The 115,343-nt window shown below is 51.2% G+C and carries 110 protein-coding genes, 1 tRNA gene and 1 riboswitch (2 of these 112 only partly in view); of the genes, 49 read left to right on the forward strand and 62 right to left on the reverse strand.

Annotated features, from left to right (window positions below):
• A protein-coding gene (locus tag ACJJIV_RS09800; protein WP_252084188.1) for a pilus assembly protein PilM crosses the window boundary here: on the reverse strand, positions 1-116 show its 5' end (the start). The gene continues 961 nt to the left of window position 1, outside the view; 116 of the gene's 1,077 nt are visible here — the first part of the coding sequence; it begins with the start codon at positions 114-116; its stop codon lies beyond the left edge, outside the window.
• A 147-nt stretch (positions 117-263) separates the two neighbouring features.
• On the opposite strand from ACJJIV_RS09800, the gene ACJJIV_RS09805 reads away from it, so the two are divergent.
• Positions 264-2,948, forward strand: coding sequence for a penicillin-binding protein 1A (locus ACJJIV_RS09805; protein WP_252084187.1), 2,685 nt, complete (start codon positions 264-266; stop codon positions 2,946-2,948).
• Positions 2,949-3,090: 142 nt separating this feature from the next.
• Here the strand turns inward: ACJJIV_RS09805 and ACJJIV_RS09810 are convergent, their stop codons facing one another.
• The 6 genes from ACJJIV_RS09810 to pilG form a co-directional block, all read right to left on the reverse strand.
• Positions 3,091-3,573 carry a chemotaxis protein CheW gene (locus ACJJIV_RS09810; RefSeq protein ID WP_252084186.1) on the reverse strand — a complete coding sequence of 161 codons (483 nt, stop codon included), beginning with the start codon at positions 3,571-3,573 and terminating at the stop codon, positions 3,091-3,093.
• A gap of 42 nt (positions 3,574-3,615) precedes the next feature.
• Entirely contained in the window at positions 3,616-10,032 is a 6,417-nt protein-coding gene (locus ACJJIV_RS09815; RefSeq protein WP_444891711.1) for a hybrid sensor histidine kinase/response regulator, read from the reverse strand.
• A 159-nt stretch (positions 10,033-10,191) separates the two neighbouring features.
• Entirely contained in the window at positions 10,192-12,333 is a 2,142-nt protein-coding gene (locus ACJJIV_RS09820; RefSeq protein ID WP_252084184.1) for a methyl-accepting chemotaxis protein, read from the reverse strand.
• A gap of 160 nt (positions 12,334-12,493) precedes the next feature.
• Entirely contained in the window at positions 12,494-13,033 is a 540-nt protein-coding gene (locus ACJJIV_RS09825; RefSeq protein WP_444883443.1) for a chemotaxis protein CheW, read from the reverse strand.
• A 16-nt stretch (positions 13,034-13,049) separates the two neighbouring features.
• Positions 13,050-13,412, reverse strand: coding sequence for a twitching motility response regulator PilH (pilH, locus tag ACJJIV_RS09830; RefSeq protein WP_252084182.1), 363 nt, complete (start codon positions 13,410-13,412; stop codon positions 13,050-13,052).
• Positions 13,413-13,647: 235 nt separating this feature from the next.
• On the reverse strand, positions 13,648-14,043 hold the full coding sequence (gene pilG, locus ACJJIV_RS09835; RefSeq protein ID WP_020413651.1) for a twitching motility response regulator PilG: 396 nt from the start codon (positions 14,041-14,043) through the stop codon (positions 13,648-13,650).
• Positions 14,044-14,397: 354 nt separating this feature from the next.
• Between pilG and gshB the strand changes: the two genes are divergently transcribed.
• The 9 genes from gshB (at position 14,398) to ACJJIV_RS09880 (ending at position 23,122) form a co-directional block, all read left to right on the forward strand.
• Positions 14,398-15,354, forward strand: coding sequence for a glutathione synthase (gene gshB, locus ACJJIV_RS09840; RefSeq protein WP_252085942.1), 957 nt, complete (start codon positions 14,398-14,400; stop codon positions 15,352-15,354).
• A gap of 100 nt (positions 15,355-15,454) precedes the next feature.
• Positions 15,455-16,363 carry an energy transducer TonB gene (locus ACJJIV_RS09845; RefSeq protein WP_444891569.1) on the forward strand — a complete coding sequence of 303 codons (909 nt, stop codon included), beginning with the start codon at positions 15,455-15,457 and terminating at the stop codon, positions 16,361-16,363.
• Positions 16,364-16,398: 35 nt separating this feature from the next.
• On the forward strand, positions 16,399-16,983 hold the full coding sequence (locus tag ACJJIV_RS09850; protein WP_444883441.1) for a YqgE/AlgH family protein: 585 nt from the start codon (positions 16,399-16,401) through the stop codon (positions 16,981-16,983).
• 59 nt (positions 16,984-17,042) lie between these two features.
• The gene (gene ruvX, locus ACJJIV_RS09855; RefSeq protein WP_252084179.1) at positions 17,043-17,465 is read left to right on the forward strand and encodes a Holliday junction resolvase RuvX; all 423 of its coding nucleotides are present in this window, start codon (positions 17,043-17,045) and stop codon (positions 17,463-17,465) included.
• Between the two features lie 89 nt (positions 17,466-17,554).
• Positions 17,555-18,472: a hydroxymethylbilane synthase gene (hemC, locus tag ACJJIV_RS09860; RefSeq protein WP_444891570.1), complete on the forward strand. Its 918-nt coding sequence runs from the start codon at positions 17,555-17,557 to the stop codon at positions 18,470-18,472.
• 17 nt (positions 18,473-18,489) lie between these two features.
• Positions 18,490-19,260: a uroporphyrinogen-III synthase gene (locus ACJJIV_RS09865; RefSeq protein WP_444891571.1), complete on the forward strand. Its 771-nt coding sequence runs from the start codon at positions 18,490-18,492 to the stop codon at positions 19,258-19,260.
• Positions 19,261-19,379: 119 nt separating this feature from the next.
• Entirely contained in the window at positions 19,380-20,738 is a 1,359-nt protein-coding gene (locus ACJJIV_RS09870; RefSeq protein WP_444891572.1) for a uroporphyrinogen-III C-methyltransferase, read from the forward strand.
• Positions 20,735-21,985 carry a heme biosynthesis HemY N-terminal domain-containing protein gene (locus ACJJIV_RS09875; protein ID WP_252084175.1) on the forward strand — a complete coding sequence of 417 codons (1,251 nt, stop codon included), beginning with the start codon at positions 20,735-20,737 and terminating at the stop codon, positions 21,983-21,985. The genes ACJJIV_RS09870 and ACJJIV_RS09875 overlap by 4 nt, the downstream gene beginning before the upstream one ends.
• 96 nt (positions 21,986-22,081) lie before the next feature.
• Entirely contained in the window at positions 22,082-23,122 is a 1,041-nt protein-coding gene (locus tag ACJJIV_RS09880) for an alpha/beta fold hydrolase (RefSeq protein ID WP_444891573.1), read from the forward strand.
• A 288-nt stretch (positions 23,123-23,410) separates the two neighbouring features.
• Here ACJJIV_RS09880 and ACJJIV_RS09885 read toward each other — a convergent pair whose 3' ends face one another.
• From ACJJIV_RS09885 to proC, 15 genes are all read right to left on the reverse strand, one after another.
• Entirely contained in the window at positions 23,411-23,740 is a 330-nt protein-coding gene (locus ACJJIV_RS09885; protein ID WP_252084173.1) for a hypothetical protein, read from the reverse strand.
• Positions 23,741-24,027: 287 nt separating this feature from the next.
• Entirely contained in the window at positions 24,028-24,540 is a 513-nt protein-coding gene (locus ACJJIV_RS09890; protein ID WP_444891574.1) for a hypothetical protein, read from the reverse strand.
• Positions 24,541-24,679: 139 nt separating this feature from the next.
• A complete protein-coding gene (locus ACJJIV_RS09895; protein WP_444891575.1) occupies positions 24,680-25,900 on the reverse strand; it encodes a serine hydrolase domain-containing protein in 1,221 nt (406 codons plus the stop codon).
• Between the two features lie 179 nt (positions 25,901-26,079).
• Complete coding sequence (ubiD, locus tag ACJJIV_RS09900; protein WP_252084170.1) at positions 26,080-27,546, reverse strand: 4-hydroxy-3-polyprenylbenzoate decarboxylase; 1,467 nt, start codon at positions 27,544-27,546, stop codon at positions 26,080-26,082.
• 155 nt (positions 27,547-27,701) lie between these two features.
• Positions 27,702-27,971 (reverse strand): RNA-binding regulator, encoded by a 270-nt coding sequence (rbp, locus tag ACJJIV_RS09905; RefSeq protein ID WP_020413665.1) that lies wholly within the window; start codon positions 27,969-27,971, stop codon positions 27,702-27,704.
• Between the two features lie 269 nt (positions 27,972-28,240).
• Positions 28,241-29,500: a transcription termination factor Rho gene (gene rho / locus ACJJIV_RS09910; RefSeq protein WP_108731406.1), complete on the reverse strand. Its 1,260-nt coding sequence runs from the start codon at positions 29,498-29,500 to the stop codon at positions 28,241-28,243.
• A gap of 372 nt (positions 29,501-29,872) precedes the next feature.
• Positions 29,873-30,202 carry a thioredoxin TrxA gene (trxA, locus tag ACJJIV_RS09915; RefSeq protein ID WP_252084169.1) on the reverse strand — a complete coding sequence of 110 codons (330 nt, stop codon included), beginning with the start codon at positions 30,200-30,202 and terminating at the stop codon, positions 29,873-29,875.
• A gap of 144 nt (positions 30,203-30,346) precedes the next feature.
• On the reverse strand, positions 30,347-31,561 hold the full coding sequence (gene hemW, locus ACJJIV_RS09920) for a radical SAM family heme chaperone HemW (protein WP_444891576.1): 1,215 nt from the start codon (positions 31,559-31,561) through the stop codon (positions 30,347-30,349).
• Positions 31,551-32,171, reverse strand: coding sequence for an RdgB/HAM1 family non-canonical purine NTP pyrophosphatase (gene rdgB, locus ACJJIV_RS09925; RefSeq protein WP_444891577.1), 621 nt, complete (start codon positions 32,169-32,171; stop codon positions 31,551-31,553). The genes hemW and rdgB overlap by 11 nt, the downstream gene beginning before the upstream one ends.
• Before the next feature lie 130 nt (positions 32,172-32,301).
• Complete coding sequence (locus tag ACJJIV_RS09930) at positions 32,302-32,745, reverse strand: DUF4426 domain-containing protein (protein ID WP_444883429.1); 444 nt, start codon at positions 32,743-32,745, stop codon at positions 32,302-32,304.
• A gap of 136 nt (positions 32,746-32,881) precedes the next feature.
• Positions 32,882-33,472, reverse strand: coding sequence for a methionine biosynthesis protein MetW (metW, locus tag ACJJIV_RS09935; protein WP_444891578.1), 591 nt, complete (start codon positions 33,470-33,472; stop codon positions 32,882-32,884).
• Positions 33,463-34,668: a homoserine O-succinyltransferase MetX gene (metX, locus tag ACJJIV_RS09940; RefSeq protein ID WP_444891579.1), complete on the reverse strand. Its 1,206-nt coding sequence runs from the start codon at positions 34,666-34,668 to the stop codon at positions 33,463-33,465. Before metX ends, metW begins: the two co-directional genes overlap by 10 nt.
• 103 nt (positions 34,669-34,771) lie before the next feature.
• The gene (locus tag ACJJIV_RS09945) at positions 34,772-36,739 is read right to left on the reverse strand and encodes a dynamin family protein (RefSeq protein WP_444891580.1); all 1,968 of its coding nucleotides are present in this window, start codon (positions 36,737-36,739) and stop codon (positions 34,772-34,774) included.
• A gap of 150 nt (positions 36,740-36,889) precedes the next feature.
• Positions 36,890-37,498, reverse strand: coding sequence for a YggT family protein (locus ACJJIV_RS09950; RefSeq protein ID WP_252084163.1), 609 nt, complete (start codon positions 37,496-37,498; stop codon positions 36,890-36,892).
• A gap of 63 nt (positions 37,499-37,561) precedes the next feature.
• Positions 37,562-38,416 carry a pyrroline-5-carboxylate reductase gene (gene proC / locus ACJJIV_RS09955; protein WP_444891581.1) on the reverse strand — a complete coding sequence of 285 codons (855 nt, stop codon included), beginning with the start codon at positions 38,414-38,416 and terminating at the stop codon, positions 37,562-37,564.
• A gap of 121 nt (positions 38,417-38,537) precedes the next feature.
• Between proC and ACJJIV_RS09960 the strand changes: the two genes are divergently transcribed.
• On the forward strand, positions 38,538-40,541 hold the full coding sequence (locus tag ACJJIV_RS09960) for a S9 family peptidase (protein ID WP_444891582.1): 2,004 nt from the start codon (positions 38,538-38,540) through the stop codon (positions 40,539-40,541).
• Positions 40,542-40,600: 59 nt separating this feature from the next.
• Here ACJJIV_RS09960 and ACJJIV_RS09965 read toward each other — a convergent pair whose 3' ends face one another.
• Together ACJJIV_RS09965 and ACJJIV_RS09970 are read right to left on the reverse strand one after the other, a co-directional pair.
• Complete coding sequence (locus ACJJIV_RS09965; protein ID WP_252084160.1) at positions 40,601-40,885, reverse strand: hypothetical protein; 285 nt, start codon at positions 40,883-40,885, stop codon at positions 40,601-40,603.
• 72 nt (positions 40,886-40,957) lie between these two features.
• Positions 40,958-41,662, reverse strand: a complete 705-nt coding sequence (locus tag ACJJIV_RS09970; protein WP_444891583.1) for a YggS family pyridoxal phosphate-dependent enzyme — start codon at positions 41,660-41,662, stop codon at positions 40,958-40,960.
• Positions 41,663-41,731: 69 nt separating this feature from the next.
• Between ACJJIV_RS09970 and ACJJIV_RS09975 the strand changes: the two genes are divergently transcribed.
• The 4 genes from ACJJIV_RS09975 (at position 41,732) to ACJJIV_RS09990 (ending at position 45,582) form a co-directional block, all read left to right on the forward strand.
• Positions 41,732-42,766: a type IV pilus twitching motility protein PilT gene (locus ACJJIV_RS09975; RefSeq protein WP_252084158.1), complete on the forward strand. Its 1,035-nt coding sequence runs from the start codon at positions 41,732-41,734 to the stop codon at positions 42,764-42,766.
• A 47-nt stretch (positions 42,767-42,813) separates the two neighbouring features.
• Positions 42,814-43,965 (forward strand): PilT/PilU family type 4a pilus ATPase, encoded by a 1,152-nt coding sequence (locus ACJJIV_RS09980; protein WP_152450611.1) that lies wholly within the window; start codon positions 42,814-42,816, stop codon positions 43,963-43,965.
• Positions 43,966-44,212: 247 nt separating this feature from the next.
• Positions 44,213-44,962 (forward strand): SDR family oxidoreductase, encoded by a 750-nt coding sequence (locus ACJJIV_RS09985; RefSeq protein WP_444891584.1) that lies wholly within the window; start codon positions 44,213-44,215, stop codon positions 44,960-44,962.
• An 11-nt stretch (positions 44,963-44,973) separates the two neighbouring features.
• A complete protein-coding gene (locus tag ACJJIV_RS09990) occupies positions 44,974-45,582 on the forward strand; it encodes a LysE family translocator (protein ID WP_444891585.1) in 609 nt (202 codons plus the stop codon).
• A gap of 3 nt (positions 45,583-45,585) precedes the next feature.
• On the opposite strand, the gene ACJJIV_RS09995 is transcribed toward ACJJIV_RS09990, so the two are convergent.
• Both ACJJIV_RS09995 and ACJJIV_RS10000 read right to left on the reverse strand, forming a co-directional pair.
• Entirely contained in the window at positions 45,586-46,326 is a 741-nt protein-coding gene (locus tag ACJJIV_RS09995) for a LytR/AlgR family response regulator transcription factor (protein WP_444891586.1), read from the reverse strand.
• Positions 46,323-47,480 carry a sensor histidine kinase gene (locus ACJJIV_RS10000; protein ID WP_444891587.1) on the reverse strand — a complete coding sequence of 386 codons (1,158 nt, stop codon included), beginning with the start codon at positions 47,478-47,480 and terminating at the stop codon, positions 46,323-46,325. Before ACJJIV_RS10000 ends, ACJJIV_RS09995 begins: the two co-directional genes overlap by 4 nt.
• 89 nt (positions 47,481-47,569) lie before the next feature.
• Here ACJJIV_RS10000 and argH point away from each other — a divergent pair, with 89 nt between their 5' ends.
• Entirely contained in the window at positions 47,570-48,988 is a 1,419-nt protein-coding gene (argH, locus tag ACJJIV_RS10005) for an argininosuccinate lyase (protein WP_444891588.1), read from the forward strand.
• A 75-nt stretch (positions 48,989-49,063) separates the two neighbouring features.
• Here the strand turns inward: argH and cyaY are convergent, their stop codons facing one another.
• Entirely contained in the window at positions 49,064-49,390 is a 327-nt protein-coding gene (gene cyaY / locus ACJJIV_RS10010; RefSeq protein ID WP_444883418.1) for an iron donor protein CyaY, read from the reverse strand.
• 105 nt (positions 49,391-49,495) lie between these two features.
• On the opposite strand from cyaY, the gene lptM reads away from it, so the two are divergent.
• The 4 genes from lptM to ACJJIV_RS10030 all read left to right on the forward strand — a co-directional run bounded on the left by lptM (position 49,496) and on the right by ACJJIV_RS10030 (position 52,843).
• Positions 49,496-49,816, forward strand: a complete 321-nt coding sequence (gene lptM, locus ACJJIV_RS10015) for an LPS translocon maturation chaperone LptM (RefSeq protein WP_252084151.1) — start codon at positions 49,496-49,498, stop codon at positions 49,814-49,816.
• On the forward strand, positions 49,813-51,066 hold the full coding sequence (gene lysA / locus ACJJIV_RS10020; RefSeq protein ID WP_444887767.1) for a diaminopimelate decarboxylase: 1,254 nt from the start codon (positions 49,813-49,815) through the stop codon (positions 51,064-51,066). The genes lptM and lysA overlap by 4 nt, the downstream gene beginning before the upstream one ends.
• Before the next feature lie 125 nt (positions 51,067-51,191).
• On the forward strand, positions 51,192-52,022 hold the full coding sequence (dapF, locus tag ACJJIV_RS10025) for a diaminopimelate epimerase (protein ID WP_444883415.1): 831 nt from the start codon (positions 51,192-51,194) through the stop codon (positions 52,020-52,022).
• Positions 52,023-52,105: 83 nt separating this feature from the next.
• A complete protein-coding gene (locus ACJJIV_RS10030) occupies positions 52,106-52,843 on the forward strand; it encodes a DUF484 family protein (RefSeq protein WP_252084148.1) in 738 nt (245 codons plus the stop codon).
• A 78-nt stretch (positions 52,844-52,921) separates the two neighbouring features.
• Here the strand turns inward: ACJJIV_RS10030 and ACJJIV_RS10035 are convergent, their stop codons facing one another.
• The 5 genes from ACJJIV_RS10035 to ACJJIV_RS10055 all read right to left on the reverse strand — a co-directional run bounded on the left by ACJJIV_RS10035 (position 52,922) and on the right by ACJJIV_RS10055 (position 56,399).
• On the reverse strand, positions 52,922-53,146 hold the full coding sequence (locus ACJJIV_RS10035; protein WP_252084147.1) for a hypothetical protein: 225 nt from the start codon (positions 53,144-53,146) through the stop codon (positions 52,922-52,924).
• Positions 53,147-53,518: 372 nt separating this feature from the next.
• On the reverse strand, positions 53,519-53,857 hold the full coding sequence (locus tag ACJJIV_RS10040) for a P-II family nitrogen regulator (RefSeq protein WP_152450594.1): 339 nt from the start codon (positions 53,855-53,857) through the stop codon (positions 53,519-53,521).
• A gap of 86 nt (positions 53,858-53,943) precedes the next feature.
• Complete coding sequence (amtB, locus tag ACJJIV_RS10045; protein WP_444891589.1) at positions 53,944-55,203, reverse strand: ammonium transporter AmtB; 1,260 nt, start codon at positions 55,201-55,203, stop codon at positions 53,944-53,946.
• A 54-nt stretch (positions 55,204-55,257) separates the two neighbouring features.
• On the reverse strand, positions 55,258-55,596 hold the full coding sequence (locus tag ACJJIV_RS10050; protein WP_252084145.1) for a P-II family nitrogen regulator: 339 nt from the start codon (positions 55,594-55,596) through the stop codon (positions 55,258-55,260).
• A 47-nt stretch (positions 55,597-55,643) separates the two neighbouring features.
• Entirely contained in the window at positions 55,644-56,399 is a 756-nt protein-coding gene (locus ACJJIV_RS10055) for a TorF family putative porin (protein ID WP_444891590.1), read from the reverse strand.
• Between the two features lie 422 nt (positions 56,400-56,821).
• Between ACJJIV_RS10055 and ACJJIV_RS10060 the strand changes: the two genes are divergently transcribed.
• The 5 genes from ACJJIV_RS10060 to ACJJIV_RS21520 all read left to right on the forward strand — a co-directional run bounded on the left by ACJJIV_RS10060 (position 56,822) and on the right by ACJJIV_RS21520 (position 59,669).
• A complete protein-coding gene (locus tag ACJJIV_RS10060) occupies positions 56,822-57,064 on the forward strand; it encodes an accessory factor UbiK family protein (protein WP_252084143.1) in 243 nt (80 codons plus the stop codon).
• A 34-nt stretch (positions 57,065-57,098) separates the two neighbouring features.
• Positions 57,099-58,595 carry a YifB family Mg chelatase-like AAA ATPase gene (locus tag ACJJIV_RS10065; protein ID WP_444891591.1) on the forward strand — a complete coding sequence of 499 codons (1,497 nt, stop codon included), beginning with the start codon at positions 57,099-57,101 and terminating at the stop codon, positions 58,593-58,595.
• A gap of 149 nt (positions 58,596-58,744) precedes the next feature.
• Positions 58,745-59,032: a putative quinol monooxygenase gene (locus ACJJIV_RS10070; RefSeq protein ID WP_444887763.1), complete on the forward strand. Its 288-nt coding sequence runs from the start codon at positions 58,745-58,747 to the stop codon at positions 59,030-59,032.
• Positions 59,032-59,475, forward strand: a complete 444-nt coding sequence (locus tag ACJJIV_RS10075; protein ID WP_444891592.1) for a MarR family winged helix-turn-helix transcriptional regulator — start codon at positions 59,032-59,034, stop codon at positions 59,473-59,475. The genes ACJJIV_RS10070 and ACJJIV_RS10075 overlap by 1 nt, the downstream gene beginning before the upstream one ends.
• Positions 59,472-59,669 (forward strand): putative antibiotic biosynthesis monooxygenase, encoded by a 198-nt coding sequence (locus tag ACJJIV_RS21520; RefSeq protein ID WP_507021893.1) that lies wholly within the window; start codon positions 59,472-59,474, stop codon positions 59,667-59,669. Before ACJJIV_RS10075 ends, ACJJIV_RS21520 begins: the two co-directional genes overlap by 4 nt.
• A 119-nt stretch (positions 59,670-59,788) precedes the next feature.
• Here ACJJIV_RS21520 and ACJJIV_RS10080 read toward each other — a convergent pair whose 3' ends face one another.
• The 8 genes from ACJJIV_RS10080 to ACJJIV_RS10115 all read right to left on the reverse strand — a co-directional run bounded on the left by ACJJIV_RS10080 (position 59,789) and on the right by ACJJIV_RS10115 (position 65,910).
• Positions 59,789-61,072, reverse strand: coding sequence for an amidohydrolase family protein (locus ACJJIV_RS10080; RefSeq protein ID WP_444891593.1), 1,284 nt, complete (start codon positions 61,070-61,072; stop codon positions 59,789-59,791).
• Positions 61,073-61,166: 94 nt separating this feature from the next.
• Positions 61,167-62,015, reverse strand: coding sequence for a subclass B3 metallo-beta-lactamase (gene bla, locus ACJJIV_RS10085; protein WP_444891712.1), 849 nt, complete (start codon positions 62,013-62,015; stop codon positions 61,167-61,169).
• A 5-nt stretch (positions 62,016-62,020) separates the two neighbouring features.
• A complete protein-coding gene (locus ACJJIV_RS10090) occupies positions 62,021-62,989 on the reverse strand; it encodes an alpha/beta hydrolase family protein (RefSeq protein WP_444891594.1) in 969 nt (322 codons plus the stop codon).
• A gap of 123 nt (positions 62,990-63,112) precedes the next feature.
• Complete coding sequence (locus ACJJIV_RS10095; protein ID WP_444891595.1) at positions 63,113-63,685, reverse strand: GNAT family N-acetyltransferase; 573 nt, start codon at positions 63,683-63,685, stop codon at positions 63,113-63,115.
• A 448-nt stretch (positions 63,686-64,133) separates the two neighbouring features.
• A complete protein-coding gene (locus ACJJIV_RS10100) occupies positions 64,134-64,703 on the reverse strand; it encodes a GNAT family N-acetyltransferase (protein ID WP_444891596.1) in 570 nt (189 codons plus the stop codon).
• Between the two features lie 30 nt (positions 64,704-64,733).
• Positions 64,734-65,219 (reverse strand): GNAT family N-acetyltransferase, encoded by a 486-nt coding sequence (locus tag ACJJIV_RS10105; RefSeq protein ID WP_444891597.1) that lies wholly within the window; start codon positions 65,217-65,219, stop codon positions 64,734-64,736.
• Between the two features lie 17 nt (positions 65,220-65,236).
• Positions 65,237-65,689 (reverse strand): YaiI/YqxD family protein, encoded by a 453-nt coding sequence (locus ACJJIV_RS10110; protein ID WP_152450565.1) that lies wholly within the window; start codon positions 65,687-65,689, stop codon positions 65,237-65,239.
• On the reverse strand, positions 65,686-65,910 hold the full coding sequence (locus tag ACJJIV_RS10115) for a DUF3565 domain-containing protein (RefSeq protein WP_444891598.1): 225 nt from the start codon (positions 65,908-65,910) through the stop codon (positions 65,686-65,688). Before ACJJIV_RS10115 ends, ACJJIV_RS10110 begins: the two co-directional genes overlap by 4 nt.
• Before the next feature lie 153 nt (positions 65,911-66,063).
• On the opposite strand from ACJJIV_RS10115, the gene rep reads away from it, so the two are divergent.
• Positions 66,064-68,097 (forward strand): DNA helicase Rep, encoded by a 2,034-nt coding sequence (gene rep / locus ACJJIV_RS10120; RefSeq protein ID WP_252084133.1) that lies wholly within the window; start codon positions 66,064-66,066, stop codon positions 68,095-68,097.
• Positions 68,098-68,134: 37 nt separating this feature from the next.
• Here the strand turns inward: rep and ACJJIV_RS10125 are convergent, their stop codons facing one another.
• Together ACJJIV_RS10125 and ACJJIV_RS10130 are read right to left on the reverse strand one after the other, a co-directional pair.
• Positions 68,135-70,291: a hypothetical protein gene (locus ACJJIV_RS10125; protein WP_444891599.1), complete on the reverse strand. Its 2,157-nt coding sequence runs from the start codon at positions 70,289-70,291 to the stop codon at positions 68,135-68,137.
• A gap of 326 nt (positions 70,292-70,617) precedes the next feature.
• Positions 70,618-71,034 carry a c-type cytochrome gene (locus ACJJIV_RS10130; RefSeq protein ID WP_252084131.1) on the reverse strand — a complete coding sequence of 139 codons (417 nt, stop codon included), beginning with the start codon at positions 71,032-71,034 and terminating at the stop codon, positions 70,618-70,620.
• A 187-nt stretch (positions 71,035-71,221) separates the two neighbouring features.
• On the opposite strand from ACJJIV_RS10130, the gene ACJJIV_RS10135 reads away from it, so the two are divergent.
• Positions 71,222-71,298 (forward strand) — tRNA-Arg (locus tag ACJJIV_RS10135).
• Positions 71,299-72,039: 741 nt separating this feature from the next.
• Here ACJJIV_RS10135 and moeA read toward each other — a convergent pair.
• Both moeA and narL read right to left on the reverse strand, forming a co-directional pair.
• Positions 72,040-73,281, reverse strand: a complete 1,242-nt coding sequence (gene moeA / locus ACJJIV_RS10140; protein ID WP_444891600.1) for a molybdopterin molybdotransferase MoeA — start codon at positions 73,279-73,281, stop codon at positions 72,040-72,042.
• A gap of 45 nt (positions 73,282-73,326) precedes the next feature.
• Entirely contained in the window at positions 73,327-73,992 is a 666-nt protein-coding gene (gene narL / locus ACJJIV_RS10145; protein WP_444891601.1) for a two-component system response regulator NarL, read from the reverse strand.
• 195 nt (positions 73,993-74,187) lie between these two features.
• Here narL and ACJJIV_RS10150 point away from each other — a divergent pair, with 195 nt between their 5' ends.
• The gene (locus ACJJIV_RS10150; protein WP_444891602.1) at positions 74,188-75,801 is read left to right on the forward strand and encodes an MFS transporter; all 1,614 of its coding nucleotides are present in this window, start codon (positions 74,188-74,190) and stop codon (positions 75,799-75,801) included.
• A gap of 174 nt (positions 75,802-75,975) precedes the next feature.
• Here the strand turns inward: ACJJIV_RS10150 and ACJJIV_RS10155 are convergent, their stop codons facing one another.
• The 11 genes from ACJJIV_RS10155 to ACJJIV_RS10205 form a co-directional block, all read right to left on the reverse strand.
• Positions 75,976-77,094: an ATP-binding cassette domain-containing protein gene (locus ACJJIV_RS10155; protein WP_444891603.1), complete on the reverse strand. Its 1,119-nt coding sequence runs from the start codon at positions 77,092-77,094 to the stop codon at positions 75,976-75,978.
• Complete coding sequence (gene modB, locus ACJJIV_RS10160) at positions 77,094-77,816, reverse strand: molybdate ABC transporter permease subunit (protein WP_444891604.1); 723 nt, start codon at positions 77,814-77,816, stop codon at positions 77,094-77,096. Before modB ends, ACJJIV_RS10155 begins: the two co-directional genes overlap by 1 nt.
• Positions 77,813-78,595: a molybdate ABC transporter substrate-binding protein gene (gene modA, locus ACJJIV_RS10165; protein ID WP_444891605.1), complete on the reverse strand. Its 783-nt coding sequence runs from the start codon at positions 78,593-78,595 to the stop codon at positions 77,813-77,815. The genes modB and modA overlap by 4 nt, the downstream gene beginning before the upstream one ends.
• On the reverse strand, positions 78,580-79,059 hold the full coding sequence (gene moaE / locus ACJJIV_RS10170) for a molybdopterin synthase catalytic subunit MoaE (protein ID WP_252085941.1): 480 nt from the start codon (positions 79,057-79,059) through the stop codon (positions 78,580-78,582). The genes modA and moaE overlap by 16 nt, the downstream gene beginning before the upstream one ends.
• 10 nt (positions 79,060-79,069) lie before the next feature.
• Positions 79,070-79,315, reverse strand: a complete 246-nt coding sequence (gene moaD, locus ACJJIV_RS10175; protein ID WP_444891606.1) for a molybdopterin converting factor subunit 1 — start codon at positions 79,313-79,315, stop codon at positions 79,070-79,072.
• 21 nt (positions 79,316-79,336) lie between these two features.
• Complete coding sequence (gene moaC / locus ACJJIV_RS10180) at positions 79,337-79,828, reverse strand: cyclic pyranopterin monophosphate synthase MoaC (RefSeq protein WP_444891607.1); 492 nt, start codon at positions 79,826-79,828, stop codon at positions 79,337-79,339.
• 3 nt (positions 79,829-79,831) lie between these two features.
• Complete coding sequence (gene moaB / locus ACJJIV_RS10185; RefSeq protein ID WP_108731355.1) at positions 79,832-80,374, reverse strand: molybdenum cofactor biosynthesis protein B; 543 nt, start codon at positions 80,372-80,374, stop codon at positions 79,832-79,834.
• Between the two features lie 2 nt (positions 80,375-80,376).
• Positions 80,377-80,976: a molybdenum cofactor guanylyltransferase gene (gene mobA, locus ACJJIV_RS10190; RefSeq protein ID WP_444891608.1), complete on the reverse strand. Its 600-nt coding sequence runs from the start codon at positions 80,974-80,976 to the stop codon at positions 80,377-80,379.
• Between the two features lie 4 nt (positions 80,977-80,980).
• The gene (gene moaA, locus ACJJIV_RS10195) at positions 80,981-81,958 is read right to left on the reverse strand and encodes a GTP 3',8-cyclase MoaA (protein WP_444891609.1); all 978 of its coding nucleotides are present in this window, start codon (positions 81,956-81,958) and stop codon (positions 80,981-80,983) included.
• A riboswitch (molybdenum cofactor riboswitch) is annotated at positions 81,947-82,097 on the reverse strand. (Overlaps the previous gene by 12 nt.)
• Positions 82,098-82,314: 217 nt before the next feature.
• Entirely contained in the window at positions 82,315-83,538 is a 1,224-nt protein-coding gene (locus tag ACJJIV_RS10200) for an alginate export family protein (RefSeq protein WP_444887741.1), read from the reverse strand.
• Positions 83,539-83,679: 141 nt separating this feature from the next.
• On the reverse strand, positions 83,680-84,981 hold the full coding sequence (locus ACJJIV_RS10205; RefSeq protein ID WP_444891610.1) for an MFS transporter: 1,302 nt from the start codon (positions 84,979-84,981) through the stop codon (positions 83,680-83,682).
• A 408-nt stretch (positions 84,982-85,389) separates the two neighbouring features.
• Between ACJJIV_RS10205 and ACJJIV_RS10210 the strand changes: the two genes are divergently transcribed.
• The 3 genes from ACJJIV_RS10210 (at position 85,390) to ACJJIV_RS10220 (ending at position 90,862) form a co-directional block, all read left to right on the forward strand.
• On the forward strand, positions 85,390-86,865 hold the full coding sequence (locus tag ACJJIV_RS10210) for a NarK family nitrate/nitrite MFS transporter (RefSeq protein ID WP_444891611.1): 1,476 nt from the start codon (positions 85,390-85,392) through the stop codon (positions 86,863-86,865).
• Between the two features lie 101 nt (positions 86,866-86,966).
• Positions 86,967-88,739: a bifunctional protein-serine/threonine kinase/phosphatase gene (locus tag ACJJIV_RS10215; protein ID WP_444891612.1), complete on the forward strand. Its 1,773-nt coding sequence runs from the start codon at positions 86,967-86,969 to the stop codon at positions 88,737-88,739.
• A gap of 281 nt (positions 88,740-89,020) precedes the next feature.
• Positions 89,021-90,862: an NACHT domain-containing protein gene (locus tag ACJJIV_RS10220; protein ID WP_444891613.1), complete on the forward strand. Its 1,842-nt coding sequence runs from the start codon at positions 89,021-89,023 to the stop codon at positions 90,860-90,862.
• Positions 90,863-90,947: 85 nt separating this feature from the next.
• Here ACJJIV_RS10220 and csrA read toward each other — a convergent pair whose 3' ends face one another.
• A complete protein-coding gene (gene csrA, locus ACJJIV_RS10225) occupies positions 90,948-91,136 on the reverse strand; it encodes a carbon storage regulator CsrA (protein WP_444891614.1) in 189 nt (62 codons plus the stop codon).
• 1,443 nt (positions 91,137-92,579) lie between these two features.
• Here csrA and ACJJIV_RS10230 point away from each other — a divergent pair.
• From ACJJIV_RS10230 to ACJJIV_RS10300, 15 genes are all read left to right on the forward strand, one after another.
• Complete coding sequence (locus ACJJIV_RS10230) at positions 92,580-93,119, forward strand: hypothetical protein (protein WP_444891615.1); 540 nt, start codon at positions 92,580-92,582, stop codon at positions 93,117-93,119.
• On the forward strand, positions 93,116-93,298 hold the full coding sequence (locus ACJJIV_RS10235; RefSeq protein ID WP_152450517.1) for a hypothetical protein: 183 nt from the start codon (positions 93,116-93,118) through the stop codon (positions 93,296-93,298). The genes ACJJIV_RS10230 and ACJJIV_RS10235 overlap by 4 nt, the downstream gene beginning before the upstream one ends.
• On the forward strand, positions 93,288-93,428 hold the full coding sequence (locus tag ACJJIV_RS10240) for a hypothetical protein (protein WP_444891616.1): 141 nt from the start codon (positions 93,288-93,290) through the stop codon (positions 93,426-93,428). Before ACJJIV_RS10235 ends, ACJJIV_RS10240 begins: the two co-directional genes overlap by 11 nt.
• A 134-nt stretch (positions 93,429-93,562) precedes the next feature.
• Entirely contained in the window at positions 93,563-93,868 is a 306-nt protein-coding gene (locus tag ACJJIV_RS10245; RefSeq protein ID WP_152450515.1) for a hypothetical protein, read from the forward strand.
• A gap of 199 nt (positions 93,869-94,067) precedes the next feature.
• Positions 94,068-94,592 carry a hypothetical protein gene (locus ACJJIV_RS10250; RefSeq protein WP_444891617.1) on the forward strand — a complete coding sequence of 175 codons (525 nt, stop codon included), beginning with the start codon at positions 94,068-94,070 and terminating at the stop codon, positions 94,590-94,592.
• Positions 94,593-95,111: 519 nt separating this feature from the next.
• On the forward strand, positions 95,112-95,489 hold the full coding sequence (locus ACJJIV_RS10255) for a hypothetical protein (protein ID WP_444891618.1): 378 nt from the start codon (positions 95,112-95,114) through the stop codon (positions 95,487-95,489).
• 318 nt (positions 95,490-95,807) lie between these two features.
• On the forward strand, positions 95,808-96,185 hold the full coding sequence (locus ACJJIV_RS10260) for a hypothetical protein (RefSeq protein WP_444891619.1): 378 nt from the start codon (positions 95,808-95,810) through the stop codon (positions 96,183-96,185).
• Positions 96,186-96,394: 209 nt separating this feature from the next.
• Positions 96,395-96,886 carry a GNAT family N-acetyltransferase gene (locus tag ACJJIV_RS10265; protein ID WP_252084110.1) on the forward strand — a complete coding sequence of 164 codons (492 nt, stop codon included), beginning with the start codon at positions 96,395-96,397 and terminating at the stop codon, positions 96,884-96,886.
• Between the two features lie 65 nt (positions 96,887-96,951).
• Positions 96,952-97,317 (forward strand): hypothetical protein, encoded by a 366-nt coding sequence (locus ACJJIV_RS10270; RefSeq protein WP_444891620.1) that lies wholly within the window; start codon positions 96,952-96,954, stop codon positions 97,315-97,317.
• Positions 97,318-97,878: 561 nt separating this feature from the next.
• Positions 97,879-98,016, forward strand: coding sequence for a hypothetical protein (locus ACJJIV_RS10275; protein ID WP_444891621.1), 138 nt, complete (start codon positions 97,879-97,881; stop codon positions 98,014-98,016).
• Positions 98,017-98,049: 33 nt separating this feature from the next.
• Positions 98,050-98,277, forward strand: a complete 228-nt coding sequence (locus ACJJIV_RS10280) for a nuclear transport factor 2 family protein (protein WP_444891622.1) — start codon at positions 98,050-98,052, stop codon at positions 98,275-98,277.
• 808 nt (positions 98,278-99,085) lie between these two features.
• Complete coding sequence (locus tag ACJJIV_RS10285) at positions 99,086-99,349, forward strand: hypothetical protein (RefSeq protein ID WP_444891623.1); 264 nt, start codon at positions 99,086-99,088, stop codon at positions 99,347-99,349.
• A gap of 111 nt (positions 99,350-99,460) precedes the next feature.
• Complete coding sequence (locus ACJJIV_RS10290) at positions 99,461-100,087, forward strand: class I SAM-dependent methyltransferase (protein WP_444891624.1); 627 nt, start codon at positions 99,461-99,463, stop codon at positions 100,085-100,087.
• A 75-nt stretch (positions 100,088-100,162) separates the two neighbouring features.
• Positions 100,163-100,552, forward strand: a complete 390-nt coding sequence (locus tag ACJJIV_RS10295) for a VOC family protein (protein WP_444891625.1) — start codon at positions 100,163-100,165, stop codon at positions 100,550-100,552.
• Between the two features lie 896 nt (positions 100,553-101,448).
• Positions 101,449-101,925 (forward strand): hypothetical protein, encoded by a 477-nt coding sequence (locus tag ACJJIV_RS10300; protein ID WP_444891626.1) that lies wholly within the window; start codon positions 101,449-101,451, stop codon positions 101,923-101,925.
• 1,107 nt (positions 101,926-103,032) lie between these two features.
• Here ACJJIV_RS10300 and ACJJIV_RS10305 read toward each other — a convergent pair.
• From ACJJIV_RS10305 to ACJJIV_RS10325, 5 genes are read right to left on the reverse strand one after another with little or no spacing between them, the layout of a single operon-like run.
• A complete protein-coding gene (locus ACJJIV_RS10305; protein WP_444891627.1) occupies positions 103,033-103,857 on the reverse strand; it encodes a peptidylprolyl isomerase in 825 nt (274 codons plus the stop codon).
• Between the two features lie 55 nt (positions 103,858-103,912).
• Positions 103,913-104,602, reverse strand: a complete 690-nt coding sequence (gene narI / locus ACJJIV_RS10310) for a respiratory nitrate reductase subunit gamma (protein ID WP_252084097.1) — start codon at positions 104,600-104,602, stop codon at positions 103,913-103,915.
• 4 nt (positions 104,603-104,606) lie between these two features.
• Positions 104,607-105,341, reverse strand: coding sequence for a nitrate reductase molybdenum cofactor assembly chaperone (gene narJ / locus ACJJIV_RS10315; protein WP_444891628.1), 735 nt, complete (start codon positions 105,339-105,341; stop codon positions 104,607-104,609).
• 19 nt (positions 105,342-105,360) lie between these two features.
• Entirely contained in the window at positions 105,361-106,908 is a 1,548-nt protein-coding gene (gene narH, locus ACJJIV_RS10320; RefSeq protein WP_444891629.1) for a nitrate reductase subunit beta, read from the reverse strand.
• Positions 106,909-106,910: 2 nt separating this feature from the next.
• Positions 106,911-110,681: a nitrate reductase subunit alpha gene (locus ACJJIV_RS10325; protein WP_444891630.1), complete on the reverse strand. Its 3,771-nt coding sequence runs from the start codon at positions 110,679-110,681 to the stop codon at positions 106,911-106,913.
• Between the two features lie 299 nt (positions 110,682-110,980).
• On the opposite strand from ACJJIV_RS10325, the gene ACJJIV_RS10330 reads away from it, so the two are divergent.
• The 3 genes from ACJJIV_RS10330 (at position 110,981) to ACJJIV_RS10340 (ending at position 114,393) form a co-directional block, all read left to right on the forward strand.
• On the forward strand, positions 110,981-112,831 hold the full coding sequence (locus tag ACJJIV_RS10330; RefSeq protein WP_444891631.1) for a histidine kinase: 1,851 nt from the start codon (positions 110,981-110,983) through the stop codon (positions 112,829-112,831).
• 389 nt (positions 112,832-113,220) lie between these two features.
• Entirely contained in the window at positions 113,221-113,895 is a 675-nt protein-coding gene (locus ACJJIV_RS10335) for a CHRD domain-containing protein (RefSeq protein ID WP_444891632.1), read from the forward strand.
• 54 nt (positions 113,896-113,949) lie between these two features.
• Positions 113,950-114,393 carry an SRPBCC family protein gene (locus ACJJIV_RS10340; protein ID WP_252084091.1) on the forward strand — a complete coding sequence of 148 codons (444 nt, stop codon included), beginning with the start codon at positions 113,950-113,952 and terminating at the stop codon, positions 114,391-114,393.
• A gap of 243 nt (positions 114,394-114,636) precedes the next feature.
• Here the strand turns inward: ACJJIV_RS10340 and ACJJIV_RS10345 are convergent, their stop codons facing one another.
• Positions 114,637-115,343, reverse strand: the 3' portion of a protein-coding gene (locus tag ACJJIV_RS10345) for an amidase (RefSeq protein WP_444891633.1). The gene runs 694 nt beyond the window's last position; only the last 707 of its 1,401 coding nucleotides appear in the window; the start codon falls outside the window, past its right edge; the stop codon is at positions 114,637-114,639.

The following is a 115,343-nucleotide window of genomic DNA, read 5'->3' on the forward strand; positions in this document are numbered from 1 at the left end:
TCGACCCGATATTTGTCACCATTGCGACTTAGCTCCAGCAACTTTACTGCGGTCGAGCTAATATCGAGTCCCAACATGGCCTTCGGGCCTTTATCCAGAAAAGGGAAAATCCCCATTTTTCTTATCTTTTCCGTGGGTTATGAAAGTTTGATGTTATAGCACTTTAAATTACCGCTTCAACCGGCATTTGCATAGGTAATAGCGCACAATATTCGTATAATTATTCACCGAATCATACAAATGAAGTACACAGAAGTAGTTTCATGACAGTAAAAGCCCGAAATCGTCTACTAGCGCTGCTCTGGCTTTGCCTCGCCGGAGCAGCCGGCGCAGCCATGGTTTTCGCCAGCATTTACCTCTACCTGAAACCCGGGCTACCCTCAGTCGAAAGCCTGCGGGATATTCGCCTACAGACCCCACTGCGCGTCTATTCACAAGACATGAAACTGATAGGTGAGTTTGGCGAGAAACGGCGCAACCCTATTACCATCGAACAAACGCCAGAACCATTTATCAAGGCAATACTGGCAGCAGAGGATGCGAGCTTCTACTCACACAGTGGGGTTTCGATTAAGGGTTTGATGCGGGCAGCTTCACAGCTGGTGCAGACCGGCTCAATCCAGTCTGGTGGTAGTACCTTAACCATGCAGGTGGCGCGCAATTTCTTCCTAAGCCGTGAGCAGCGTTTTATCCGCAAGTTCAATGAGATCCTCTTATCACTGCAAATTGAGCGCGAACTCAGCAAAGATGAGATTCTGGAACTCTATATCAACAAAATATTCCTGGGTAACCGCGCCTATGGCTTTCAGGCTGCCGCACATGTTTACTACGGTCGTGACATCAAGGACCTGAGTATGGCGCAATGGGCAATGATGGCGGGGCTGCCCAAGGCCCCCTCCACCTTCAACCCCATCGCCAACCCCACTCGGGCCCTGGTGCGCCGTAACTGGATTTTGAAGCGCATGCTCGACCTAGGATACATCGATCAGGATGAGTACAAGCACTCCATTACCGCACCGGTGACCGCTAGCTACCACAGCCGCGATCTGGATCTGGATGCCCCCTATATAGCCGAAATGGCGCGTAAAGAAGCTGTTGAGCTTTTTGGCGACAGTGCCTACACCGATGGCTATCAGGTCATCACCACGGTCAACAGCCGCCTGCAGGACCAGGCGCGCAGGGCACTGCAACACGGCCTCGAAACCTACGATTCACGCCACGGTTATCGTGGCCCGGAACAGCGACTGCCACCGGAATTGCTACATGACAGTGACCAACTGATTGATCTGCTCAATGAAATCCCTGTGCTGGGTGGGCTTGAGCCTGGGGTAGTCACTGCGGTGGAGCCAAAGCTGTTGCAAGTACAGCTGCGCGACCGCCGTGTGGTCGAGGTTCCCTGGGAGAATGGGCTCGACTCCATTCGTCCCTATATTACTGAAAGCTCACGAGGACCACGCTTACAGTCTGCTGAGAAGATGTTTGCACCTGGTGATGTGGTGCGCCTACGCCGCATTGAGATTAAGCACACTGAGGTTATCGGCTCCCAGGACAAACCTACCAGCGCAGGTGGGGCAACCCAACTTGCTAGCGCCTTTGAAGACACACCCAACCCCGATCCATTTGCAGAGCCCGAAGAGGTCTCTTCCAGCCCCCTGGAGCCACAAATTACTGAGGAATGGGAGCTAACCCAAGTGCCATCGGCCCAAGGAGCCCTAGTCTCCATCGATCCCCAAGACGGCGCCATACGCGCCTTAGTAGGTGGCTATGACTTCCGCCAGAGCCACTTCAATCGCGTCACCCAGGCGGCGCGGCAACCTGGCTCCAGTTTCAAGCCATTTATCTACGCTTCGGCTATCGAGCGCGGCTATACCGCCGCCAGTGTGATTAACGACGCCCCAATAATCTTCGAGGAAACCAATCTGCAAGATGTGTGGCGCCCGGAGAATGATGGCGGCACTTTCCTTGGCCCCACCCGCCTGCGTATGGCTCTGTATAAGTCACGTAACATGGTCTCCATTCGCCTGCTGCAGGCACTGGGGCTCGATTACGCCCTCGGTTTTGTCGAGGGCTTCGGCTTTGACCGCAGTAAATTGGCGCGCAACCTAACCATCGCACTGGGCAGCTCGGCCCTGACGCCCCTAGAAATGGTGCGTGGCTATGCAGCTTTCGCCAATGGTGGCTATCGAGTGGAACCCTATCTTGTTGACCGGGTTTTAGATGTAAATGGCGAAACCCTCTACCAGGCCCTACCACTCACTGTGTGCAATGACTGTCCTGAGCCTGGCAGTGAGTCCCAAGGGTTCAATAATCAGGAGCCACTCAACCTAGCGGCAATTCAGCCCGGTGAAGAGGGCCCGGACCAAGGCAAAGAGCCTCCCGAGCTGAAAGTACTCCCGGTTGGCCCACTGGATTCATCCAAGCTCCAGGCACGCCCCCTGGCACCGCGCGCCATGACCCCGGAGACGGCTTACATCATGGATTCCATTCTCAAGGATGTGATAAAAAAAGGCACCGGCCGACGCGCCCTCGCTATGAAGCGCGGTGATATCGCTGGTAAGACGGGAACAACCAACGGCCCGCGCGACGCATGGTTCTCAGGTTATAGCCCCTACCTTGCCACCAGTGCTTGGGTGGGTTTCGACTCTTACGGCGAACTCGGTAAGAATGAGTACGGTGGCTCTGCGGCGCTGCCTATCTGGATAGATTTTATGAGTACTGCCCTGGAGGGCTTGCCCGAGCGTCACCTGCCCCAGCCAGATAGCATAACGACCGTGCGTATCAACCCCAAGAACGGCCTACGTACCTCCTATGGCGGCATGTTTGAGATATTCCGCACCAATAGGGTACCCGGGCGCGAGGCCTACAACCCCTATCGCTCCAGATACTCCGACGATGAGATGCCGGGCCGGGACCGATCGAGTGAGCCACCACCCGAAGAGCTTTTCTAAGATACGGCATCCCTGCCATAAGCCCACTTAATGAGTGGGCACACCAATAAAAGAAAAGGGGCCCATGGCCCCTTTTCTTTTATTGGTTGTTGTTTTCTCTCTGATCACCTGTCATACAAGAGATATCCGCGCTATTACGCCACTATTCTGACTCTCTATACCTAAGGCAGGCACGCTCTACGCTCTGCAGATCGGGAATGACGGCCTCTTCACCTAAAAGTGCCACGTGCATTAGCTCCCCTGGGCTCAGGGTTTGCTCCCGTAGCACTAGTTCTTCCTGGGTCACCCTTACTAAACGCGGTGTCCCCTGCAATATAAGAGCAAAATAGGGCAGGTCTCCATCGGGGTTTCCGCTACTCAGCACCGCGATACGGGCATTCTCTGAGGTTCCGCCCAGTGCTTCGCCACGCATCACATCAAAAGACAACAACGGCAGGCGTTGCTCACGCCAAATGAGGTCCCCCAGATACCACTCAGGCACATCGTATGCCGCCATAGGTACCTGCATAGCGATCACCTCGGAAAGGCTTTCTACAGGAACCAACATCTGGCCCTGTTGTAGCGGCAACAGCAGGCTGCTCACCTCCTGGGGAACATCTAGCGGCAGCGCTTCAACTTCACTCATTGCCTACCTCTTGCATGCAATATTTCATTTCTTGGTATTCGCTCAACTGCCGACGGCCGAAGTGCCGGCATATTCTCGAATAGCCTCCAGCAATACGTCTTCCTGGTAGGGCTTACCCAGGTAGTGATTAACTCCGAGAGACATAGCGTGATCACGGTGCTTACTACCGGTACGGGAAGTAATCATCACGATGGGGATATCTCGCAAGCGACTACTGGAGCGAATATGCCGCGCCACTTCGAAGCCATCCATACGAGGCATCTCGATATCCAGAAGTATCAGATCTGGAACCTTATCCTGCAGCTGAATCACGGCATCCTGACCATCTTTGGCGGTACTGACCAGATAACCTTCGCGCTCCAGGAAGCGTGTGGTTACCTTGCGTACCGTTACGGAATCGTCCACCACCATTACGGTCTGCTGGCGCTCTTCCCGCTCGGGCTGCTCTTCTACCTGCAACTGCAGCTGTGGGATATTCGGGCGTGCTAACTGGGTTGCCTGACGCCGCAGCAGGGCATGGGCATCGAGAATCACCACCACACTGCCATCACCAGTTACCGTTGCCCCAGAAACTCCTTGCACACCAGAAAACTGCGGACCAAGACTCTTTACAACAATCTCGCGGCTGCCGCGGATAGCATCCACTTGCAGGGCCATAGCGTGACCTTCGGAGCGCACCAGCAATACCGGTAACTGCATATCATCAACACTGAGCTTCGGTTGGGCACCAGACTTCAGCAGGGTGCCGAAGTAGTTCACTTCGTACAGCTCGCCCGCATATTCAAAGCGGGCATCGCTAGAGCGGTAGTAATGCTCCAGCTCAAAGGGGCTCAGGCGTACGATACCTTCAATAGTGTTGAGTGGCAGGGCAAACAGGTCTTCGCCAATCTTCACCATCAGTGCGCGGTTGACCGATACGGTAAACGGCAGACGCACTACAAATTCCGTGCCGGCACCCGCCTCGGAATTGATATGCACGCTGCCACCGATCTGTTTGAGTTCGGCGGAAACTACATCCATACCGACACCACGGCCGGAAATTTGGGTAACTTTTTCCGCAGTGGTAAAACCTGCCTGAAGAATAAACTGCAATATCTCGGTATTGGAGAGCTCCGCATCCGGGCGCATCAGGCCATTTTCCACAGCCTTCTCCCGCACACGGATCAGGTTCACCCCTGCTCCATCGTCGCGAATGGTCAGCACCACCTCACTGCCCTCTCGGGCGAGAGCCACATCGATGCGACCGCGTTCGGCCTTGCCTGCCGCGCGGCGTGCATCAGGCATTTCAATGCCGTGGTCTACCGCGTTGCGCAGCATATGCTCCAGAGGTGCCACCATACGTTCCAGCATGGACCTGTCCAGTTCCCCCTCGACATTGGAGAACACCAGCTCCACCTGTTTACCGAGCTCCGCACTCACCTGGCGCACAATACGACGCAGCCTGGGCACCAAGCGTGAGAAAGGTACCATGCGACTGCGCATCAACCCCTCTTGCAACTCGGTATTAACACGGGATTGCTGCAGCAACAGTGTCTCGGTATCGCGGGCTTTGTTATCCAGGGTGGAGCGCAGCTCCATCAAGTCAGAAGTGGACTCAAGCAGGGAACGGGACAGTTGCTGAATAGATGAGTAGCGGTCCATCTCTAGCGGGTCAAAATCACCATCCTGCTCGGCCAACTGCTCCTGGCGGAACAAGATTTGTGCCTCGGTCTCACGATCCAGACGACGCAGCTGCTCATTGAGGCGCAACAGGGTTGAATCCATCTCATCGAGGGCCAGGCCAAACTCGCTCATCTGCTCTTCGAGACGGCCTCGGGAGATTGCGGTTTCACCGGCGAGGTTCACCAGCTCTTCCAAAAGCTCAGCGGCAACCCGAACCATTTCCTGTGGTTGGTTCCTGGTGGGAGTCGCCACTTCATTTTCCACACCCTCGGGCTTGCGGATAAATGGCAGAACATTGCCAGCATCAGAAGATTGTAATGGCTGCGGCAATGACTCAGAGGGCTCTAGCTGCTGCTCAGGTTCAGGACGCTCCTCGCTTTCTGCGGACAGTGACTCCTGTTTATCGACAACGATGGACTCATCAGCAACAGTCACAAATTCAGAATCAATACTTGGAGGTACTTCCTCCGTGATAGCTTGAGTGACAGGTTCAGACACATTGCCAAGCGGGTTCTGAATGTCGGCCCAATCTGTGGTGATCAGCTGAACAAAGGCCTCCAGCTGCTCACCTGCCATCCAAGCGCGAACTGTTTCTACTCCCTCGGCAATACGGTCATGTGTGAAATGCGCCTCGCTAAAGAATTGTGCAGAGGGTTTCACAATATCGCGCATGCCCTCGATCGCTGTTTCAAAGCGGTGAGCAACTTCACCAAGCCCCATAAGGCCGGCCATGCGGGCGCCGCCCTTGAAGGTATGCAGCACCCGTTTGAGCGCCTCAGCCTGCTCACCACTCTCTGGTGTGTCTTCCCAAGCCTGAATCAGCTCTTCCAGCTCGTCGGTAAGATCGCCAGCCTCCTCCATAAAGACATCGACCACATCGGGATCAATATCCGCCAACAGGCGCTGTTGTTCGGCAATACTCAGCCCAGCTTGTGACTCTGATACCACTTCCACAGTAGGCGCTTGGTGAACAGGCTCCACAGCCTCAATAGCAGGCCCTACTGCACTCTGTTCAGATTCAGCTGTCTTGTCAGCGCAGATGTCTGTAGTCTCGGCCACCTCGAACAGCGCGTCATAGAGGTCATCCAAGACTGGCTCGGGTGAGACGTCCACGGATTCCACAGCGCTCTCGTCTACCATCTCCACCATTGGAGCATCGACAGTTTCAACTTCCGTTGATTGCGCGGACTCTAACTCTACCTCAGGCAAAGTCGCAGAAACGGACTCAGCGGTGGGGGCAAAAATCGGCTCCAGTACGGAGGCTTGCACCTCGTCGACAGAAACTGAGTGCTCTTCAATATTTTCAGTTTCTAGACCAGAAACCTCTGCAACCTCTCCAGCTTCAGGGTCGAGAGTTTGTGCCTCGATACCCAGTTCGCTCAGGTCGTAGTCATCCTCTGGTACATCTTCGCTCACTTCGCCTTCGGCCAGATAGCGCAGAGCTTCCTCTACCGCCTCACTAACCTCAGGTAAGTCCTGGGCAGCGGCGACAGCATCCACTAGATCAAGTAACTCGTTGTGCCCCTGCTCAAGGGAGGCCCATAAGGCGGGTTCTTCCTCTAGCTGATCGGCCAATACTTTGCGATAAACTTCCAACAGTAACTGTGCCAGCTCTGCCAGGGTCGGTAGCTGAGCGCGACTGGCAGCCTCCTGCAGGGTATTGAGCTCTTCGGCAACTTCACTCACCTGAGATTTATCGGCAGGATTTGCACGCCACTGATTGAGCATCTGATCCGCATCCAGCAGGACACGCATACCGTCTGCCATCAACACTTCAAGAAGTTGAGGATCTACTGCTCTTGGCTCATTCGCTTCGCGCTCGCGGATCAGGTGGCCTACGGAACGTTCCTGCAACTCGGCAACACGGGCAAGGAATTGCTCGGCCCTCTCAACCTCAATGGCCTCTGCAGCGCGGATCTGTGCCAAAACCTGACGCACGTAATTTGCGCCATCGCCAATCAACTCGAAGATATCCGCATCGATGGGCACCTGGTAAATACGCAGCTCTTTGGCGAAGCGCTCCAGCGGCGCCATCATTTCGGCCACCACCTTGACCTCTGCCATATGCGCAGAGCCCTTCAGGGTATGCAGGGCTCGGTGCAGGGGGTCACTGGGTACACCGTAAACCGGAGCCGCAGCACGCATGTCTGCAAGGTAGTCATCAACGACACCCAGATGGGTTTCGGCCTCTTGGGCAAAGATCTCCCACAACTGTGCCCGCTCGTCGCTGCATTCTTCTTCCTCAACGATTACAGTAGCTGCAGTATTGGCATCTTCGACCAGCAGTTCCGAGGGGATATGCCCCTGGCTGAGCTGCTCCGCCCAGGCTTGTAACTGCAGGGTAAGGGATTTGTCCGGATCGCTCTTGCGGAGACGGAATGCCTCGATCATCGATGGCAGCTTCTGATATACCCGCTCAATTAACAGCACATGGGCGCGCTCAGGCTTTATGCTGTCATCGATTACCCGATTAAGCATATTTTCCACGGACCAGGCCAACTCACCAATATCCAGCGCCTCGACCATACGGCCGGAGCCTTTCAGGGTATGGAAGCCACGGCGGAACTCCACCAGGGCGTCTGAGTTGGCAAAATTAGCGGCCCATTCCGGAAAATAATTGCCGATATGCGCGAGTACTTCGCTGGCTTCTTCGAGGAAAATTTCGATGATCTCATCATCGATCAAGCTCTCGCTATCATCGACTAACTCTTGCGATTCGCTCTCAACAGGCTCTGAGGTTGACCCAGTTTCTGCAAGCGGCTCCACTTCGTTAGGTGACAACACATCTTCGCTGTCTGCTGCCATTGCTACAGAAATTTCTTCTTCTGCAGCTACCGCCGGGGCCTCGGAAAGAGTCTCAGGCTCGACAGTACTTTCAACTGTTGAGAACCAGTTGTCTTCATGCTCATTAGCTTCTTCCGCAGCAGGGACTTCCACTTGCTGCAGATCCAGTGTTTTCTCCACTGGCTGTTCAACATAAGGGACGGATTCGATCTCAAGCTCAGCCGTTGCAGAGACAACATTGAGAAGTTGCTCTTCACGATTATCTTTGTCGGTGTCTGCGCTATCGAAAAACTCCGGTGAAAATAGCTCAAGTCCAGCGTTATCCTCTTCAATCACCACGCTTTCGTGGACGGACTCAGTCTCCTCCGCAGATACCTCAGCATCAGTAAAGGCAATGCCGAGGTTCGCGACACTGTCTTCCGCCAGAGCCAGCAACATCTCGGTATCATCCAGGCCTTCAACTCGGCGTTCCAGATAGTATTCGACACTCGTAATCGCGTCGGCCAGGGTATCGAGCATTCGCCATTCCGGCTGCTCTGCCCGGTCGATCAGTGCATCGCTGATAAAGTGATTACAAGCGGCAATAATTTTGCTCGCACGCTGGTAGCCCACCATTTCAAGGCCACCACATACCTCTTGCAGGCGCTGGGGTACGCGGCTTAGATAGCTGATATCCCAGTGGCTGGCCACATACTCCATGACCGCCTCTTTAACCGCCTCCAGGCCCAGGCGCGCTTCGCGCAGCACCGAATCTGTAGCATCCCCCATAATCGGCTGTTCATTATCACCGCGCTTATTGCGGTCGACAGCAGCCGATAGAGCTGAGTCAAGCTGCACCAGCTCACCTGCGGCGCGCATCAGGTACTCTTCGACATCAGTGCCGCGCGAAGCATCGCGTAGGTACTCATAAATGCCGCGGGCACGACCTCTCGGCGCTTCGAGACCCAAAACGCCGAGGGTGTCTGCAATCCGCTTGGCGATAGCAGCAGTCTCACTGAGGGGAGGAAGTTCGGAGGCTGCGCCACTGGGTTCCAGCGCCTCACGCACCAGCTGCAACTCTTCACGCAGTGCAGTTATTGCAGTACCCAATGCTTCAGGCCCCATGGCCAAGACATCTTCTGTATCTGGGCGGGGCGTGCCCGGCACTGCCCTATCCAGGGCAAAGCGTTGGTACAGTTCCTGGCAACGGCTACCATTTGGACCGGCCAGATAAACGTAGAAGAGTAGGTTGCTCAGGAAGTCTGCATCCAGCTCGGCATCCAGTACTCTGGCACCGCGACCCTGCAGCAGGCGGAACTCTACATCGACTCGGCGCAGCAGATGGCGCAATGCTGGTTGCACATTGATACGGTGCTCTGCCAGGGCTTCCAGGATACCCAGTAATACTTCCCACAGAGACTGCCGCCGACTACCGCTGTAGAGAAGCTGCAACTTCTCGACAATTTTCACCAGGTAAGAGAGGCTCTCACCACTGTTTACATCGCGGATTAGCCCCGCTGCGGCAACGTGATACATCTTGCGCAACTTGCCCACCAGCTCCTGCAGGCGCACATTGTCTGCAGTCAAAGGCTGGCGCTTTCCGGTGATGCGATTCGATGAAGTGAGGTCCGGGGAAAAGAGTGCGCCCTCGGTAATCAGGCGCTCGCGGCGCACCGCGCGCAAATCATTGAGGAGGGGCAGCAACAGCACCGCATTATCACGGCGCTGAAAAGAAACCTTCTCTAAATAGAGAGGTAATTCCAGCAGGGCGCGCATCATAAATTCGCGCGTCTCATCGGTATTTTCAACGGTGCCACCGGCCAGTGACTGAAGCAATTGCTCCATTTCCTCAGCCAGCATCGCCGCACCATTGAGTTGCGCCATATGCAGGCTACCGTGTACCTGGTGCACCAGGGACAAGCTGTTCTGCAGCAGGGTCTCACCGGCTTGCGGATCCGTTGCGAAAGTCTCGAGGAACTGGCGTGCCTGTGCCAGAGTCTCGTTAATTTCGCCTATCAGCCAGTCCAGGGCCATGAAATTCGGATTGTCGTGACTCACGCCAAGTCCCCAATAATTCATTCTCTATGCAGGCGCTCTACCCGAAGCGATCCAGGGTTCGCAATCTTGCGGAAATTGCTCCGTGCGCCCTCTCCGCCCGGCAGCCAACGAAGGCGCCGGGCTTTATTTTGTGGGTTAGGCCAGAGCCCGATCTTCACGGGACTCCAAGGAGTTGCTTTCCTCACTGTCGAGCGTGAAAGTTTCCGCATCCATCTCCGGCAACTCCACGTCGTACATTTCACTATTGGTTTCCACGCTCTCCTCTTGCGGCAGTTTGAAGCCGGCAACAGATTCACGCAGGGCACTGGCGGTCTGCGCCAGATTACCAATAGACTGAGCAGTAGCCTGTGTACCGGCAGAAGTCTGCGAAGTAATCTCCTGAATCACGTTCATGGTGTTGGAGATGTGGCCAGCAGAGGAAGCCTGCTGGCGGGCGGCGTTGGAGATGTTTTGAATCAAAGAGGCCAGGTTGCTGGATACATTCTCGATCTCTTCCAGCGCAACACCGGCGTCCTGTGCCAAACGTGCACCACGTACCACCTCTGTGGTGGTCTGCTCCATGGAGATTACCGCCTCGTTGGTGTCAGACTGAATCGCTTTTACCAGGCCTTCAATCTGTTTGGTTGCCGCGGCAGAGCGTTCCGCCAGTCGCTGAACCTCGTCCGCAACCACGGCAAAGCCTCGACCGGCGTCACCCGCCATGCTCGCCTGAATGGCAGCATTCAGTGCGAGGATGTTGGTCTGGTCGGCAATGTCATTAATCAGACTTACGATATCGCCGATCTCCTGGGAAGATTCACCCAGGCGCTTGATCCGCTTGGAGGTGTCCTGAATCTGCTCCCGGATATTATCCATGCCCTTGATGGTGTTCTGTACCACTTTGGAACCATTGCTGGCGATCTGTACCGAGCGCTCGGCAACCTGAGCAGATTCGGAGGCGTTAGCAGATACCTGGTCAATGGTAACCGCCATTTCGTTCACCGCGGCGGAGGCCCCGGCAATCTCCTGAGCCTGATGCTCGGAAGCCTCGGCAAGGTGCAGGGCTGTCTGCTGGGTTTCCTGAGAAAGCCCGGATACTTCCTGTGCGGTGCCGTTAATTCGAGATACCAGCACACGCAACTGGTCGATGGTGAAGTTGATAGAGTCTGCAATCGCACCAGTAAAGGCCTCGGTTACCGTTGCGGAGGTGGTCAAGTCACCATCGGCGAGGTCAGCAAGCTCATCCAGCAGCTGCATAATCGCCTGCTGGTTGCGCTCATTGGTCTCGGCTTCTTCCATCAGGCTGCGGCGGGTACCGGAGAAGGCCATTCCCATCATGGCAAAAATTAACAGCACGAATGCTGCAGCCAAAATGGTAATAGTCATATTGTTTGGCTGACGTTCATCGGCCAGATTCACAATACGGTCGTTCAGAGTACTGAGAGCCTCAAGCAGCTGTGGCGAGGATGCAATAATGCCGTTGGTTGCCTGACGTGATGCAAACAGTGCCGGGGTTGCTTCGAAGATCTCGCGAACAGACGAGCTTACAAATTCAAACAGTTCGGTAATTTCATCGAGCGAGCGGCGCGCTTCCTCATCGGTAATGCGGGAGATACCCATCACTACATCACCGCTCTTCATGCCATCTACCACTTTACCGAACAAGCTAGCATCGGTATTAAACTGGTCGGCTGCGCCTTCGGCATCGTCATCACCCTGCAGCATCTTGTCGATGTTTCGACCGATTCGCTCAGCCCGCCATACCTGTAACTGAGCCTGTTCAACCTGATTGGCCGGGGCATTATTAGCTAGCAGAATTTCCACAATATTGTTGTGCTCAGCCTGCAATTCCGGCAGGGAGTCACTCAAAGTGGTGGCAACATCGTTCAGGAAGATAATCGTTTCTTTGTTACCGGTAATCGTTTCTACCTGCTCGCGCAACTTACGCCAAACGGTACCGTAAGTCGCTAGCTCAGCGTCCAGCGCCCTGCGGCTGCCTTTATCCATTCCCTGCAGCTGATTCCAGGCGTTAGCCATCTGCCCGGAAACTTTTTCCAGCTCGGCAAACGCTTCGTCGTCTCCGGAAGTGGCCGCCGGTGCATAGGAGACCAGCTGATAGGAAAGTGCGCGAAGTTCAGCAACTTGCTGTAGGTACTCTTTATCGCGATCACTGCGGGTCTGCACCAAATAGATACTGACAATCAGCCCCGCCAGTACGGCGAGTACCAGCAGACCCAAACCCAGCGCAGCAGGGTTACTGCGAAACGCGGAAAAGGAGCTCTGGGAGCCTGTTTTCATAGTTTACTCCTAGCGGGCCCAAGCATTAGGCCGGTTTAATACCACTGAATATTTAACGCTTTAATGACAATGGCCCTCAGCCAGTGCGAATATCCCTGCACCGCTTTAGGGTCCCCCCAACATCTCAAAAGCTGCGAGATGCCGAAAATTCAATCGGACCTTAACGAGTGGCAGCATCCATGAAATGAGGGTCTTTGAGCAGAGCCCGCATGTCGAACACCAGCCACCGGTCCTTTTGTAAAATAAACTGGCCATGCACCATCGGCGCAAATGGCTCAATTAAATCTGTTGGTGCTTCACGGGCATATTCAAATGCCAAATGCTGCATTCCGTGCAACCTGTCGACAATCAACCCCACGTAGGTTTTTTCCCGCTCCAACACCAGAACCCTGCGCTGTTGGCGCTGGCCCGAGAGGTGGCCGCCGTAAAAGGCTGCGAGATCAATCAGGGGTAACAGGCGGCCGCGAACATTAGAAACACCTTTTACCCAGGGCTGAACGCCGGGAATAAAGGTGTGCTGCGGCACTTCGAGCAATTCCACAACATCATCCATTGAGGCGACGAAGTTGTGGCCGAGTAAAGAGAAACCGATTCCGGTCCAATAGGGTTTGATTTCTCGGCGGCCGGGCAGGCCGGTGGCCTGCGCTTTAGCTCGCCGAGCGATATCAACAAGTGCTAGATAGGGGGTTTGTGACTGCACGCTGAGCAGCTGGCCGTCAGGCCAACACCTCCCCAATTGCACTCAACAATTTGCCCTCATCAACGGGCTTGGTGAGATAAGCTTTTGCGCCCTGGCGCATACCCCAAACCCGGTCGGTATCCTGATCTTTGGTAGTCACCATAATGATCGGTATCCCCGCGGTATTGCCATCCTTACTCAGCTGGCGTGTGGCCTGGAATCCATTTAACCCAGGCATCACAATATCCATCAAAATCAGATCTGGTCGCTGACTGCGTGCAACATCCACACCATTTTCACCATTGGGCGCGGTGATTACCGAATGGCCATGCTTTTCAAGTATTGTGGTCAGCTTGTGTGTTTCGGTAGGAGAGTCATCAACTATTAATACTCTTGCCATCATTTCCCCCATGACTTCTTCGAATTGGCAACTGCTCAATAAATGACAGTGCTTGGCGATTTGTTGTATTTATTTTGATGGCATGTGCCAAGTCTGCACTTACTGCCAATGCACTGCCAGACTACAGAACCTTCCACCACAGGCAGATGTGGTGAACGGTATGTCTGTTAATTCATCCCCCCCAAAGAGCGAAGGGGTTGGCCCAAAAAATCAGACCCTTTTTGTTAGTGATTACTTAGGCTGCGTGGTGCGGTTTTGCGTGAGCGGAAATTGCTCCCAACAGCTCGCTTTTACTAAATGGCTTTGTCAGATATTGATCACAACCAACAACGCGGCCTTTCGCTTTGTCGAACAAACCATCTTTACTCGACAACATCACTACTGGAGTGGAGCGGAATTCACTGTTGTTTTTAATCAGCGCACAAGTCTGATAGCCATCCAGGCGCGGCATCATGATATCGACAAAAATAACATCGGGACGGGAGTCCGCGATTTTCGCCAACGCATCAAAACCATCTGTAGCAGTGACGACCGTGCAACCTGCTTTTTGTAGCAGAGTCTCGGCAGTGCGGCGAATTGTCTTACTGTCGTCAATCACCATTACAGTCAGACTTTCCCAGTTAAGCTCCATAGTCTTTATTGAATCCCCTGTTTACTTATTTTCGGGCACGCGAAAATTTTTTATCTGCACCCTTTTTTGAGCCGCTTGCGGGGCCTGGGTGTCTCTCTTTGCCAAGATCGCACACTGGGTGGAACTTTTATCACAGAACCCCAGGTGAATCTAGCCGCGCTGAAGCACCGCAGACCTTATGGTGCAAATAATCACCACTTTTTATTGCCAATCCAGACAACTTATCTAATTAAGTTGCACCTAGACGAAGCTGCTCTTACCTTATCCACCCTACAAGTTGGCAGTGGCAACATTTCAATCAGCCACAACCACCGCGGCGCGGGATCAAAAATCCCTTCAACTACGGAAGCTAAGATGAATTACTCCCTCGGTGTGGTGATGGACCCCATCGCCCAGATCAATTTTAAGAAAGATACGACACTCGCACTGTTACAGGCCGCACAAGACAGCGGTTTCCAGCTGTTTTATTTTGAGCAAAGCGACCTGTATCTGGACAATGGCCGCGCCATTGGTAAGGGCAGACCACTGAGGGTATTTGACGATGCCGAGCGTTGGTTCAGCCTGGAAGAAGCCAGGGAGATGCCCCTTGGAGAACTCGATACCATTTTAATGCGTATCGACCCCCCCTTCGATAATGAGTACATTTACTCCACTTACATCCTTGAAGCGGCTGAGCGCGAAGGTGCATTAGTCGTTAACAAACCGCAGTCCCTGCGGGACTGTAATGAAAAAATTTTTGCAACGACTTTTCCCCAGTGCTGCCCGCCTGTATTGGTCAGCAAGGATATGCAGCGCCTGAGGGAGTTTCATAAAACCCATCGGGATGTCATTTTCAAACCCCTCGATGGCATGGGTGGCGCAGGTATTTTTCACTGCAAACCGGACGGCGCTAATTTAGGCGCCATTCTGGAGATGCTCACCCAGCACGGCCGCCAGCAAATCATGGCTCAGCGTTATATTCCCGAAATTAAAGATGGCGATAAGCGCATTCTGGTTGTCGATGGTGTAGCCGTACCCTACTGCCTAGCCAGAATTCCCGAGGCGGGTGAAACTCGCGGCAACTTAGCCGCCGGTGGCCGTGGTGAAGCGCGGCCACTGACTGATCGAGATCGATGGATCGTGGAACAAGTCGCCCCCACCCTGAAGGAAAAAGGGCTGTTATTCGTCGGTCTGGATGTTATCGGTGATTACCTAACGGAAATTAATGTCACCAGCCCAACCTGTGTGCGTGAGATTGATGCGGCCTACGATACTTATATCGGTGCGCGACTAATGAGCGCCATCACACACCGTCTGGCACAAAAGCGCTAAACTGCGCCTTTAACTTGAATGACTCCCACCAGTGAACGGGCCGGATGGGAATGCCGAGCGTAACGCTCGGCAAGATATAAGCAGTAACCGATAATAGATAATGAATTCCACCGCCAACACGACGCCAAATTATGCAGACCAGCGCGAGCGTTTTACGTTCTCGCTGTTTCTCGCTGGCGCCATTCACGCGCTTTTGATTTTTGGTGTGGCTTTTGCCGAACCTGAAGGGCGGCAAGCCGCACCAACCCTGGAAGTTACTCTGTCACAATATAACTCGCCACATGTACCGGAAGATGCCGACTACCTGGCCCAACACAACCAGCAGGCCAGCGGCACGGCAGATACCCCAAAGGAGCTGTCCAGCAATCGTCGCGCCGAATTTGCCGATACGCAAATTCACGATGTTAATCCTCTACCACAGCAGCAAGCCGCACGGCCTGCTGACCAGCGCCGCCAGTTGATCACCACGATCGGCGATAGCCCTCTGCAGGCCCCGGAGCTACCCGCCGAAGACAAGTTTTCCGAAGAGAAACGCGGCGATGCCCCAAATGATCTAGCCAGGACAAATCCAAAGATTGCCAGCCTGCAAGCGCGCCTGGATAAAATTCGCCAAACTATTGCCCAACGCCCGCGAGTGCGACGCCTGACCTCAGTGGCAACAAAAGCCTCTGCAGATGCCGCTTATCTGCACGAATGGCGCCAAAAGGTGGAAGCAATAGGTAGCGACAACTTCCCCGCGGAAGCCCTGCAGCAGAAAATCACCGGCAGCCTGCGCATGATGGTGCGCTTGCTGCCCACAGGCGCGGTGGAGGAAGTCATGATTCTGGACTCTTCGGGAGAGCGAATCCTCGACGATGCCGCCCAACAGATTGTACGCCTGGCAGCCCCCTTTGCGCCTTTCCCAGCAGAGATTCGCAAGGAGGCTGACCGCCTCGAAATTATCCGCACCTGGCGCTTCGATTTAACTGGCTTCTCCACTACCGCAGGTGAGCTGCCCGAGCGCGGCTAAACTTGCCTTGCACGCAAGCGACCTAGAATCCAACTATGCCCAATTCGAACATTGACAGCGACCTAACCCATGGCAGCTTGCGCGGCCAATTCCTACTGGCCATGCCCGGCATGGAGGACCCGCGCTTCAAGCACAGCATCGCTCTAATTGTTGAGCACAGCCAAGAGGGGGCTATGGGCATAGTGATCAACGCCCCCAGCAAAGTGCACTGGCGAGAGGTTTTCGAGCAGTTGTCGCTGAAGGACTCCAGCCAACGTGGCGATGAAACTGTTCTGCTGGGCGGGCCTATTTCTCCCGAGCAGGGCTTTGTCCTGCACGGTGCCGGCGTACATTTCGACTCGACGAGCGAAATCAATTTGGAAATCAGTCTTACCGCTTCCAGGGATATTCTCGAGTCACTGGCCTCAGGACATGGCCCCGACGATGTGCTGCTAGCTCTGGGCTACGCCGGCTGGGGGCCAGGACAATTGGAGCAGGAACTGGCGGAAAACGCCTGGCTGACTCTACCGGCAGAACCCGAAATCCTGTTTGCCACCCCAGTGCAAAAACGCTGGCAAAGTGCCGCCGCTCGACACGGTATCGACCTCTCAGGGCTCGGCTCACAGGCCGGACACGCCTAGCCCTTCCCGGTTATCATTCGGCCCAAGATTGATCCCTCTAATACCGGATGTTCCCTCTGATGAGTAAACCCATTACCGCCCTCGCCTTCGATTTTGGCACCCGTTCCATTGGCCTCGCCTTTGGCCAGAGCCTGACCGGAAGTGCCAAAGAGCTGCCACCACTGCCGGCAAAGGATGGCAAACCCGACTGGGACAAGGTCCAGCGACTAATCGACGAGTGGAAGCCACATTATTTGCTTGTGGGTTTACCGCTGAATATGGATGGTAGTGAGAGTGAATTTGGTGTTCGTGCACGTAAATTTGGCCAGCGCCTGCACGGGCGCACCGGGCTACCGGTAGAAATGATTGATGAGCGCCTCAGTACCCGCGCAGCCAAAGAAGAGGCAGCGGAACGTGGCCACCGCGGCAGCTACGCCGATAATCCAGTGGATTCCATTGCCGCGCGTATCATTCTCGAGGACTGGCTGCGCACACGCGCCTGATCTCCGCTCCCAGAATCTGTGCAAGCTGAGCCATAGCTGCCGCCGCTCTGATAGAATTACCCGCCCACACAAATGAGTGATCGAGCCCAATGCCCATTTCCCGTATCCGCATCGCTACGCGCGAGAGCGCCCTGGCCCTATGGCAAGCCAATTATGTTAAGGATCGCCTGCAGCAGGAGCACCCTCAGCTGGAGGTAGAGTTGCTGCCAATGACCAGTCGTGGCGATCAGGTGCTGGATATACCCCTAACCAAGGTGGGCGGCAAAGGGCTCTTTGTCAAAGAGCTGGAAGTGGCCATGCTGGAGGGACGCGCGGATATCGCCGTACATTCTATGAAGGATGTGCCGATGGAATTTCCCGAAGGCCTCTACCTGCCAGTTATTTGCGAGCGCGAGGACCCGCGTGATGCCTTCGTCAGCAACCGCTTTGCCAATTTGGAGGAACTGCCACAAGGCGCGATTGTGGGTACTTCGAGCCTGCGCCGCCAGTGCCAACTTCTGGCGCAGCGCCCCGATCTGGAGGTCAAGTTCCTACGCGGCAACGTAAACACTCGCCTGGCCAAACTGGATGCGGGAGAGTACGACGCCATTATTCTCGCTGCTGCCGGGCTGCTACGCCTGGAGATGTGTGAGCGCATTCGCAGCTTTCTCCCCTCCACTGTATTGCTGCCCGCCGGCGGCCAGGGCGCTGTCGGCATCGAAGCCCGCAAAGACAGCGAGCTGGAAGCCCTACTGCAACCACTGCACTGCCATGAAACCGCCGCGCGACTCAGTGCAGAACGCGCACTGGTTAAGCGCCTGAACGGCGGCTGTCAGGTTCCTATCGGCTGTTATGCCGAGCTGGAAGGCGACGCTCTGTGGCTTCGCGGCCTGGTCGGCAGCCCCGATGGCACCCGCATGATCCGCGCCGAAATCCGTGGTGCAGCCATTGATGGCGAAGCTCTGGGCGTTCAACTCGCTGAACAGTTGTTAGAGCAGGGTGCCGACAAAATTCTCGACGCGATTTAAGCCCAGGACAGATCCATATGGCCAAGCGCCTGCAAGGCAAGCGCGTACTGACCACGCGCCCCGCCCATCAAGCCGACACCTGGGGCGCGCTATTGCGCGCTACGGGCGCGGAGGTTGACACTATCCCTATGTTGGCTATTGAGCCCCTCATTGATGAGGCGGCTCAGCAGGCCATTAAAAAACGAATTCTCGATTTCGACCAGGTGGATTTTGCCATTTTCGTCTCCCAGAATGCGGTGCGCTACGCCGTCGACTGGCTGGAGGATTACTGGCCACAGTTACCCCAGGGGCCACAATACCTCGCTATTGGCGCGGCCACGGCTAAAGCATTACTGATGCGTGGTATACCCTGCGAGCACAGCGGCGAACACATGACTTCCGAGGACCTGCTCGCCCTCCCCACCTTACAAGAGGTTTCAGGACTTCGGGTACTGATCTTCCGCGGCACTGGCGGACGCACTCTTATTAGCGACACCTTGCGCGCACGGGGTGGGCGTGTGGATTACTGTGAACTCTACCGTAGGTCCCTACCTGCAGGTGCCCCAGCGGATTTGGCAGGGTATTCTTTCACCCCGGATGCCATCACGGTCCACAGTGGCGAGACTCTCGCGAACCTACACAGCTGCATTGAGCGTGCAAATTGCGCGCACCTCCTCCAGGCTGCCCTTATCTGTCCCAGCGCGCGCGTCGCGGAGCAAGCCCGTGCTCTGGGTTTTATCTATACCAGCAGTGCTCAGAATGCCGGAGACAGCGCTATGCTAGAGGCACTGCTCAGGGCGCTAAACTGAATTGCTCTCGAATTTACTGCCCTATTGGGTTAAAAATCTCAAAACGACACCACCGGCGCTATTATGGTCGGTGCCACTCGCTATAATTCGACGACAATTACCAGCTGCGCCCCAAGCCCATGACCAACGAAAAACCCAAGGACAATCCTTCCACCCCGGCTAACGAACTCACTTCCGATGCACTGGACAAGGGGGGGAGCAAGAGCAATTTTGCCAAAGCAGCAGAAGGCAAAACTGATAAGGCCGCTAAAAATGTGATGCCTAAAAAGGGCGGAGGGCATTGGTGGTGGCTGGTCTTTATTCTGCTGCTTATCGCTTTGATCGCTTTTGCCTGGTACAGCTGGCCCCAACTGCGCAACCGCATCGCACAGCTGGACTTTTTCCCTACCAAACAAACTGTGTCCACACAGAAAGCCGAATCACAAGGTGAAGTCACATCGCCAAATATTTCTACCGGGCCTGATACTTCCAGCCAAGCCCGCGAAGGGATAACTTCTACTGTACCCGCTGCACAATCTACTGCCGAACCTCCTTCCATAGAACCCCAGCAGGCAGAAGCGCCGAGCGTCTCCCCACAGAACCAGCAGCTTGATCAACTTCAACAGACAGATACTGAGTTGCGCAGTCAAATACAATCGCAAACGCGCACTATTTTGCAGCTACAGCAACAGCTAGCAGCTCTTCAGCGCAGCCTCACCGCCCAGGGCAACCGGCTCAGTGAGCTGGGTAATGTGAGCCGGGAGGACTGGCAGCTGGCCGAGGCCGACTACCTATTGCGAATGGCCAATCAACGGCTGATGCTTGAAGATAATAGCCGCGCCGCTCTGGGCCTTGTTGAAAAGGTCGACACCATTTTGCGCCAAGTAAATCTTCCCGATCTCTACGGAGTGCGCCAACAGTTGGCACGGGATATCACCGCTTTGAAACTCGTGGAAAATATCGATCGAGAAGGCCTCTATTTACGCTTGCGCGCCCTGGAAGAGCAGTTGATCCGCGCCTCTATACAGCCGCAATTCGATATGGCCCAAACTCCAAGGGAGGTGGCAAAAGCAGAGCCCACGCAGGATAACCAATCCGCATGGGAGCGCAGCTGGAAAAATTTTACCAACTTCCTACGCGATTCTGTTCGCCCCATCGATGGCGATATCAACCCGGTAATGCTCTCCCCTCAAAGCGAGGCACGCTTTCGCCAAACCCTGCGTCTAAATATGGAGCAGGCACAACTGGCTCTATTGCGCGGCGATAGCACCGTTTACAAGGACGCTCTTGATAGCGCCCGCGAGCTGCTTTTGACTTATGGCACAGCCAATTCCCAACGCAACACACTCGCGCAACAACTGGCAGAACTCAGCAAACAGCCCATTCAGGCGCAAATGCCAGACCTGAATGCCTCACAGGTGGCTCTCTACAATTACATTGAGCGGCTGCACAAAACGTCAGGGTATGGCACCGGCACCGCCGAGGAGGTCAGCCAGTGAGAAAGGTCCTTTTTGCTGCTGTCGCCCTATTACTTCTCGGTGCCTTACTGCCGCAGATAAATCAGAATTACCCCGGGTATTTGGTAATCGGCTTCGGTGGCGAACTCAACAAAGGCTATGAGATGAATCTCTGGTTCGCCATAGTCGCGCTAGTTGCCCTTTTGCTCGCCCTGTTTCTTCTCACCTGGATAAGCCGCAGTCTCTTTCGCGCTGTGCGCGGCAGCGTCGATCGCCTGCGCTTTGGCCGCCAGCGGGTCGCCCGCAGACGTCTCACTAGTGGCCTGGTGGAGTTTATGGAGGGCAACTGGTCACGTGCCCGACGACAACTTTTAAAAAGTGCGCCGCGCTCCGAGGCGCCACTGATTAATTACCTGGCTGCCGCGCGCAGCGCTCATGAGCTTGGATTTCGCGAAGAAGCCAATGAGTTGCTGGCAAAAGCCGAAGCCTGTGGCGATGACACTGGCTTGGCAGTGGCTTTGAGTCAGGCCCGTATGCAGCTACAGGATAAACACTACGAACAGTGTATCGCCAGCCTCAAGCGAGCCAAGCAATTAGAACCTAAGCACCCGGCTCTGCTACAGATGCTCAAGCAGGCCTATTACGCTTTGGGGGACTGGAGCAACCTGAGAGAACTTCTCCCTGAATTAGAAAAACACGCCAATATGTCCGAAGAAGACCGACAAAAACTAGAGCGGGAAGTCTACGAACATCAACTCATCGAAGCCGCAAACCGAAACGACAGAGAGAAACTACATGACATCTGGCACGGCCTGAATGGCCGCTGGCAACGCAACGTAGAGCTTCGCAGTCTCTTTGCCCGTCTGCTGCACCAAAGCGGTGATGACAGTGCCGCGGAAAAACACCTGCGTTGGCTACTAAACCGAGAGTGGGCTCCCAAGCTGGCCGATCTATACGGCCGCCTTGCCGGTGCTGACGCAGCGGCTCAGCTCTCTGCTGCAGAGGGCTGGCTCAAGGAATATGGTGAGAGTGCCGACCTGCTCACCTGTCTCGGGCGCCTGAGCTTACGCAACGAGCTGTGGGGAAAGGCACAACAGTATTTTGAGAAGAGCCTGTTGTTACGTCAGGACCCCGCAACCTCTGCAGAACTGGCACGGCTATTTAAAGCACTCGGCGAGAAGGACAAAGCCTCGCGCTTGTTTGAGGAAGGGCTGATGCAAGCTGTTCCAAACTTACCTCCTGTATCCATGCCCAGTCAGGACAAACCCCTGCTCGGGGTACACGCCTAACCGTTTCTCCAAGGGTCCAGATAATCTGGGCCCTTTTCCTGTTATACTATTTGCCCCATAGTAGTAAGCCTCCGCATCCTTTTTGAGGCTTGCTCCATGACACCGTCACAGCAATATCTCTCATCCTTCGCTATTTTATTTTCCATTCTCTTATCACGGGTGACGCTGGCTGCTGACAACCCAATCCAGCCACAAGATAAGCTGCTGAGTGACTACGAGTACCCCTATCCGGTTAAGACTCTAGAGCTATCCAAATTAGGCCAGCCTGTGGCCATGGCCTATATGGATATTATTGCGAACAAGCTTGTACGCTCTAAGGGAACAGTACTGCTTCTGCACGGTAAAAATTTTTCCGGCGCCTACTGGAAAGATAGTATCGCCGCGCTCACAGAACAGGGCTACCGTGTTATTGCTCCAGACCAAGTTGGCTTCGGAAAGTCCAGTAAGCCATTGATGCAATACAACCTGCACGGTATGGCTACAGATACCAAATTTCTGCTCGACAAACTCAAAGTGGATCAGGTTTCTGTAGTTGGTCACTCCATGGGAGGCATGCTGGCTACACGCTTTTCTTTAATGTACCCGGAGATGGTGAGAAAGCTCGCCTTGGTAAACCCAATCGGCTTGGAGGACTGGAAGCGCGTCGTACCATACGAACCCCTGGAACAAGCCATCCTTAGGGAGCAGGCACAAACACCCGAAGGGATTAAGAGCTATATGTCCAGGGCCTATTTTGATGGGAAATGGAGAAAGTCCTACGATTCCCTGCTCGATATTCAGGCCGGCTGGTCACTGGGCCCTGATTCTAAGCATATAGCCAAGATTGATGCCCTCACTTCAGAAATGGTTTTCACACAGCCGGTTATCTATGAATTCGCAGATCTCACTGTGCCTACCTTACTGATTATCGGTACCCGGGATCGCACCGCGATTGGCCGCGCCCGCGCTGCCGAACCCATTAAAAAGACTCTGGGGCGTTATGACCTATTGGGTAAAAAAGCGGCTGCCATTATTCCAGATGCGAAGTTAACCGAACTTGATGGGGTCGGGCACATACCGCAGTTCGAGGCCTTCAATGATTATTTCGAACCCCTGAGCCAGTTCCTTAATGAGGAGTCTCAGCAGGATTCCGATTGAAAAATTCCTTTCAACCTAAATCAGCCCCACATGACTGAAATAGCCTCAATGGAAAAATAAAAGCTTTCCAGACAGCAATAAAATTCTCTAGCTTGGGGGTTTTCACTAAATCTATACCGTAAAGCAGCGAAGCTTCTGTTTACCTTTACACCAGAAAAAAAGAAAAATTTATAAAACAGCACCACTTAGAGGGAGAGATAACTTGGATCAGGAACAGAAGACATCCGTAAAAAAGCTATTTGAAAGCTACCTGACCAAGCTGAATAAGAAAAAAATTGCCCGAAGCTATTAGATATTTGCGAACATACCAGCAAAAAGAAGCATCGCTAGGAAAGTAATTATTCCCTGCAGAATCGCAATAATTATTGCTTTCAAAAATCCAGTACCCAATACCAACATATAGGCAATAGCCGCCAGTGGAATAGTCAAGAGAACCCCGGCGCTGTCACTCACACCGGGCAACATGCCGCCCACTATTCTCTGTACAATTAATGCCAACAATAAAGCAAAAAGACAGTGGAAAACTCCTGTATTTCTCGCCCCCATCATGGCAGCAGCCATTTTTAATGGCAGGACTAAGACTGCCACCATAATGATTACAAAAAGAATCAATTCCATTTATCACCCCTCCCTCATATTGTAATTATTTGCCCTAATCCCCAGGACCATCATGATGTAATTTGTTTATCGACCACTAAAAGCCAGACAAGAATGTCATCAAATGTTAAATATATTGGTCGACTGCATAATTAACATGCAATATAGCATCGAAGTATAGAAGAGATTACATCATACTACCTAAGTCACATTTGGTTGAATTAGACGCACAAAAAAAGCTGGCAGAAGAATCACTACCAGCTTTATTGCAAGAAAGAGTGATATACAGAATTGATTGATTTGACAGTTTACTTACGTACTAGACGCATACTCGAAGGCTTTAGAGCTCCATTTTCCATATAGCTCTCTGTACGGATGATCCCTTCACTCTCCAACCACTCAAAGCCCAAACTATGTTGGTGATTGGCTTCTAAATCCAAAAGATTGGTAGCATCTTTGAAAGAAAATACCAGCTGTCCTCTTTCACCACTTGAACTAAGCTGCAAACGGGGCTGATTTCCTTGAGGGCAATAGTGGGTTGCCAATAAATTGCCATTATCCATATGATAGATAGTGAGCGAATGAGATTTACCCTTATACAGCCAATTCTCTACCAAAACAGAGGCTCCGGCAGTCTGGGAAAATTTAATATAAAAATCCCCCCCAGTATCGCCTTCCTTTTTCCAGTCTCCGCTAAGTGATTTTATTCGTTCGAAAGCTTCCTTACTCTTCAGGTTAGTCTCTTCTGCATTCACCATAAGTGGAAAACAACACAGGACGACAGAAAGAAATTTAATTATATCCTCTTTGGCTCTAATCATAATTGGTACTCCTTTTCCTATAGTGAGAGAGCTCAACCCAATGATACCCATTGGAACTTCCTCAATCACCGAAAAACCTATTAATGGATTTTGAGAAATTTCAGATAAAATCTTGATTATTTTATCTTATTTATGATTATTATATTTGCATTAAGCGCTTGGCAATATGCCTCATCGCCTCGGCTGACTTACTATCCATACCACGGTTCATTAGTATAATAAAGCCATCCTTACGGTCTGGGTCAAAATACATAGCAGTAAAAACCCCCAGATCTGACCCCATATGCCCCACAAGCCCATCGCGATCTCTCCAAAAAAAGCGTTGCGAATCAGAAACCGATTTGGGCAACTGCAAACGAAACATTTCTTCATACATGGTATCAGACAAGAGTTTCGCCCCTGATTTATCCCGGTTATGAAGGACTGCCAGTAGGAAATCACTAAGGTCTGCAATACTTACGCGAACACCACCATCCGGATACTGTGGATTACCATTGTGAGGATATGGATGAAATTTTTTATATTCGAAAGGTGGCTTAATAAACCTTCCCACAAAATAATTTATTTTGCTCGATTCATCATCAGTACACAGGCCGACAAATGGTACACATTGCTCTACTTTATAAGGCACAGCTATAGAATTCAGATCCATTCCATTAAGTTTCCAGCTTGCACTTTCCATTTCCAAACGGTGAAAAAGGGTATCCTTGCTATAGTCAGCGAGGGTTTGGCCTATTGCAGACTCCACTAGAAGCCCCGCCAAACCTGCAGATAAGTTGCTGTATTGCCGTCTTTTCCCTGGCATAGATTTCAGATAATAGTCTCCATTATTGTACAGACTACCTTCCTTAGTAAGGAGAGCACGGAGATGTTGCTCAAGACTAATTTCTGGGTCGCGGTTTTCAGAATAAGTGGCATAGTCATAGTAATCCGCAATACCTGCAGTGTGACTTGCCAGATTTCTTAAAGTAATTTTTTCACCTCTTGTATGTGGATTATCCACCTTAAATGGTAAATAGGTATTGATATCCCGATCGAGTTCCAAATTTCCATTATCGACCAATTGCAATAGCGTTACGCCCATAATAGGTTTGCTAATTGATGCGATATTAAAGGGAGTATTCTGGGTAACTGCCTCACCAGATTCCACATCCGCCATTCCGTAGACTTGCTGAAAAACAAGCTTACCGTCTTTTACTCTTGAGACGGCCATACCAGGAATAGCCGCCTCTGTCATAATTGCGGGCAGAAATTCTTCAATATTGGTAATCTCGGCGCTTCTCTCCTGCTGGCTTGGCAATATAGCCCAAAATCCGAAAACGCCAACAATCATTAAGCTGACAGCATAAAGTACTCTCATTTAAATATTCCCCACAATTAATCAAAGACGGCCATAAAGCTGATACCGAGATTTGACGTTATCAGCTTTATCTATAGATGCGGGAATATGGAAAATGGTTAAATGCTAAGAAATTAGCAACTAGAGCGCCTCTTGGGACGCCCTATGGAAGGACAACTAAAATAAAGTAGGACCAGTAATTATTCAAAACCTAATTTGGACCAGATTTCATCGACTCTCTGGACCACCTGTGGATCTTTCTCGATAGGATTACCCCACTCTCTATTGGTTTCTCCCTGCCATTTATTAGTAGCATCAAAACCAATCTTCGAACCCAAGCCAGAAACTGGTGAGGCAAAATCCAGATAATCAATCGGGGTGTTTTCCACCATCACCGTATCACGCGCGGGGTCCATACGGGTTGTCATAGCCCAAATTACATCTTTCCAATCTCTTGCATTCACATCATCATCGGTAACGATAACAAACTTGGTATACATAAACTGGCGCAGGAAAGACCAGACTCCCATCATTACCCTTTTGGCATGTCCGGGATACTGCTTTTTCATAGTTACTACAGCTAGCCGATAGGAGCAGCCTTCAGGTGGCAGGTAAAAATCGACAATTTCAGGAAATTGTTTCTGCAAAATAGGCACAAATACTTCATTGAGCGCCTCGCCCAGGATCGCGGGTTCATCCGGCGGACGGCCAGTGTAAGTACTGTGATATATGGGGTTTTTCCGGTGGGTGATTTTCTCCACGGTAAACACCGGGAAACGGTCCACCTCATTGTAATAGCCCGTATGATCCCCATAGGGGCCTTCATCGGCCATGTCATCGGGGTAGATAAAACCTTCCAACACATACTCAGCACTGGCGGGAACCTGCAGATCACTGAGCAATGCACCAGTTACTTCGGTTTTATCTCCACGCAATAGCCCGGCAAAGGCGTATTCCGACAGGCTATCCGGTACCGGGGTCACTGCTCCCAGTATTGTGGCCGGATCTGCACCAAGTGCTACAGCTACAGGATAGGGTTCCCCGGGGTGCTTCCGGCACCAATCACGGTAATCCAACGCACCTCCCCGGTGGCTGAGCCAACGCATTATCAGTCGGTTTTTACCGATTAACTGCATGCGATAAATACCCAGGTTTTGGCGCTTCTTCTCTGGCCCACGAGTGATCACCAATGGCCAGGTTACCAATGGAGCCGCATCTCCCGGCCAGCAGGTCTGAATTGGCAATTTGGTGAGGTCTAATTGAGCTTTATCTACTACCACCTGCTGACAGGCTGCACCCTTGACCACCTTCGGCCCCATATTGAGCACTTGCTTGAAAACCGGCAGTTTTTCCCAGGCATCGCGCAAATTCTCAGGCGGTTGAGGTTCCTTGAGGAAGGCGAGTAATTCACCCACCTCACGTAGGTCATCAATGCTCTCACGCCCCATCCCAAGCGCTACTCGCTCAGTGGTGCCAAACAGATTGGCGAGCACCGGCGTATCAAAACCGATAGGATTTTCAAAAAGTAATGCAGGACCTCCCGAGCGCAGAACGCGATCAGAGATTTCTGTCATTTCCAGATTGGGGTCTACAGGGAATTTAATCCGTTTGAGCTGGCCACGCTTTTCCAACAATTGGATAAAATCACGCAGGTCTTTGTATTTCATGGGCTGCCGGTCAAGAAGAAAAATCCAGCGCGCAGTGTAAAACAGAAATTACAAAATGGGGAACAGCCCCCAGGATAGGGTGCCAATTGAGAAAAGGAAGAAACGACCCGCAAACAAAATGCTGCGGGTCGCAAAAAACTTAAGCTAGCCGTAGCTTAGAAGCGAGGGCGACGCGGACGATCTTCGCGAGGCTTAGCTTCGTTCACGCGGATGTTACGGCCAGACAGAGGCTGGTCGTTCATCTCTTCGATCGCTTTGCGCGCTTCGTCGTCGTTAGGCATTTCTACGAAACCGAAGCCCTTAGAGCGGCCAGTCTCACGGTCAGTAATAACAGTAGCCCGAGAGATTTCTCCGAATGCGCCGAAAGCTTCGTGCAGGTCGTCAGAGGTTACCGCGTAGGCCAGATTTCCAATATAGATATTCACAAAAGGTTCTCACTAGATGTGTGGGCTGTCGTGCAGTCACAAATGAATAACCAGCTCCACCAGATTATCCATTTGAGATTGGCCCTTTGCGGGGTTATCCCTGGGCCAATTCGGTCGGGCGCCAAACTATAAATTTCATACCCAGCGCCACGATGTGGAACTTTATATGCCTTATAGCTCGCCTTTTCAACATTAATTCGCGCAAATAATCACTTTGTGCAAACCAGAATATAAAAGGCGCCGATATGGGCGCCTTTTATATAAAAAAATTATTTCCGTTTCATGGACAGGAAGAATTCGTCATTTGTCTTGAAGTCTTTCAGCTTGTCCACCAGGAATTCAGTTGAGGCTACATCTTCCATATCATGTAGTAACTTGCGCAGGATCCATACCCGCTGCAGCTCGCCCTCAGGCATCAGCAGCTCTTCTCGACGTGTTCCCGAGCGTCGAACATTAATTGCCGGATAAACACGTTTTTCCGCGATCTTACGATCCAACTGCAACTCCATATTACCCGTGCCTTTAAACTCCTCGAAAATCACCTCGTCCATCTTCGAGCCAGTATCAATCAGTGCAGTAGCAATAATAGACAGACTTCCGCCTTCTTCAATATTCCGTGCGGCGCCGAAGAAACGCTTAGGTCTCTCGAGGGCGTGGGCATCCACACCACCAGTCAATACCTTACCGGAACTGGGTACCGTGGTGTTATAGGCACGCGCCAGACGGGTAATAGAGTCCAACAGGATGACCACGTCTTTCTTGTGCTCTACCAGGCGCTTGGCCTTTTCGATAACCATCTCGGCAACCTGTACGTGACGTGCCGGAGGCTCATCAAATGTAGAGGCAACCACTTCTCCGCGCACCGAGCGCTGCATTTCGGTAACTTCTTCCGGGCGCTCATCGATCAGCAGGACAATAAGGTGGCACTCCGGATTGTTGCGCGTGATAGCCTGAGCCATATTCTGCAACATAATCGTTTTACCGGCTTTTGGCGGCGCCACGATCAAACCCCTCTGGCCCTTACCAATCGGCGCAACCAGATCAATAATGCGGCCAATCAGGTCTTCGGAAGAGCCATTTCCACATTCCAGGGTTAAGCGATCGTTGGGGAAAAGCGGGGTGAGGTTTTCAAAAAGAATCTTATTGCGGGCATTTTCCGGTTTATCGAAATTAATTTCGTTAACCTTTAATAGAGCGAAATATCTCTCACCCTCTTTTGGTGGGCGAATTTTTCCGGAAATTGAGTCACCCGTGCGCAAATTAAATCGACGAATTTGGCTGGGGGAAACATAGATATCATCCGGACCCGCAAGATAGGAGGAATCAGCGGAACGCAAAAATCCAAAACCATCCTGAAGGATTTCCAATACGCCATCACCGTAAATATCTTCACCGCTTTTGGCGTGGCGTTTGAGAATATTAAAAATAATATCCTGTTTACGCGACCGGGCCAGGTTTTCCAGGCCCATGCCTTTGGCTATTTCAATCAACTCTTCAATGGGTTTGGTTTTTAATTCGGAGAGATTCATACCAATTGCTTATTAAGGTTTCTGTTGTCATTGGCGCGGACACGCCGGAAATAATTTGAGGAGGGGTTTGAAAATCAGAGATTTGCTCGTTTATTTGCCCGGTACTCCAGGACTCCATGCCTTTCAAAAGCGTAATACTCATTGGCTTTAGCTTTCCAACACTAAACGTTATAGGGAAAGCCGTCTCAATTAAGCTCAATTCGAGGAATAAATACGCCGGGAATAGTCAGGGACCTATGGGGGGGCGTTTTCTTCAGCTGGTCGTCACTGGATTCACAGCTGACTGAACTATTACAGAATTACAGCCAGTATAACGGGTGTTTCCCATCCTGCAAAGAAATTTGCCTTCTTTGCAGGATGAATTAACCGGGATTAAAGCTGGCTATCGATAAACTCGGTCAACTGGGCGCGAGACAGGGCGCCAACCTTAGTGCCTTCCACATTGCCACCTTTAAACAGCAGCAGGGTAGGAATACCGCGTACATTGTACTTTGCCGGGGTTTCTTTGTTGGCATCCACGTCAACTTTGACGATTTTCAATTTTTCGCCATAGTGACCAGAGAGGTCTTCCAGGACCGGAGCGATCATTTTGCACGGACCGCACCATTGCGCCCAGAAGTCCACCAGCACCGGACCTTCAGCCTTGAGAACCTCGGCTTCAAACTCAGCGTCGGTTACGTTGATGATTGCGTGCTCGCTCATAATGCTTTCCTGTTCTTTAGTTACTCGATGCGGGGACACCGCAGGCGCATCATCTCACGATGCCGGCTGTGGTAATACAGCTGTATTGCGCCGATCAGCCCAGAGTTTGGGGCATTAATTCCGTTTTCAAGCCCTGCTCAGATATCAGGCCTGCTCCAAAAACCGCTGAAGAATTTCATCAAGATAGTCAAAGCCAAAGGCACTGGCAGCAATACGGCGCTCCAGCGGCTGTACCAGATCCATAGCCATCAGCCCCGGCCAATGTCGCTGCAGAGCCTCCAATGATAGGCCGGTATAGCGCTCAAAAGTATCTACCGGTACACCCTCGACCAGGCGCAGGGCGTTCATCAAGAACTCAAGGGGCAAATCGCTGGACTCTATTGAATCAATATGGGGCTCAGCCAGTGCGCGCTGCAACAACTCCCCCCCCTGGGGTGCAATCGATAGGTAGTCTCTTGGAGTTCGCGTACGGCGACTGCGCAATATCTTCCCTTCTGCGGGCAAGCTGACCTTGCCGTGGGCTCCGGCACCAATACCCAGGTAATCGCCAAAGCCCCAATAGTTGAGGTTGTGGCGCGACTCCAGCCCCCTGCCACTGTAGGCGGACACCTCGTAGCGAAAGTATCCCTCCGAGGCAAGGAACTCGCGCCCGTGGCTCTGCATACTGGCGATCAGCTGTGAACCCGGTGTCGAGGGGGGAGCGCTGTAGAACGCTGTATTGGGCTCAATGGTTAATTGGTACCAGGAGATATGTTCAGGCGCCAGGGAGACAGCGCACTGCAGGTCTTCCAGAGCCTCAGCCTCTGTCTGTCCAGGCAGGCCATGCATCAGATCGAGATTGATATTATCGAAGCCGGCCTTCCGCGCCATCCCTAGGGCCTCACTGGCCTCTTCACCGCTGTGGATACGGCCCAGATTGTGCAACTGGCTACTGCTAAAACTCTGCACGCCAATCGAGAGTCTATTAACCCCTGCGGCCCGATAGCCGGTGAATTTAGCCTGCTCGAAAGTACCCGGATTGGCTTCCAAAGTTATTTCAATATTCTCACTGAAGCCAACCAGCTCCTCAGCCATTATCAGGATCTGGCCGATTGCTTCGGGAGAAAACAGGCTCGGGGTACCACCACCAAAGAAAATCGAGCGCAGCTTGCGTCCCTGCACCCAAGGCAGCTGGCTGATCAAATCACGGCGCAGTTGCGCCACATAGTCCGCCTGTGGGAGAGCATACTCCGTATCCGTATGATCTCTGCTCGCCTGGTGGGAGTTGAAATCACAGTAGGGACATTTGCGCACACACCAGGGGATATGTACGTAAAGGCTAAGCGGCGGTAACTGCAAACTATGGTTTCTATCCTGCAAGATCGGTACCCAGCATAGTTTCCTGCCACATCGTTTCAAATGCCACCACTGCCTGGGCGCGGTGGCTAATGCGGTTTTTCAGCTCTCTCGGCATCTGCGCAGAGGTCATCCCTTCCGCATCCACAAAGAACAGGGGGTCGTAGCCAAAGCCCTGCTCACCGGCAGGCTCAGTGAGTATACGGCCACGCCACTGGGCACTACATACTAGGGGGACAGGGTCATCAAAACTGCGTACAAAGGCTAGTGCACAATGAAAACTGGCACCACGACGCACCTCTTCGATCCCTTGCAAGGCCTCAAGCAGCTTGTTGTTATTGCGTGCATCCGTAGCACCCTCGCCGGAATATCGCGCCGAATAGATTCCCGGCGCACCACCGAGCACATCCACTGCCAACCCAGAGTCATCGGCTAGCGCCGGGAGGCCGCTAATCCGGCTGGCGTGACGTGCTTTAATCAGGGCATTTTCAATAAAGCTGAGCCCGGTCTCCTCTGCATCACTCACACCGAATTCAGACTGTGGCAGAACCTCGATGTCCCAGCTGTTGAAGAGTTGGGAAAATTCTCGCAATTTGCCGGCGTTACCGCTGGCCAAAACAATTCTTTTTAACATGCTGTATCAAATAAAAAACGGGCTCTGGGCCCGCAAAGGATTCAGTTTAATTGAGAAGTCTTTCTTGATCACACAGCTTGCAGCCGTATAAACAGAGAGAATCGCTCACTCAGATCATTCACCATTGCCGCTAGAGCTTGCGACGGAAGGAAATTGTCTGTTTCTTGCCATTGGGCAGGGTCACATCCACATTGAAGGTGAGAGTTTCCTCTTTTTCAAAGCGCAAGGGTGCCAAATAGTAAACCGCGTCGCCTTCCCGAATTTCTTTAAACTTCAGCGGTCTCGACTGCTGAATCAGGTTTGTCGCATTGCCGGACATCTCCGCACTGAGGCCCTTGGTACCACCATCTTTTTTCACCACAGAGACATTCACGTAGGCGCGGTCTTTAGCCCTCACCAGTTGGTACTGCTGGGCGATATCCGGCTGGATAAAGTCACTGTTGAACACCGAGAAAATCACCCGGTAATCTCCGAAGTCCTCATAATTCTTAATAACACGGGCTTGTTGTGCCATGGCACTAGCGGTCAGGAAGAGCAGCGTAAGAGCGGCAGCGACATTAAAGATGCGGTTCACGGGTCACCTCCAATTGTTATGAGCGCCCTTTCAACTGAATAACCGGGCAGACCCGGCGGTTTGGCCAGATCGATAACCACCCATATCAGCAGTTTGCCCCAGAGACCCGGAACAAAAACTTGGCGCAAATATTAGTTTAGCGAGTCAGGTGGTATATCGCGGTCTCACCGAATAAATTTGGCAAAAAGTCTTTAAAGACCACCCCTAATTTCGACTCAGATACTACCTGGCGGTGCAAAATAGTCCAATCGTTCTGCCCGCACAGCACCTCGAAGTCTCGAAAAGTACAAAAATGAATATTGGGTGTGTCATACCATTCAAATGGTAATAAATCGGAAACCGGCATACGCCCAGAAAAAGCCAGGTGCCAGCGGGCCTTCCACTGGCCAAAGTTGGGGAAGGTGATAATACAGTCGTGCCCAACTCGTAACATTTCACCCACCACCAGATGCGGGTGCCTCAACGTTTGCAGGGCCTGGGTCATTACCACGGTATCGAAACTGGCATCGGCGAAATTGGTAAGCCCCGCATCGAGGTTTTGCTCGACGACATTGACCCCACGCTGCACACAGCAGTGTATCTGCTGCGCATCTATTTCCAGTCCGTAACCGACAACGTCTTTGTTCTTCTGCAACTGTTCCAGCAGTTCACCATCACCACAGCCCAGATCGAGTACTCGGCTTGCGGGTGCTATCCAGTCTTGGATTACATTGAGATCTATACGCATACGGGCTGCCCTGCTTTGTGCTCCAGCGCTACACGCTGCATGTAGGCACGAAAGACGCCCTCGTAGCGCTTATTTGGCAACAGGAAGGCATCGTGTCCCATGGCGGACTCTATTTCTGCATAACTCACCGCTTGATTGGCGTGCATCAACGCATCGGCGATTTCCCGCGAGCGGCTGGGGGCGAAGCGCCAGTCCGAAGTGAAGGAGATCAACAGGAAGCGGCAACGCGCATGGGCAAAAGCCGCTACCGGGTCGTCGTTGTACTCCCGTGCGAGATCAAAAATATCCAGCGCTCGTGTCATAAGGATGTAGGTATTTGGATCGAAACTGCTGGAAAAGCTATCACCCTGGTAACGCAAATAACTCTGAATCTGGAACTCCACCTCTTCGTCAACGCCCTGCTGGAAGCTGCCGGAACGCAGTTCACGACCAAATTTATGCGCCAAACCATCATCGGAAAGATAGGTAATGTGGCCAATCATGCGCGCGACAGCCAAACCTCCACGAGGCAGTTTCCCCTCCTCCAGATAGCGCCCTGCACAGAAATCCGGATCCGAGGTTATCGCCTGACGTGCGGTCTCATTGAAAGCAATATTCTGCGCCGAGAGTTTCAACGCAGAAGCAATCACCACGCAATGGCGCAAGCGTTCCGGGTACTCCAGAGACCAACGCATGGCCTGCATTCCCCCCAGGCTGCCACCAATCACTGCGGCCCACTGCTCTATGCCAAGAATATCTGCCAAGCGCGCCTGGCTGTGTACCCAATCGCGCACTCGCAAGGAGGGAAAATCCGGGCCCCAGGGTTTACCCGTGGCGGGATTGATAGAGACGGGTCCGGTAGAACCATGGCAGCCGCCCAAGTTATTGACCGCCACCACAAAAAACCTATTGGTATCGATGGGCTTGCCGGGACCGATATAGTGGTCCCACCACCCTGGGCGCTTGTCCTCGGGGCTGTGTCTGCCCGCAGCATGGTGGTGACCGGATAACGCATGGCAAATCAACACCGCGTTACTTTTATCGGCATTCATTACGCCATAGGTTTCATAGACTAAGGTGTAGTCCTGTAAAACACGCCCGCAGGCCAACTGCAGAGGTTCACAAAACTTATGGCTCTTTGCTGTTACAAGACCTACAGAGCCGTGATCTGCTGTAGTGGGTGCCTCGCGGGAGGGGCTGGAGTTTTCCGTGGACAAAGTAATTATATCTGTCGGGTTATTTGGCGGTTGGTTATTGTCACTGCAGCAAGTGTACGGGAGTGCTGCAACTTATGACAATTAGCAACCGCCGGCGAGAGTGTTAAGTCGTCAGAGCTGGTTTCAGTGGGGTGACATTGTGCACGCGCGGCGCTGGCGCCAAAGGCTGTGGTGCCGAAGTACTGTAGCGCAGCAAGTCCTCCAGTGCGGACAGGGCCCGATCATTGCGCAGTACCTCATCCTCTAGGGTACGCAAATCGGTGTGCCGACTTCGGGTTTTCTGCTTCAGCTCGGTCAATTTGATCAAGTGCCGATTCAGAAGATGTTTTTGGTATTGCGTATGTTGCTTGAGTGGTTCCAGCGCCTGCTCAAGCCAGTTTTCTGCCGCGGCACCCATTTCGCTATAAAGGCGCCCTACCTCACTGGCCAGGGTCGTAACAAAACGCTCGCTCAAACGGTTGCGCCGCGCCAGTAAAAGCTGTGGGGAGCGTCGCAGCTGGGCCGCCTGGCGGTGTAGGCCGCGCAGGGTGATACGGAATTGGCGAATGGTGAAGTACTGTTCGGCACTGTCCACCTTCTTCAGGCTGGAACGCTCAAAAATCGCATCCAACAGTCGATTCGCCTGATCCACTTCCCGCTCTAAGGTGGCTAACTGGCAATCGACTCCCTCCATAAAGGTATCGATGGCCTTGGCAAGTCCCATGGGTGTCCAACGCTTATGCAGCGCCTTACTGGTTTCATCAACCAACCGTTGCAGCTGCTGTATGGTAATAGGCGCGAGTAGGGCCGTACTCTGCCGCATTAGCATGCGCTGGCTGGACTTTAGGGTGAGTAACTCCTGATGGCAGAGCTTATGTTGCTCACGCACAGTCTGCTGCAACTGGCCCAACTCGGTCAGTTGCTCCTCAGTGCTGGCACTATTGCGCTGCAAATGCATCAGCGCGGCACGGCCGCTGTTGAGCCGGCGCTTGAGCAGATCGCGGGTATCCGCCATCAACGTCAGGGCCTGGTGCAGAGAGCGGTGTTCCGCCACTTTTTGGCGGTGCTCCAGCAAACGTTGAACCAACAGCTTTTCAAAATCAGTAAAACAGCTGTTGCGCAAAAGTTCGACATCCTGCTGTTGACGCGCTAACAGGGCCATTTTTGCCGAGACTCCGGTGACACTCTCCTGTGGCAGGGACAGTAATTTTGCGACCTGAGAACGCATGCGCCGCAACAGTTGCTGCGCATCTTCATCTGGGTCATCCCAAAGCACATCCACTTTATTCAGCAGCGCCATAACCGGAGTGCCGCGATGTTCACGCAGAGGAGCCAGGTGGGTCTCCCACATATTCATATCAGTGCCACTGACACCGGCATCGGCGGCCAGCAGAAATGCGACGGCCTGGGCGCCAGGCAGTGTGCTCAGAGTCAGTTCCGGCTCATTGCCCAGAGCGTTGAGTCCCGGTGTGTCAATAATCCGCAGGCCTTGATCTAGCAGTGGATGTGGCAGGCAGATCAGCGCATAGCGCCAGGCGGGAATTTCCACCAAATTGCCTTTGTCATCCAGGTGGCGGCGATCGAAGCCATAACGCGCAGCCTCCTCCGGCAACACCGATTTGGTGGCGGCCACTTTTAGTAAAGCTTCGCGGGTCGCATCGGGATTATTGGCGTCGAACTCGTGCGTGACCCACTTCTGTGGAATTCGCCGGAAGCTCTCAAGGCTGGTATTGGTCGCCAGGGTCTCAATGGGCAACAGGCGCAGGCTGGCGCGCTCTCCGCCATCGCTAAAGATCTCCGTTGGGCACATGGTGGTGCGGCCGGGTTTGGAGGGTAGCAGCCGCTGACCGTAGGTCTGCGCCAAGAGGGCATTGATCAGCTCGGTTTTGCCACGGGAAAATTCCCCCACAAACACCAAGGTGAACTGATCATCGCTGAGAAGCGCACGGGCCTGTTGTACAACTTGGCAGGCGCCGGCAGAGTTGGGGAAATGCTGCTGTAACCACTGACTGAACTGGGCGAATTGTCGATCCAGATTCTTTTTCCAGCGGTCGTATTCAGAGATATGTTGGCGTAGGAGTGCGTCTTCCATTTCACAGTATTCTTGTAATTTATACTCTGCGGGCTACCGACCCAAAACACTCAAAGCTGAGTTGGTCCGGTAGCCGTTAGTATAAAAGTCTAACACCGCGCCAAATGCGATCCAGTGCGCGCGGTGGAAGAAAAGCGCACAGTAGTCAATTTAAAAACCGGGAATATGCCAGAAAAGGCTATAAACAAAGCGCGGCATATTGGCCATACTGGCAAAGCCTAATAGCAACTTATCCGCCACAGTAAGTAAAATAAACACGAAGATAGGGCTGATATCGATCACCCCCAAAGGCGGAATCAAGCGGCGTACCGGTGCGCAGAAGGGCTCTAGCAACTGGCGCAGTAGCATCAGTGCTGGGTGGCTGCTCTGCGGAGCGATCCAGCTGAACACAATGGAAATCAGCATTCCCACAAACACGACCGCGATCACGGTAGCGACACAGCCGATCAGAGACCACAGCAGTGCACTCAGGGGATTGAAAAGACCAAATCCGGCAAACGCACCGCAAACCAGTATCATCACTAGACCCACCAGCAAGGCCAGCACTACCGAGGCCATATCCACGCCGAAGAGACCCGGCACCACCTTGCGCAGGGGCAGTAGTAGCGGATTGGTAACTTTAACGATGCCCTGAGAAATCGGGTTATAGAAGTCTGCCCGGGCCAATTGCAGCAAAAAACGCATCAATACCGCAAATAGGTAGAGGATACCCAGGGTAGCCACCAGGAAAACACCGATGTTGCTGAAGGTACTTGTCATTGAAAATCCCTAAAGAGTGATCAACTCGCGGCGCAGCCTGCACCATTTATTGTGTTGATAAGTTTATTGGTCCAGTTCGCGAGCCATCTCTGCAGCGCGCTCGGCACAATCGCGCATGGCATCGGCCACCAACTGCGGCAGGCCGCCCTGCTCAAAGCGCTGCACAGCGCGCTCGGTGGTACCACCCGGCGACATCACATTGCGCTTCAACTGGGCTACATCTACATCACTGGTCATGGCCAGTTTGGCGGCGCCCAGGGCAGTTTGCAACACGAGGCGCTCGGCATCGGCGCGGGCAAAGCCACTGGCTGCGGAGGCGTCGATCATCGCCTCCATAAACTGAAAGAAGTACGCCGGCGCCGACCCTGCCACAGCGATCACTTGGTCGATGCCCTCTTCTTTATCCACCCATAGGGAGATACCTACTGCGTTGACTATGCGCGCAGTAATGGCGCGGTGCTCCGCAGTTACCGCCTCATCTGCAAACAACCCGGTCACCCCACTCTGCACTAGAGCCGGCGTATTGGGCATAGCGCGTACAATCGGCAGATGCTCCCCCAGCCAACGCTGGTAGGCGGCCAAGGGAATACCTGCGGCCAAAGTAATAATCAGCGGCTTGCGTCCTTTCAAGTGGGGGCGCAAATCCATGCACAGATCGCGCATCACCTGGGGTTTTACCGACAAAACGATAACATCCGCGCCATCGATTGCGACGATATTGTCACTGTGCACCACGGTATTGTGGCGCTTGGCAAACGCCTCAAGTTTGAGGGGATCACGCCCGGTAGCCACAATTCTATCGGCCGGGTATCCCGCCGCCAGCAGGCCACCGATTACCGCACCGGCCATATTTCCGGCACCGCCGATAAAAACAATTTTGGGATTTGTTGCAGTCACTTGGGTTACCTCGGCGAGCATTCGCCTCATTCTCTGTGAGTTTTACTGGCTGTTATACCCCGCAGGGATTCCGATAATATGTGGTCGCTCAATTCCAATAACAAGAGAAGCGCGCCCCAGCGCGCTAGCCAAGGAGAACACTATGTTGAAATGGCGCTATTTGGTGACCGCCGCAATGCTCAGCGCGGCTGCTGTTGCCCATGGAGTGGAGACCCGCACCGAGAACAATGGCCAGCTGCAGTTACAGGACATTCCCCCAATTCCAGCGAGCCTGGTGGAAGAGCTCGACCGCTACCAGAATGTGCGCTCAGCCAGTTTTCGCGGCTGGGATATGCAAGGCAGCGGTATGTATATCAGTACCCGCTTTGGCGAAGTAAACCAGCTGCACAAGGTAGAGCGCGCTGGAGGAGCCCGCCGCCAGCTGACTTTTTTTGACGAACCAATTGGGGAAGTACTTACCCGCCCCCAGCACCGACAGCTGGCCTACACCATGGACGCCGGCGGCAACGAATATGCGCAGATTTTCCTATTTGACAGTACCAACGGTAAGAGCAAGATGCTCAGCGATGGCGAATCTCGCAATGGTGCCATTCTTTGGAATAAGCAGGGCTCGGCCCTGGCTTACCAAAGCACCCGCCGCGATGGTAGGGCCAACGATATCTGGCTGACTATGATTGGCGACAAGAAAAATGAAGATCGCCTGATACTAAAATCGGAGGATGGTAGCTGGTGGGGACCCAGTGACTTCTCTCAATCCGGCAGCCAGCTACTGGTTCTGCAATATATTTCTTCCACCCGCTCTAAAGTTCACCTGTTGGACCTGGACAGCGGCGAAATAACATTGCTCTCCGGTGATGATGAAAAAGACTCTCGCAACTTTCCCGCCGGCTTTAGCTACGACGACCGCTCCATATACCTCGTTAGCGATAAAAATGGCGAGTTCACCCAACTGATCCGCAAAGATCTAGCCAGCGGCGATGAGAAAATTATTAGCGCCGGTATTCCCTGGGATATCAGCAGCTTTGTCCTTAGTGAGGACGGCCGCCGCGGTGCTTTCGTGTCCAACGAGAACGGCATGTCGGCACTGTACTTGTACGATCCGCGCAATGATCGCTACCGCAAAGTCGACACACTACCTATTGGTGTGATCGGCGGTATCGAGTTCAACCCCAGCGGAGACAAGTTAGCGTTATCACTGAACACCCCCAAAACCCCCACTGATACCTTTGTTTTGGATCTGGGCCGGCGCCCCCTATCCAGTGGCGATCTGAACCGCTGGACATTTAGTGAGGTGGGCGGCCTGGATACCGAGCAATTTATCGAGCCCAAGCTGGTGCACTACCCCACTTTCGATAAGGTAAATGGCGAGCCACGCAAGATTCCCGCCTTCGTCTACAAACCACGCGATATAAAGGCGCCTGTGCCGGTCATTATTTCCATTCACGGTGGCCCCGAAGCTCAGTACCGCCCACTGTTTTCCAGCAAGTACCAACTGTGGTTGAAGAAATTGGGGGCTGCAGTGATCGCTCCTAATGTGCGCGGCTCCGCCGGCTACGGAAAAAGTTACCTGGCCATGGACAACGGCTACAAGCGTGAAGATTCGGTGAAAGACATTGGCGCGCTATTGGACTGGATCGCCACCCAGCCGGACCTGGATGCCAAGCGGGTTGCCGTCTTCGGTGGTAGCTACGGCGGCTATATGGTACTGGCCAGCAGCGTTCACTATTCGGATCGTTTAAAAGCGGCTGTGGATATTGTCGGTATCTCCAATTTTGTCACCTTTCTCACCAATACCAAGAGTTATCGCCGGGACCTGCGCCGTGTGGAATACGGTGACGAGCGCGATCCGCAAATGCGCGAATTCCTGGAAGGTATCAGCCCTAACAACCATGTGGAGAAAATCCAGGTCCCCATGTTTGTGGTGCAGGGACAAAACGACCCTCGCGTCCCCGTCACAGAAGCGGAACAGATCGTGACGGCACTGCGAGCAAGCGGTAACCAGGTTTGGTACATGAATGCGTTAAATGAGGGGCACGGCTACCGTAAAAAGGAAAACAATGATGTCTTCACCCAGGCTACCGCATTGTTTTTTGCCGAACACTTGCTCGACGAAACACAGAAGGAAAAACTGACTTTAGTTGAGTAGTGCCAAAGGCTCTTATAAATCGTAATGCTTAATACACGGCCCAGTGGGCCGTTTAGTTTTTAAGGCCTTAAACTCAATGTTTCCACAACAGCGATCAGGTTGAGCGCTATGGCAAGTATCCATAACCAGTGCCGGCTCTCAGGCCACAGGGCCTGGGAGACGGTGCGGTCTAAGAAATTGGTGATCAGTGTGACCTTAGGTAGCGCAAAGGAAAGCAGGCAAAGAAAAGCCAGCCATTCCAAGGCCATCCAGGTCACCAGCAGGGTGTGCGCCATAGACAGGGAAATCACTGCGCATAGCGTCAACCCCAGCAATATCACTTCGAGAGTCCCTGAGCGTTTCATTGGTCTCTTACACTTTCCCCACGAACTCAGCCCTAGAACTTCGGGCAAGCGTTCGGATAAAAATAGGATCTTTCATTCAGAGTAATTGCGCGCGCCAAAAATATCTGTGCCGATGCGCACAATGGTCGCACCGCAGGCAATCGCCGCCTCCATATCGGCGGACATACCCATGGAAAGTGTATCCAGCTCCTCGTTGGGAAATAACTCTTGCAGAGAATGCAGCAGGCGCGCCATCTCTAAAAAAGGTTGGTGTTGCGCCTGTACTGTCTGTCGCGCCGCGGGGATCGCCATCAAACCACGCAGGCGCAGCCCCGGCAATTGCACTATTTCCCGCGCCAGTGCCTCCAAATCCTGTGGAGCTATGCCAGACTTGCTCTGCTCATTATCGATATTGACCTGCAGACAGATATTGAGGGGAGCCAAATTAGTTGGCCGCTGGGATGACAGACGCTGGGCGATCTTTAGACGATCCACCGTATGCATCCAATCAAAGTGCTCGGCTACCGCGCGAGACTTATTCGACTGCAATGGCCCGATAAAATGCCAATGGATATCCAGATCTTGTAGGGCATCCTGTTTTTCCAGGGCTTCCTGCAAATAGTTTTCGCCAAAGTGTCGCTGACCGGCCGCATAGGCGATACGCAAATCCTCCGCTGGGCGGGTCTTGGAAACCGCCAGCAGAGTGATTTCTGCAGGATCGCGATCGCAGTTGTTGCAGCAGGTCACAATCCGCTCACCTACTGCATTCAGGTTTTCGACGATTGTCGCTTTGCGCATATACTGAGGCCCTTACCGAAATGAGTGGCGATTTTACCTGAGCCCAAACAAGAACCATAAGGTAGCAGTATGGATATCACTGAACTCCTCGCCTTCAGCGCCAAACAAAACGCTTCGGATCTGCACCTCTCCGCAGGCCTTCCGCCGATGATCCGTGTGGATGGCGACGTGCGCCGTATCAACCTGCCAGCCATGGAACACAAGCAGGTGCACGGTTTGATCTACGAGATCATGAACGACAAGCAACGTAAGGACTACGAAGAATTTCTCGAGACCGACTTCTCTTTCGAGGTACCTGGTGTAGCCCGATTTCGTGTGAACGCCTTTAACCACAACCGCGGTGCCGGTGCCGTATTCCGGACCATTCCCTCCAAGGTTTTAACCATGGAGGATCTGGGCATGGGCCAAGTGTTCAAACAAATCTCCGATACTCCGCGCGGCCTGGTCTTGGTCACAGGGCCCACCGGCTCCGGTAAGTCCACCACCCTCGCCGCGATGATGGACTATATCAACGACAACAAATACGAGCATATCCTCACCATTGAGGACCCCATCGAATTCGTGCACGAATCCAAAAAATGCCTGGTGAACCAGCGCGAAGTGCATAGAGATACCCACGGCTTCGCGGAAGCATTGCGCTCGGCCCTGCGTGAAGACCCGGATATCATTCTGGTGGGTGAGATGCGTGACCTGGAAACTATTCGCCTGGCATTGACCGCAGCGGAAACCGGCCACTTGGTATTCGGCACCCTGCATACCACCTCCGCCGCCAAGACTATCGACCGGGTGGTGGATGTGTTCCCGGCACAGGAAAAAGCCATGGTGCGCTCCATGCTATCGGAATCTCTGCAAGCGGTAATCTCGCAGACACTGCTGAAGAAAAACGGCGGTGGCCGTGTCGCTGCCCACGAGATCATGCGCGGCACTCCCGCAATCCGCAACTTGATCCGCGAAGACAAAATCGCGCAGATGTACTCCGCCATCCAGACTGGTGCCAGCGTTGGTATGCAGACCATGGACCAGTGCCTGGAAGACCTGGTGGCGCGACGTATCGTCAGCCGCGAAGTCGCGCGGGAAAAAGCCAAGATGCCAGAAAACTTCTAAGCATTAACGGCCCCTCTTCAGTCAAAAAATAATACGCGGTAACAATCATGGATATAGAAAGACTCCTACAGCTGGTAGTAGAGAAAGGTGCATCGGATCTGTTTATCACCGCCGGCGTACCGCCTTCCATCAAACTGCACGGCCGCGTGGTGCCTTGCAGTAGCAGTGCCCTCACCCCAGAAAAAGCCCGCGAGCTAGTAGTGGGCACCATGAATGAGAAACAGCGCCGTGAGTTCGCCGAGAAGAAGGAATTAAACTTCGCCATTGCGGTACGCAACGTGGGCCGTTTCCGGGTGTCGGCTTTCTTCCAGCGCAACTTGGTGGGTATGGTGCTACGACGCATCGAAACAAAAATCCCCACCATTGACGGCCTCGGCCTGCCGGATGTACTCAAAGATCTGGCCATGACCAAGCGCGGGCTGATTATTTTTGTAGGTGCCACCGGTACCGGTAAGTCCACCTCCCTGGCCTCGATGATCGGCCACCGCAATGAGAACACCAAGGGTCATATCATCACCATTGAGGACCCAATCGAATTTATCCACCAGCACCGCGGCTGTATTGTGACCCAGCGCGAAGTGGGTCTGGATACCGACTCCTTTGAAATCGCCTTGAAGAACACTCTGCGTCAAGCGCCAGATGTCATCCTGATTGGTGAGGTGCGCTCCCGCGAAACGATGGAGCACGCCATTGCTTTCGCCGAAACTGGTCACCTGTGCCTGTGTACACTGCACGCCAACAATGCCAACCAAGCCCTCGACCGGATCATTCACTTCTTCCCGGCAGACCGTCACCAACAGCTGTTTATGGATCTGTCCCTGAACCTTAAGGCCATGGTTGCCCAGCAGCTGGTACCAACACCGGATGGCGATGGCCGCCGCGCCTGTCTGGAAATTATGATCAACACGCCGTTGATGTCAGACCTGGTGCGCAAAGGCCAGGTGCACAAGATGAAGGAGTTGATGAAACGCTCCGGCGAACAGGGCATGCAGACCTTCGACCAGGCGCTGTATGAACTCTACGATCGCGGCGAAATTACTTACGAGGACGCCCTCGCCCACGCCGACTCCGCCAACGACTTGCGCCTGATGATCAAGCTTAAGTCTGAATCCGATGCGGAGTATTTAAACAGCGCCGCCGGCGAGTTGAGTCTACAAAATGACTCTGAGTACGGCGATGGTGGGCCGCAACTTTACTAAGGTTACTACTTAGCTACCCAAGAACCGTTTACAGAAAAATCAACGCCCTAACACCTGTAAACGGTTCTCATGTGAAAAAACCGCTTTTAATTTCCCGATAAGTCCACAGCAAGCTGCGCTCAATAATTTACGAGCTGCTTTATTCCAAGATACTCAGGGCCCCAACCTACTGTTTGACTTGGGGAACAATATTTCCTTACCCTTCTCCTCCCCTCACCGAATTACTCACTTCATCGCGGCCATAGAAATGAAAAATAAAGTTGCCTTGATAACCGGAGGCAGCCGGGGAATCGGTGCCGCCACAGCAAAACTACTGGCTCAACGTGGATATCAGATTGCCATCAGCTATCGGGAACGAAGAAAGCAAGCGGAAGACCTAGTAAATGAACTTCAATCTTTGGGCGTTACTGCAATAGCGGCACGTGCCGATATCACTTCAGAAGATGAGATTGTCCGTCTATTCGAAAAGGTTGACCAAAATCTCGGCCCGATTAACAGCTTGGTAAACAATGCCGCAATCATTAAACCGCAGATGCGTGTTGAATTAATGGATTCTCAGCGTATCAACGAGATCCTTCGGACCAATATTACCGGTACATTGCTCTGCTGTCGCGAGGCGATTAAGAGGATGTCAACAAAAAGCGGGGGCAGCGGAGGAACTATTGTCAATATCTCATCCGCCGCCAGCCGTTCAGGGTCACCTAACGAATATATCGATTACGCGGCTAGCAAAGGTGCTGTAGACACTCTAACCATCGGGCTCAGCCAAGAAGTCGCCGGTGAGGGAATTCGGGTGAACGGTGTAAGACCGGGTTTTATTTACACGGAAATGCATGCTGATGGCGGCGAACCAGATAGAATTGAGCGAGTAAAGTCTGCAATTCCACTCAAACGTGGCGGGCAAGCAGAAGAAGTGGCTAAGGCTGTGGCCTGGCTTCTCGGTGATGAATCAACCTTTACAACCGGCTCATTTATTGATGTCGCAGGCGGAAAATAAGATAAGAATATATGTTGGAAGCACTTTTTTCCCTTGTTGCAGCAACAGCTCTACTACTTGGCTCCCCCGGTCCCGCCCCACTTGCGCTGGCCGCTTCTGGGGCAACTTTTGGGATCAGGAAAAGTAGCCATTTTCTTATCGGTATCCTACTGGGGCTAAGCGTTGCAATTATGGGCGCAACCGCCGGGATAGCGGCCCTGCTGGCAACCTGGCCCGAGGCGCGCTTTGCCGTACAACTTTGCGGGGCTTTGTATATTGGCTATATCGCCATAAAAATTGCCACAGCCCCGGTAATGGAGAAAAACCCATCAGCGAAAACTCAAGCGCCATCACTGTTGGATGGGTTTATTTTTAATCTACTAAACCCAAAAGCTTATGCCGCCTTCTTTGCCATCTTTTCCCAATTTTTACTGCCAATTGAAGAAAGCAACTTAAGTTACATTGCTACTGGACTGGTCTGTTTGATAGTCGCGGCTGTGGTCGATTTTATCTGGCTATGTTTGGGAGGAAGTTTGCGACCGGTTTTTCATAAACCTAAACAGGCACGAATAATCAGAGTTTGCTTTGCCCTGCTGATGGTAGCAGCTGTGCTAATCGTGTTCCTGCGCGGAATGGTTTAGCTACTAGCAAATCTCCGTGATCAGGTTTTTTACCGAAGACAGCATACGCCGGCTTACCAATGGGGCTTGTGTTACCCCTTCCAGCTCCACCCGATAATTCGCTCCGTCTCTGCGTAAGCCTGTAATAAATGCTACTGCCACCAGTGCACTGCGGTGCACTCGAACAAAGCGCTCGGCAAATTCGCTTTCCAACTCTTTTAATGACTCATCAAGAATCGTCTCACCGGCAGGGTGATGGGCCACCACATATTTGCTGTCGGCAACCAAACAACGAATGCTGTCCACTTCCAATAGCTCGACCCCCATACGGCTCACCGCTTTGATACGGCTGCGACCGCGACCCTTCTCGTCACCTCTAACAAGTTTTTGTTGGGGTTTATTGAGGCACTGCACCTTTGCCAGCGCTTGGCGCAACTGCTCCACGCTGACAGGCTTGAGTAGATAACCCACCGCGGCGGTGGCGAAGGCCGGCAGGGCGAACTCATCGTGGGCGGTGCAAAAAATTATCGCGGGTGGGCACTCGCGTGTGGAAAGCTGCTGGGCCAATTCCAAGCCGCTGCCGCCAGGCATTTCTATGTCGAGCAAGACCAGGTCTGGGTCCAGTATCTGCACCTGCATCAACGCGGATTCAATATCTGCCGCCTCACCAACAGGAATACAATTTTCGATTGTAGACAACTGCCGCTGCAGCCGCGCGCGGGCCAGGGGTTCATCATCGACAATCAGGACTCGCAACTGGGTCACTCCATCACCTCAGTATCTCTACTGGAATTTATGGTCGGTTTTGTTTCACGCTGAACCACCTCCCGGGGGAACAAGGGTAGTTGTAGCTGCACTCGGTAGTGGTCCCCCACCCGACCGGCGGTAAACTTGAAGCGATCACCGTAATAGGCGGCAAGGCGCTGGCGAATATTCTCCACTGCCATCCCGTTGCTTTCCCTGGTGAAGTGCACAGTGTCTGCCGGAAGTGGGTTTTCAATATCAATGTACAGAACACCGCCTTCGGTTTTCACAGCCACGGTAATTGTGCCGCCCTCACGCAGCTGTGCCACACCGTGTAAAACGGCATTCTCAAGCAATGGTTGCAACAACATGCTGGGTACTTGTATATCCTCCAAAGTACCCTGCTGCTGCCATTGCTGCTGCAAACGCTCGCCCAGGCGCAGAGCCTCAATCTCCAGATAACGTTGGGACAATTGTATTTCCTGCGACAGCGGCACCAGCTTTGGGTCAGCGAGGCTGGCCCGAAACAACACGCACAAATCTTCCACCAAACGCTCAGCGCGATCTGGGTCTACCGCGATCAGGCTGGCCAGGCTATTCATGCTGTTAAACAAAAAGTGCGGTCGTATACGCGACTGCAACGCCTCGATACGCGCGCCCAGTTCCGCCTGTTGCTGGTTGTATAACTGCTGTTGTAAATAGGCGTAGCGCAATACCACCCCGGCGCAGATAGCCCCAAGGAGACAATCACTAGCCAGTCCCCACCAGTCGAAATCCGCCTGCAGCAATAGAGCACGCACATAGCGCTGAATCCCCATTACTAATCCAAGCACGCCCAACACCGCGATAAAGCTGATAGCGCCGGCATGTTTGTGGGGTAACTTGGCTAGATAGGGGCGCAGCCGGCAAAGCACGGCGGCACAGGGCAATATCACCCACTGAATCACCAGGGACACTAGGCCAAGGCGCTGCCAACTGAAGTCGTGCAGCCCGTCCAAGGCGAGCACCAGAACCAGGGCCAGTAATTCCCCCATCAACACCAATACGGCCAGGGCGGTGACACTGCATAAATCCGGAAGAAAAGGCACCTGCCCGCAAAGCGCAGAATCCTTGCTATCAGTGTCAGTTTTTCGAATCTTCTGCGATATAATGCCCGACGGCCTGGGAAATGACATGCAGTTGTTATTCTTGATTGTCCCTATATTCAAAGCGCACGATACCACCAAGCTCCCCGGCCTTTCACCTCACTGCAGCCAGGAAAACCATGAGCAACGACAAACCCGACTCCGTCACTAATCCCGCCGCCAAACTCTGGGGCGGCCGTTTCAGCGAAGCCACCGACGCTTTCGTAGAGCGATTCACTGCCTCTGTCACCTTCGATCAGCGCATGGCGCTGGAAGATATTCAGGGTTCCCTCGCTCATGCACAGATGCTATCCGAGGTTGGGGTATTGAGCGGTGATGAATATCACCAGATTGCCGATGGCCTGAAAGAGATCGCAGTGGAAATTGAGGCGGGTGACTTTCCCTGGTCGGTGCAGTTGGAAGATGTGCATATGAATATCGAGGCGCGCCTGACCGAACGCATCGGTGCCACCGGTAAAAAACTGCACACTGGCCGCTCCCGCAACGACCAGGTCGCCACCGATATCCGCCTGTGGCTGCGCGGCCGCATCGACCGGATCGGCGCCGAATTAACCCGGCTACAAACCGGGTTGGTAGACCTGGCCGAACGCGAAGCCGATACCATTATGCCCGGCTTTACCCACCTGCAAAGCGCGCAGCCGGTGACCTTCGGCCACCACCTGCTGGCCTGGAATGCCATGCTCAGCAGGGATTTCGAGCGCCTGATGGATTGCCGCAAACGAGTCAATCGCTCGCCCCTGGGTGCCGCAGCACTGGCCGGCACTAGCTACCCAATCGACCGCGCGCGCACTGCCGAATTGCTGGGCTTCGATGCTCCGACCGAGAACTCCCTGGACTCGGTGAGCGACCGAGATTTCGCCATTGAATTCTGCGCCTTCACCGCCCTACTGCTCACCCATCTTTCCCGCGCCAGCGAGGAACTGGTGCTCTGGGCTTCTAGCCAGTTCGACTTTATCGACCTACCGGATCGCTTCTGTACCGGCTCATCAATTATGCCGCAAAAGAAAAACCCGGATGTGCCCGAATTGGTACGCGGTAAGACTGGCCGTGTGAACGGCCACCTGATTGCACTACTGACCCTGATGAAAAGCCAGCCCCTGGCTTACAACAAAGACAACCAGGAAGATAAAGAGCCTTTGTTCGACGCTGCCGATACCGCACTGGACTGCCTGCGCGCCTTTGCGGATATGGTGCCCGCACTCAAGGCAAAAAAAGAAAACATGCTGGCGGCAGCCGCCAAGGGTTTCTCCACTGCAACCGACCTGGCGGATTATCTGGTGCGCAAAGGCATTGCCTTCCGCGATGCCCACGAGATCGTCGGCCAGTCGGTTTCCTTTGCCATTGAACAGCAGAAAGACCTAGCGGAGCTGAGCTTAGAGCAGCTGCAGCAATTCTCTGCTGATATCGGTGCGGATGTCTTTGAAGTGCTCACCCTGGAAGGCTCAGTAGCCGCTCGTAACCATATCGGCGGCACCGCTCCCGATCAGGTTCGCGCTGCCTGTGCACAAGCACGAATGCAAATTGAAGGGCGTCATTAAGGCAGACCCCAGCAGGACTAGGAGCCCGTTTTTTGCATCCGGGCCCCTGGGGTACGGCCGATCAGTAAACCGGGATTACTGCGGTAATCCCAGTTCGACCGATTCACCCTGCTGCTCGCTCAGCACGCGATTGAGCAGGGTCGGTAGATTTTCCTCGGTGGTACTGCATTTCCAGCCGGGCGCGGTAAACGTGAGGTGGTAACCGCCCGACTTGGCAGCTACCCAAAGTTCCTGATTGGCAGATTGCCGGGAGAGAATAACCTGACTGCCATTATCCTCCAGGGTCAGGGTGAGCACGGCACCACTGCGCTCGTAATCGATATCCCAGTCACAATCGTCCAGGGCATCCTCAATCGCCATCAGGGTATGCTCAATGGCCGCTTCATATTCCGTTTGGCTCATCTTTTATTACTTCTGTTACCGTCTACTGTGTTCAATCTATTGGCTCGCTATACTATCAGGCTTTTGCCGAACACAGCTCTAAAGCCCGAGTGCAGGATGTCACCCATGCCAAAGAAAATGCTCTACCCCCTTTGCGCCCTGCTGAGTGCATCCGCACTCCTCAGTGGCTGCGGTCAGAAAGGACCGCTGTACCTGCCTCAGGCGCCGGCCGAACCCGCGCCAGCTATCACCACAGGCCCGCCCACTACGGTGCCCACTAGTAGCACTGCGGTGGAGCCGGATGAGCCGGTACTTGTTCCAGCCGGAGAAACTGTTGTACCGGAAGGGTACTCCGAACCAAACGACTATTCAGAACCCGGGGATTACTCTACGCCAGAAGACTACCCGGAAGAGGGCTACCCAGAGGAGCAAGCACCGCAGAAATGAGTGAGTTCAGTTATCGCCAAGGCAGCCTGTGGGCAGAACAGGTATCACTGGAAGAGGTCGCCGAGCGTTTCGGAACCCCCACCTACGTCTATAGCCGCGCCCACTTCGAGCGCCAATATCAAGCCTATGCCGAAGCACTGGGCAGCCACCCCGGCCTGATCTGCTATGCGGTGAAGGCCAACAGCAATCTGGGTATCCTGTCGCTTTTGGCCCAGCTTGGCGCTGGGTTTGATATCGTCTCCGGGGGCGAACTCGAAAGGGTATTGCTGGCGGGAGGAGATCCCTCGCGAATAGTATTTTCCGGTGTGGGTAAAACCGCAGACGAGATACGCCGTGGCCTGGAAGTGGGTGTGCACTGCTTCAATATCGAATCGGAGGCCGAAATGCGCCGCCTCGAGCAAGTAGCGGCGGAGTGCGAAGCTGTTGCCCCAATCTCACTGCGGGTCAACCCAGATGTAGACGCACAAACCCACCCCTATATTTCCACCGGCCTCAAAGAAAATAAATTCGGCGTCGCCATCAGCAGTGCTCTGGATGTGTATTTATACGCAGCGCGCTCGCCTCACCTGAGAGTGACCGGGGTGGATTGCCATATCGGCTCCCAGCTCACCGAGGTGGCCCCCTTCCTAGATGCCCTCGACCGGCTGTTGATGCTGGTGGACACCCTCTCCGCCGAAGGCATCCAGCTAGAACACCTGGATCTGGGCGGCGGTCTCGGGGTCCGCTACCGGGGTGAAGAGCCCCCAGTAGTTGCAGACTATCTGCAAGCGGTTCTGGAACGTATCGGCGAACGCCAGCTGGGCCTGATACTGGAACCCGGTCGTTCGATTGCCGCTAACGGCGGCGTTCTGTTAACTCGGGTTGAATACCTGAAGCACACCGAAGGACACAACTTCGCCATTGTCGATGCCGCCATGAACGACAACCTACGCCCTGCCCTTTATCAGGCCTGGCAGGATATAGTGCCGGTTACTCCGGGCGACGGTGAGGACACACTCTGGGATATCGTTGGCCCCGTTTGCGAAACTGGTGACTTCCTCGGCAAGAACCGCGCCCTGGCTCTGCGCGAGGGGCAATTACTGGCCATGCTGTCCGCCGGCGCCTACGGCTTTACCATGAGTTCCAACTACAATAGCCGCCCGCGTGCAGCGGAAGTGCTGGTGGATGGCGAGAATAGCTATTTAGTGCGCACACGGGAAACTTTCGACGACCTGGTTCGGGGTGAGACCCCGGTGCCTGAAAAGGTCTAACGCTTTGTGTCACCCTTGCCTCTTAATTACCAACCAACAGAATTCCGGGGCGCCAGCAATGCCGGCGTCACCGGTGGCGAGCACCCCTAGGATGGCCCGCTCAATCAGTTTTACAGAGAAATGGAATGCGCGTTAAATTCAGCAAGATGCATGGGCTCGGCAATGATTTTGTAATGCTCGATGGCATCAGCCAGAGACTCAAGCTGTCACCAGATAAAATTCGCCGAATCGCCGATCGGCGCCTAGGCATCGGCTGTGATCAAGTACTACTGGCAGAGCCGCCACGGGGGCCAGAGGCAGATTTTCGCTATCGAATCTTTAATGCCGATGGCGGCGAGGTGGAAAACTGCGGCAATGGTGCACGCTGTTTCGCCCGCTTTGTACGCGAACGCCGCCTGACGGGAAAAAAACGGCTCAAGGTCGAGACTGCTGCGGGTATGCTGCACCTGCGTGTACTGGATAACGACCAGGTCAGTGTCGATATGGGCGCCCCCGTTTTAGAGCCGGAGAAGATTCCGTTCAATGCCGATCGCCGTGCGGATAGCTACCTGCTGGAAGCCAGTGACGAGACCTTTACCATCGGCGCAGTCTCCATGGGTAACCCCCACGCCATACTGTTGGTCGACGACATTCACAGCGCCCCGGTAGTGACCCTCGGCCCTTTAATCGAGGCACATCCCCGCTTCCCCCAGAAGGTGAATGTGGGTTTCCTGCAAGTCGAATCCCGCAGCCAGGCACAGTTGCGTGTATTTGAGCGCGGCGTAGGTGAAACTCACGCCTGTGGCACCGGTGCCTGCGCAGCCATGGTGTATGCCCACCTGCGCGACCTGGTGGATGAGCAGGTGGAAATCCGCCTTCCCGGCGGGTCCCTGACAATCCACTGGAGTGGGCCGAATCAGCCGGTTACTATGACCGGGCCCGCGACTACAGTTTTCCACGGGCAAATCATTGTTTAAATAATTTAGCGGGCGAGCCTCAGCTCTAATTCCGATAGAGCACAGGATTCACCACGCGCCCGCGCCAATGTGAACAGAACACGATGGAACACACAGACGCCAATCAAACTTCTGATGAGATTGTCGCCGGCAACCACAGGGAAACCCAGCGCGATGACAAGTTGCTCGCGCGCCAGGTAGCTCGCTACCTAATGCAAAACCCTGAGTTTTTTGTCGAGCGCATGGACCTGCTCGAAACCATCAAACTGCCGCGGGAAAATGGCAAGACCGTGTCGCTGATGACACATCAGACCAATCTGCTACGCGAGCGCAATATTGAGATGCGGCAACGCCTCGACCAGTTACTGCACAATGCACGCGATAACGATCAGTTGTTTTTTAATAGCCGCCGTCTGATCCTCGCCCTACTGGAAGCACAGACCATTGGTGAGGCCACCACGGCTCTGTACAACAGCTTTTCCCATGACTTCAATGTGGAATTTACCAGCCTAACTCTATTTGGGCCGCTGGGCGTGTCAGCCGACAAGCTCGGTGAAGTGCGCACCAGCACACTCTCCAGCGCAGAGACGGCCATTGGCGCCATATTGCGGAATGGCCGCCCAATATGTGGAATTTTGCGTCCCGGGGAAAGAGAGTATTTATTCGGAGACCAATGGCAGGAAATTGCCTCCGCCGCAGTGGTCCCGCTCGGCAATCAGCTCGGCATGCTGGCAGTTGGATCATCCGATCCCCAATACTACCGTTCCAGCCTCGGCACTCTGTTTCTCTCTTATATTGGCGAAGTTTTGGAGCGCCTGCTGCCCAGGCTACTGAATCCCTGAGGCCAACAGGCTTCGGGGTTTCCTGCAGAAAAGATTTTGCCGCCAACCTGATCTCAGGGGCGGCAACGTTGAAAAGCACTAAATAGGTCGACTACCGTATTTTGGCTGCGGTTTCCGTGGCGGGTCGGCGGTGACGTCTGGATCGACTTCATTAATCGCCCCGCCACCGGCTAGAAATTCCTCAACATCAGAACTCAGCTGGCTTCTGGCGCGTTCACGGGAGGTAATGGAGCGCTCTTCGGCAAATTCCTCTGTATCCTTGCTGCGAGCGTTCTTACCCTGATCTTCATAACTATCTTTCATAGCAAAACCCTGTAACCCTTACTCCTGTTACAGAGGGAGTACCTCTGTGCCGCCCCTTCCCGCGGCGCCAATGAAATTGAAAGCCACCGGAGTAGCAATCGCCCACCGCATCAAAAGCGGCGATTAATATATAGGCACTTACAATCTACGCTGCCAGCTGCAGGCACCGGAGCCCGTAGAGTTTTTTGTTGGGAAAAAATCGAGGAGATATTGCAGTTTGTTATGGAGATTTAAGTGACAGGTAGGGAGAAACCTTCTAGTAGGAGACGGTCAGGGATCATTTTTAGGGGATAAAGAAAAGCAAAAGCCCCTTACGGGGCCTTAAACATACTGGGCATTATTAATAGAAGTACCCTGATTAATCGGCAAATATTACACCGCTTCGCTACCGGTTTCCCCAGTACGGATTCGGATCACTTCCTCCAGCGCGGTGATAAAGATTTTTCCATCACCGATTTTTCCGGTTTGCGCCGCTTTGGTGATAGCTTCTACAGCCGCATCCACCATGCTGTCATCGACGGCCAGCTCCAGTTTAACCTTGGGCAGAAAGTCCACCACGTACTCCGCACCACGGTAGAGTTCGGTGTGGCCCTTCTGGCGGCCAAAGCCTTTCACCTCTGTTACCGTCATTCCCTGGACACCGACCTCGGAAAGAGCAGTGCGCACATCGTCCAGCTTGAAGGGCTTCACTACGGCCGTTATTAATTTCATCTTGTGTTTTCCCCTGGTTTATCTTCTTTGCGGGAACCTCAATGCGACAGTCACCCCAATATTAAGGCGACGCCACTACCGAGCGACTATTTGCTCATAAATTCTGGGTAAGCTTCCATTCCACACTCGGCCAAGTCAACACCCTCCATCTCTTCATCCTCACTGACACGGATACCGGTTGCCAGCTTGAGCAGGTACCAAACCGCCAGGGAGCTTACGAAGACCCACAGGAAGATCGTCAAGGCGCCAACCAACTGACCCACAAAAGTGGATTCCTCGTTGGTTAGGGGGACCAGCAACAGACCAAGCAGACCTACTACACCGTGCACGGAAATAGCGCCGACCGGATCATCAATTCTGAGTTTATCCAGAGTAATGATGGAGAAGACTACCAGAACACCGGCAAACATACCGAACACAGTGGCCTGCAGAGCAGTAGGAGTAGAGGGCTCGGCAGTAATTGCCACCAAGCCCGCCAGCGCACCATTGAGCAGCATCGTGAGATCGGCCTTGCCGAACAGCAAGCGGGCGGTAATCAGTGCGGCGATAGCACCACCGGCTGCAGCGGCATTGGTATTAACAAATACCATGGCTACAGAATGCGCACTGGCGGCATCGCCCAGTTTTAATACGGAACCGCCATTGAAGCCGAACCAGCCCATCCACAGGATAAAGGTACCGAGTGTGGCCAGAGGCAAATTGGCACCGGGAATCGCATAAACCTGGCCATTGGGTCCGTATTTACCTTTACGTGCGCCCAGCAACAGCACGCCAGCCAAAGCGGCGGCGGCGCCGGCCATATGTACGATACCGGAACCGGCAAAATCGGAGAAACCGAGGTCACCCAGGCTAAATAGACCAAAGACATCCTGGCTACCCCAGGTCCAGGAACCTTCCAGTGGGTAAATAAAGCCAGTCAATACCACCGCGAAAGCAAGGAAGCTCCACAGCTTCATACGCTCGGCCACGGCACCAGAAACAATGGACATAGCGGTGGCGACAAATACGACCTGGAAGAAAAAGTCAGAAGCACTCGAATAAACGGAATCGCCTTCAAATCCATTACTGGAGGAATCGACCAGTACAGTGTCGAGGCTAAATGCCTCAATGCCAGATAGCATCCAGTTGCCATCATACATAATGGCGTATCCAGTGAGCAGATACATAATGCAGGCTATTGCAAACAGCGCAACATTTTTGGTGAGGATTTCTGTAGTGTTCTTTGAGCGCACTAGGCCGGCTTCCAGCATGGCAAAACCCGCAGCCATCCACATCACCAGAGCACCGCACATCAGGAAATAAAAAGTATCAATTGCATACTGCAACTGAAATATCTGGTTTTCCATGTTTCTCTCCGTTCAAGTCTGTATATTTTTAAAATTATGTTTGTTGCTATTGAGTTAGATTGCGTCTCTGCCGGTTTCGCCGGTGCGTATGCGCACTACCTGCTCCAGGTTGGCAACAAATATTTTTCCATCACCGATTTTTCCGCTGTGTGCACTGGAGCCCAGTGCCTCCAAAACTTTGTCTAACTCAGAATCCTCTACGGCAATCTGCAGCATGGTTTTCGGCAAAAAGTCCACGACATACTCAGCGCCCCGATACAATTCGGTATGGCCCTTTTGCCGACCAAAACCTTTCACCTCAGTTACAGTCACACCATTAACACCCACTTCTCTGAGGGCATCGCGCACGGCATCCAACTTAAAAGGCTTGATAATTGCGGTGATTAATTTCATGGATTCCCCCCAAAAAAAATGCCCGCGAAATATCGCGGGCGAATTGATTACCAAGTATAAGTAGCACCAACTACCAGGGTTGGCTCACACCAATCGGTATCCCAACATTCCTCTTTACTGACATCGGTACCAACGTAAGCCGCACTCAGGTTCAAACCACCGAAGCCTCTGCTGAGCGTTACGGAGTAATCGATATAATCATCGTCCTCATAAAGGAACTCACTACGCTCCATAAAAATGTTGTAACCAACATGAAAATCCAGGCTCAGATCTGCTGGCAGTGAGAAACTGTACTCCGCAAAGGTGTAATAAAATTCGTCGCTCTGCGCCCAATAGTCGGGAGAGTAAGCAACTCCGAGGGTCAGATCTGAAATACTGAGGTTGCCGTAAATTTCCCAGTAATCTTCATCCTGGTCACTGCCGTGATAGGCGTAATAGATATAGCCGACGTCGTAACTAATGGAGTCATTGAAATCCGAAGAGAAACCACCGTAAAAATCCTGCTCGTAATCGGTTTCATCAAACCCATAAGCAAAATCCACCTGCGAAGCCCAGGTACCCACGTAAAAGCCATTGCCAAAATCCAGATCCAGACCACCCTGAATTGCGGGATTTCTATCCTTTTGGGAAATGCCTCGGAAGCGATAATCTGAAACCATACCCAGGTTGGCGCTGAAACTGATGCCCTCTTCCTGAGAGCTGCTGGAAGAGGTATTTTCTTCAGCATTTGTTAGATTGGCAGTGCCCAACGTCAGTAAAGCGCCAGCGAAAATAGTGGCAATTTTATGCTTTTTAACTTCCACTTTATTTCTCCTAAATTTCTATAGGCTGTATTTCAAGAGCTGTAATGGCGCCGCCTGCAATCGGTCCTGCACTGTCGGGTATGACAGAGGGTCTCTTGCGTCTTGTGAACCGCTACTTTCCCAGACTCCCAGTGATCGTAAATGGCACACCTGCCTTTTCACTGCAGACTTGATGCCAGGACAGCAATATCCCATGAAATCAATAAGTTAACGGGAAAGCAGACAACCGGAATAAATACGAACAATGAGCCCGCAAAGTCTCACGCACCAAGATGGAACTGTTTGTCATCGCGTGCACAGAAGTGGGGAATCTTGCAGAGGCAGTGATCAGAATAGTGCACAAAGAGTCAGCTTTTGTGGCTATAGGGTGTGGGTTACAATCTGGTGCCATTAAATAAGATTTTGACAGCAAGGAGTTGCCCGTGGCTGCGGACAAACTGCAACAACTCTTAAAAGAACTGCAACAGCAGGGCACAGTAGTTACCAATGACCTGCGCAGTGCGCTGGAGGTTTCACTGGATAAATTGCCGCTGGTCTCCCAGCGCGAGTTCGATACTCAAGTGGAGATACTGAGGCGCACCAGAGAAAAATTGGCTCGCCTGGAAGACAAGGTGGAAATACTGGAGCAGGCTCTCGCACAGAGAGAACACAAACCCGAGGATTAGTTCTTCCACAAGCCGCCGTATCAAGGATGAAAATGTGAGCCTGTCAGTTAGCTACACCCGTGCCCAGCTGGGTGTTAACGCCCCATTGGTCACCGTTGAGACCCACCTGGCCAACGGGCTCCCCGCCTTTCATATCGTCGGCCTACCCGAAGCTGCCGTGCGCGAGAGCCGCGACCGGGTACGCAGTGCCCTAATTAACAGCCACTTTGAATTCCCCCAGCGGCGTATCACCGTTAATTTGGCCCCCGCGGACCTACCCAAGGACGGCGGGCGATACGATCTCGCCATCGCTATAGGCATACTCGCCGCCTCCGGCCAAGTGCCTAGTGAGCCCCTGGAAAGCTACGAATTTATCGGAGAGCTCGCCCTTACCGGCGGAATACGCCAGGTCAGCGGCGCACTTCCTGCAGCCATCGCCAGTGCTGCCGCTCAACGCCTATTAATAGTACCGAAAGAAAACGGCAGCGAAGCCGCCCTGGCTGGCAGCGAAATCGCTAACGCCAACTCGCTTCTTGAAGTGTGTGCAGAACTGCATGGCCGGGAAAAATTACCCCGCGCCGAGCAGCAATTAGAGCGAGTAATTACACACACTGCAGACCTCGCTGATGTTCGTGGCCAGCTCAAAGCGAGACGGGCGCTGGAAGTCGCTGCAGCAGGAGGGCACAACCTTTTGTTCTATGGTCCACCGGGTACAGGCAAGACCATGTTAGCCAGCCGTTTGCCCGGTATATTGCCGCCTCTAACCAGCCATGAATCTATAGAAGTGGCGGCTGTGTACTCCAGCGCTGGATTACCCCACCAGAGTCACAGGCCCTTCCGCGCCCCCCACCACAGCGCCTCCCCAACCGCACTGGTGGGCGGCGGTAGCACACCGCGCCCAGGGGAGATTTCCCTGGCCCACCGCGGGGTCTTATTTCTGGATGAGATGCCGGAGTTTCCCCGCCATGCCCTAGAGATATTGCGTGAACCGCTGGAGAATGGCGAGGTGCGTATTTCCCGCGCCAGAGCGCAAGTCACCTTCCCCGCCCACTTCCAATTAGTGGCCGCGATGAATCCCTGCCCCTGTGGTTATTTGGGAGAAACTCGTTGCCGCTGTACACCGGACCAGATAGACCGCTACCGCAACAAGCTTTCCGGACCGCTGTTGGACCGTATTGATATGCAGGTGGAAGTTGGCGCAATGAGCGCAATACAGTTACAGGATTCTCCTCCCGGTGAGTCATCTGAGAGTGTGCGTGAGCGAGTCTGTAATGCCCGCCAACAGCAGTTACAGCGACAAGGAACAATCAATAGCTTATTAAAAGGGGCATCGCTGGAAAACCACTGCGCCCTAGGCGATACCGAAAAACTACTACTGCGACAGTCAGTAGAAAAACTTGGGCTTTCTGCACGCAGCTATCATCGAGTGCTTAAAGTCGCCCGCACTCTGGCGGACCTAGCCAAACAGGAAAGAATTGGTACAGCACAAATTGCCGAAGCGTTGGCTTACCGGAATCTAGACAGACGCCAGGCAAGCGTTCATACACATTAAAAGCTCTTTACGCCCTCTAAATCTCGAATATACCGCCAGAGTGAATTCTCATTGCTACAGAGCCATCAGCTGTATATTGCACTGATATTTGACAGGTCAAAAACTTTAGTTATCATGATAACTATATTATACGCTGCTGAGTTAACCTTATGAATAATCACCTATTCATTATTGCCAGAATTTTCCCCAAGACAGAATTCTTTGCGCAAGCCAAACAGGCCATCTTATCCATAGTGCCAAATACTCTCGAAGAGGAGGGCTGCCTGCAGTTCGCAGTGCACCAGGATGGGGAATGCCTATTTTTATACGAGGAGTGGCGCAGCCAGGAAGACTTAGAAAAGCATTACACCATGCCCTATATCGCTCCAATATTCGAAGCCTATCAAGAGTGGCTAAAAGAGCCGGTGGAGATCAATAAGCTCAAGAGACTGGCCTAATGTTTTTCCTCAAAGCTCTTCCCTCGCAACAAATGGTTGAAGGATATGCCAAACGTTTTTCAGTAAAAGATCCCACTGCCGTTCAGGGCGCACTTACCATGATGCGGGATGCAAGCCTACTTTTACGAGAGTTGGAGAGCTATTTTACTGAGCACGGAACCTCCCAGCTGCGTTTCTTAGTAATGATCGTCATCGACCGGGAGCCACAAAGAGACAGTTTACTAGCTTCAGAAATTGCAGAACGAATTGATGTTTCCCGGCCGGTAATGACACGAACCTTGAAAAGTATGGTGGAAGATGAGCTTATCGCTATGGAAGCAGATTCCAGCGATGGTAGGGCAAAATGTGTAGCACTCACCAAGGGTGGAAAACAATTTTTACAGAAAATTTTGCCTGGATATTTTAAGACAATTTCCAAATTTATGGAGGAACTGAACAAATGAAGGGACCGATAGTACACGCCCTGTGCATATGGGCATTGGTTTACCCCATTGTTACTCTATTACTTCTGGGGATACAGGCACTGGAATTGCAAATTGCAATTGGTTTAAAGGCTTTAATAATGACCGCCATTCTGGTCCCACTAATGTATTTCTATCTTGTACCAAAGGTACATCGCTTGTTAGAAACAAATTAAAAAAAAAGGGCATATTAAAATGGAGAAAACATACCCCAGCTTGGCAATCAAGCTGGGTATTTTTTAACAAATCTAGAACCCCAAAAATATTATACCTGAATAAAATTTATTACCTATCATTAATTGGAATCATTGACTAACATTTTCCCCTGCTTCACGCCAATGTAAATCTTATCGAGAAAACCTAAATCCTCTAGAGGATTGCCCTCCAACACTAAGAAGCTACCCTCAGCACCTTCGGCAAAGGTGCCTAAATTTCGCTCCGGAAACATCCACTTCGGAGTATCCATGGTCAAGAATTTAAGTAATACTTCTCTCGGTGCAATATCTAGAGAGTCCAAGTAGCGCATTTCACGAAGTACCGTACCGGAAAAATTATCACTCCCCATTAATAAAGATACGCCAGCATTACGTAAACGGGTAAGATTATCTCTCTGAATCTTCTGTATCTCACTCAATTCACCTTCTGAGTATTTGTGTCCAGTGGGCACACTAGCTGTTGCAATCAACTTTGTACCCTGCTCAGCAGCTAAAGCTATAGCAGTATCGCTCAAAACATAGTCCTGAATATCGAAGCCTTCGTTTCTGGCAATTCTATATCCGGGCAAATGACCCAAAACATCGACACCGGCTTTTATCGCTACCATAGCATCGTGGGCTGTATCTACATGGGCTACCACTGGAATTCCAGATTGGTGAGCACGCTCGACAATAACCGGCACCAATTTCGGATTTAGGCCATTAACGCCAAGATACTTCTTATCTCCGTGGCGCTCTTCGAAATTCTCACTGCCAACGAGAACAATTTTGAGAAATCTTGGCGATTTTTTTATAATTCCAGGCCAAACTCGGTCAAGATCTGACAAACTGTCAACGATTAGCAAGCTACTTCTACCATCCTGAATTTCTTTCTCAGTGGGGTTTGATCGATCCTTAAAATAAAAAGCAATCGGGTGACCATCCGAAGCAGTCATGCAATCTGACGCATACAAAACATCCATGGTATCTATACTACTGAACTGCGCCTTAATTTTCTCACCAAAGCTGCACATCTGCACGCTATAAAAAACTCCAGATTTGATCTGCAGAGGCCCAAAATTCTTGATACCCCAAGGGTTTTGTAGATTGTGATTATGTCCTTCAGCATAAGGCGGCACTACATACTTTCCACTGGCATCAAAGGTATAATCAACTTTTTGTGGTTTGGTCTTAGTCAAAGAGCCATTCTCGTCAACAAACCAAGTAGCTTCCTTAAAATCCGTCCCATCAAACCATTTACCTCCCACCACGGCATATGTAGTTTCACAAAAAGCTTTCTGAGAAAAAATAATTAAAAACACCCCATATAAAAAACGACCAATAAAATTTACTGAAACACCTTCAAATGATTTTGCTTTAAACATTATTAACTGCTAACTCTATTCATATGAGAACAATTCGAATTAATTTATTTTAAATAACTCATATTATTTACAACAAAAAAATCATTACTTCTAACTATTTACGTAGTTGTTGTTCATATTTTTCCGAAGCTGCATCGGAATATCCTTTACAGCCCACTCTTACTTTTCTGGTAATAGTATCCTGGAATACCCACCCACTTGCAGCCGGGTGAGGCGTAATGAGTAAATCACAAGGTAAATCGCGCACACGGGCGAAGCTTGTGCGGAAGTCCTCTACGATATTGGGGTAGCGGCTATTATCAATCAGTTGATAACCCGGCGCTGTAAGGCTATCCACATAAGCGATGTCTGTAGCTTTACCATCAACTGCATCTTCCCAGGTCCAGGCCATACTGCCCGGTGTATGGCCTGGGATAAAATGTACACGTAAACGCAAATTTCCCAGAACCACTTGCTCGCCATCATGCAGAATACGATCTGCCTTTATTGGCGGATATAAAAGTTCGTCGGCAAAGTGAATATCATTGGCACCACCGCGAGCCATTAACACTGCCGACTCGGCATTGGTTACTACCTGTGCACCAGTCACGCGTTTTAGCTCGGCTAAGGAACCTACGTGGTCTGCATGGGCCTGACTGTGCAAGATTAATTTGAGATCCGTGGGGGCGACTCCCAATCTCCGCATATTCTCCAATAAATGTTCAGCCGTCTGCTCCATGCCACCGTCAATTAGAATCGATCCCTCTTTGCCTTTTAATAACAGTGAGGTAATTCCCTCTGTACCTATTTGCCAGGTATTATCTGCTATTTTAAGAGGCGCTACTGGCTGGCGCCAGGATTCTGGCACTTTGTAGTTTTCCAGTTGCGGCAATACGGAGAAATTTTCAGCCATCGTGGTACTGGCGTAAACTGTCATTACTATCGCGGCTAGTTTGGTTCTTATATTCATCAATTGCTCTCTATTTTCTTTACACCGGATATACATCTGGGTGTTCCATTAAGTAAGGTATTTTCTATCCATCCAGCAACTCGTTCAAAAACCTCTCTTCGGTGATTCACACCATCGGTATCAGTCATATAGTGATCGTAACCGGGATACTCCCAATAAGTTAATTCACATCGCCCCGCGCTTGTATAAGCATCACGCGCTGCACGGCCGGAGCTGACAGGAGAGGACTTATCTTCTGTACCCTGAATCAATAAGACAGGAGCATGGCTATCTAATAAGCCATTAACTGGTACCCGATCGACAACATCGGCCCACCAGCGCATAGAATTCCCCCCCCAGACTTCTACACTTTCAGGATTCGTCCGTGCGTAAGCGAGTTTGGCATCGACTTCTATCGCTACGTGAGGAGGAACCAAGGACTTAAGTACCTCAGCAAAAGATTGCCCGAGGCCACTAGAGAAAACTACAGCCGCATCTGGATTTAATTTGGGGGCCAAACGAGCAACAACATCACCGCCTTCTGAGCCACCAAAGAGAACCAGCTTACCATTCCACCAGTCAGCTTCCTTTAACTCTTCGACTATTTGCACGATATCCCGAGCGCGCTGCTCAACGGTATGCTTCGCCACATAAGCCTGAGCGCAATCTTTAAATTGGTCATTGGGGCCATCCGCATGGGTAACCCCGTATTTCTCTACCAATAGCACGGCAAAATTTGGGGCAATCTTCTTAACTTGTTGTACTGTCTTATTCTTAATGGCAGGAAGACAACCTGAGCCCTGAGCGATCAGTAACAAGCCGTGAGACTCGCTGTGGGCAGGAAATTCTAGAGACCAATAAAGGGTTGAGGTATCCGGACGTTTACTTGTATTTTTTATGAACTCCGCATGAGCCATTGGCAAACTGATTAACAGCAGAATATTTATAAGGACAACTTTTATTGCCTTTAACCGAAACAGATTCATCATAAAACACCTCCATTTGCTTTTGTTTCTTATGTTTATTGAGAGTGCTGTTTATGACGCAAGTCCATTAAATAGGTTCCATTGAATAGCTTAAAGACTATTTATAATTTTAATTTAAACCGCTTATTAGGGTTTTCCGCCTATCTGCTCCCACCAGGTATCAAACGAGAGCCGATACAAACAGTGAGGCCGCAGGGGGCTGTTTTCCGGTACCAGTGGATGGTCAAAGATTGAGGCGTCACGACTCATACCCAGGCCATGCATCATTCTTTGTGAAGGAAGGTTTTGTAATGCGGTACACCCCACTACCTCAGTAAGATTTAATTGTTCGAATGCTACCGCAAAGACAGCCTTGGCCGCTTCACTGGCATACCCCCGCCCCCAGAAATCCCTGATGAAGCGGCAACCAAGTACCACACTTGGCGAGAAAGGCAACTCCGCCGAAGCATGTTTAATACCAGCGAAACCAATAAATTGTCCATTCTCTTTCAATACCACCGCCCAGTACCCCCACCCGTATACATCGATATGTTCCTTAAGGGTATTTAGAAGCTTATTACTTTTAGTTCGATTCAGAGTGCAGGGAAAGAACCGCATAACCCGAGTATCTGCATTTAAATGAGCAAAATCACTCCGATCCTCTTCTCGCCATTGACGAAGGACTAGTCGCTTTGAGTCAGGCTGAATCAATCTGGCCATTGTCTGGGTAACTACGCGCTGAGAAAATTTCTGGTAACACCTATACCATTAAGACCATTTTGAAGTAATGAAAGTCCAGTCAACTAAAAAATGATTAACTTGAATTTGGCGAACTTTTTCTACCTTCATAAAGCATCAAATGGACTAAGAGAAATGCAAACCGTTCTATATGTGTATGTATTCCTTTCCAGCAGAAATACACACCCTACGAAACATCTGATTGTGGGAAGATTTACCAGGGGATCACTCAATATTCATGATGCCCCTGGCTTTCAGAATGGTTCTCGATCAGACGCGGCTTCGCAGGAATGTGTTAGCCTTTCAAGACGTCACAATACAGAGTGTGAGTCACATAGTAAGCTGCGCAGGGAGGACCTTGAGGCCGCAAATGAATACGAAACTAATAAGGGGCCTCTTTTTCAGCAAAAGAGCACCCAGAGTAGATAAATTATTTGATTGAATGCTCTCTAAACCACTCATCAGCATTGATACGATATAAACAATGTTTTAACAAAGGGCTTTCGGTTGGAACCTGCGGATGTTCAAAGACAAGAGAATCCCGCCGCATGCCCAGCCGCTCCATCACCCGCTGGGAGCGAAGATTCTGAAGCGGCGTAAAAGAAACGACCTCACTGAGATTCAAAGTATTAAAAGCTACATCCAAAGAGGCTTTTGCGGCTTCACTGGCATAGCCTTTTCCCCAATAAGGGAAGGCCAAGCGCCAGCCAATCTCTACCGCCGGTGCGAAGGGCAAATCTTCAGTCACATTTTTCATACCGACAAATCCGAGAAACTCTTCGGTTTCTCTCAGCTCCAAGGCCCAAAAGCCCCAGCCGTATTTCTCAATATGCGCAATACTGCGATCCACACCGGCATCACTCTGCTGTCGCGTCAGCAATGCGGGGAAAAACTCCATCACCCTTGGATCAGCATTCATTTCAGCAAATACAGGCTTATCTTCCTCTCGCCACTGGCGCAGCTGTAAGCGTTCGGTCATGGGGTGTATTAATTCAGGCATGGAATATTCGCGCTATTCAATATTTTGTTTCTACTGAAAATCTACAGACGGTGCGACCATAAAATCGCACTGTTCCAGCCATTTTCGCTGCCCTGGATAAGCCGCTTCCTCAAAACCCAATTTCTGGTAGAGAGTCCGTGCCGCTAGATTAGTACGCAGGACAAATAAAGAGCACTCGATTGCATCCAGGGCTCTGGCTCCTGTTTGTGCAAGCTGTACTACCAGCGCACGCCCTAATCCGGCTCCGCGATGATTGGGAGAGACAATTAAGCGACTTAGGTGGCAGCGGCCCAGGTGTTGGTAATACTGCCCAAAAGCCAGCACATCACCGCTGCTGTCCTGAAGTGCGTAGCTGGGTAACTCCGGCCAACGGCAATCCTCCAAGAAGGACCTCCCCGCGAACGGAAACCTGAAATCAGGACCACCCCACTGTTGGCACTGCTCCCAATCAGGTAGCCAAGACATCAATGTTGGGAATTGCCACTCTTCCATTGGCTTCAGCCTCAAATTCTCCACGGCAATTCTCCTTAAAGTTACTTGCGACTCTTTGCCAGCCATCGATCTAACTGATCGGCAAAAGCTTTGCGGTCCGCCTGGCTAAGGGCCGGTGGTCCGCCGGTATGCACGCCGCTGGAGCGCAGGGTATCCATAAAGTCCCGCATATTCAGACGCGCGCGGATATTGGCTTTGGTATAGCGCTCCCCACGGGGATTAAGGGCTTCAGCACCCTTGTCGATCACCTCTGCTGCCAGTGGGATATCGCTAGTAATAATCAGGTCCCCTGCCTCGCAGCGCTGCACTATCTCGTTATCCGCCACATCAAAACCGGCTGTCACTTGCACGGAGCGGATATAGCGCGACGGCGGCACCCGTACCGCTTGGTTGGCCACCAACGTCAGTTCTGTGGCTGTGCGCTCAGCGGCGCGAAACAGGATTTCCTTGATAGCGACCGGACAAGCGTCGGCATCAACCCAGAGTTTTGTCATGGCTCTACAACCTCTTCGAGCGTATCGGGCGGTGCACCCTCATCGCATTTCTTGCAATTGAGCTGGAATCCCAGCATAGACTCGCGCCCCTGTTCAGTGATCACCCAGGGCCGGTTGGTCCAGGGAGGATTGTGTCGTACATGTTGGAAGTGGCCACAGGCGAGCTCCGCCACCCAGTGATTCTCTTCATCTAGGTGGTAGCCGGCGATGGGTTGTTGCATGGGGTTACACAAGCAGGGAATAAGGCGCAGTTATAGCCAATCCCAAGGGCAAAGTATACGTGTGGCCAGTGGTTCGCACTGGTACTGGGATGATTCGAGCCAAGACTGCTAGAATCTCCCGCTTTTCCGCGACGCGAAGATGCAGCCCCATCTATGACCCAGCTCAATCCCCGCCAATCCGAAGCCGTGAAGTATGTCGATGGCCCCTGCCTGGTGCTGGCCGGTGCCGGCTCCGGCAAGACCAGCGTAATCACCCGCAAGATCGCCTACCTGATCGAGCAGTGTGGCTACGCCGCGCGCAATATCGCCGCCCTCACCTTCACCAACAAGGCGGCACGGGAGATGAAAGAGCGGGTCAGCAAACTGCTGGCGGGCCCGGATGGCAAGCGCTCCAAGGCGAGTCACGGTCTCACCGTATCCACCTTTCACAACCTTGGGCTGAATATCCTGCGTAAGGAATACCGCGCCGCCGGCTTCAAGCCCGGCTTCTCCATCTTCGATGCGGAAGACGCCCGCGCCCTGATCAAGGAGCTGATGCTCAGGGATGGCGACCTGGATACAGACCTCTTGGATCGGGTACAAAACCAGATCTCCAATTGGAAGAACGATATGCTCACCCCGCGCCGTGCCCTAGAGCAGGCACAGAGCCCCGGTGAGCAAGCAATCGCGGTTGCCTACGATCGCTACTGCGAAGCCCTCAAGGCCTACAATGCCGTCGACTTCGACGACCTGATCCTGCTGCCGGTACAGCTGTTCGACAAAGATCCGGAGTTACTGCAACGCTGGCGCAAGAAGATTCGCTACCTACTAGTGGACGAGTATCAAGACACCAACAACTCCCAGTACCTGCTGGTGAAGCTGCTGGTGGGCGGGCGCGGCGGCCTCACAGTGGTGGGAGACGATGACCAGTCTATTTACGCCTGGCGCGGCGCGCGCCCGGAAAATATGAGTGCGCTGAAGACCGACTTCCCCAACCTTCGCCTGATCAAACTGGAGCAAAACTACCGCTCCACCAGCCGCATCCTCAAAGTGGCCAACCACCTGATCGCCCACAATCCTCACGAATTCGACAAAGCATTGTGGTCCGATCGCGGCCTGGGTGAGGAGATCCGCGTGCTCAAGGTGGCCAATGAAAATGAGGAAGCGGAGCGGGTCGCCAACGAGATCTTTCTGCAAAAGAGCCGTCGCGGCTGCAAGTTTATGGATTTTGCCGTGCTCTATCGCGGCAACCACCAAGCGCGCCTGATCGAAATGAAACTGCAGGAACACCAGGTTCCCTACCAGATGTCCGGCGGTACTTCCTTCTTCGCCCGCGCTGAAATCAAGGATGTGATGGCCTACCTGCGCCTGTTGGTGAATCCGGATGATGACAACGCATTCCTGCGCATTATCAATACACCGCGTCGCCAAATAGGTACTAGCAGCCTGGAAGCCCTGGGCAACTACGCCAAGGGCCGCGAGATTTCCATGTTCAAAGCCTGCTCGGAATTGGGCTTTAAGGAGCATATCAACGAGCAGGGCTACGAGCGCCTAAATCGCTTCGCCTTGTGGCTCGAAGGGGTACAGCGCAACTGTCGCGATACCACCGCCAATGGCGCCTTGCGTGAAATGCTGGAAGATATCGACTACGCCGGTTGGCTCTCGCAAAACGCTAGCAGCGAGAAAGTGGCCGAAAAGCGCATGGAGAATGTGTACTGGTTGCTGGAGAGCCTCAACAAGATTATGGAGGGCACCGACGATGAACTGGAGCAGGATATCCGCCTGGAACAGGCCATCTCCAAACTGATCCTGCGGGATATGCTGGAACGCCAGGAAGAAGAGGAAGCCACCGATAAGGTGAGCCTGATGACCCTGCACGCCGCCAAGGGCTTGGAATTCCCCCACGTGTTTATGATCGGTATGGAAGAGAACTTACTTCCCCACCGCAACAGTATTGAGGATGACAATATCGAAGAAGAACGCCGCCTCACCTACGTGGGTATCACTCGCGCCCAACGTACCCTCACCATGACCTTGGCGGGCAAGCGCAAACAGTTTGGCGAAACTCAGGACACCACACCCAGCCGTTTTATTGACGAGCTGCCGGAAGAGGATGTGTTGCTAGAGGGATTTGGCAAGGCGACACCGGAGCAGAATCAGGCGAAGGGAGAGGAAACTTTGGGGTCTTTGTTGAGTATGTTTGATTGAGGCCGCAAATGCGACCTCAGTCAGCAGCAAGGAATCTCTATTCTGAGATGATAACAACAGACCTAGTTTGTGGGTCAATCTCAGCCACACTGTTAGGATCACTTAATTTAGCAAAAAGACGATTACCTGCTTTTGCAAAAGCTGTAATTCTATACTTAGTTTCATTCCCAAAATACTGCTTTTCCTTCATTTGCTTTTCTTCTAAATCAAATTCGAAATAGCTTGCAGACTCACCCCATGTTGGAAACAGTAAGCTACCCTCTTGAGAATCAAAAAACATACTAGTTGAATTGGGGAAGTTCAGAGAGGACTCACTGCTATGTAATATCTTTCTATCCCCTGTATCTAAGCTAACTTCATATATAGCTCTAACGCCACTACGTGGAAAGCCAAGGGCATATACAATAGCCTTATCAAAATCTACTTCTATATCTGATAAACCATCCCATGTCGGGCCAGTACCATGCTCTTCAGTTCCATCGGTCAAAATGGTTCTATTTCCTGTAGATAGGTCAACTTTCAATAGTTGCTTCCAAGGGTTAATGATTACGGCTGTTGTTCCTTGAGCATCAACTTCCACGTCCGAAGGATATTCAAGTAAAGTACAACATCCAATATCATTTCCCGCTGATATTGCCCTATCTCCCGTTTGAGCGTTTACAACCTTGATATCATTACCACCAGAGTCTGCAACAAAAATGTTACCCTGTTGGGAAATAGACAAATCATTAGCATGAGAAAATTTAACACCAAGACCATGATCTGGACCAGAAATCACCTTACGATCTCCACTATTGATATCAATAGACATTATTTTTCCTCCTCCATCTGACCACACCGAGGAAGTTAATGTAACTAAGTAATTATTAATAACATCGTACTCAAAGCCAAGAACAGAAAATCCTGTAAGTGATGGACCTTTACCGCGAAAATTTCGTGAAACTTGGGTAATACTTCCGGTGTTCAATATCACCTTATAGAGTTGCCCAGAAGCCTGAGACAGTATATAAGCAGTATCGTTTACACGATCAACTTGCAAGGAGGCCAGTCCAAAATCGGCAGAAATAAAACCTATATCTCCCATGTCAATGATTTTGAATATATTATTATCATTTAAATTCAAACCATATAAGTTTTCAGCTCCATCTCCAGAAAGCTCTGAACTAGCTAAAAAATACAAAATAGGTTTATTCGGATGTGATACTGCGGCTCTTACTCGAGTAATTTTTTCAGGTGTGTCGTATAGATTCTTATATAGATTTCTGTCTCCTGAATTCAGATCGATCATATATAAAAAAGATTGGATCTGCCCCCAAACAGCAGTATCGGAAAATGCATACATATTCTGATTATTGATCACAACTTTAGTATCAAACTCCAATTCTGGGCCTTCCCCTTTATTCGCCCCAGAAACTGAACTAAAAACACCTGTTATAGGATCAAGCACTTCTATTTTGCCAGAATTATTCCAATAAACTTTCCCTGAAATCTCATCAACATCAATACTGGCAAATTCTGTTTCCACTTCATACTTTTCTAAAATCCCTCCGGTATCTAACGATAATTCTGCAAGATACTCCGAAGTCGTCACATACCATTTATTGCGAACCTCATCTATTGTCATCGCAGTAATTAATGGCAAATCCCCTTCAAAGCGGTTAAAAGAAAAATTAGAGAGCTGGATCTTTGTCGGATGTGGCCCTGCAAATAACCGACTATTCTTTGAATCTATTGCCAGAGCTCCATAAGCCCTACGAGCGAAACCATCATGAGCATTTATTCTCAATGGCTGTAAAGTCGTCTCATTCCCTCCAGTATCAAGTACTTTAACCACAAATTCTGCAGTAGGTTTATCCACATTTACTTTCAATTTCCAGTTAGAAAAATTATCTGTGGTTTCAGTTAAAACACCATTAATGTATACACCTTTAATTTGTAGATCATCACTAGCAGTACCACGTAAAATAACTTCACGCTGGTAAGTCCATGTATCCTGAAAAGACGGGAATGTAATCGATACTTCAGGAGGTATCTCATCAGTGTTTACTGAATCAACTTCACCATCTGCTCCTGCTCCTGCTCCTAAAGCAGCAGAATCATCAGGGACTTCCAAATTACTACCACCTCCTCCACCACTACAAGCGGCCAATACAAACGATAGAGCAGCAAAAGAGAAGAGTTTCCCCAGCTTCATGCGTAATTTCCTTGAGTTGTTGTATACATCTAACTTACAGGCAGGCGCGGATAATACAGAGTTATTACGTTAGTAGGGATTAAATGCCTAATTACGGCTTATCACAGTTACTACTGCAGCTTATCTGACACTGAATTTTCTTATAGTCATTTAAGACAAGTTATATCATTTGGTTTATACGACATTCGATAAGCTTATTTGAAGGTCCAGGTATTAGCTGGAAATGACCGAAAGAAAAAAGCCGATTAGAGGAAGGTGAGTTTTGTTTAGGAGAGAAACAAAAAAGGCCGCTTAATATGCGGCCTTATCTATAGCGAGTACACAGCTTACTTACTGTTATCCACCATATAATCAACCGCAGCCTTCACTTCGTCATCGCTACAATCCATACACAGGCCCTTGGGCGGCATGGCATTGATACCATTGATGGCATTGGTGTAAAGAGTGTCCATGCCCTTGGCAATACGCGGTGCCCAGGCAGCGGCATCACCAAACTTAGGCGCGCCCGCTATACCCGCCGCGTGACAGGTAGTACAGCTCTTGTTGTAGATATCTTCACCACTGCGGGCACCGCCACTGGCAGCTTCCGGGGCAGCCGCTACTGCCGCCGCACACTCCTCGCCCTTCATACAGGTCTCACCCGCCGGAGCGATACGCTGTTCAATTTCCTGGTCAACAGACTGGGCCACTGCCGCAGCCGCACTGACGGCCAGTGCCGCCACAATACCCAAAATGCTCTTCATGCTATTCCCCCAAAGGGCCGAAGTGAGTTGGCCCGTAGACTATCGATTTACTGCCGCAAACTTCCACGCCGCGCATTATAAGCACTGTGCCGCCCCCTGCCAAAGCCTGTGTAGAAGCGCCATAAGTCCTTTCACCCGCCCCCACCCTTCTGTATAATCCGCCTCCCATTGGCGCAGATAGCCAAAACCGCCCGTAGCTCAGCTGGATAGAGCGTCGCCCTCCGGAGGCGAAGGTCAGAGGTTCGAATCCTCTCGGGCGGGCCATATACAAGAAAGCCCGCTTATGCGGGCTTTCTTGTATATGGCTCACTCCCAGGTTTTGTTCGAACTCAGGTTCGACTCGGAGGCAGCAAAGCTGCCGTAGAGCAGCGAGCCCAACGGGCGAAGCTAATCCTCCCGCACACCACCCGCATAAGCGGGCTTCCTTATATATGGCAAGCTCCCAGGCTTCGCTCGAACTCAGGTTCGACTCTAAGGCAGCGAAGCTGCCGTAGAGCAGCGAGCCCAAAAGGCGAAGCTAATCCTCACGCACACCACCCTCTTATACAGGTTATGCAGGCTCCTTTATATATGGCTCACTCCCAGGCTTCGTTCGAACTCGGGTTCGACTCGGAGGCAGCAAAGCTGCCGTAGAGCAGCGAGCCCAAAGAGCGAAGCTAATCCTCACGCACGCCACCCTCTTATGCGGGCTTTTTTTGTATATGGCTCACTCCCAGGCTTCGTTCGAACTCAGGTTCGACTCTAAGGCAGCAAAGCTGCCGCAGAGCAGCGAGCCCAAAGGGCGAAGAATCCTCACACACACCACCCGCTTATGCGGGCTTTCTTGTATATGGCTCACTCCCAAGCTTCCTTCGAACTCAGGTTCGACTCGGAGGCAGCATAGCTGCCGCAGAGCAGCGAGCCCAAAGGGCGAAGCTCATCCCCTCTGATTACATCAGCTTCAGACAAACTTTCTTAGATAGACATATTTCGGCTGCGGCCAGCCACAAAAGTCTATTAGCAGCCCTACCCCAACGGCACCCCCAAAGGCTCAATCACCACCTGCTCCCCCGCTTCCACACTACCACTCTCTCGCGCCAAAACGATAAAGCAGTTAGCAGCAGCCAAACCGGTAAGGATATGGCTTCCCTGAGTACCGACAGGCTCCACCACCAAGGTTCCATTCTCATCAGTGCGATAAACACCCCGTTGGAAATCGGTACGGCCGGGCTTTTTCTTTAGGGGTTTTAACAGTTTTGCCTGTAAGGTCTGCGGGCCAGTCCACTGATCGCCTTTCATCACACTCAGGGCCGGCACGGCCAACTGGTAGAAAGTAACCAAAGCGGAAACCGGATTGCCGGGTAAGCCAAAGAAAGGGGTTCCCTGCAGGAAACCAAAGGCAAAAGGTTTGCCTGGCTTCATCGCTACTTTCCAGAAGCCGATCTCTCCCAGCTCTTCCAACACTTCACGGGTGTAATCCGCTTCGCCAACGGAGACTCCACCGGAGGTAATAATGGCATCGGCCTCTTGGGAAGCGCGTTGTAAGGCATTGGTGATGGCCTGTTTGTTATCGGGCAAAATACCCAAATCCAAAATTTCCAGATCCAACTGATCGAGAGCAGCCAATAGAGCGATGCGGTTGCTATCGTAGATATCGCCCTTGCCCAGGGCTTCGCCGGGCTGGCGCAGTTCATCACCAGTGGAGAAAAGTGCGATTACTGGTTTGCGCACTACTGCCACTGTGCCAACACCGGCAGCGGCGAGCAGGGCGATATGGGGAACGCTAATACGCTCTCCGGCCTTAAGCAGGCTAGCTCCTTCGGCCACATCTTCACCGCAGCGGCGAATATGATCTCCAGGGCGAACTTCACCGTTTATACTTATCGACTCTTCCTGGGCATCGACATTTTCCTGCATCACCACCGTATCCGCACCGGCGGGTAATGCGGCTCCCGTCATAATGCGCACGCAAGTGCCCGGGTTCACCACACCGTCAAAAGGTGCTCCGGCAAAAGATTTGCCGATCAGCTCCAGCGGCAAGCCACTGGCCAAGTCTTCAAAGCGCAGGGCGTAACCGTCCATCGCAGAGTTGTCGCAGGGCGGTAAGTTTACTGTGGAGATAACATCCTCAGCCAATACTCGACCGGCGGCTTTTGCTAGGGGCAAAGTCTCAGTGCCACTGATTGGATTCAATGCTTCGAGAAGTTTTTCACGGGCACTTTCTATGGGCATCAGACCCGGTTGGCTACAGCAGTCGATAGTGGGCATAGAGAATTTCTCTTACTTCAGTCCTTTGCGATTGGGGCAGAGTGATCAGTGGTTTCGACCCTGGAAATCAGGGCGTCTTTGATTGACCATCCACACAGCGGCTTCCACACGGGAGCGCATCCCCAATTTCTTCAATAAGTGTTTAACGTGCACCTTCACTGTTGCATCACTAATATCTAATTCGCGAGCAATTAACTTGTTACTCAGCCCATCGGCGATCAATTGCAGTATCTGGTATTCACGGCTTGTGAGAGAGGAGAGGATATCCGCTCCGGAGTTATCCGGTTTGCGCAGTGCCGAGGCGAGAATTTCTGTGAGGCGCTGGCTAATTGCAAGCTTGCCATGAGTAGCCAGAATGACTTGTTCAAGAATATCCTCGGGCTCCATATCCTTGAGCAGGTAGCCATCGGCACCGGCGCGGATACAAGACACCACGTCGGCATTATTATCAGAAACGGTGAGTATCACGATACGCGAGGAAACATCTGCAGCACGCATTGCGCGCAGTGTATCCAGCCCATCCATACCGCGCATATTCAGGTCCAGCAGAATAAGGTCCGGCTCGTGTTGCTTGGCCAGCACCAGCGCTTCCTCTCCACTACTGGCCTCGGCCACCAGCTCCAGGCCGGGCTCCATTGCAAATAATTGTTTAAGGCCTTTGCGAAATAGCGGGTGGTCATCGACCATCATTACCGTAGCAGAAGAAATCATAGAGAGCCCCGCTTCAATTTGAAAATTGGTTTAAATCTGTACAGTGACTTTACCATAGCGTCCCACCTCGGCACTTACCCCCTAAGAGGTAGCTATTACTCCAGGGCAAAAGGGTTACTTCCTGTTGGTAATTGAGTAGGCTCAAACCCCGGCCCATAGTGGCTGTACGAATCATTTCGAGGAGGAGTGGCCGCCGTGTCTGACATCTACGAGTGGGCCCCGGAGGACAGCAAATTCTGGCAGTCCAAGGGCAAGAAAATCGCAAACCGGAATTTGTGGATATCCATTCCCAGTTTGCTGTGCGGCTTCGCCGTGTGGCTCTACTGGGGCATTATTACCGTTCAAATGCTCAACCTTGGCTTCCCCATTGCCAAAGCCGATCTGTTTACCCTAATGGCCATCGCCGGCCTCACCGGCGCTACCCTTCGAATACCCAGTAGTTTCTTTATTCGATTGTTCGGTGGGCGCAACACTATTGTATTTACCACAGCCCTGTTGATGATCCCAGCACTCGGCACCGGTATCGCCCTGCAGAGCAAGGAGACTCCACTGTGGGTATTCCAGTTGCTGGCGCTGCTGTCTGGTATCGGCGGTGGTAACTTCGCCTCTTCCATGTCCAATATCAGTTTCTTTTTTCCCAAGGAAAAGCAGGGGTTGGCGCTTGGTCTGAATGCAGGCCTGGGTAACTTCGGTGTTACCACTATGCAGATCCTGGTACCGCTATTTATGACTTTCGGTGCCTTCGGCGCTGCTGGCGGCGATCCCATGACTTTGGTGAGCAGCTCTGGCTCACTGATCGGCAAGATACCGGCCGGTTCTGAAGCGTGGATTCAAAATGCCGGTTTTGTATGGTTGCTGTTCCTGATTCCGCTGGCCTTTGTGGGCTGGTTCGGCATGAACAATCTGCGCACCGACGAAGTCACCCCGGATGTGGGCAGCTCTATCGGCGCGATGATGAAGATGACCATGATGTTGGGAATCGGCCTCTTCACCGCAATCACAGGTCTGTGGCTGCTGCTTCCCGAAGCGGCCAATGGTTCAGGCTGGGGCGTGCCCAAGGAAATCGTGCTGGTGCTGGTAATCACTGCCACCGTGTTCGGTTTGAAACTGCTGCCCGGTGAGATCAGAACCAGCCTGCAACGCCAATACCGTATCTTCAACAACAAGCACACCTGGGTAATGAGTGTGATTTACACCATGACCTTCGGCAGCTTTATCGGTTTCGCGGCAGCCTTCCCCCTGGCTATCAAAGTGATCTTCGGGTACAGCCACGTGATGGTGGACGGGGTTATGACTCACGATACCATCAACAACAACGGCCCCAGCGCCCTGATGTACGCCTGGATGGGGCCATTTATCGGCGCCCTGATTCGCCCGGTAGGTGGTTGGATCTCCGACCGTATCGGCGGAGCCCTGGTTACCCAAATCTGTGCCGCAATCATGGTGGCTAGTGCCCTGGGTGTGGCCTATTACATGAAGGCCGCCTACGGCTCAGCCACGCCGGAAGAGTTCTTCCTGCCCTTCTTCCTGCTGTTCCTGGTGCTGTTCGCCGCTACCGGTATCGGCAATGGTTCTACCTTCCGCACCATCGCCATGGTGTTCCCGAAAGAACAGGCAGGTCCGGTATTGGGATGGACCTCAGCAGTTGCCGCCTACGGTGCCTTCTATATTCCCAAGGTCTTCGGCGAGCAGATCAAAGCCACTACCCCGGAATACGCCCTGGCAGGCATTGCCATCTTCTACGCGGTTTGCCTGGTGGTTAACTACTGGTTCTACCTGCGTAAAAACGGGGAGTTCTATAACCCTTAATTCAGTTTCACTCACGGGATACCGTTGCTTCGGGGAGGTTTTTACCTCCCCTTTTTTATGATGCACTGGTGGAGAAGCGATACCTTTTTCTACAGCCATTTCCATCAGCCATTTTAAACCTCCATATTCCGCAGAAGTTTTCAGTACAAGATTATTCAAAGAGAAATAAGAGGCTTACAAACCGGCAAGACTACCGGCCTTAAACTGGGCAAAGTAGGTAGTGCCCTCACGCAGTTCTAGACGCTCGCAGGAGAGACGGGAAATATCTGCGTAGAACACCTGATCAGCAGCGGCTAACTGCAGGCGAATGCGGCCATCGGTAAGCTTCTGCTTAGCAACTAAAGTTACCGGCAGGCAATTGAGGATACTGGACAGGCCCGGCTTCTCTACACTAAGGCTGATATCTCCAGCTTCCAACAGAAAAGCAGCGGTATCGCCTTTTCGATAATGGCCTGCCACCCTATCTGCAAAGATGGAAATCCCCCCTAAATCCAAAGTCAGCAGACCATCGTTTAGGGATTCCACTCGCACTTCAATCCTGCTCCGACAGCTATCCCCTACGTCGTGGCTATCCAGGCGCTGGGCAACTTCAGGTAAAGGAAGTGGTGCGAACAAATAGGCAGAATCCATCCAAAAACAGCGCTGGGCTAACAGCTGGATTTCATCAAAGTCATGACTGGTCCAGATCACCAGCGCCGGATATCGGGCCCAGAAATCCCGTAGGGTCGGCAATAGGCGCCGCAGTACCTGGGCACGGTCAACCGCTGATAGTGGCTCATCAAATAATTGCAGCGGCGCGTTGTTAAAAAGCTGGCGCAATACAGCCACACGCTGGGCCTCTCCACCAGACAATAGCTCCACCGGCTGATATAGCAGCGGTTCAATACCAAAAGCCTCTAACAGCCGACCACACTCTTCCTCGGGCAGTGGCCTGCGGCTGTAACGGCGGGCCAGTGCCAGGTTATCTGCCACCGACTGGCCGGCAAACAGGCGGCTGTCCTGAAAGCCCAAAGAAAGCGTTCTTTTGTGGGTAGCCAGGGCGCGGCGTCCGCGCTGCCAAACCGTATTGGCAAAAGTGATATTGCCACGGCAGTGGCGCTGGCCAGCCAAAGCAGCCAGTAATGTGCTCTTGCCGCTGCCGGAGGGACCGGTAAGGCCAAAAATCCCAGAGGCAGGCAGCTCTAATTGCCAGGGAGCCGCAGCGTTAAGCGAAGTCACCAGCCTTGTAACACTCAATCCGGTGGAATCAGAAGTGGTAGACGCAGTACCGAATAGGGGTAAGGTGATTTCCATTAGCCCAGCACCCCCATTACCGGTTTAGCCTGCTCGTTGTTTGATCCGCGCGGGGCCAAACTATGTCCCAGCCACCGGGCAGCGAGTAGCAGTACGGTAGTAATTCCCATCAACATCAAAGCCAGCCGGTGCGCCGCACCGTATTCCATCGCCTCCACATGTTGATAAAGAGCGATAGACACCACTTGGGTCTCACCGGGAATAGCGCCACCAATCATCAGCACTACCCCGAACTCACCCAGGGTATGGGCAAACGTTAAAGCGCAGGCACTCACAATAGCGGCGCGACTCGCCGGCAAAAGAACTTTTAATAGTGCCGCCCAAGGCGGTATACCCAATGCTGCGGCAGCCTGGGTCAGGCGCTGGCCATTGGCATTAAACGCGGCCAACAGCGGCTGCACCATAAACGGCAGGGAATAAATCACTGACGCAAACACCAGGCCAGTGAAGGAAAACACCAAGGGGCCATCAAAAATTTGTGACAACCACTGCCCGGGCACATAGTTAGGGGAAAATAAAAGCAGTAAATAAAAACCCAACACCGTGGGTGGTAGTACCAGCGGCAGGGTAATTAATACCTCGATACCGTGGCGCCAGCGGCTTTGCCATTGGCTCAATTTCCAGGCCAAGGGCACGCCGATAATAAACAGCAGTAAGGTGGTTAAGCCGGCCAATTTTAAAGTTAGCCACAGGGCCTGCCAGTCGGCAGCGGCGATATTCATAAGCCACTCCCTCCATCTCTACTTTGATATTGAGTCGGTAAAACACCGTAACCCAAGTGGTGTAACTGCGCCTGCACTTCCCCTGAACGCAAATAGTTAGCGAGGGATTGCGCCTCTTTAGGTCGGCGACTCTGGGTGGGAATCAGCAGCTGCTGTTCAATGGGTTTGTACAAATGCTGCGGCAGCAACCAGTAGTTATCGCGGCCGGCTGCTTGCATCTGGCTGGCGGCGACAAAGCCCAGCTGCGCATTGCCGGAATCCAGCATTAAATAGGCTTGGCCTGCATTGTGGGCCCGGGCCAATTGAGTTTGTTTTTTCTTCCACAAATCCAGGCTTTGCAGCGCTTGCCGTGCGGCACTGCCGAACGGCGCTACTTTCGGATCGGCTAATACAATTTTATCGGGCCAGGTTTGCAGTAACTGCTCGATATTCGATTCCGATTTTGGGTGCCAGAGAGCCAGTAACCCCAGGGCGTAAGTCTGACGACTGTTGGCCAGTGCCCCACCCTGCTTTTCCAACAGTTCAGGTCGCTCACGATCCGCAGACAGGAATAAATCGAAGGGCGCGCGGTGCGCTATTTGTTGGTAGAGCACCCCGGAGCTGCCACTGCTGATTTGCACCACACAGGCATGGCGACGCTCAAATTCTGGCAGTACCTCTTCCAGTGCCGGGCGGAAGCTGGCCGCTACCGCCACCCGCAAGGTGCAGTTATCCGCATTAACCGGTAGCGCGATGGACACCAGTAAAGCGGATAGCAGCAGGCTCAGCCGGCGGACCACTTTTCCATCTCCGCAGCATCGCTGGCCCGGGCTTCGACCCAGCGCTCTGAAGGCTTACCGGACTCATCCGCAACCGCTTCGCGCTTCCAGAAAGGCGCCTCAGTTTTGAGGCGATCCATAATGTATTGGCAGGCGGCAAAGGCAGCCTGGCGGTGGGGGCTGGTAACGCCGACAAAAACAATCTCATCGTTGATCTGCATGGGGCCAACCCGGTGGACGATAGTCACACGCCCCAGGGACCAGCGATCGCGGGCATCATTGATAATCCGTTGCAGGCTTTTTTCCGTCATGCCCGGATAGTGTTCCAGGGCCAGGCCGCAGACATCACTACCGGCATTGAAGTCCCGCACCGAACCCACAAACAGGGCGCAGGCACCATCGCCACTGTTGCCTTGCAGCGCAGTATATTCAGCCGCTACGTCTAGGGGCGTTTCACAGACTTCAATACGATCAACGGCTTTCATATTGGCACCACTAACCGCCGGTAACCGGCGGGAAAAATGCAACTTCATCCCCAGCCTTCACCTGGGCTCCGGTTTCTGCCAGCTCCTGGTTCAGGGCCATACGAATATCGTCTCTTTGCAGGTGCGGGCTCCAATCCGGGTGCTGTTCACATAGGGTTTTACGCAACTCGCTGAGACTGCCGGAAAAGTCCTCCAGGGTAATCTCACCCATGTCCAGTTGCTGGCGCAGACGCGCGAAAAACAGAACCTTTACCATCGCTTTACACCTCTGAAATTTTTACGCCTTGTCCGCAGTATCGCCGCGCCAGTGGCCGCGCTTACCGCCGGTTTTTTGCAGCAGGCGGGTCGGGCCGATTTCCATCGCCGGGTCCACGGCTTTGCACATATCGTAAATGGTCAGCGCCGCTACCGAAGCTGCGGTTAACGCTTCCATCTCGACTCCGGTGCGCCCGGCCAGGCGGCAGAAAGCGGTGATATGCACACTGTGCTTTTCCGGCTGTAATTCGAAATCCACCGCTACTTTGGTCAACGCCAGCGGATGGCACAGGGGAATTAAATCTGAGGTTTTCTTGGCAGCCTGGATGCCGGCGATACGAGCTACAGAGAGCACGTCGCCTTTTTTGTGCGCCCCTTGGCTCAGTAGTGCAAAAGCCTCTGCACTCATACAGATGCTGCTCTCGGCCAGGGCGCTGCGGTCAGTGATGTCCTTTTCGGTAACATCCACCATGCTGGCTTCGCCGTGCTGGTTTAAATGGGTTAATTGGCTCACAAATTACCCCCGGCTCTCGCAGGGCGCGCTGGCAAAGCGCACATGAGGGATAAAGTTACAGGGCTTGTGGCGGGCATCCAGCTGCTCCAGCAATATGCCTTCCCAAGCCGTGCGGCAGGCTCCGGTGGAACCGGGCATACAACATATCAGTGTGCGATTAGCCAGGCCGGCGAGCGCGCGGGATTGCACGGTGGAGCTGCCGATATCCCCCAGGGAAATATGGCGGAACAGCTCGCCGAAGCCGTCGACGGTTTTGTCGAACAGCGGGCTCAGGGCTTCCGGTGTGGAGTCGCGATCGGTAAAACCAGTACCACCGGTCACCAATACCACCTGCACTTTCGGATCGGCAATCCAGGCGGAGACCACCGCGCGCATCTGGTAAACATCGTCCGGGGTAATGCGCTTATCTGCGAGCTGATGGCCGGCAGTTTTGAGGGCTTCCACCAGGTACTGGCCAGAGGTATCGGTCTGCTCGTTGCGGGTATCGGATACGGTAAGTACCGCGATATTGAGCGGTACAAATTCTTTGCTAGCGTGTGCGGACATAATCAGTGGTCTCTCAAAAAACTGTTTTCTGGAGTTTTATCCGGCGTACTCAAGCCGAGATAATCTGCCGGCGTATTGATATTGCGATGCCAATCGCCAGCACTTTTTATGGGTATGGATTTGGCCCCCAGGTGACGCAGCAGCGCGCCGACAGAATTGCGCGCACTGCCCTCAACGGCGTGGCGCAAATAATCCAGGCAGTCGCCATTTAAAGGCAACCACAGGGGAAAAAAGAAGTTTTCAAAATAACAGGGCCGGTAACTTGCCTGCCCTTCAGCCAATAACTCTGCGAGGTGCTCCCGCCCGAGCAGGGGCATATCTACCGGGATCACCAGGGCTGCATCGGCACCAGTTGCCAGGGCTACCGAATAAAGGCCGCCCAGTGGACCCCGCTCTGGCACCAGGTCTTCAATCGCTCCGGGGCGGGCGCCGCTGGTGACGACTTTTTCCAGCGGAAGCTCACTCAACAATGCCTCGGCATGCTGCAAAAAATTGCCCTGTTGGGGGTGTGCCAGCAGGGCCTTGTCTCGGCCCATCCGGCTGGAGCGGCCGCCGGCCAGCACCACGCCGATTGTCGATTTGCCAACAAGAGCCCTGGCCATAACCCTAGCCCCCCAGCATCGCCAGATTGCGGGTAGCGCCGGTAAAACCTTCGTGCAGTTGGTGGCCTGCGGTTTTATCCACAATCAACTCACGGATATGGGCTGCCAGCGCTTCGCTATCGCCGGCGGCAATGATTTCGCGCATATCAAAGCCCTGGTCCGCAAACAGGCACAGGTGTAGCTTGCCCTGGGCCGATACCCGCAGGCGGTTGCAGCTTGCACAGAAGTCTTTGCCGTAAGGGGTAATCAGGCCGATACGGCCGGCGTAATCCGGGTGGAAGTACTCCCGCGCCGGACCGGCATCGCGGGTGCGGATCACCTGCTCCCAGCCTTCCCGCAGCAGCAGGGTTTCTATATCGCCACCGGAGACATGGTTGCTGGCGAAGAACTCGCGGTTATCGCCGGTGCGCATCAATTCAATAAAGCGCAGGGTCACCGGAGTCTCGCGAACCCAGGCGAGGAAATTATCCAGCTCGGCCAGGTTGTACTGGCGCATCAGCACTGCGTTGACCTTGGTATCGATACCCAAGGCCAGGGCGCGATCCAGGCCGGCTAAGGCTTTATCCAGGCGGTTGTGACCGGTGATATGGTGGAATTGAGCCGGGTCGAGGCTGTCGATACTGACATTCACCTGATCCAAGCCCGCGCGGTGCCAGCCGTCAATCTGACTGGGCAGGCGGTAACCGTTAGTGGTAATGGCTAAGCGGCGAATCTTATCGCTAGCGCGCACGGCTTCGAGCAGCGGCACCAGGTCTTTGCGCAGGGAGGGCTCTCCGCCGGTAAGGCGTACCTTTTCCGTACCCAGTGAAGCGAAAGCGCGCACTAATGTGCCCACCTCAGCGACTGAGAGAGGATTTTCCCCTTCTAGGGAACGTCCGCAACCAATGCCCTCGGGCAGGCAGTAGTTGCAGCGGTAGTTGCAGATGTCCGTCACGGACAGGCGCAGGTAATAAAACCTACGGCCAAAATTGTCTTGTAACATTAAACGCCTTTCCAATTTCGGGAGGCCGCGCAGTTTCCCGCTAGACCCTGGTGGCCGGTACGGCCACGGTCCCGGCACCTTGCAACGTCAATAAAAAACGGCGCTGTTTAGGTAGCGGGACTCGGTGTTTAAACTGATGTCAGTGTATCAAGCTGGTTAATTTATGCTTGGGGCAAAGGTGGTACTCCCTAGGTACTCACAGTGATGCCAACCGGTAAGGGAAATAACATCACAAAATAGAAATTCAGTAGGCAGAATGGCTAAAAACCGAAAAATTCCCCTAAAGAAATTCGTCGGTTTTTATAAGTAAAACCCCGGCCAGAGCCGGGGCCTCGCTATGGAGCGGCTTTATTTAATTAGAAATTGGCGGTAACCATTAACCAGAACTTGTCGGTATCCACGTTGTGATCGTCAGCCTGGTAAGAGGCGTATTTCACCAGTGCAGAAATTTCCTCTGTCAGCTTGCGGCCGTAGCTGATATTCCACTCATGGCCATAATTTGCGGAACCTTCATTCGCATCAAAATTGTGATAGGCCATATTCAACTTGCCACCCACAAGTTTCATAGCACCGCTGATATACATATCTTCAATGCCTTCACCTGGAGTCACCAAGAACTGGTCGGTGAAACCTTGGAATTTATGCAGGGTAGCCAGCGGCGTTTTGAAACCAACGCCATTATCAGAACCCAGTACTTCATAACCGAGTTTTGCGGTTACCGGGCCCAGGTCTGCGCCAACTTCCGCCAGATAGTAGTCGGCATTGTAGTCGAAGGGGTTGTCCCCGGTATCGTCCTGGCGCGCGTAGCTTAGATTAGCTTTTACAGGGCCAAAACTTCCTTTGTAATCCACCCCATAGGTGCGGCTGGAATTATTCACGAAATTTTCTAAATCCAGGCTGTAAACAAAACCGCTGACTTTATGGTTTTCGGCCACCGGGTAGCTGGCATGGAGTAGCTGGATATTGCCTTCAAATTCGGCGCCGGCGCTATCTTCACCAAAAACCCGGTTTACGTTGTACACGTAGCTGTAGTCCAGCTGCAGGCTGTCGGCGCTGCCATACTGATAGCGTATGCCGTCGTAAGTCTGCTCGTTTTGCCTCCAGCCAACACCGCCAACAAAGCGCTGGCCATCGAGGTTAATACGCTGGCGACCAGCAGTAATTATGGAATTTTCTCCGTTATAGCGGATATAGGCCTGGTTAACTTCGGTGCCATCCGGATCGGCCACTACCGGGTAATTAGTTTTGCCATTGACGGTGGAGTTGTAATTGTCGTTACCGACTGCAGTAACATCGTCCATCTCAAGAAAACCGCTGAAGCCGCGGTAGCTGCCGCTGCGCCAGTTGAGGCGGGTTCTCAGAGTGGACGCGAGTGCATCCCCATTAATACCATCCTGGTCATAATCTTCCTGGTCGACGATCTCTACGCGATAACGCAGATTCAACCCGACTTCACCGGATTTAAGCGCGTCGACAAGAGTGGCATTTTCACCATCCTGCGCAGCGGCCTGCAATGCGACTGTGCTGCAGGCCCCCAACAGTAAAGCACCGAAAATTTTGGGAAATCTGGAAATGGTCATTACGCTTTTCCTTTGCAACAACGGAGTGACAGTGACAAATTACAATTTTTCAGACGTGGTTGAAACCACAGTTTTTCTCGGTAGAAAAAATAAATACTTCCTACCCTTTACACACACATAATTCCATTTTGGTAGTGGGCGCTACCTATCTGGCAAAGCCGCAGAGGTACTCGCATCCTCATGCAAAAAATTATTTTGCCTGGCGAAGGCCAAACGCTGTTGATATTGCTCCCTCTGGATTGCCAGATACATTACCAACATACAAACTGCCAGCACGCCGTAGAGCAACATAAATGCCGCACTGTGAATACCCACTAAATCCTGTGCGATACCAAACAGGACCGGCAGAGTAAAACCACCCAGCGCACCGATTGTGGCTACAGTGCCACCGACACTGCCCATATGTGCCGGAAAATTATCGTGTAGCGCCTTGTAAACCGAAGCGCGACCAAACCCCTGGGCAATACCAATTACCAGCAACAACAGGGTAAACAACTCAATGCCCACCTCGATATTTAGATGCACATCCCGTTCCACCCCGTGAATCGTCATACTGGTTGGGGGGTAACTGAGAAAAAACAGGCACACCAAGCAGGTCCAGAACACACTCCAATTCACCGTGCGCGCACCATAGCGATCTGCAAACCAGCCACCCAACGCACGCAGTGAACTGGACAGGGCCACAAACAGCAGGGTCAGCGCCATTGCCACCTGGGTACTGACTTCGTACACCGCCAGGTAGTAATTCGGCAGCCACAGTAAAAGTGCGAGAAAGCTGCCGAAGACAAAATAATAATAGAGCCCATAACGCCACACCTTGATCTGCATCAGTGGTCTTAGATGGTGCTGAATTTTTGCCTTGTTGCGACTGCGCATATAACGGGTTTCTTCAGGTGCACAAAATTCGAATAACACCACCATAAGCAAAATACCAACCGCATAAATCGGCCCAATCCATTCACGCCCCAGCCAATTCTGGATCGCTGGCGCCAGGGCCAGGGTAATCGCCGCCCCGGCATTGCCTGCACCAAAAATGCCCATCGCGGTGCCCTGCTGCCTCCTTTCGAACCACGGAGTGATATAGCGAATACCCAACACAAAGGAGACCCCGGAAATCCCCAACCACAAACCGGCCAGTAGATGCTCACCGTAACTCTCGATATAGGGCAAGAGTAAAAGCACCGGCAGCAGCAATAGCATTTGCAGGAGGATAAGTTTTTTTGCCGAGAAATATTCCACCAACAAGCCCGCGGGAAAACGCAGTAGCGCACCGCTCAGAATCGGCGCGGCCAGTAAGATGCCGTATTCTGTGGCTGAGAGGTCTAGCTGCTCGCGGACTTCCACTCCAAGCACCGCGTAGAGTGTCCACACGGAAAAGTTCGCAGCAAACATGGCCGAAGCAAATATCAGCACACGCCCGGCGAGTTGCTGGGTATATTGCACGGCGGGCTTCTCCTATTTTTTCAGTTTTCGGGAAAATGATTTGGTCACCACATCGGCTGCCCGATCAATACGTACCTGATGCGCCGCTACGAACGGATTGAAAAGAGCAGTATTGGTAAAGGCCACCTGCCAGCAAGATGCATAAAAACCCCGGTAATCACAATTACTCCCAAAAACTCTCCGCTCATAAGACGATTTTTTATGACTACTCAACAAGGGGTAAACCTTATTCAATAGGCAGCAGCTCCCCTTAAAAGGCACTACCCCAAATGGGCTAACACCAAGCAGCAAAGCCTTTATTCAGTACCCAACTACCCCCTTTGTGTACTTTCCCTGTAGCGCTGCTCAAATACTATCGGCCATGACCCTATCCACCTCTAAATTGCTGTGAAGCCGGAGAAAATAGTCATGAGTCAATCCAGCGGCCTCAATTTATTTAATTGGGGCGATCCCAAAATAAAGACGCTGCACGTTACCTGGTTTGCGTTTTTCCTGACTTTCGTGGTGTGGTTCTCCCACGCTCCGCTGATGGTCTTTATCAAGGAAGCGTTCGACCTCACCAGCCAGCAAGTAAAAGCCCTGTTAATCCTCAACGTGGCACTCACCATCCCCGCCCGTATCATTATCGGTATGCTGGTGGATAAATTGGGGCCGCGCCTGGTGTACAGCGGGCTGCTGATGACCTCATCTTTAATCTGTTTGGGCTTTGCCACCGCAGACAGTTATGAATCCCTGGCCCTGTTCCGCTTCCTGCTGGGATTTGTGGGTGCCGGCTTTGTCATTGGTATCCGCATGGTGGGTGAATGGTTCCCAGCCAAACAAGTCGGCCTGGCAGAAGGTGTTTACGGCGGCTGGGGGAATTTCGGTTCTGCTGCCGGTGCCATGACCCTGCCAACCCTCGCCCTGCTGTTCGGCGGTGAAGACGGCTGGCGCTATGCCCTGGGCCTCACCGGCATCATCGCCGGCCTGTACGGCATCATCTACTACCGCGTTGCCCGCAACACTCCTAAAGGTTCCACTTACTTCAAGCCGAAAAAGAGTGGCGGCCTGGAAGTGACCAGCAAGCGGGATTTCTACTTCTACCTGCTGATGAATGTGCCCATGTACCTGGCACTGGCAGCGCTGGCTTACAAACTGTCTCCTAACGGCGTAGCCCTGCTGAGCCAGAATGCCACCTATGCAATGTGGGGACTGCTGGTAGCACTGTTCGCCTTCCAGACCCGCATGATCTGGAATGTAAACAAAGACCACCTGCGCGAAGGTGTGCCCGAGCTGGAGAAATACAACTTCAAGCAGGTAGCCATCCTCGACCTGGCCTACTTCGTCACCTTCGGCTCAGAGCTGGCCGTGGTTTCTATGCTGCCTCTGTTCTTCCTGGAAACCTTTGAAGGATTGAGCCCGGTGAAGGCCGGCCTGCTCGCCTCTGGCTTCGCCTTTATGAACCTGGTGGCTCGCCCAACCGGTGGATACTTCTCAGACAAACTGGGACGCCGCCGCAGCCTGATGTTCCTGATCGGCGGCCTGGCAGTGGGTTACTTTGTTCTGAGCCAGATCAACGGCGGCTGGTGGATTCCCGCTGCGGTAGTTGCCACCATGTGCTGCTCTTTCTTCGTGCAGGCCGGTGAGGGCGCCGTATTCGCCGTCGTACCCCTGGTGAAGCGTCGCATGACCGGGCAGATCGCCGGTATGGCCGGAGCCTACGGCAACGTGGGTGCGGTTACTTTCCTTACCGCCCTGTCTTATGTCAGCTACAGCCAGTTCTTCCTGATTATCTGCGGCGCAGCAGCGGTGATCTTCTTCGCCTGCCTGTTCCTGGAAGAGCCCAAAGGCAATATCGCCGAAGTGCTACCGGATGGCACAGTGCAGCTGATCAGCGTGGAGTGATCGGAAAGCTGTTAGCCAGCAACAAACGCAAAGGAGGGCCAATGGCCCTTCTTTGTTTTTCGCCGTTGGTCTGAGGGGACGAAAAGAGAGTGGAGAAAGCTGTGAGCGAAACCAATTCCGGGGTGCAAACAGAAACCGAGGCAAACCCCGAAGCCCAGACACCGCGATTGAGCCACGGCCTCTGTACCAGTGCCGGCATCAAACCGCAGAATGAAGATGCCGCAATCTATCACTGGCCAGCCAGCCCACACTTACAGGAATACCTGGGCGCAGTCGCCGCACTGGCCGATGGAGTCAGCTCCGCCGAAGCCGGTGCCCAAGCCAGCCACACCGCCACCGAGCAGTTTGTGCGGGACTATTACAAGGTGCCGGATACCTGGTCTGTCGCCCACGCCGGACAGAAAATCCTCGCCTCCATTAACAGCAAGCTATACCGCAAGAGCCACGACTTTCCCCAACAGGAAAAGGGCTTCCTCTGCACCTTCTCTGCCCTGATTTTTAAATCCCGCACTGCCCACTATTTCCATATTGGCGACAGCCGTATCTATCACCTGCGCGGTGACAACCTTAAATGCCTCACCCGAGACCACAACATCACCCTGGCCCACCGCCAGCAGATGCTATCCCGCGCGCTGGGAATGGATACCGGCCTGCAAGTGGATTACGGCCAGCTCAGCCTGGCTAAGGACGATGTACTGCTGATTACCAGCGACGGCGTGCACGACTTTATCAAACAGGATTTGCTGCGCGAGCTGCTGGCAGATACCCAACTAAGCGAACAGGAAACAGCGGAAACCCTGGTGCGCCTCGCCGAGGAAAACGGCAGTGACGATAACCTCTCCGCACTAGTGGTAAAGGTAAAGGCACTGCCACAAACCACCCTGGACGACTACAGCCGCCAGCTTACCCGCCTGCCCTTTCCACCGGAATTGGAACCGGGCATGGTATTGGATGGTTACCAGGTGGAACGGGAGCTGTTCTCCTCCCAGCGCAGCCAGCTGTACCTGGTGCGCGACAGTGCCACCGGGGAAATCCTGGTAATGAAAACCCCCTCGGTAAATTACGAGGATGATATCCACTATATCGACCGCTTTATTCAGGAGGAGTGGATAGGCCTGCGTATTCGCAGCCCCCAGGTAGTGCGCCTGCACCGGCAGACCCGCCCGCGCACCGCGCTCTATTACCTGATGGAGTATGTGCAGGGCAGCACCCTGGAGCAGTGGATCACCCACAACCGCTTTCCTAAACCCGCAGAGGCGTTTCGTATCCTTAAGGAGATTGCCACCGGGTTACAGGCCTTCCACAATCAGGAGACCATTCACCAGGATTTGCGCCCGGCCAATATCATGATCGACGGCGACGGGCGGGTAAAAATTATCGACTTCGGCTCAGTTTACGTAGCCGGCAGTGCCGAGATTTTCCGCCCCCTGGAACACCCAGAAGCGCTGGGCACCGCCAGCTATTCCGACCCCCACTATATCCTTGGGCACAACAGCGGTATTCGCGGCGATATCTATGCTTTGGCCACTATTGCCTACGAAATGTTTACCGGCGAATTGCCCTACGGCGAAGAAATTGAAAACTGCCGCTCCCACGCCGACTTCGAGCGCCTGCGCTACCGCAACGCCAGCCAGTTTAATCCCGTAGTCCCCATCTGGTTCGACCGCGCCCTGGAACGCGGATGCAGTATCGACCTGGAACAGCGCTACTCCACCCTAACGGAATTTATGCGCGACCTGGCCAATCCCAACCCGGATTACCTAAGGGAAGACCCTACAGAAAAAGGGGATGCTTCATTGTTTTGGAAGATTCTTTGTGGGATTTGGGTGGCTACTTTATTGGCGGTGGCGGCGTTGTTTTCCTCTAGTGCTTGAGAGTATGACTCTTTGGCACAATAACCTTTAGGCTGATATCAACCGTAATATTTTTTTGTCATGGTCTCTATATAAGAATCTAATTGACAATTTCTTATCAAAATAAACCTCAGGTCTTGGAGAGTTCCATTCATTCACTAGAACAATAGTTTTTCACACAATCCAACATGCTGATTCTTAATGTTCTTTCTAGTAGAGTGGTTTTCTGCTCCCGAGATATATTGATAAATGATAAGATTCAGTTTCTTTTAGATACGCTGTTACGACCACAAGGAAAGAAAATGAGTGAAATTGCTCTAAATAAGGTAATTATTGAATTAGTGAAACAGTTTTCCAAGCCTATTATCAAGGGTGCCAAATCAATCGGTAAGGACGCTCTGGATAAATTAAGTGTGAACTTGAATACTTGCTTTACAAAATATCTAGAAAGAAACTATGACCGTTACTCAAAAACGAAAACTCTTTTATATCGCGAAGCGCCTGTAAACATTAAAGACTTCTATGTTCGAACAGATCTTTTAATAGCCAAAGATGATGTATTAAAAGAATCAGACTTCATAGAATCTTTCGAAAAGAATCAAAGGGTAGTGGTAACCGGGACAGCCGGATCTGGAAAATCAACATTCTGTAAAAGTATATTTATTGATTTAATTGATAATCCAATAGGTGTAATCCCAATATTCATTGAGCTTCGGCATTTAAACACAAAAAAACCGGAAAAATTACTTGACTACGCTCACTCAATTCTTGCTGAAATCGAGCCTTCCTTTTCCAAACGGCAACTAGAATATTCTCTGAAGTTAGGGAAAATAATGCTTATTTTTGATGGCTTTGATGAGATAAACAGCGAACTACGTGATACATATGAAGAGGAAATTATCAATCTCTCAGGAGTTTATCACAACATATTAATATTGATATCAAGTAGACCAGACACAAGGTTTTCTTCATGGGAAGAATTTTTCTGCTATGAAGTACTTCCATTAGATAAAGAAAAAGCTGTCACTCTAATTGGAAAACTAGAATACGACCGCCAAGTAAAACGGCAATTTCTCGAAGCCCTCGAAAATAAACTCTATTATCAGCATAAAAGTTTCGCAAGAAACCCTCTATTATTAACTATGATGCTCTTAACATATGAGCAAATAGCAGAGATCCCCAACAAGATTCACTTATTCTATGAGCAAGCATTTTTAACATTATTTAATAAACATGACTCGTTAAAAAGTTTGTATAAGAGGAAATCATTTTCTGGCCTTCCCTTAGATGATTTTAAAAAACTCTTATCTTCTTTTTGCATTCTTAGCTACTCTGACAGAAAGTACTTCTTCACTGAAGACGAGATCAATCAATATCTAAAGTCAGCGATTCACATAGCTGGAATTGAAACAAATCTAAAACATTTTTTAACCGACATCCTTGATAGTGTATGTATTATGCAGAGGGATGGCTTGGGCTATACATTTACCCATAGATCATTTCAAGAATACTTTACGGCTTTATATTTAGTCGGGATGGCTAATCAAAACCGCTACAAGATATACAATAAAATTGCGTTTTTAAATAATATAGATGATGTTATACCCATGATATTTGATATCAACTCCGACTTACTGGAACAGGAATGGGTTATACCGAGGTTGGAAGAGCTTATCTTAGACTTCGCGACAATACCTAGCACAAATGATGGAAAAATAATTATTTTGTCAAAAATGTATGATTACTTAATTGTACGTCAGTGGGATGACTCAAAAAAAGAGGTTGGAGTTGCAATTCGCGGCGATGTAAATAGAGATTCTCATATAAATTTCATCGTTATACTCCATCGGCTATATCACGGAGAGATGAATAATTACATTGAAAAAAGAAACTATAAGGCAACAACTGAACAAAGAAAGATTGAAAATGAACTTATACAGCTTGACATACCAGAGTCAGGTTTAAATATAAGAAATATATCTACGCTAAGAGAAGAAACAAAATCACGTATTATTGGATCTGGTATCTGTGAGAGTACAATCACATACGTAGACTATGCAAGATTCAAACTTGACCAGTTAAAAGAAAAACACAAAGAAAAGCAGTTTGATTTATCCAACCTTCTACTGAACGAGCATTTATGACGAATCAAGGCAATATCACCACTTTATGGCTAGACGCGCTAGCGCGCGCCGCTACGTTGAGTTTGTCATAATCAAGAATAGATCATCAGCGATTTCTATTTCCCTGCCCCCGTTCCTTTTGGACACGGTTATATACTTCTTCACGATGAACGGGTAGGGAATTAGGAGCACATATTCCAATCTTCACCTGATTACCCTTAACCTCCAATACTGTAACTGAAACATTAGCCCCAATCCTTAAGTTTTCACCTGTCCGGCGCTTTAAGATCAACATATTTATTTCCTACTGATACTCAAACCATAGGTAAACCTTCTCTGATAGAAGGCTGAGAAAGTAACATTGTGAGGAAATACGGGGAGGTGCGCGGGAACGGTAGGCATAGAAAAAGAAAAGGCAGGCATAACGCTCCCAGAGCTTTGGGAATCGCTCCAAGCCGCTGAATGTACTCCACTTTATTGAAGACGAGCGGGTTTCTAGCGTATGATCCATATAGCCATTTTGATAATTAGCGTATCAATTTGGTTAGCTGGCCCCTGGTGTTGCTGCACCTTGGGTCAGCGCCTTTTACTTACTGTTACGTCACGCTACCGTTCTCCTGTGAGAGGATGGTTCTTTAGAAAACTCTTAGATATCTTGATTCTCTCGAATCCCTTTGGTCTTTGGTCATCGGCCCACAAAAGGCCACCCAATTCCGGCCAAAATACCAATAAATATCAATCGATTTTACGCAGCTTTGACACTAAAACAAACTGAATAAAATCCAATAAGATCATTTTTGTGCCTATATTTTTATGCTCCTTAGCTTAGATAATTTGCATTATCCATAAGAGTGATGGTTTAGATGGTTACTCTTTACTCGCTTTCACGTGAGAACTAAAAGCAATTAATTATTAAAGCCGCCACTCAATGTGTCTCTCTTGTGTCGATAGAAAATATCCCAATAGCCTAGGTATTGCAGTGAGACATGTAGGGTTGTCCCTTTTTAGTCGCATGCCATTCTCATAAAGCACTTAAAATCCCATTTAATCGGTACACTTGTTCCTATCTCTGCATAGGTGTTTTTTCGCCTGTACTGGATAACTTACCGATTGATATATCGGCTCTGAGTATAGTTATTTGCCATTTTGGCATTGATCGACAAGTGATATGATCCAGCTTCAGTTGAGCACACTATTAAAGCTCTTTGGCAGGAAAGCATGAACTATAGAAATCTACTGTTAAAAAGAGGGTTTTGTTTCCATTAGCAATTCGTAGCTAATGGAGATCCATATGGGGTATTTTCGACACCCTAAAACCAAGAACGAGATGAAGCAATACTATGCTTCGTTGGAAAATGAACTAGAGATCCCAATAAAGATTAGAAACCGTCGTCAACCAAAATGTTTACCAAACGCTTGGGATGACTATTTTCCTAGTAATATCTCTAATCGTAATTGGAAGCTTTTTCGAAGGAACCAGTGGAAGGGGTAGTTATCCACTTTAACAGGACGCTCCTGCTGAAAATCATAAGCTCCAGCTTTGACTCTACTTATGTTTTCAGCAGAGCTTAGTGTTGTATACAACCATGATTCAATTTACGGCGACAGCCACCTTGGGCACCATGAACTGCCCAAGCAAATCTAGAAACTGGATCAAACTTTTCGGCATCTTACCAACTAAGAGAAAATAGCTCTTCAAATATAGTGGAAATATTTTGATTTAAGTATAGGAAATACTATGGAAGATTCAGCTTTTCACAATTACCCTTCTGTTATTGGATACTACCAAGCGCTCAGGGAAGAGGTTTGGTCTATTACACAGGAATCATGGCCCCAGACATCAATAAAAGGCATTAGTTTGAAGACAGCAAGACTGGCTGACTCTTGGAAAGAAATGAGAGGATCTAATCTAAGATCTTCGAGAGCCAGTTGGGACTGGGAGCCAGAATTTAATGCATATCAGAAGAAGCCAAAAAGATATGAAATGTCAGTTTGGTTTGAGAATCAACTTTGCGGGCTTTGTTATGGATTTGCATCCAAGCATGGTACAAAGGTAAGAATGAACCTTATCGAATCTACACCGGTAAGACCAAATCCCTTGGGAGAAGGTATCTTTCCAATATTATCTTTTGGAGCTACGGTTTATGCCAACTTGATTAGTGCTGACGAGGTTTGGGTGTTAGACCCAGTAAAAGGTGCAATTGATTACTACGAAAGCCAAGGATTTTCAGCGCCTGAGATTTACCACGGAAAAAGAGTCGGGATGAAAAAATTATGAGTGGCTATAAATTCTCACAAGAAGAGAAAGACCGAATCAATAAGATTCGATCAAAGATGAAGAAACATGCTGAAGAAGTGAAAAAGAAATCAAAGGATACAACAATAGAAGAACCATCGGGAAAACAAACGAATCCAACTGAAATTGACCGTATGAGAGATCGAAAAAATGACGATTAAAGAGAAACAGATTAGCAAGGAAGATATTAGAAAGTTTGTTGAGAAAAACAAATCTAAAATATTGAAAGAAGCTAAAGAGGTTGAAACAGCCATAAAGTCAAATAGATTAAAGAACCAGCAGAAACTATGAATCTTATACATAGTAGCTCTAGTTAATCGAGAAATAGAAGAGGCTGAATCTTCTGGACCACCTTTAAATCCGGTAAGATCTAAGGATTGATTTTATAGCTAGCTATCGCAAAGGTTAGAATCTGTTTCTTATCCATGATTACTTATAAATTTCCTGAAGAAAAAGAATACGCGGAATTCTACGCGAAAAAGTTAGATGATGAACTTAGCCTGCAATTCCTTCAAAATGGCATTATTTTAAACAAGTCTCAAGCCGAGCATATCTGTCGTTTCTTTTGGGCTATGGTAGATGCATCAATTGAGGACGAAAATAACGGTGTAAAGCTTCAATGGAATGAAGGAGCTGAATTTTGGAATGAAAAAATAATGAACTCCATTTCGGCACACCTTGAAGCCTTAGGCTATGAAGAAGAGTGGGAAAACGAAGTCGATAAGCAATAGGCATAGCTAGGAAGGATAGAGCGCGCGGCCGCGATCTATCCAGATGATGAACGCCATCAGCCCATCAAGACGACAGCGTCTATGAGTATTAATGATCTTCAGAACAATCAAAACCTTGACGTTATATATGCTAACTAAATGAAGAAAATAGCGATATCATTTTTAGTGAAGTTAATTTTTTATACGTAGTGAACACCAAATGGAAAAGCGCAAGAAATTACTTTGGTTCAGCCTTCTTACTTTCTCTCTAATTGGAATCGGATTCATACTTGGCATGTTTGGCAGTGCCCTAAAGCCTCCAGTAAATGCTGGTGAACTATCTCCTAGTATTGATATAGCTGACCTGGAGCCGGGTGAAATACTTACTCGGGATGTAAATTATGAGGCGGGCGGGAAGTGGGGCTTTAGATATATAATTTATAAAAACTATGAGTCCGAAATCAAAGTTTTTGGCGTTCCCCTCAGAGAAGGCATGGTAAATATGCCAGATATAAAGTGGTGGAGGTGGGGCACAGAATGTAGGAATTTTGGGCCGACCATAAAAAATGGTAAGGTAGTCCCACAAAGCCAGTTCAAATGTCATGATCAAGAATTAAATACGTGGTTCGCCAAAGAAAATGTCTGGGATCTTGATGGGAATAACCTCGGAAAATATACAGAAGACATGGAAAGAGTAAGATTCTCAATAAAAGGTTTTGACCTTTTATTACATATGTATTACTAGAAAATCAATCAACCTCTACACCTGCTGTTATTGAGCTTTATAATGTCTGACCCGCTTCATTATGCGAGAAGTAAAATTAAAAACTAATATGGGAAGAACAAATTATTTAGCATGTAGACTTAGTATCGCGATGCTATGTGGGTTCATCTCATATTTGCTGGTAGCGACCTTTCCAGCCCTTATTGCTCCAGAATTAGCAAATTTTTATGGAACACTAGGACTGTATTTCTTTTATACAGCCGTTGCTCAGTTAGTAGGGTTGTTATTTGTGATATTTAGGAGCAAGCGAGTACTGAATATCGCAAACCTAGTCTTAACCTTGATGTGCTTTATACCTGTAATAATTTACTTTATAAAAATAGCTCCAGATGGCCTAAACTAATAAAATTGGTACGATCGAACCTTTTCCGCTGAGCAACTGTCGCTCTGCTGCTACAGAATTTACTGTAAGTCTTGAGTATTCCATTGGGAAGGCAAAGGTACTATTATCCAAATAGATCCTGTTAACGGTTGTATGTAATGAAAGCAAAATTACAAGAATTAGTAAAAGATAAACCCATAGAGCAAAGCCCTCATTATCTTCTGAGTCAAGAATTAGAGTTCGAATTTTTAAAGTCTATTTTGACATTCGCTATGGCATTTATAGGCGGTATTGTTACTCTCAAAACCGCTCTTGGCATTGATAAACCTATTAATGAAGGGTTAACTTATTCTTTAGCCGCCGTCGTATTATCAGCTGTATTTGCCTTTCACGCACAACAAGAATTAATTAGTGACCTACGTAAAGGTCGGACAGCTAGTAAAATAAAACGCCTTTTCAGACATTTTCCCGGATTTTCCCTCCTTGGAATATCTATCAGTTATGCCTTTAGCTATTTCGAAAGCTCATTGCACTAACAATACAAACTTAATAAATTGTTTAAGTGCTCCTATACAGCCGTTGCTCAAATAGCAGGGTTTTTATTTGTGATATTTGAGAACATGCGATTCCTGAATATCGCAAACTTGGCTTTAACCTTGATGTGTTTATACTTTTAATAATTTTTTTATGAAAAAAGTCCCAAATGGCCTAAGTTAACAATATTGGTACGAACGAACCTTTCTTGCTGAACTACTGTCGCTTTGTTACTAGAGGTCTTACTGTAGGTTTTGGACATTCCATTGGACTGGTAAAGATACTATTATGTAAATAGATCCCATTGACGGTTGTATGTAATGAAAGAAAAATTACAAGAATTTGTTATTAATAAACCCATAGAACAAAGTCCTCATTATCTTCTGAGTCAAGAATTAGAGTTCAGATTTTTAAAGTCTAATTTGACATTCGCTATGGCATTTATAGGCGGTATTGTTACTCTCAGAACCGCTCTTGGTATTGATAAACCTATTACTGAAGAGTTCACCTACTCTTTGGTCGCCGCCGTATTATCAGCTCTATGTGCCTTTCATGCAAAACATGAATTAATTAGTGACCTACGTAACGGCCGAACACCTAATAAAATAAAACGCCTATTCAGACGTAACCTCGGACCTGCCCTCCTTGCAATATCTATCGGATTTGCCTTTAGATATTTCGAAAGCTCATTGCACTAACAGTACAAGCTTAATGAATTGATTAAGCACTCCGTTTTAACCCAGTAATTAAGATAGGGGGCATGGGGAATATGATAAAATCTTTGATCCCCATAGGCTGAGGTACAAGGAATAGTTACGATTGACAAGGATATAATACGGTCCTTCACATAGGATCACCTTCTTAATTTTCTGTCGCTGATGAGTCGCTACGGTAGAGTTTCTAAAAAATGCTTAAGCTAAGACAGTTTGAAAAATCTGATATTGATTCACTAATGTTGTACCTTAATGATAATGAGGTAACGCAATATATAACAGATGCTATACCTCAACCTTATACAGTGAGTGATGCTCGTTGGTGGGTTGAAAATAATGAGAGTTCAAGCCTAACAAAAGCGATTGAGTACAATAAAGAGCTTGTAGGATGTATATCGGCTAAGGTAGGTGAACTTGAATATAGCTGCGGCGCTGAACTGGGTTACTGGATTGGAAGGAGATTCTGGAACAATGGAATTGCTACTGAGGCAGTTCGAGTCTTTACGGATATGCTTTTTAAATATACAGATCTCGTCCGGTTATTTGTTTCTGTAGTTTCCATGAATGGTGCATCTATTAGAGTCCTAGAAAAAAATGGCTATTTGTATGAAGGTACTCTTCGAAAAGCGTCATGTAAAAATGGCCAATACTTCGACGAACATTTATATTCAAAAATTAGTGAATGACGATACTTGAAGTCAAGATCAAAGGTTCATTGCATAGCCCCCCCCTTCACCACACGCTATACACTATGACTGAGTTTTTGCATAAGTTTGCATGCTTCGATTGTCAGGTCGCCTTTAAGCGACGAGCTATTGAGGATGCATCATCTGGCTCAGCACATCAATCTGATTCGAACATCATCCATAAGTGTCCAAATTGCGCTCATCGTATGGCATTTATGGGACGTAATTTTGCAGCACCATCAAAAGCAGACTCTTCTGCTTGGGAAGCGGCAAAGAGATTATGGGAGGCAGGGTTTCGTTTTGTGGGTAGCGGCTATCACAGTGACCCGGCACTACCTAAAAGTAAATCTGGTATCTCCGAATTTATTGATAATAATCCTGCGCACAAGCAAAAGGTTGGTAAACAGCGACGGTGGGCAGACTATGTATAACAAGTGCACCGACTTCGCTCCAGCCATTGGCCGGGCTGTACAGCCTGCGCTCCGCTTCGTCTGCACTTGCTGGCAGCCTGCGTACAAGAATAAATATATGCTGGCCTACACTGCCAACTGCGTGATCCTTGTCGGTAACTATCCTAATTCACTAATCTCCGCTTCAGGCACAAACCCATTCACAGCAGACTCCGCTTGGAGACATATGACGCTTGGAGAGCTTTCTGGATTGACAGAAACGGGGTTGTATATGCTTTCCATGGAAATTCTGACCCGAGTTTCATGAACGAGTGCAACACTAGTGCATTATTCACTTTCGACCTTCAGCGCAGTGGTTGTCTTTACTACCATCCCGCTATCGAAGGTTTGTACGGACCAACTTGTGCATAACAGAGCGTTGGCCCAAAGCCGCTATAATCAAACTCGCGGGATAGGCTCCGCCTAGTTTGTAATATTTTTTGCGAGCTGTATGACAGCTCGGTCAACCTTAGCGTTAGACAGTGGTAGATGTCTGTCCATGCGTTCGACCACAACCGGACGCGAACGGAGAAGAATCGAAAAATGAATAGTGAACAGGCCGAAGCTTTTCTGGATGAGATGGCCAAAGCGGTATGTGATCCAAACGCTGATTCTAAGGTCACCGACCGCTACTTTACCGAAGACTTCGTGCAGGTTATCGACGACACAACGATTGGGTGATCCCAACTCGATTCGCGTATCAATTTGCTCCGAATGGAGTACTCGGCCGTCAGGTTCGATTACCTTTCCGTAATTGGCGAGGGCGATCGGATAGCTGATATGCATCTGGTGCGCGCGAAGGCGAAAGATGGCCAACAGCTCACAATCAAGGTAATCAGCCTGTACACGCTAAGAGACGGTCGGATCTCGCGCGCCGAATCCCTTAGCCGCCTTATCGAAGGGACTGCGGAAGACCTGCAATTACTCGTGCGTGGTGAATGAGGCGATCGGACTGCGTGGACCTTGGTTTCACTGGAGGCGATAACGCAAACCGCCTCCGGGTATCATTTTGGCGAAGTCCTCCAACTTCCTCTGGAATTACTTGATCAGCTTAAGAGTCGCCCAGAGATTCATGATCATCGAAGGCAACACCCAAGTGCTGACCGAGGTGCCGCTGTGTTCAACCATTTTTTATCCCCGCGATGGTAGTTAGTGGGTTGGGCCTTCTTATGAGTCAAGCTTCATATCAGCAGGTTACACAGATCTCCCCTGATAAGGGTGTGACTTTCACCACACAATCTCATCATTTACTCTACCCATTAGATCACATGGCTTCAGTGCCCTTGACCACCTCGTCTCTAGGCTAAGCATTAAGTGATGTTTCTATTCGTCAATTCGTAGTTTTGCCAGCGGCCCCCTCCCCCTAAGATCTCACCGTGTTGCAGTTGCCATTCGCTGGTAGTTAGCATTTAATGGAATGCCATTAAATGATGATCTTCCTACAGGGGAGTTTCACCCTATTAGTTCACGCCTATGCTGGGCGTACCAAGTGCATGCAATCTGATCCGCGGTTGCTGTCACCTTTTTTGCCAAAGCTCTAAAAAAAGGCGCCAGTAGCCTCCGGCAATTGAGGCGAGCGTATCTTTCATCGTAATTGGCGCTAATTATTATGCTCTTTCAGGGATCGTGTAAATGTAAGCGTTGGCGGGTTGAAGTTCAGTTAGCTGGACCGCTCGATGGTTTGAATCCGCGCGTTTGCGATTGTAATTATTGCCAAGCCAACCCGTCACGTATTATTAGTGATCCGAAAATGTCAGTGGTTTTCATTGGTGATGGGATTTTAACTAAACAAAATGGCGATCAGCTTGCTAATTTCTACCATTGCAAAGCTTGTAATGAACTACTAGCCGTAGGCTGCAATATAAATGGTCGGCTTCGCGGAGCAGTAAATTCCAATTTATTACAAGACGTGAATCAACTTGGCAACCCTATTCAAATTCAGCCAAGACTGTTGAGTGCTGATGAAAAGCTTGAACGTTGGGATAAGTTGTGGGGTGTCCTTAATGGGTTTTAAAAACAAAAAATGTTAAGGCTGTCGGACGCTTCGGTCCGAAGCTTGATGCTTTATGAGTCAGGGAGTAAAAAAAAGCGCCGATAACGCCTTGGCATTTATATAGGAACTGATATGACTAGGTCTGAGAAGTTCTGGGATAGAAAAGCAGAGGAGTATGCTAGGAGCCCTATTTCTGACGAGGCAAGTTATCAGAAGAAGCTCTCAGATACTCAGAAATTCTTTACGCCTGATATGAATATTTTGGAGTTTGGTTGCGGAACAGGGACTACAGCGATTTGCCACGCTCCACATGTGCAACATATTGAAGCGGTGGATATATCTGAAAATATGCTTGAGATTGGTCGAACTAAGGCCAGGGAAGCCTGCATCGATAATATTAGATTTACCAGAGGTACATTAACCGAATTCAATGCTGAGCCTGCAAGTTTTGATGCAGTGTTGGGTTTAAATGTTATTCACTTACTACCAGATAGAAGCGATGTTTTGGCAGAGGCCGCTAGAATCCTCAAACCCGGTGGTGTTTTCGTAAGTAGTACCGTTTGTATGGGTAATTCCTATATACGGTTTATTAAGCTCTTAGCGCCTCTGGGAAAATTCATGGGCTTAATGCCCGATGTCTTCATCCTAACAAAAGTAGAATTAGAGAAAGAAATTCAAGACGCTGGTTTTACCATTGAAATTATATGGCAGCATGGAATGCATGATATGGTAGTTTTCATTGTTGCACGTAAAATATGAATGATCTTTCTAAAACTTCGTTATGTCTCCAGAAATAAAAACCATACTTAGATACTTAACACTGAGGATACTCAAATGAAAACAAATGCAGTTTGTTGGTTTGAAATTTATGTAAATGATATGGTTCGTGCAAAGTCATTTTATGAAGCTGTTCTCAAGCAGGAGTTAACTCGATTAGACAATCCTGACGAAGTAAAAGACTTCCCTCAACCCGAGATGTGGGCATTTCCAATGAAACAAGAGCCGGGGGCAAGTGGAGCAATTTGTAAAATGGAGGGTGTTGAAGCTGGAGGTAATAGCACTCTAGCGTATTTTGATAGCGAAGATTGTTCTGTTGAACTGGCCAGAGTCGAGCCAGCAGGTGGGAAGGTAGTAGTGCCTAAAATGTCTATTGGAGAGCATGGTTTTATCGCAATAGCGCAAGATACCGAAGGAAATAATATCGGTTTTCATTCAATGAAATAGCCAGTTATCACCTGCAAACATTAATTCACACAACTGGTTGCTTAAATATCGTACATTGCCTTCATCAAGGCACTAAGTTGTGCTCAAATTAAGCCGGCTTACCCTATTGATGAAATCAGCAACCACCCGCATAGCGGGTGGTTGCTGATTTACAATTGCTAATGACGTTTTTGTTTTATGAAATTTCTTGTAGTTTTTTATACTGATTAGCCTGAATACACCAGCCTGTATAATTGCCCCTGAAACAGTTGCTCTTTATAATACCCAGAAATTTATTAAACATTCAAAGTCTGTATTTAAAGGTAAACTTTTATCTTTAATGTATGTTCCAGCACATCTTCAGATTATTAAGTTTGAAGTGATAGAAATGTATAAAGGGGAAAAGAAGAATTTTATTTCAGTAGTACATAACTATAATACCAGTTGCACATCACCAATACTGAATAACCAAGTTGGGAAAAATTACTTTATCTTCATTACAGAGGGTTCTGGTGAAAAAGACGATTTATATGCTCTTATTTCTTCAAAAAACTTTGACTTCATTGAACATATTTTCGTTTCAAAACCTACAACTTAATAAAGCTCTTGCTCGAAGCACGGCAATGATTGCGCAGAAATGGTCTTAGACACCAATAGGTTATTCAATTATCTAAATATATTTCAGAATGGACTGTTTTCCCTCAACGATTAGGTCCAGAGTCTTCCGGTACAACAATTATATTTACAAGCTATTCATAAAGGTACTGCCACGACAGATGGAATTAGAGAAGATACTATCATCAGACTCTATCTTCTATATAAACGGAACTTTATAGTTTTATTTCCAGAATAAATTTCAAGGTGTTATGATTCGTTATTCTTTAGAATACGCTGTTAGACTTTGAAAGGGAGCGATTTTGGGTATTTCTACTAGTTTCCATCTTATAATATTGAACGAAGACAAAAAAGAAACAGTTGTCTCAACAACTAACCCATGCGACGGTGTAGCTCGCATGCTATATACTGGAAACCCTAATTATCGAACCGGTTTTAATATTTTCAGTAAGCTTTCAGACGAAGAAGCTAATTTAATTAGACCTACCTACACTAAAGATAGTGAAAGTGTTTTAGAAGAATATGAATCTTTTAAACCAAATATAGTTGAACCTTGGCAGCTTTGCTCTGTATTAGTAAAGTTACGTGGTGAATTGATACGTTTCTTAAAAGAGGCGATTATAAATTCAGAAGGTTTTGATGAATCAAAATGGTCCCAAGATAACAAAACGATCCGTGAAACAACTTGGGAACTAGTTTCTATATCGGAAATAATAGGCGCCCTCTCTATAGCGGAGGAGCAAAAGAGCAAAGTATATCTTGGGCTATGTGATTCTTAAGATATAAAAATATTTTCCAAACTCAGGCGTAAAAAATACTTACAATTCTTTGCTGTCAATTGTAGCCAAGCTTTTACGCCAGTTAGCTTAGGTGCTTTAATGTAAATAAAAATTTTTGTTTTTTTATAGGATCGATATATTAATAGTTCCAGAAATTCATTCTGAGGTTGATTCACGTAGGAATTCATATAAATATACGTAAATATATTTCCTTAATCTCTTAACCGGAATCAGCTTCTTATACGGCCACGTATTCAATCCATTCTTTTCCCCTTCTTGGTAAGTTTCAGCTTTAGCTAGTTTCCATTTACACTGTGGTTGAAGCACTACCTTCAATACTTGATTTTAAGTACTCAAGAACTTCAAGATCAACCTATTTATCTCCTACTGATGCTCAAAAATTAGATTGGTCTTTGGCAACAGATTATCTCCTCATAAAAAAGCCACCCCTAGCTCTTATTGAATCAGTATCTTACGTTCTTTCGGGGTATTTTATCTCGTCGTTGGAGTAATTCTTGTATGTGAAAACACTATCGGTAACCCCATTCTTGTTCTGAAGATATCTGTATTTATCATGCTAGGTATTCAGTTACTGTTTCTTGCTCTCAGCGTAGTATTGGGAGGCAAAAATAATATAGCCATCCATAGGGCTAACTCACTATTGAGGCTCACTGTATATATGGTTACACCCTTTATACTCTGAAAAGAAGCGGCAGTATCGCTCCCCCTAACCGATGCTGGTTGCCATCGGCTTTAACAGATGCGGAGTAGATGTAGGGGCTGAATTTTTGAGAGTATTTAAACGTAACAGCGCTATTTATATTCAACGTCTAGTACGGGATAAAGAAGTAAAAAACTCAACCCTCCTCCTGCACCCCGCTATTAATATGATAAATCTCTGGCACTTACCCATGATCGTCTATCCGCAGACCCAGGTATCGAATTAAGCCATTGCGAATATCGCAGATCCAGCCGTGCAAGCTGAGACGCTGACTGCGGTCTCAGCCCTGCTGCATTATTTTTGTCATGGCCAGGTTTTACACCTGCGACATTACATTCAATTTACCCAGTCGCAATCGCATGCGAACGGTTGCGAATCTCTACCCCTCAGTGGGCCTCCCCCGATAAATCCAGGCCGGAGATTTGCGCGGCCTGCACCATTTTTTGCAGGTAGTTGCTAGTCATCTGGCGGCGGCGTTTTTCGGTTAAGTATTCCTCGATTCGCTCCGAAACATATTCGTATTCCAGCGGGCGGCCCGGTTCGCAGTGTTCCACATAAATCAGGTGTACTCCGTAAGGGGTCTCCACGGGCTCTGCTACCAAGCCGGTGCCCTGCTCGAATACTGCGCGCTCGAAGGAGGCGACGGTATCACCGCGCCCTACTTGGCCGAGGCTGCCACCGGCTTCGGCGGAGGAACAGGCGGAGTGGGATTGAGCCAACTGGGCGAAGGTCTGTAGCGGATTGGCATCGTTGCGGATCTGCTTGAGCATTTCCTCAGCAGCGGCGCGTGCTTTGGCGCAGGCTTCGGAGTCATCCGGTGCGGCCGGGATCAGGATATGGCGCACTTCGGCGAGGGGATCGGAGCGGAATTTATGTGGGTGGGCTTCGAAATAGGCGCGGCACTCGGCTTCACTGGCCGGGGGCACTTGCAACTCACCTTTCAAAAGATCTGAAACGGCGTGGTCGAAGGCCTCGCTGTGCAGGTCTTCATCGGTCGCGCAAAGCCCCTGCCCTGCGGCCTTTTCCCGTAACAGCCAACCGATAACCAATGCCCGTGCAGCGCGGTAAATCGCTTGGCGTGGAGAATTGGCGGTCTGGTATTGCATCTCCTGGTAAATCAGGTCTGCGGGAATTTCACTGCCGTTCACGGCCACGGCTTCAGCCAGTTCGAATTCGTGCCCGGCGGCGTCGGAAGCTAGTAATGCACTCATGACTCTTCTCCACACAAGGCCCACACTTGGCGGGCCTGGTTAACGATTGCTGGGATTAGCGCGCGGCTTTGGCGCGCACTACCTGGTAATTGCGGCGGAAGTACTGCACTGGAACACTCCATACGTGCACCAGGCGGCTGAAGGGGAACAGCAGGAACAGGGTCATACCGAGGAAAATATGCAGCTTGTAGATGATATTTACGTCGGCGATAGCCGCTGCGGCTGCGGAGCCATCGAGGGTGACAATGGACTGGGCCCAGGTCATCAACTTGAGCATTTCGGCACCGTCCATATGGCCGGCGGAAACCAGGATACTGATCAGGCCGAGGATTAACTGGGCGTAAAGCATCAGCAGGATGGTCAGGTCCATTTTGGAAGTGGTGGCGCGCACTCGCGGATTGGTGAGGCGGCGCTTAATCAAAATGGTTAGGCCGATAAAGCAGATTACCCCGAAGAAACCGCCGATAACCATTGCCATCATCTGCTTGGTGGAAGCTTCAATGCCGAGTAAGTGCCACACCGCTTTGGGCGTAAGCAGGCCGACAAAATGGCCCGCGAGAATGGCAATCACCCCGATATGGAACAGGTAACTGCCGATGCGCAATTGCTTGTGCTCCAACAACTGGCTGGAGCCGGTGCGCCAGGTATATTGATCGCGGTCATAGCGGATCAGGCTCCCCACCAGAAACACCGTGAGGGCAACAAAGGGATAGATGGCAAAGAGCAGCGTATTCAGATAGTTCATCTTGTTACTCCTGTGGTACGGGCTGGGCAGAATTCTGCGCGGCATCTTTGGCACTGGAGGCCCAGGTTAGGGGCTGGCCGTCGCGCAGCTGCGCAGCGCTGGGCCGCGCTATGGACTGGTCACAATTGTTGGCGCCGGTAAAGCTGACCACCTCTTCCTCCCAGATCTTGTCCAGCGCCTCGGGGGTATCGTCGCGCTCCTCATTGGCGACTTCCTCTTTGAGCGCGGTCAGGTCGACGAAGACTCCGGCCATCTGCAAGAGCGCATCCATCAACAGGTGATAGGGGCTCTCGCGCTTTGAAAGGCGCGCGCTCAACAGGGCAATCACATGGGTGATATCGTGCACCCAACCGTAGGCCGCTTCACCTTGGGTGGCGCAGAACTCTAAGTAGGTGGGCAGGTAATCTGGCAGTTCGCGCTCATTCAGTTCCAGGCCGGCGGCTCTGTAGCGGTTCATCAGATCCACCATGGCCTGGCCGCGATCGCGGGATTCGCCGTGGATATGCTCGAACAGGTGCAGGGACACAGCGCGGCCGCGTTCAAATAAACCGTCGTATTCACTCTGCCAATCGAGCGCATCCATACGCTCGTAATGAGAGATAAACGCCAGCAGCAAATCGCGCAGGGGCTTGTCCAGGTCTTCGGATTCCGCCACCCAGTTGGTTAACTCATCCAGATGCGCCACCAGCTCATCGGACGGGTAATCCAGCAGGCGGGCGATCAGGTTTAATACTTTCATCGGTACTCTCCCCTCGGCCTCAGTCGACCACTTTGGCCGGTATCACTTCGCGCACTGCATTCTGCTTGCCGCCGAAGATATTGGTGCTGTCGTTGCCAGTGCTGCAGCCGTTGCCGAAGCTGAAACCACAGGAGGACTTCATGTCGTAGGCGTTCTCGGCGTAAGCCTTGTGGCTTGAAGGCACCACAAAGCGGTCTTCGTAATTGGCCAGGGCCATATAGCGGTACATCTCTTCTACCTGGGCTACGGTCATCCCGGCCTCTTCCAGCAATTCGCGCTCCTGAATGCCGTCTACATGGATGCCGCGCATATAGGCGCGCATCACAATCATGCGTTCCAGGGCGCGGGCCACTGGCTTTTCGTCGCCGGCGGTGAGCAGGTTGGCCAGGTATTGCAGCGGGATGCGCAGAGTGGAGAGATCGGGGATCTCGGCACCGCGCCCCACAGTGACGGTTTCCACTTGGCCGGCCTGCACTGCGTTCTGGATCGGAGACAGCGGCGGCACGTACCAAACCATGGGCAGGGTACGGTACTCCGGGTGCAGCGGCAGGGCGATCTGCCAATCGATAGCCATCTTGTACACCGGGGATTTCTGTGCGGCTTCGAGCCAGGCTTCGGGGATACCTTCGGCGCGGGCAGCTTCCTGGACTTTGGGGTCGGTCGGGTCGAGGAAAATATCGCACTGGGCTTGGTAGAGGGCTTTTTCGTCTTCTACCGCAGCGGCTTCTTCGATGCGGTCGGCGTCATACAGCAGCACCCCCAGGTAGCGGATACGGCCCACGCAGGTTTCGGAACAGATAGTTGGCTGGCCCGCCTCAATACGTGGGTAACAGAAGATACACTTCTCGGATTTACCGGTTTTCCAGTTGTAGTAGATCTTCTTGTAGGGGCAGGCAGACACACACATGCGCCAACCGCGGCATTTGTCCTGGTCGATCAGGACGATGCCGTCCTCTTCGCGCTTGTAGATGGCACCGCTGGGGCAGGCAGAGACACAGGCCGGATTGAGGCAGTGCTCGCACAGGCGTGGCAGGTACATCATAAAGGTGTTTTCAAACTCACCGTAGATATCCGCCTGAACCTGTTCGAAGTTCTTATCCTTCTTACGCTTGTCGAATTCGGTGCCGAGAATTTCTTCCCAGTTGGGACCCCATTCGATCTTCTCCATACGCTCGCCACTGATCAGCGAGCGCGGACGGGCCACCGGCTGGTGTTTTTGCTCCGGCGCCTTGTGCAGGGTCTGGTAGTCGAAGTCGAACGGCTCGTAGTAGTCGTCGATTTCCGGCATATCCGGGTTGCCAAACAGGTTGGCCAGCACCCGGTGCTTACTGCCGATCTTCGGCTGCAACTTACCATTTTTCTTGCGGGTCCAGCCGCCGTTCCACTTGTCCTGGTTTTCCCACTCTTTGGGATAGCCGACACCGGGTTTGGTCTCGACGTTGTTAAACCAGGCGTACTCGACCCCTTCGCGGGAGGTCCAGACGTTTTTACAGGTCACCGAGCAGGTGTGGCAGCCGATACACTTATCGAGGTTCAGCACCATGCCGATCTGGGCTCTAACTTTCATTGTTACACCTCCTCTCGGGTCGGCTCTTTGACGTCTTCGCCATCCAGCCAGTCGACCTTGTTCATTTTTCTCACCACCACAAACTCGTCCCGGTTACAGCCCACAGTGCCGTAGTAGTTAAAGCCGTAGGACTGCTGGGCGTAGCCGCCGATCATATGGGTGGGTTTCATCACCGCGCGGGTTACGGAGTTGTGGATACCGCCGCGGGTGCCGGTGGTTTCCGCTCCCGGTGTATTCACGATGCGCTCCTGGGCGTGGTACATCATGGCCATGCCGTCGGGCACCCGCTGGGAAACCACCGCGCGGGCGGCAATGGCGCCGTTGACGTTGAAGATTTCGATCCAGTCGTTGTCTTCAATACCCGCCAGCTTGGCGTCGTTCTCACTCATCCACACGATGGGGCCACCGCGAGACAGGGTGAGCATCAGCAGGTTGTCGGAGTAGGTACTGTGGATACCCCACTTCTGGTGCGGGGTGATCCAGTTCAGCAGGATCTCCTTGTTGCCATTCGGCTTCTGGTTCAGCACCGGCTGTACGGTTTTCAGGTTGATGGGCGGCTTGTACACACACATGGTCTCGCCGAAGTCGCGCATCCACTCGTGATCCTGGTAGAACTGCTGGCGGCCGGTGATGGTGCGCCAGGGAATCATCTCGTGCACGTTGGTGTAGCCGGCGTTGTAGCTCACATGCTCATCTTCCAGGCCGGACCAGGTGGGCGAGGAGATAATCTTGCGCGGCTGCGCCACGATATCGGCGAAGCGGATCTTCTCGTCTTCCTTAGGCTTGGCCAGATGGGTGTGATCGCGACCGGTGATCTTGCCCAGCGCTTCCCAGGCCTTTACCGCTACCTGGCCGTTGGTTTCCGGGGCCAGTGAGAGAATCATCTCGGCAGCATCCACCGCGCTGTCGATACGGGCGCGGCCATCGCGGGCGCTTTCATCCTTCCAAGTGCGGTTGAGCTTCTTGAGGAAGTCCACCTCGTCATCGGTATTCCAGCTGATGCCCTTACCGCCGTTGCCGAGTTTTTCCAGCAGTGGGCCGATAGAGGTAAAGCGGTTGTAGGTGTTGGGATAGTCGCGCTCCACCTCGATCATGCTCGGCGCGGTAACGCCGGGGATCAGGTCGCACTCGCCCTTCCACCAGGCCTTCACCCCAAAGGGCTGGGCGATTTCGGTGGGGGTATCGTGGTGGATTGGCAGGGTTACCAGATCCTTTTCCACCCCCAGGTGGCCGTCGGTGAGTTCGGAGAATTTCTTCGCCACACCTTTGAAGATGTCCCAGTCGCTGCGCGCTTCCCAGGCCGGGTCCACCGCTTTAGTGAGCGGGTGGATAAAGGGGTGCATGTCGGAGGTATTGAGATCGTCCTTCTCATACCAGGTAGCTGTTGGCAGCACGATATCGGAGTAGAGGCAGGTGGTGGACATACGGAAGTCCAGTGTCACCAGCAGATCGACTTTGCCCTCACTGGGCGTATCGTGCCAGGCCACATCTTCCGGCTTCTTGCCGCCGGCTTCGCCCAGGTCCTTACCCATCAAACCGTGCTTGGTGCCAAGCAGGTGGCGCAGCATGTACTCGTGGCCTTTACCGGAGGAACCCAGCAGGTTGGAGCGCCAGATAAACATATTGCGCGGGTAGTTCTGTGGGTTATCTGGGTCCTGGTTGGCGAACTTGAGCGCGCCGCGCTTGAGCTGCTGTACGGTGTAATCCTTGGCGGACATACCCGCAGCGGCGGCATCTTTGGTCAGTTGCAGCGGGTTTATACCCAGCTGCGGTGCGGAGGGCAGCCAGCCCATACGCTCGGCGCGGCTGTTGTAATCGATAATGGAAGCCTGCCACTTGCTCTTGTCGGCCAAGGGCGAAACCACTTCGTCCATTTCCAACTTCTCGTAGCGCCACTGGCTGGCGTGGTTGTAGAAGAAGGAGGTGCCGTTCATATGGCGCGGCGGGCGCTGCCAGTCGAGACCGAAAGCGAGCGGGGTCCAGCCGGTTTGCGGGCGCAGTTTTTCCTGCCCTACATAGTGGGCCCAGCCACCGCCACTCTGGCCGATACAACCGCACATCATCAACATATTGATGAGGCCGCGGTAGTTCATATCCATGTGGTACCAGTGGTTGAGGGCGGCACCCACAATCACCATGGAGCGTCCACGGGTTTTGTCGGCAGTGTTGGCAAACTCGCGCGCTACCTGGATAACATTCTCACGGCGACAGCCGGTGATCTTCTCCTGCCAGGCGGGTGTGTAGGGTTTGTCTTCGTCGTAACTGTGGGCACAGTTGGGATCGTCGAGACCGTGCTCGACGCCGTAGTTCGCCAGGGTCAGGTCGTAGACGCTGGCAACTTTGAGCACCTCGCCATCTTTGTTCTGCACAAACTTCACCGGCACCTTGTAGTCGATCACATCGCTGTGGTCGGTGTGCTGGAAGTAGTCGTGCTCGTGGGTCTGGCCACCGAAGTAAGGGAAGGCCACCTGGGCGATTTCATCGGCGCAGTCTTTCAGGCTGAGCTTTAGCTTTACTTCTTCACCACTCAGGCCATCGCGCTGCTCAATGTTCCATTTTCCCTGCTCGCCCCAGCGGTAACCTACGGAGCCCTGGGGTGACACCAGCTGGCCATCATGGTTGACGGCGATAGTCTTCCACTCTGGGTTGTTGTCCTGGCCGAGGTCATCTGCCAGATCGGAGGCGCGCAGGAAGCGGCCCTGTACTAGCTTGCCCTCGCGCTCTTCCAGGGTCACCAGCATCGGCATATCGGTGGTGGTGCGCACATATTCGGTGAAGTAGGCGCTGGGCTTGTCGACGTGGAATTCTTTCAGGATCACGTGGCCAAAGGCCATCGCCAGAGCGGCATCGGTACCCTGACGCGGTGCCAGCCAGGTGTCGCCAAACTTGGAACACTCGGAGTAATCGGAAGTGATTACGCAGGTCTTGGCGCCCTTGTAACGCACCTCGCTGAGGAAGTGCGCATCCGGGGTACGGGTCTGCGGCACATTGGAGCCCCACACGATCAGGTAGTTGGAGTTGTACCAGTCGGCGGACTCGGGCACGTCGGTCTGCTCGCCCCAAATCTGCGGAGAGGCGGGCGGCAGGTCGCAGTACCAGTCGTAGAAGCTCAGGCAGTTGCCGCCAATCAATGACAGGTAGCGGGCACCTGCGGCGTAGGACACCATGGACATGGCGGGAATCGGCGAGAAGCCGGTTACCCGGTCGGGGCCGTATTTTTTGGTCGTGTAGACGTTGGCAGCGGCGATCAGCTCATTGGCTTCATCCCACTTAATCCGCACAAAGCCACCCATTCCCCGGCGTTCTTTGTAGGACTTGGCCTTGGCCGGGTCCTCGACAATGCTGGCCCAGGCATCCACCGGATCACTGTGTCTCAACTTGGCTTCGCGCCAGAGTTTTACCAGACGCTTGCGGATCTTCGGGTACTTAAGGCGGTTGGCCGAGTACATATACCAGGAGTAGCTGGCACCGCGCGGGCAACCTCGGGGCTCATGGTTGGGCAGGTCCGGGCGGGTGCGCGGGTAGTCGGTCTGCTGGGTCTCCCAGGTGACCAAACCGTCTTTGACGTAGATCTTCCAGCTGCAAGAGCCGGTGCAGTTCACCCCGTGGGTGGAACGCACGATCTTGTCGAACTGCCAGCGGCGACGATAGCCGTCTTCCCAGCTGCGGTCGTCGTTGGTCTTTTCCCCGTGTCCTCCGGAAAAAGGCTCTTTTTGTTTCTTCAGATATTTCAGTCGGTCCAGGAAATGGCTCATGCGGTACTCCCAGGGCATCGAAATGCGGTTAAAGCATCGGTTTAGCTGGGAATATAAAAGCGCTGTAAAAGAGGATCACCTGACCAAAAAGGGGTAGAAAAGCGCTGAGCTACCCATGAGTAGGTAAGAAAATGGCGCCAGTTGATGGTTGAGGTTGGGCGTAAGTCCCGTAATGACTTAGGCGGTATTTAAAACACAGGCAATAGGTTAAATTTTGTGCAAAACTGGCACTCTTTGGTGGTACTCACAAATTTGAGCGCTTGTAAGCGGCACAATAGAGGCTATCCAACAGCGGCCCGAGATCGAAGTGAACTGATATGTTGAATCGAATCCGACAGTCCATCGTCTATCGAATCGGCACCCTGATGCTGCTCACAGTGTTAGTCGCGCTGAGCTCCATGGTGGCCTCTTACATTATCTCTGACGCCGCGGAAAACGATGCCGCCGCAGTGAACCTGGCCGGTTCCCTGCGCGCTATGAGCTACCGGCTCGCAGCGACAGCACCCTCTGGGGATATGGAAGCCACCGCCACACTATCGAACGAAGTGACTTCGCGCCTGAGCCGTGTATTGAGTATTTCCGACTTCAGTGCCAGCGATAACCTGCGCGCGGCGCGCAACTACCGCAAGGTGATCGGCAGTTGGGAGGAAGAGATTCGACCACTGTTGGAATCCATTGCCGCCGGTCGCACCAGCATGGATTCCCTACAGTTGGCCACCCACCTGGAACCATTTATTCACGATGTAGACACCCTGGTACTGGACTATCAAACCATCGCCGAGGAAAAGATCAGCCTGCTGCGCCTGGTACAGGTGGCTTCCCTATTCGCCATAGTGGCGCTTGTTTACTTGTCCCTGTACATACTCCATCGCTCCGTGGAGCAACCGTTGAAGCAACTCATCAGCCGCTCAATGAGCATCGCCCAAGGGAACTTCAACCAAAATCGCCTGGAGATCGACAGCGAAGACGAGTTGGGGGTTCTGGCGCGCACCATCAATTATATGAGCGACGAAATTCACGCAACCCATCGTGACCTGGCCCACCGCGTCGAACAAAAAACCGCTCAATTACAGAAGAGCCACGAGGCACTGGATTTCCAATACCGACTGGCACGGCGTATCAGCGAGGGGCCCCTGGCCGGATCCGAGCTGGGGCAATGGCTGGGCGAGTTCGCCAATGTCGCCGACTTGAACAACCTGGATCTGTGCCTGATGACACCCGAAGGCGAAGCCCCCTACGAACATCTGGTACAGGGGTTTGGCAACAGCCAGTGCAGCGGCAGTGACTGTCGGGTTTGCGTGAGCACCTGCGGTCCCTCCGATGAGGGAGAGTTCCGCGTGTACCGCTTCCCCCTGGAAGTGGATAAGCGCAATTACGGCGTACTGATGTGTACTCTGCCCAGAGGCAACAGCCTCGATGAGGAACAGCAACAGCGCCTGGCCACCTTTGCCGACAGCGTCACCGCCGCCATTGCCATCAACGAGCGCGAGGCCCAAGAGCGCCGCGTTGCCCTTCTGGATGAGCGCGCGATCATCGCGCGGGAACTGCACGACTCCCTGGCCCAATCGCTGTCCTACCTGAAAATCCAAGTCACTAGGCTAAATCGCGCCAATCGCAGCGAGCAGGTAGATAAGTCCAAGGTAAAGGAGATTATTACCGAGCTAAAAGAGGGGTTGGACTCCTCCTATCGCCAGCTGCGCGAACTGCTCACCACCTTCAGGCTGCAGATAGGCCCTGGCGGCCTACGCAATATCCTCGAGCAATCCATCCTCGCCTATCGCGAACAACACCCGCAGATCACTATTTTGCTCGACTATCACCTCAATGAAGTGCCGCTCACTCCCCACGAGGAAATCCATCTGCTGCAGCTGGTACGCGAAGCTACCCAGAATGCCGTATACCACTCTCAGGGCGATATGGTGCAAATCAGCATGATTCAGGCTAATAACCAATCGCTCAATGTGCGCATCCGCGACAACGGTGTGGGTATCAGCAACGCACCGGAAAAACGCAACCACTTCGGTATGTCAATCATGCAGGAGCGTGCCAGTAATCTGAATGGAAAATTGAATATTCAGCGGCGTACGCAGGGTGGCACAGAGGTGCAATTTAACTTTATTCCCCTTTATGCCCGAGAGCGCGAATTAGTTTGGAAGGATGCGGGGTGATAGCGCCCCATCCTCGATAGCAGAGTCACTGGGTACGGATGAGCAATTGTTGTATCCAGTGTTTTAAATTTAGCGAAAATGCCTGTTAATAATTTTTTTCGATAACCCCAATTTTTTCCGGCTGTATCCTCCCTATACCCATCGCTTCATGTGAAGCCGGATAGTCCGTTTCCACGAATTCCTTTATTCCCCAAGATACCCAGTAAAAAATACTGTCTCCAAAATTGGCCCTAAGCGGCCAGAACCAAGCGCATATGCTACAAGTAGTTATCGCCAGCCATCCATGATCTACACCATTCTTCATAGTGAATATGAGCGCTATTAAGCGTCTGGCATTAAATTTCTCGTATAGGTAATAACAAGATCGACTCAATATAGAGGAGAGGTTTATGAAACTCAGTTCATTACCCAAAATCGCTTATTTAATAATGGCGATGTTTTTACTGGCCTATTCCACTTTCACCACTGCAGATAACCACAATAAAAAAGAAAAAGACTTACCAACTGCCAAACATGGATCTGGCGAGAAAGCCTGGTCCGATGCTGGAGATGACAAGCGGTTTACCATTTTTAAGGCTGACCTGACCACCGCTAACGAAAATATGCTCGGTAAAAAGGTAAATCCACAAACCCCTAAAGATGCGGGTGGCTTCTTTATTGGCGCCTACAACAACCAGACACATATGCTGAGTTTTATGGTTGGCTACAGCGATCTATCACCCGGTGGGGTAGCCATGTCGCATTTCCATATGCAATGCGCTGGCGATGGCAAAGAGCCGCCTATCTGCAAGCCCGGCAAAGCGAGCGGTCCGATTATCCAAACTATCTGTGGAATGCCGACAAACCCCGGCATGGTTCCCGATTGGCCCAAGACCAAAACCGATAAGGATAAACACGGACTGGAAAAGAAATGCTCCGAGGGCACCAGTGGATTTATTATGGGTAAATGGATGGTGGAAGAGCCTTATCGAAAAGCGCTAATGGATGGAAAGGTCTTTATTAATATGCACAGCAAACTAGACCCCAAGGGTGAAATCTCTGGATTGCTAATGAAAGGTAAATAGCATTCTTGACAATGCCTTCCAGACTCAGTTTCGATGATCCTATGGAGAACGGTGATGTCCAACTACACTACATCATTTTTTAGCCCAAGCTCCCGGGAAGATGCTTACAAGGCGGTAACCGAAAAAATGTCCCAGTGGTGGACACCGGTAAGCGCCCCCTTCCTAAAGGTCGGTGACATCGCCAAAACCGGTTTTAAAGGTCAGTCTTACTGGGTCTTTCGCGCCAAAATATTGAAGCCCGAGAAATTGATTGAGCTTGAATGTACTGAATCCAATATGGTTTCCGATAACGTAGATGACCCCGAGGAGTGGAAAGGCAGTACTCTGCGTTTCGAATTTTCTGAGGAGAATACGGGAACTCTGATTAAATTTACCCATATTGGTCTATCTCCAGAAATGAAATGTTGGGATATGTGTAAAAGTGGCTGGGATTATTACCTACAGGAAAGTCTTCAGGATTACCTCAAAGATGGGGCCGGCAAGCCAAACAGCTACTAGCGATATAGACGGCCCTATAAGGACAGATTTCACAAAAAAATCTGGCGAATTCTGCCGTTACCGTTGCAATAGAATATTAAGTTAGGGCTATGAATGCCTAAAGATGTAGGGCATCTCTATGCCTTTTTACCTACTGTTGATACATATTTTTTCAATTTTTACCGACTACCTCTCGCCACTAACCCTCATTCTCTTACCACAAATCGATAGCCACACCGATTAACTGACACAAAGAAACCACTATTAGCCATTCGTAAACATGGGACACTGGTGTGGTTTCAGAATGTTATGTAAGCGTTTCGCAGTTTCGATAAGATCTTTCTCTTGGTCTTTAAGGCCGATCAGCTGTGCTCCGATCGGAAGCCCGTTCCCATCAAATCCTATTGGTAAGGTCACAACAGGATGACCCGTCAGTGAAATCGGCGTTGTAAAGGCTGCCATCGCATCAAAATAATTTACCGGTTGCTCATTGATATACATAGGGAGGGCGTAATCACGCACACCATTGCGATCGCTGGTTGGTGCCATATGCTTAAACACCGAAGTCGCCGTAACGGGCAACACCCATACACTGTTATCTGCCAAAAAGGCATCAATAGCATCAGACAATATCTTTTTTTCGTCAATTGCATTGCTAAGGCGGCTTTTATTGTGGCGATAGCCAAGCATGACATTCGCGATAAATTCTGGTGAACGGCGCGCACTTGCACGCCCAAGAATGCTGGAAAGAAAACGTACAGGCGCCGACATTAAAGCACTTGTTTCAAACCCCATAATTTCACCAAATGCGCGACGTGCCCGTTTAAAATCGAAATCTTTTGGTTGAGCCTGTACTACGTGAACCCCAGATTCTTCCCAAGCGTTTTTCGCACTTTCAAAACATTTAACGATGCTCTTACAAACTTCAATCCCGCCGCTATCGACACTCCAGTTGACCTTTGGCATTTTAA

Source organism: Microbulbifer mixtoriginis (SeqCode), from assembly GCF_052466765.1.

What these genes read in the sequence shown, in the direction of transcription:
- ACJJIV_RS10095 (WP_444891595.1), bottom strand. Translation starts at nt 63,685, where the DNA reads ATGGCCAGATTGATTCAGCCTGACTCAAAGCGACTAGTCCTTCGTCAA.
- ACJJIV_RS10245 (WP_152450515.1), top strand. Translation starts at nt 93,563, where the DNA reads ATGATTACTTATAAATTTCCTGAAGAAAAAGAATACGCGGAATTCTAC.
- cyaY (WP_444883418.1), bottom strand. Translation starts at nt 49,390, where the DNA reads ATGAGCCAAACGGAATATGAAGCGGCCATTGAGCATACCCTGATGGCG.
- ACJJIV_RS10265 (WP_252084110.1), top strand. Translation starts at nt 96,395, where the DNA reads ATGCTTAAGCTAAGACAGTTTGAAAAATCTGATATTGATTCACTAATG.
- ACJJIV_RS10115 (WP_444891598.1), bottom strand. Translation starts at nt 65,910, where the DNA reads ATGCAACAACCCATCGCCGGCTACCACCTAGATGAAGAGAATCACTGG.
- lysA (WP_444887767.1), top strand. Translation starts at nt 49,813, where the DNA reads ATGAGTGAGTTCAGTTATCGCCAAGGCAGCCTGTGGGCAGAACAGGTA.
- ACJJIV_RS10030 (WP_252084148.1), top strand. Translation starts at nt 52,106, where the DNA reads ATGGAACACACAGACGCCAATCAAACTTCTGATGAGATTGTCGCCGGC.
- narI (WP_252084097.1), bottom strand. Translation starts at nt 104,602, where the DNA reads ATGAACTATCTGAATACGCTGCTCTTTGCCATCTATCCCTTTGTTGCC.
- ACJJIV_RS10275 (WP_444891621.1), top strand. Translation starts at nt 97,879, where the DNA reads ATGAATAGTGAACAGGCCGAAGCTTTTCTGGATGAGATGGCCAAAGCG.
- ACJJIV_RS09890 (WP_444891574.1), bottom strand. Translation starts at nt 24,540, where the DNA reads ATGATTAGAGCCAAAGAGGATATAATTAAATTTCTTTCTGTCGTCCTG.
- argH (WP_444891588.1), top strand. Translation starts at nt 47,570, where the DNA reads ATGAGCAACGACAAACCCGACTCCGTCACTAATCCCGCCGCCAAACTC.
- ACJJIV_RS10325 (WP_444891630.1), bottom strand. Translation starts at nt 110,681, where the DNA reads ATGCCCTGGGAGTACCGCATGAGCCATTTCCTGGACCGACTGAAATAT.
- ACJJIV_RS10040 (WP_152450594.1), bottom strand. Translation starts at nt 53,857, where the DNA reads ATGAAATTAATAACGGCCGTAGTGAAGCCCTTCAAGCTGGACGATGTG.
- ACJJIV_RS09820 (WP_252084184.1), bottom strand. Translation starts at nt 12,333, where the DNA reads ATGAAAACAGGCTCCCAGAGCTCCTTTTCCGCGTTTCGCAGTAACCCT.
- ACJJIV_RS10305 (WP_444891627.1), bottom strand. Translation starts at nt 103,857, where the DNA reads ATGAGTGCATTACTAGCTTCCGACGCCGCCGGGCACGAATTCGAACTG.
- ACJJIV_RS10100 (WP_444891596.1), bottom strand. Translation starts at nt 64,703, where the DNA reads ATGCCTGAATTAATACACCCCATGACCGAACGCTTACAGCTGCGCCAG.
- ACJJIV_RS09960 (WP_444891582.1), top strand. Translation starts at nt 38,538, where the DNA reads ATGTTGAAATGGCGCTATTTGGTGACCGCCGCAATGCTCAGCGCGGCT.
- narJ (WP_444891628.1), bottom strand. Translation starts at nt 105,341, where the DNA reads ATGAAAGTATTAAACCTGATCGCCCGCCTGCTGGATTACCCGTCCGAT.
- ACJJIV_RS09985 (WP_444891584.1), top strand. Translation starts at nt 44,213, where the DNA reads ATGAAAAATAAAGTTGCCTTGATAACCGGAGGCAGCCGGGGAATCGGT.
- ACJJIV_RS10050 (WP_252084145.1), bottom strand. Translation starts at nt 55,596, where the DNA reads ATGAAATTAATCACCGCAATTATCAAGCCTTTTAAGTTGGATGCCGTG.
- ACJJIV_RS10090 (WP_444891594.1), bottom strand. Translation starts at nt 62,989, where the DNA reads ATGATGAATCTGTTTCGGTTAAAGGCAATAAAAGTTGTCCTTATAAAT.
- ACJJIV_RS09950 (WP_252084163.1), bottom strand. Translation starts at nt 37,498, where the DNA reads ATGACAAGTACCTTCAGCAACATCGGTGTTTTCCTGGTGGCTACCCTG.
- ACJJIV_RS09975 (WP_252084158.1), top strand. Translation starts at nt 41,732, where the DNA reads ATGGATATCACTGAACTCCTCGCCTTCAGCGCCAAACAAAACGCTTCG.
- rep (WP_252084133.1), top strand. Translation starts at nt 66,064, where the DNA reads ATGACCCAGCTCAATCCCCGCCAATCCGAAGCCGTGAAGTATGTCGAT.
- pilH (WP_252084182.1), bottom strand. Translation starts at nt 13,412, where the DNA reads ATGGCAAGAGTATTAATAGTTGATGACTCTCCTACCGAAACACACAAG.
- moaE (WP_252085941.1), bottom strand. Translation starts at nt 79,059, where the DNA reads ATGAAAGCCGTTGATCGTATTGAAGTCTGTGAAACGCCCCTAGACGTA.
- ACJJIV_RS10110 (WP_152450565.1), bottom strand. Translation starts at nt 65,689, where the DNA reads ATGACAAAACTCTGGGTTGATGCCGACGCTTGTCCGGTCGCTATCAAG.
- ACJJIV_RS10250 (WP_444891617.1), top strand. Translation starts at nt 94,068, where the DNA reads ATGGAAAAGCGCAAGAAATTACTTTGGTTCAGCCTTCTTACTTTCTCT.
- ACJJIV_RS21520 (WP_507021893.1), top strand. Translation starts at nt 59,472, where the DNA reads ATGAAGGGACCGATAGTACACGCCCTGTGCATATGGGCATTGGTTTAC.
- ACJJIV_RS09815 (WP_444891711.1), bottom strand. Translation starts at nt 10,032, where the DNA reads ATGGCCCTGGACTGGCTGATAGGCGAAATTAACGAGACTCTGGCACAG.
- ACJJIV_RS10240 (WP_444891616.1), top strand. Translation starts at nt 93,288, where the DNA reads ATGACGATTAAAGAGAAACAGATTAGCAAGGAAGATATTAGAAAGTTT.
- ACJJIV_RS10335 (WP_444891632.1), top strand. Translation starts at nt 113,221, where the DNA reads ATGAAACTCAGTTCATTACCCAAAATCGCTTATTTAATAATGGCGATG.
- ACJJIV_RS10290 (WP_444891624.1), top strand. Translation starts at nt 99,461, where the DNA reads ATGACTAGGTCTGAGAAGTTCTGGGATAGAAAAGCAGAGGAGTATGCT.
- ACJJIV_RS10295 (WP_444891625.1), top strand. Translation starts at nt 100,163, where the DNA reads ATGAAAACAAATGCAGTTTGTTGGTTTGAAATTTATGTAAATGATATG.
- ACJJIV_RS09895 (WP_444891575.1), bottom strand. Translation starts at nt 25,900, where the DNA reads ATGAGAGTACTTTATGCTGTCAGCTTAATGATTGTTGGCGTTTTCGGA.
- mobA (WP_444891608.1), bottom strand. Translation starts at nt 80,976, where the DNA reads ATGGCCAGGGCTCTTGTTGGCAAATCGACAATCGGCGTGGTGCTGGCC.
- ACJJIV_RS09810 (WP_252084186.1), bottom strand. Translation starts at nt 3,573, where the DNA reads ATGAGTGAAGTTGAAGCGCTGCCGCTAGATGTTCCCCAGGAGGTGAGC.
- ACJJIV_RS09990 (WP_444891585.1), top strand. Translation starts at nt 44,974, where the DNA reads ATGTTGGAAGCACTTTTTTCCCTTGTTGCAGCAACAGCTCTACTACTT.
- ACJJIV_RS09980 (WP_152450611.1), top strand. Translation starts at nt 42,814, where the DNA reads ATGGATATAGAAAGACTCCTACAGCTGGTAGTAGAGAAAGGTGCATCG.
- pilG (WP_020413651.1), bottom strand. Translation starts at nt 14,043, where the DNA reads ATGGAGCTTAACTGGGAAAGTCTGACTGTAATGGTGATTGACGACAGT.
- rdgB (WP_444891577.1), bottom strand. Translation starts at nt 32,171, where the DNA reads ATGTTAAAAAGAATTGTTTTGGCCAGCGGTAACGCCGGCAAATTGCGA.
- ACJJIV_RS10255 (WP_444891618.1), top strand. Translation starts at nt 95,112, where the DNA reads ATGAAAGCAAAATTACAAGAATTAGTAAAAGATAAACCCATAGAGCAA.
- ACJJIV_RS09965 (WP_252084160.1), bottom strand. Translation starts at nt 40,885, where the DNA reads ATGAAACGCTCAGGGACTCTCGAAGTGATATTGCTGGGGTTGACGCTA.
- dapF (WP_444883415.1), top strand. Translation starts at nt 51,192, where the DNA reads ATGCGCGTTAAATTCAGCAAGATGCATGGGCTCGGCAATGATTTTGTA.
- ACJJIV_RS09945 (WP_444891580.1), bottom strand. Translation starts at nt 36,739, where the DNA reads ATGGAAGACGCACTCCTACGCCAACATATCTCTGAATACGACCGCTGG.
- ubiD (WP_252084170.1), bottom strand. Translation starts at nt 27,546, where the DNA reads ATGAAATACAAAGACCTGCGTGATTTTATCCAATTGTTGGAAAAGCGT.
- ACJJIV_RS09865 (WP_444891571.1), top strand. Translation starts at nt 18,490, where the DNA reads ATGGCCAAGCGCCTGCAAGGCAAGCGCGTACTGACCACGCGCCCCGCC.
- moeA (WP_444891600.1), bottom strand. Translation starts at nt 73,281, where the DNA reads ATGCCCACTATCGACTGCTGTAGCCAACCGGGTCTGATGCCCATAGAA.
- ACJJIV_RS10075 (WP_444891592.1), top strand. Translation starts at nt 59,032, where the DNA reads ATGTTTTTCCTCAAAGCTCTTCCCTCGCAACAAATGGTTGAAGGATAT.
- moaA (WP_444891609.1), bottom strand. Translation starts at nt 81,958, where the DNA reads ATGTTACAAGACAATTTTGGCCGTAGGTTTTATTACCTGCGCCTGTCC.
- ACJJIV_RS10200 (WP_444887741.1), bottom strand. Translation starts at nt 83,538, where the DNA reads ATGACCATTTCCAGATTTCCCAAAATTTTCGGTGCTTTACTGTTGGGG.
- ACJJIV_RS09880 (WP_444891573.1), top strand. Translation starts at nt 22,082, where the DNA reads ATGACACCGTCACAGCAATATCTCTCATCCTTCGCTATTTTATTTTCC.
- trxA (WP_252084169.1), bottom strand. Translation starts at nt 30,202, where the DNA reads ATGAGCGAGCACGCAATCATCAACGTAACCGACGCTGAGTTTGAAGCC.
- ACJJIV_RS10155 (WP_444891603.1), bottom strand. Translation starts at nt 77,094, where the DNA reads ATGGAAATCACCTTACCCCTATTCGGTACTGCGTCTACCACTTCTGAT.
- ACJJIV_RS09870 (WP_444891572.1), top strand. Translation starts at nt 19,380, where the DNA reads ATGACCAACGAAAAACCCAAGGACAATCCTTCCACCCCGGCTAACGAA.
- narH (WP_444891629.1), bottom strand. Translation starts at nt 106,908, where the DNA reads ATGAAAGTTAGAGCCCAGATCGGCATGGTGCTGAACCTCGATAAGTGT.
- ACJJIV_RS10070 (WP_444887763.1), top strand. Translation starts at nt 58,745, where the DNA reads ATGAATAATCACCTATTCATTATTGCCAGAATTTTCCCCAAGACAGAA.
- ACJJIV_RS10330 (WP_444891631.1), top strand. Translation starts at nt 110,981, where the DNA reads ATGTTGAATCGAATCCGACAGTCCATCGTCTATCGAATCGGCACCCTG.
- ACJJIV_RS10125 (WP_444891599.1), bottom strand. Translation starts at nt 70,291, where the DNA reads ATGAAGCTGGGGAAACTCTTCTCTTTTGCTGCTCTATCGTTTGTATTG.
- lptM (WP_252084151.1), top strand. Translation starts at nt 49,496, where the DNA reads ATGCCAAAGAAAATGCTCTACCCCCTTTGCGCCCTGCTGAGTGCATCC.
- ACJJIV_RS09805 (WP_252084187.1), top strand. Translation starts at nt 264, where the DNA reads ATGACAGTAAAAGCCCGAAATCGTCTACTAGCGCTGCTCTGGCTTTGC.
- ruvX (WP_252084179.1), top strand. Translation starts at nt 17,043, where the DNA reads ATGAGTAAACCCATTACCGCCCTCGCCTTCGATTTTGGCACCCGTTCC.
- ACJJIV_RS10035 (WP_252084147.1), bottom strand. Translation starts at nt 53,146, where the DNA reads ATGAAAGATAGTTATGAAGATCAGGGTAAGAACGCTCGCAGCAAGGAT.
- moaB (WP_108731355.1), bottom strand. Translation starts at nt 80,374, where the DNA reads ATGTCCGCACACGCTAGCAAAGAATTTGTACCGCTCAATATCGCGGTA.
- ACJJIV_RS10080 (WP_444891593.1), bottom strand. Translation starts at nt 61,072, where the DNA reads ATGTTTAAAGCAAAATCATTTGAAGGTGTTTCAGTAAATTTTATTGGT.
- rho (WP_108731406.1), bottom strand. Translation starts at nt 29,500, where the DNA reads ATGAATCTCTCCGAATTAAAAACCAAACCCATTGAAGAGTTGATTGAA.
- ACJJIV_RS09885 (WP_252084173.1), bottom strand. Translation starts at nt 23,740, where the DNA reads ATGGAATTGATTCTTTTTGTAATCATTATGGTGGCAGTCTTAGTCCTG.
- ACJJIV_RS10340 (WP_252084091.1), top strand. Translation starts at nt 113,950, where the DNA reads ATGTCCAACTACACTACATCATTTTTTAGCCCAAGCTCCCGGGAAGAT.
- gshB (WP_252085942.1), top strand. Translation starts at nt 14,398, where the DNA reads ATGAATTACTCCCTCGGTGTGGTGATGGACCCCATCGCCCAGATCAAT.
- ACJJIV_RS09850 (WP_444883441.1), top strand. Translation starts at nt 16,399, where the DNA reads ATGCCCAATTCGAACATTGACAGCGACCTAACCCATGGCAGCTTGCGC.
- ACJJIV_RS10270 (WP_444891620.1), top strand. Translation starts at nt 96,952, where the DNA reads ATGACTGAGTTTTTGCATAAGTTTGCATGCTTCGATTGTCAGGTCGCC.
- ACJJIV_RS09845 (WP_444891569.1), top strand. Translation starts at nt 15,455, where the DNA reads ATGAATTCCACCGCCAACACGACGCCAAATTATGCAGACCAGCGCGAG.
- amtB (WP_444891589.1), bottom strand. Translation starts at nt 55,203, where the DNA reads ATGGAAAACCAGATATTTCAGTTGCAGTATGCAATTGATACTTTTTAT.
- narL (WP_444891601.1), bottom strand. Translation starts at nt 73,992, where the DNA reads ATGATTTCTTCTGCTACGGTAATGATGGTCGATGACCACCCGCTATTT.
- ACJJIV_RS10130 (WP_252084131.1), bottom strand. Translation starts at nt 71,034, where the DNA reads ATGAAGAGCATTTTGGGTATTGTGGCGGCACTGGCCGTCAGTGCGGCT.
- ACJJIV_RS10210 (WP_444891611.1), top strand. Translation starts at nt 85,390, where the DNA reads ATGAGTCAATCCAGCGGCCTCAATTTATTTAATTGGGGCGATCCCAAA.
- hemC (WP_444891570.1), top strand. Translation starts at nt 17,555, where the DNA reads ATGCCCATTTCCCGTATCCGCATCGCTACGCGCGAGAGCGCCCTGGCC.
- ACJJIV_RS10230 (WP_444891615.1), top strand. Translation starts at nt 92,580, where the DNA reads ATGGAAGATTCAGCTTTTCACAATTACCCTTCTGTTATTGGATACTAC.
- ACJJIV_RS10220 (WP_444891613.1), top strand. Translation starts at nt 89,021, where the DNA reads ATGAGTGAAATTGCTCTAAATAAGGTAATTATTGAATTAGTGAAACAG.
- modB (WP_444891604.1), bottom strand. Translation starts at nt 77,816, where the DNA reads ATGAATATCGCCGCTGCCGACTGGCAGGCCCTGTGGCTAACTTTAAAA.
- ACJJIV_RS10280 (WP_444891622.1), top strand. Translation starts at nt 98,050, where the DNA reads ATGGAGTACTCGGCCGTCAGGTTCGATTACCTTTCCGTAATTGGCGAG.
- ACJJIV_RS10235 (WP_152450517.1), top strand. Translation starts at nt 93,116, where the DNA reads ATGAGTGGCTATAAATTCTCACAAGAAGAGAAAGACCGAATCAATAAG.
- ACJJIV_RS10260 (WP_444891619.1), top strand. Translation starts at nt 95,808, where the DNA reads ATGAAAGAAAAATTACAAGAATTTGTTATTAATAAACCCATAGAACAA.
- ACJJIV_RS10285 (WP_444891623.1), top strand. Translation starts at nt 99,086, where the DNA reads ATGTCAGTGGTTTTCATTGGTGATGGGATTTTAACTAAACAAAATGGC.
- moaD (WP_444891606.1), bottom strand. Translation starts at nt 79,315, where the DNA reads ATGGTAAAGGTTCTGTTTTTCGCGCGTCTGCGCCAGCAACTGGACATG.
- ACJJIV_RS09970 (WP_444891583.1), bottom strand. Translation starts at nt 41,662, where the DNA reads ATGCGCAAAGCGACAATCGTCGAAAACCTGAATGCAGTAGGTGAGCGG.
- ACJJIV_RS10000 (WP_444891587.1), bottom strand. Translation starts at nt 47,480, where the DNA reads ATGTCATTTCCCAGGCCGTCGGGCATTATATCGCAGAAGATTCGAAAA.
- csrA (WP_444891614.1), bottom strand. Translation starts at nt 91,136, where the DNA reads ATGTTGATCTTAAAGCGCCGGACAGGTGAAAACTTAAGGATTGGGGCT.
- metW (WP_444891578.1), bottom strand. Translation starts at nt 33,472, where the DNA reads ATGCGTATAGATCTCAATGTAATCCAAGACTGGATAGCACCCGCAAGC.
- proC (WP_444891581.1), bottom strand. Translation starts at nt 38,416, where the DNA reads ATGCTCGCCGAGGTAACCCAAGTGACTGCAACAAATCCCAAAATTGTT.